The following is a 115343-nucleotide window of genomic DNA, read 5'->3' as shown; positions in this document are numbered from 1 at the left end:
CCACAATTAAGTTGGGGTTTTTACCAGTGTAATTGGTGGGGTAATTGGAAGAATCAATACTTGTGTTAGTAAACGTTGGATACTCGTCATTACAAATTTCACCAAAAACGATCCTTAAGTCACGCATGATAGTACCACGTAATACTTTTTTCTTTTTGGTAACAATTGAATTATCAGGTAAAGTATCTGTCCATAAACTGTCTTTCCATTCTTCCACTACATAGGCAAACGATCCTTTGAATATTTGTGCTGGAGTAAATTTCATGATTCCTGTTTGCACATCCACTTTTACTGGTCTTTTAACTACAGGTAGTGGATCGTTTCCAGTAAAGCCAGGAGCATAGGCAACTTGGGATCCAAGTGCTATAAGTGACGGTGTAATGAAATAAGCCAAGGAATCCCCATCAGGGTCAGTGGCACTTAAATCAAATTCATATTCTCGACCGACACAAAAAGATTGTACTGGTTCGTCGTTGTTAAATACAGGAGAATTGTTATAATAGGTGATTGGATTACCAGTATTCGTGTAGAGTATTCTATTATTGAAGGTGTTTTCCACATAAAAAGTTTCTTGACTAGCATGATTGTCATTTCCAGGTCGAGCGGTTTGATTCCATGAGACAGACCAGAATTCACAAGGGCCAGGCAATTCTATGGTGTCTCTATACAACCATTCTTCCGTACAAGGTTTGATATCATCTAGGATACAGTTCGATCCTTTTTTGATTCCACCACCATTACCATAAATGGTGTCTTTTAAAAATTTTGGAAAGGGTGGAAAATTGACAGTACCAAAACAAGTGGAGTACACTTTTACTCCTAAGGTGTTCGGCTCACCTGCAGTATTTGGTCCGCAATCCCTATAAAATCTTAGAGTGACTTCTATTCTGTATGGATTTAAAGAGTCGATTTGTTTAATGGTAATGTCACCTGCAGCTACGTGAGTTGCATTGGCCGTGTTCGGTGCAAAAAAAGCCAATAGAATGGCCGTTAATGCTGAATAGATTAACTTTTTCATACTATAAATAATGTTAGGTTATGTAGTTTATCCACTGGAAACCGAATGGCCAGTTCGTTTTCAATCTTATTTGTGGGTAATTTCATAATCAAGACGCTTTATAATTTGAGATGGTTGCATCTAGCATTTTTGAATCATAAATTGTTAACCATTTATTTAGTATTTTAATTCACTCTTAATCAGTAAATAATAAGCAACTATAAGGCGCTAATTTTTAGAGTTTGATTCACTTTTTGATCAAAAAAAGACTCCAATTAAATAACTCAATTCGATAATTTTTGATGGAGGTAATATACAAGGCTCAAAAAAGGTAAATTTGCGCTCAATTAATTTTACACATGGAGCACATTCGTAATTTCTGTATTATCGCACACATCGATCACGGCAAAAGCACGCTTGCCGATCGAATGTTACAACAAACCAACACCATTACTGAACGAGAGATGCAAGCCCAAACACTCGACGATATGGATTTGGAGCGAGAACGTGGAATTACCATTAAGAGTCATGCCATACAAATGGATTATGAGCAAGAAGGAAAACACTATACGTTGAACCTAATTGACACTCCGGGACACGTTGATTTTTCTTACGAAGTATCTCGATCTATTGCTGCTTGTGAAGGAGCATTGTTAATAGTTGATGCAGCGCAAGGAATTCAAGCACAAACGATTTCGAATTTATATTTGGCTTTAGAGCATGATTTAGAAATTATACCTGTTCTGAATAAAATCGATTTGCCATCTGCTAATCCCGAGGAAGTTAAAGATCAGATTGTTGATTTAATTGGCTGTAAAAGAGAAGATATTTTAGTGGCTTCAGGAAAAACAGGTTTTGGAGTCGATACCATTTTAGAAGCAATAGTAGCAAGAGTGCCTCATCCAGTGGGTGATCCAAATGCACCTTTGCAAGCACTTATTTTTGATTCTGTTTATGATAATTTTAGAGGGATCAATGCTTTCTTTAAAGTAGTTAACGGTCAAATTAAAAAAGGAGACAAAGTAAAATTTGTAAACACGGGCAAAACCTATGATGCAGATGAAATAGGCACCTTAAGATTAAAGCATCAACCAAAAAGTGTAGTAAAGACTGGTGATGTAGGTTATATTATTTCTGGAATTAAAGTAGCGAAGGAAGTAAAAGTAGGAGATACCATTACTACTGTCAACAATCCTTGCGACAAAGCCATTCAAGGTTTTGAAGATGTGAAACCAATGGTGTTTGCAGGAATCTACCCCGTAGATACTGAGGAATATGAAGAGTTAAGAGACGCAATGGAAAAATTGCAATTGAATGATGCTTCCTTAACATTTGAGCCGGAATCTTCTGCTGCACTGGGTTTTGGTTTTCGATGTGGTTTCTTAGGAATGCTCCACATGGAAATTATTCAGGAACGGTTAGAGCGGGAATTTAATATGACTGTTATTACAACAGTTCCCAACGTTTCTTACCACGCCTTTTTAGTAAGAGATCCTGAGAAAATGATTTTAATCAACAATCCTTCTGACTTACCCGAATCGACTATTTTGGAAAGGGTAGAGGAACCATTTATTAAAGCTCAAATTATTACAAAGTCCGATTTTGTTGGACCTGTAATGAGTTTGTGTATTGATAAACGTGGAGAATTAAAAAATCAAGTTTACTTAACTCCTGAGCGTGTTGAATTAACTTTTGAAATTCCATTGGCGGAAATCGTTTTTGACTTTTACGATAAATTAAAAACCATTTCAAAAGGATATGCTTCTTTTGATTATCACCCAATGGGGTATAGAGAATCTAAGTTGGTAAAAATGGACTTATTGCTAAATGGCGATCAAGTAGATGCCTTGTCTGCGTTGATTCATAAAGACAAAGCATTTGACTTAGGGAAACGAATCTGTTTAAAATTGAGAGAATTGTTGCCACGTCAGCAGTTCGACATTGCGATACAAGCAGCTATTGGAGCCAAAATTATAGCTAGGGAGTCTGTAAAAGCATTAAGAAAAGATGTAACTGCTAAATGTTACGGTGGTGATATTTCTAGAAAGCGAAAGCTATTGGAAAAACAAAAAGCAGGTAAGAAAAGAATGCGTCAGATTGGAAACGTAGAAGTGCCACAAAACGCATTTATGGCAGTTTTGAAGTTGGATGATTAAAAGCCAAAAAAAGTTTTTCTTTTTGCTGTAACATTTTTATTACCTTGTTCGTCACACTGACATAACCGGCCAACCAAACCGAATGAACAAGTCTCAATACAACGAAAGTGTATCCCTTTATTCCGATAATATTTATCGGTTTATATTGAAGAATATCAGAGATGCTGAAAAGGCAAAAGATATTGTTCAGGATACCTATGTAAAGTTGTGGGATAAAATTGATACCGTAGATTTTCAAAAAGTAAAGTCCTATTTATTTACTGCAGCATACCATACATTAATTGATGTGGTGCGCAGAGATAAAAAACAAACGACTTTCGGTGAAGTTAATTTTAATGAATATGCCCATTCAGATGGGTATTCTGATTTAAAAGAAATTCTAGAGGAAGCCATTTCGAAATTGCCAGAGATTCAACGAAGTGTAGTAATGCTGAGAGATTATGAAGGCTATTCGTATCAAGAAATAGGAGAGATATTAAACTTGTCCGAATCGCAAGTGAAAGTGTATATCTTTCGAAGCCGAAAGTTTTTGAAGAATTATTTAGTCAGTGTAGAAAATTTGATGTGATGGAGAAAGTGACGAAATACAATTACGAAGCATTCTTTTTAGATTTCTATGAAGGAAATTTAGACGCCATTCAAAGTGAAGAATTACTTGAATTTTTAAAATTGAATCCTGATTTAAAAGATGAATTCGAGGAGTTTGAGCAAATTGTTTTGCCCAATGAAATCGTAGTATTCGATTCAAAAGAAGTACTATTTTCAACTGATAAAGGTTTTCAAGCTTCCATTACTACTGATAATTTTGAATCGTTTGCGATAGCTAAACTTGAAGGGCTTCTTTCTAAAGATAAGTTGAACGAATATGCTGTCTTTGTCGGTAACCATCCAGAATTGAAGGTTATTGATGAGAAATATCAGTCTACTATTTTGCCAACTGAAACCATATTATTTCCAAATCAATCGCAACTCATTCGAAAGAAAAAATCCATTTTAATTTATTTATACTCGGCCTCTTCAGCTGTTGCAGCCGCACTTTTGATTTGGTTTTATTTGTTTAATCCCGTTCAAGTTTATGACTATAGAACGATTGGAACCAATAGTGAAGATCAAGTATTGAAAGAGATTACATTTATTTCAAACAATAAGAGCTACTCAGCGAATGACAAAGCAGTGACTTCTATTTCCCAAAAAACACCGAAGGTAAAAGAAGTCAAGATAGCAGAGAAAAAGGGAGCTAGTACTCCTGTTATAGAAAGTGCAGATAATGATCCTATAAAAATTGCAGAACAAAAGAATGAGGCGAATAAGCCCACCTTTTCGGCAATAGAAGAAATGGAAGTGATCCAAATAGATGAATTAGCGGCATTGGAAAATAGTAAGCCGAATGTTATTGTTGCTAAAGAGTCTGTTCGGGCCAATAAAACAATGCATACTCCAATGGAGAAGCTTAGAAAAGAGGTGCTCAATGACAAGCCAATTATTGAGGCGATAGCAGATGAAATTACGGCTGCTACGAATGATAAAATAAAAGTGAAAGCAGTAAAAGGCTTAAATAGAAAAATTGAAGAATTTGCGCTGCAGATCGGAAATTTTGGAATTTCTAAAAAATATTAGAAATGAGCTGTAACATTATTTAAAGTTCATTCGTCCCAATTTTAAACACAAACTTTAAAACCATGAAAAAGATATTAATTATTGCCACAGGATTTCTATTTACAATATCAGCCATGGCTGCTGAAATGGATACCACTAAAATCACATTAAAGAATAAAACCATTTTGATTATCGGAGACGACACTTCGGACATTATACTAAGTGATACCACTTCCTATTCCTTCAAAAAGAAAAGAAACACTAGAGATAGCCACTGGGCAGGTTTCGATTTAGGAGTAAATGGATTCTTAACAACAAGTGGATCTACTGCTTTAGACCCCAAAGATTCTTTTTTAGACTTGAACTATTCAAAATCAGTAGTGGTGAATTTAAATCCATTTGAAAAATACATTCCCATTAGTGGAGATCGTTTTGGGATCTTAACTGGACTTGGTTTTCAGTTTAATAGCTACGATTTAAAAACAGATAATAAATTGACTGTTTTGCCAGGGACAGACTCTACGAACAGCCAAATAAGTTCTTTCAGAGATAGTGCCAACATGGCCTCTATCAATAAAAATAGATTCAAGGCAACTTATTTAACTGTTCCGATATTGTTAGAATATAATGATGGGAAATTGGCCAGTAAAGGATTTCATTTTGCTGCGGGAATGGTGTTTGGATATAGAATTGGATCTAAAAATAAAATGAAATATACCACTCCTTCAGGGAACAATAGAAAAGATAAATACAGAGACGATTTTAATTTAAATCCATTTAGTATGGCTCTGACTACTCGATTTGGAATAGGTTGGGTTAATCTTTTCGCAACATATAATGTAACAACTTTATTTGAAAAGAATAAAGGGCCGGAATTGTATCCTTTCACCGTGGGAATTACCCTAATAGACTTTTGATTATAACAGTCAACTTTAACACTAGCCGATGCAATTTATTTTGCATCGGCTTTTTGTTTTAAAATAAATTCGAATAAAAAAGCGGATTTCTATACCTTTGGTCAACAAAAAAATCACACATCATGAAGGGAAGTTTTGAAGAATTAGATCGAAAAATAGCTGAAGCCAAATTGGGTGGAGGAGAAAAAAGAATAGAAGCTCAACATTCAAAGAACAAATTGACTGCAAGAGAACGAATTCATTTTTTATTAGACGAAGGTTCTTTTGAAGAAATAGGGATGTTGGTGACACATAGAAGCACCAATTTTGGCCTTGACAAACAAGTGGTTTTAGGTGATGGTGTAGTGACTGGATATGGAACTGTTCACGGTCGATTAGTTTATGTGTTTGCACAAGACTTTACTGTTTTAGGTGGATCATTGGCAGAATCTCATGCTGAGAAAATTTGTAAAATCATGGACCTCGCAATGAAGAACGGAGCTCCAGTTTTAGGGTTGAATGATTCTGGTGGTGCTCGAATTCAAGAAGGGGTTGTTTCATTGGCAGGATATGCAGATATATTTTATAGAAATACTAAGGCAAGTGGAGTAATTCCACAATTGTCTGCTATTATGGGGCCATGTGCAGGTGGAGCGGTTTATTCTCCAGCCTTAACTGACTTTATTATGATGGTGGAGAAATCATCTTATATGTTTGTGACAGGACCAAACGTTGTAAAAACGGTCACTCACGAAGATGTATCATCTGAGGATTTAGGTGGAGCATCTGCACATTCTACAAAATCAGGGGTGACACATTTTACATATGCCAATGAAATCGCATGTATTAACGGATTGAAACGATTACTTTCCTACATGCCACAGAACTGTGAAGAGAATGCTCCTTCATTGCCTTATGATTTTAAAGGTTCTGAGAAGCGAGAAAAATTAAATACCATTATTCCAAAAAACTCCAACCAGCCTTATGACATTAGGGAAGTCATCAATGGAGTGATAGATTCAGATTCATTTCACGAAGTACACAAAGATTTTGCGGAAAATATTGTGGTTGGCTTCGGTCGTTTAGCTGGAAAGTCAATCGGAATTATTGCCAATCAACCCGCATTCTTAGCAGGAGTTTTAGACATAAATAGCTCTAATAAAGGTGCGCGATTCGTGCGTTTTTGCGATTGTTTTAATATTCCAATTTTAGTGTTTGAAGATGTACCAGGATTTTTGCCAGGAACTGATCAAGAATGGAATGCAATTATCACTAATGGTGCTAAATTACTTTATGCATTCAGTGAGGCAACAGTGCCTAGGATTACTGTAATTACTCGTAAAGCATACGGTGGCGCTTATGATGTGATGAACTCTAAGCACATTGGTGCAGACATGAACTATGCATGGCCAACTGCTGAAATTGCAGTAATGGGCGCCAAGGGTGCAGCTGAAATTATTTTCAAGAAAGAAATTGCAGCAGCAGCAGATCCAGTAGCTAAACTAGCAGAGAAAGAGGCAGAATATGCTGAGTTATTTGCGAATCCATACAATGCAGCAGCTCGCGGTTATATTGATGAGGTGATCAAGCCGGAGGATACTCGTGAAAAATTGATCAAAGCATTTAAGATGTTGGAAAACAAAGTGGAGGTATTGCCTAAAAAGAAGCACGGAAATATTCCACTTTAAATAGTTTACACTGGTCAATTAATTTAAAGGGATGAACTTAGACTCTTGTCGAAGAAATAGCTATATTTATCTCAAATTTTGATCACTTTGAAAACTAAAACACGAATAATAGTAGTTGATGACCACCAATTAGTTCTGGATGGATTGGCTTCTATTGTGAAAGAAATCGAAGAAATAGATTTATTGGCTACAGCATCTAATGGAAAAGAAGGGTTGAAGCTCGTTGAGGTTTTGAAGCCCGATTTGGTGCTAACTGATATCGATATGCCAATTATGAATGGCATAGAATTCACTACGATATTAAAACGTGACTTTCCCGAAATAAAAGTTATCGTGCTCACCATGCACAGCGAACCATCTTTAACAAAAAAGTTGATGGAGTTGGGTGCAGATGGTTATTTGCTCAAGAATGCAGATTGCAAAGAATTGGTGGAAGGTGTGTTGAAAGTTGCCTCAGGGAAGTCTTATTTTTCAGCAGCGGTAACTCAATCTCTTTTAAATGATGGGAAAGTGGTTACTTCCTCTTTTGCATCGGAAACTGAAACGGTTATTTTATCTCGATTAACTTCAAGAGAAGTTGAAATTCTAAAAGCTATCGCTGAAGGTTATTCCAATAAGGAAATTGGGGATAAATTGTTTATTTCTCACCGTACTGTAGATACTCACCGCACTAACTTGATGAAAAAGTTGGAGGTACACAATATCGCTGGTCTGATTAAATTTGCGATAAAAAGTGGGCTGGTCTCTTAAAAGTTCGATTTGTTATCACATTTCGGCTTAATAATTGTTTAATTTTCGGTAATTCAAAAATAAAAATCATGAAAAAGATAAAGAATACAGTATTGGCCGCCCTTTTATTAGTTGGTATTTCCTCATTTGTACTTTACGATTCCTTAGAAATCGGTGCAAAAGCGCCTATGGCAACTTTAAAGATGAAAAATACAAATGGGCAAATGGTAAGCCTTAATGATGTAAAAAAAGAAAATGGCTTGTTGGTGATGTTTACTTGCAATACCTGCCCATTTGTGAAAGCATGGGAAGATAGATACACAAAGATTCAGAAAACTGCCGCAGAAAAAGGGATTGGAGTTATTTTAGTAAATTCAAACGAAGGAAAAAGGGACAAAGATGACTCCATGGAAGAGATGAAAAAGCACGCTTCTGACAAAGGATTTACTGCTCCCTATGTAGTAGATACAGATTCAAAATTGGCAAATGCTTTTGGAGCCGCTACTACGCCACATGTTTACTTATTTAACAAGGACTTTAAGTTGGCTTATGTTGGAGCGATTGACGATAATTATAAAAGTGCTGGAGATGCAGATAAGCATTTCTTGATGGATGCAATCAACAATATGGCAGCGGGAAAAACTATAAACCCAAATGAAACAAAAGCGTTAGGTTGTAGTATTAAGCGACCATAATAATATAACTCTTTTAAAAACAATAGAATTTAAGCGTTGTCGAAAGATGACGCTTTTTTTTATGAGAAAAAATTAAAGAAGATTGTAATTCTAAATATTGATATGGGGGAAACTTTATCTTTCTTCAATCCATTCACCTCGGTGGGGAATTAATGCGTCTCTAACCATCAATAAATTTTCTTCGGATACATCGATGTGTGCAATGGTGTGAAATTCGGTCATTTCAATAATGCCTGTTTGTACCGGAGAGATGGAGTGCTTCTTGGCGAATTCGTCTAAATGGATGGCGTGGTGTTGAGCGATAGGCTTAGATTCAGCTCCTCTAAAATCCCAAATCATTCGGATGGTTCTCATATCAATTAAATATTTAAATGTGCTAAAAATGAAGATTCAAAACAACGCTTTTAAACAGTATAAATGAAAAATACCAAGCTACTTATAAATAGAGCTAAAGAGGTACGAATTTGGCTCATTTTAGAAGTTAATCGGTATCATTGATTGCTCAATAACATGTTGTGGTGAAATTCATTAATTGCTAACTCATGCACATAAGGATACAAGAATGCATCTCTAAATTCAGAATCACTTTTGTATAATGTGTAATGAGAAATTCGGGTATATCCTTCAGGAGTTGTGGACATAATCATCCATTGTTTTCCTTGCGTTTTTCCTCCATTTACATAGCTGTATTCTATGGTGTGGTTTTCTTCTGAAAGTTTGGTCACTTCAAATGCAACAGCCAAATTATAAAGGCCTTTTAATAGCTTAAGATTTACATAAAATACTTGTCCAATCTCAGCGCCTTCGTATAAATCATTTTTATATGAAATATGGTTTGATTTTTTAGAAATGAGACAGCCAAAATTGAGCATTTTGCCATTCCAAGATTTTGCAGGGCTGGTAGAGTTGTAGGATGCCCAAACTTCTTCGATTGGTTTTTTTATCAAATAACTTTGAAGGTGCTTTTTGTATGATTTATTGTCTGCTAAAGAATAACTGCCTTTTACATCTTCAAAATTAATGATCTTATTCTCCTTCTGTCTATTGATAAACTCCCTAACCTTTTTAAATTTTATTTCTTTAAAATTGATAGACAGTATGTTATCTTGAGCTGTTGCACAAAATGAAATAGAAATAATACAGAAGATTAGAAGTGCTTTCATATATTCGAATGGCAAGTATACAAAAATTATGGAGGGTAGTTCCATAGTGTTAAAATCAAGGAATGTTAATAGGAGGAATAAAACTGATTTTCGTGATAACTTAGGTCAACTTTAAGGTGTGAAAAAGCGGTCGATTTGGTTTCTTTGTAAAAAAAATAGATAATGCGAGTATTAGTTTTAGGATCTGGAGGTAGAGAGCATGCTTTTGCGTGGAAAATTGCGCAAAGCAAACAATTGGACAAATTATTTATAGCGCCAGGAAATCCGGGTACAGCTGAATGTGGAACCAATGTAGCTATTTCAGTGAATGATTTTGATGGAATCGCTGAATTAGTAAAAAAGGAGAAAATAAATCTAGTCGTTGTTGGTCCTGAAGATCCATTGGTGAATGGTATTGCAGATTATTTTGAGTCTAAAGAAGAATTAAAATCGGTTGGTGTAATTGGACCACATAAAAATGGAGCCCAATTAGAAGGAAGTAAGGATTTTGCCAAAGAGTTTTTAATCAATCACAACATACCAACAGCCCGTTACCAGTGTTTTTCTGCAAAAGACTTGAAAGCAGGTTACGACTTTTTAGAAACCTTAAGTCCACCGTTTGTCTTGAAAGCTGACGGTTTGGCAGCTGGAAAAGGAGTAGTGATTCCTGATAATTTAGCCGACGCAAAGCGAGAGCTGAAAGAAATGTTGGAGGATCAGAAATTTGGAGAAGCTAGCTCAAAAGTAGTGATTGAAGAGTTTTTAAAAGGAATTGAAATGTCAGTTTTTGTGATGACTGATGGAAATAGCTATAAAATTTTGCCAGAAGCCAAAGATTATAAAAGAATTGGCGAAGGGGATATGGGATTGAATACTGGTGGAATGGGAGCAATATCTCCTGTTCCATTTGTTGATGAGGTGTTGATGCAAAAAATAGAAGAGTGTATTGTAAAACCATCAATTTCTGGAATTAAAAAAGATGGATTAAAATACAAAGGCTTTTTGTTTATTGGATTAATGATAGTAGACGGAGAGCCTTTTGTAATCGAGTACAATGTGCGCATGGGTGACCCAGAAACGGAAGTGGTGTTGCCAAGAGTAAAATCTGATTTGTTAGCTCATTTTTCTGCTGTTGCGAATGGTACATTGGATAAAGAAACCATAGAAATTGATGATCGGTCAGCAACAACTGTCATGTTGGTTTCGGGTGGTTATCCTGAAGCATACGAGAAAGGAAAGGTGATGATGGGAATGGAAAATACCACGAATTGTTTATTGTTTCATGCAGGAACGGCTATGAAAGGAAATGAATTGGTGACAAATGGTGGTAGAGTAATGGCGGTTACAGCTTATGGCTCAAACATGAAAGAGGCGTTAGCATTGTCATTTGATAATGTTCAACGAGTTGTTTTTGATGGGAAAAACTATAGAAAAGACATCGGTTTCGATTTGATGTAAACGAAAAAAGCCTTCGTTCATTGAACGAAGGCTTTTAAAATATCTAATCTAAGAAGTTTACTCGATTGAGCCTTCTTGTTTTGCTTTTTTCTTGTACTTCACTAACTCCATCATCCAATAAACCAGACTAGCAAAAATCACCAATATAAAAATTACATTAGGGATGTTTCCCAAAGGAGGTAAAATTTTAAAAGTTTCAGTTAATAAATCTCCTAAACCGTATACTATTTCATTCCAAGTCATAATCTATTGCTAATAAAATTCCTCACAAAAGTAAAAATAAATACTTTTAGAAAAAATGCTTTTAAAAGAAAACAGTAAATAATGATTTTTAATTTAATAAAATCACGACAGCCAATTAACTATATCCTTTTCCCATTGATAGTTATTGCGCTTTGGGTGCCGGCATTTTTAAGTGCTCCTCCTCATCAATTCAGTAATTTGATGCCACTTTACGAATTGTTTTTGAAGTTGGTTGGCGATGGAACTGTCTTTTCATTGGTCATTGGGATTTTATTGGTGGTGATTGAAGGATTTATTTTGAATTACATCATTGATTTACATAAAATTTTACCTGAGAGAAATAATTTAGTGGCATTTTTCTATGTGGTATTCTGCAGCATGCATCCTGCATTTTTATATCCCAATCCGGTTATTGTAGCTAATTTATTTTTGATATTAGCATTTGGGCAATTACTTAGAATCTACAATCAAAAAAATGTTTTAAAAGAAGTATTCAATGCAAGTATGTTGGTCGGAGTGGCTTCTTTGTTTTACTTTCCTTCCTTATTATTGATTATTCTGATTTGGGCTGCTTGTATCATCATTCGCCCTTTTGAGTGGAGGAACTACATTGTTTCTCTTCTTGGTCCAATTGCGATTGGGTTGTGGTTGGCTACTTATTATTATATGAATGACCGAATTCCGAAATTGATCTTGAAATACAGTGAATTCAATAACTATTCCGACGGTTGGACGATTTCAGGTTTTTCATTTTTCGTTCTAGCATTTCTACTCATTCTTGCTCTTGTCGCTTTTGGCTCATTACTCAGGGGGTTGAACAAAAATACAGTACGAGTTAAAAATCTATTGAGAATAGTAGTCGTTTATTTTGTCATTAGCGGACTGTCATTTTTCACCACCTCTCAAGATTTCTTTTCAACTTATTCATTAATGTTGGTTTCGTTTGCTGTTTATACTGCCAACTATTTTGATTATCTAAAAAGATATTGGGTAGGAAATGCACTAATTATTTTCTTGATTTTAATAGTTCTTTATAATAATTACCGTTTAGTGGGTTTGTTTTGATATTTCCTTTTGTTGCTCCAATCTTTTCGATTAATTTTGCGGCACACAAAAAAGAAAACTATGAAATTCGGTGTAATTACTTTCCCAGGTTCCAACTGTGATGAGGATATGGTTTATGTTCTAGAATCACTATTTAATCAAAAAGTAGAACGTCTGTGGCATAAAGATGCCGATCTAAAAGGAGTTGATTTTGTGATCTTGCCAGGTGGTTTTTCCTATGGTGATTACTTGAGAAGTGGAGCTATTGCCAACTACTCTCCAATCATGACAGAAGTAGTAAAACATGCTGAAAAAGGCGGTTATGTAATGGGCATTTGTAACGGATTTCAGATTTTGTGTGAATCTAAATTATTGCCTGGCACATTGTTGCACAACAACAATCAGAAGTTTATTTGCAAAAACATTCATTTGAGAGCTGACAACAATGGATCTATTGTTAATGCACACATTGATACGAAACAAGCATTAAAAATTCCAATCGCACATGGAGAAGGAAGGTATTTTGCCTCCGATGAAACCATTGCAGAATTGAATGCGAATAATCAGATTATTTTCCGTTACTGCGATGAGAATGGAAACATATCAGACGAAGCCAATCCAAATGGATCAATGGAAAATATTGCAGGTGTTTGCAATGCTGGAAAGAATGTATTTGGAATGATGCCTCACCCAGAAAGAGCAGCTGATGCTGAGTTGGGTAATGTAGATGGTGCATTGATTTTCGAATCTATTTTAGGATTGATCAACGCTTAAGAAAATTACCTTTTGAATTTGAAGTCTATTTGAGCAGCTTCTCCTTATCAATTTGAGAAAGTAGTTGTTTCAATGGTTAGCGCTGTGTGATTTTCAAAAAAATACGCTAATTTGGGTCTCGTTAAAGTAAGTTGTTGATGTTGTGCTCAGCTGAAAATATTGATTCTAAAAATGGCCCAAAAATCTACCAGTAGGAAGTCTAGACCAGAGAAAAAGAGCATCCCGAGTACGGTTGCTCAAGATGCTAATTCCAATAAGAAGTGGTTAATTGTTGGTGCGCTAATTATAGCTGTTGTAACTTTTATCACTTTTCGTGGAGCATTAGATAACGATTTTGTAGATTGGGATGATTACGCATATGTGATCGAAAACGATTTGGTTCGTTCCACATCAGATATGGATGCTTTTAAACAGGCAACCAAAGCCAAAACAACCATTGTAAATAAAGCACCGGCTCCGTTACAAACGACAGTAGGAGATGTTTTCCAACGGATTGTTTCTTTAAACTATCATCCGCTGACTGTTCTGACTATGCGCTGGAATAACAATGTTTGCTCAGATTGTTACGAAGGGATTTCTGCAAAGCCATTTATTAAGTGGAATATAATACTCCATATTCTCAATAGTATTCTTGTATTGCTTCTAGTGTATTGGTTAAGTCGTAATAATATTTTGGCTAGTGTTGTGGTTGCTTTGCTATTTGCGTTGCATCCCATGCATGTGGAGTCTGTCGTTTGGGTATCCGAGCGGAAGGATGTGTTGTACACTTTTTTCTTTTTAGCAGCTTTGTTGAGTTATAGTAAGTACTTAGACCGACAAGAGTGGAAATGGTTAAGCGTTGCATTTGTGTTGTTCATTCTGTCTTGTTTGTCTAAAGCGATGGCGGTGGTTTTACCAATTGTGATGCTGTTGATGTGGTTTTGGAAGGACAACTCTAAAACACCTTTTGAATCTTTGAAAAAGACGTTGCACCCTCGAACTATTCTACATACCCTTCCTTTTTTTGGCGTTGCATTGCTGTTTGGTTTAATTGCTGTTGATGTTCAAAGTGGAGGAAACTTTCATGGACTGTTCGAGAAAGGGTCAAACACTATAGCAATAAATGATTTTGATACTTTTTCTATCCTTCAGCGCTTTCAATTTGCCAGTTATGGATTTTTAGAATACGTCATAAAGTTTTTTACTCCAACCGATTTAAGCACATTCTATCCCTATCCGGACCAATCGACCTATGATGCAAGTCTATATTTTAAAATTGCACCACTAGTGGTCGCTATTATTATGGGATTGGTCTTTTTCAGTATCAAATTCACAAAAAGTGTTGCGGTGGGCATGGGCTTTTTTGTGGCTACCGTTATTTTAGTATTACAATTTGTTTCAGTGGGCACGGTGATTATGGCTGATCGATATTCTTACCTGCCTTATATCGGATTGGCGTTTATGTTCGTGATGTTGATTCAAGAATATATGCCTAAAAGTAAGCAGCAGGTTACTTACATTGGTATGATTGGGTTGACTTTACTGTTCATTCCGATTACAATGAAACAAGTAGAAACCTGGCAAAACAGTGAAACGCTTTGGACCACTGTGATAGAGTTGAATAAAACGAAGGATGGAGTTTATCAACGGAAAATAGAGCAGCCTTTAAGTAATCGAGGAAATTATTATGGCAAGCGATCAGAGCGAGCTCGATCAGCAGAAGAAGCTAGGATCTATATTGATAAGGCATTTAATGATTTTCAAATTGCAGCGCAATTAGGCACAGAGCGCCCTGAAGTTTATGAAGGGATAGGAAATGCATATGGCATGAAAGGAGAATTCGCTAAAGCATTAGAAAATTATTCGATCGCATTAAAGTTTGCTCCAAAAAGAGGTTCCATCTATTTTAACCGAGGAGTGACTTATAGTATTTTAAAAAACCCTGAAATGGCTATACAAGACTATAATAAAGCGCTTCAATATACTCCTGAAATTGCACCTCAAGTTTATACAAATAGAGGTTTAGCTTATATGGAATTGGGTCAGAATGAGGCTGCAATTACTGATCTCAAAAAAGCGCTGCAATACAATCCCAACAATGAAATGGTGAAGGGTTATTTGAAGCAGTTGGGGCAGTAAGAATTAGTTAAGAATTTAATTCTAACTAATAAAAAGAAGAGTAAATGAAGATTAGAATACCATATAATTTTTACCTGATAATAAGCATGATCATTGCATTTGCTTATATACCCATTTTGTTGTTTGGAATTAATCCGAAACTATTGTATTTAATTGTTGGCACCCTAATTTTTTTGTCGGTAACCTTTCTTGTAAGTAATTATAAAATCCAAAATGTTAGTATTGTATTTTTTGTTGTATTACTGCTTGTTTTATTTGGATTTTATAATATTGATTTAGATCTGTATATGGAATGGGGGACTTGGAAAGAAAGTTATTTGGAGTCAAGCTTAAATCGTGTTGCTTTAACAACATTCATTTGTCTTTCAAATGCATTTGTTATATCAGTTTTTGTTGGATTTTTACCAAGAGGAAATATCTCGAGACTCCTGATTTTAATATGGAATCGTATAGTTAGACTTTACGACCATATACGGGGTCGGTTTATGTGATTAATAATAGTTGTTTGTGATATGGACTTTCTACTAAAAATTAAAGAATGGCAATTATTTATATTGCTGGTAAACTATTGGGTTGCGAGTATATTTATACCATTAGACTTACTAGTAATAAATATCTTATTAGTATTAAACCAAGTTTTACTTTTTGGTTGGTATTATTCAATAGTCATCAAATTAAATACTGTTCTTAATTTAAAACTTAAATATATTAGCTACTTTAAAGTAGCTCTAATTTATATTTTAACTTTTGTGCTAATTGAAGTGTTTTTCACTGGGAGTTCTTTCTTTGAATCGGTATCTTGGAGGTATCCGGCATTTGTAAGTTACATTCTAACTTTGGTGTTTGTTACTTCTTGTTTTGGTAAGGCTGAAAAAAGCAAAGGCTTAAAAACTACTGACAGTTTTTTAGTCTTTATTCTATTGTTTTTATACCCAATAGGAGTGTTTTTTATTTCAAAGAAGGTAAAAATTATGCTTGGTTATAAGATTAATGAATCTTGAAATGATTTGATTCTTGTTTGTAATTATAAATGATAATCGATGTCTTGACCCTGAAAGGGTCGCACGTAGTTTTGTGAATTATTAGAGAAAATAAACTAGTAGCTATTTATACAACCCCATATCATCAATATACGCAGCTACATCTTTCGGCATATAGTGGTTGACATTCTTTCCTTCTTTAATGGCTTTTCTAATAAAAGACGAACTAACCTTCATGATAGGAGCATCCACATAAGTGACCTTGAAATGGTTTCTTAATTCACCGCCATCATTGGCTTCCATTCTTGGGTAAACATAGATTTCGTGATGTTCTAAAATGTATTCGTGGTTTTTCCACTTGTGAAAGGAATTGAGGTTGTCTGCACCCATAATTAGTGCAAATTCATGCTCAGGAAACTTCTCTTTCAAGTAAGCCAACGAATCGGATGTATAGTTGGGTTGAGGTAGCCTGAACTCGATGTCAGAGCCCCTCAGTCGCAAATCGTCACCGATGGCTAGGTTGACTAAATGCAATCGGTCGAAATCTTTCAGCATGGACTCTTTTTGCTTGAATGGATTTTGTGGAGTCACCACCATCCAAAGTTGATCCATGTCAGTATATTCTACCATATAGTTGGCAATAACCATGTGTCCAATATGAACGGGGTTATAGGTTCCAAAAAAAAGTCCAATCTTCATGATTAATCGATAAAATTACGAACCAACGATTTTGCTTCTTGACAAGCTTCTTCTAAATGTTCATTTACTAGAATTACATCAAATTGGTCAGCAGTTTTCAATTCTTCTTCTGCTTTTCCAATACGTTTCGCCAGGCGATCTTCAGTCTCAGTGGCTCGTCCTCTCAGTCGTGCTTCTAATTCCTGAATGGATGGAGGCATCACAAAAATGGCCAATGCTTTCTCACCAAAGTATTTCTTAAGGTTTAAACCACCTACCACATCTACATCAAAAATCACGTGATGTCCTTCTTGCCAAATGCGCTCTATTTCTTTCTTCAATGTGCCATAAAAGTGGTCGGTATACACCTCTTCCCATTCGATAAACTCATTTCGATTGATTTTGTTTTTGAAATCATTGATGGATAAGAAATAATAGTCCTTTCCATCGGTCTCGTTTACTCGTTTTTCACGCGTACATGCAGAAACGGAGAATCGCAATGCTTTTATTTCTTCTAATAATCGCTTTACGATGGTAGTTTTACCTGCACCAGAAGGTGCTGAAAATATAATGCATTTGCCTTCTTGCATGCGCTATAGGGTGTTTAAAACTTGTTCTTTAATTTTTTCCAATTCATCTTTCATCGCCACTACCAACTTCTGAATGTTGGAGTCGTTTGCCTTAGAACCAAGAGTATTGATCTCTCTTCCCATTTCTTGACTTATGAAACCTAGCTTTTTACCTTGAGCTCCTTCTTCATTCATGGTGTCAATGAAGTATTCACAATGTCCTTTCAGTCTCACTTTTTCTTCTGTAACGTCGAATTTTTCCATGTAGAAAACGAGTTCTTGTTCCAAACGATCTTTGTCGTAATTGTCTGCACTGATCAGTTCATCCAAATGCTTGGTGATTCGCTCACGAACAGTCTTTATTCTATCGTCTTCGTATAACTTAACGTCTTCCAATAATTGAGCGATGGTCGTTACACGTAGCGTAAATTCTTCTTTTAAAATATCTCCTTCTTGCTGACGGAAAGCTTCCATTTCTTTTACTGCATCTTTAATGACAGCCAATACTTCTTTCCACTCGTTTTCGTCTAGCTCTTTCGTTTCAGTCACCATTACGTCTGGCAAACCACAAACCAATCGAATTAAATCTGAAGGATCGGTATCGCCCAACTCAGTTTTTAAATTCTTCAATGTGTGGTAGTGAGACTTGAAAAGTTCCTTATTGATGCTCAAACGACTCGAATCATCTTGGTTTTCTGTGGTCAGCATTAGGTCCACTTTTCCGCGTTGCAATACATTGCTTAACATGGAACGAACTTCCAATTCTTTTTCTCGGTAGATGGATGGTAGCTTTACATTTAAGTCCATTCCTTTGCTGTTTAGCGATTTAACCTGAACAGTAATTTTAGTGCTTCCTAAATCTTTAGTGGCTTTACCATAGCCTGTCATTGATGTAACCATATACCTTATTGTAATTGAGCGGCAAAGTTACAATTTCTCGGTGGTATATAGGAATAGGGTGGATTTGATGTTAAAATTGAATTTTCAGATCTGTCTTTTTCTCCAGTTTTAAATAGGTTGCATTAAATAATTTGTAGTTAAACTCCTTTCAAAAAGCGCATTAACAGCGTTTCAAAGACCAGTCGATCTTCTAGGAATGGCATATGTCCGATATTTTCTAAAATCTCCAATGTGCAATTATCGGGCAGTTTGCTTTGCTCCTGTAGCCATTCAACTGGAATGATGGCGTCCTTTTCTCCTGCGATAATCAATACTGGATAAGGAGCAAACTTCAATACAATCTCTCTTTCATAGCGATCCCGCATTCCGCTTAGCGCTGCTATGGTTCCTTGCACACTGGTTTCATGGGCCATCTTTTTTATTCTATTGATAGCTCTGGTGTGTGCATGAATCTCTTTATAAAATAAAGGTGGAATGGCGGCTTCTACAAATAATCTTTTCTTCGTTTTTACCAATTGAATGGCTTTTGTTCGGTCTATCTTTTTCTCTTTGCTGTCGGCACGCGCATTACTACAAACCATGCTCAGGGAATACATTTTATCTGCATGTTTTTCTGCGAAAGCCAATGCTACATAGCCGCCCATGGAGTGCCCAATGATGTGGCATTTTCTCTTGTTGAGGTGTTTTATCAATTCATTGACCACGTCTGCCATCAAATCCATGGAATGAACATAGCCCAAACAAGGCGTGTCTCCATGACCTGGCAAATCAATCGCTACCACCATAAAATTCTTCGAAAGAAATCGGGTGGTATGATTCCAGATGGATTTGTTTTCTAAAAATCCATGAAGCAAAATAACTAAGGCGCCTTTTCCTTGGGCGCTGTAACTAATTTCTTCGTTCTTATATGTAAACGTTTTTTGCATAAAAATAGGGAGCATAAAAATATGCTCCCTTTCTTAATAAATCAATTGTTTTTTATGAATTCATTGCAGCTTCAATGTCATCTGCTTCTATTGGAATGTGCGCCATTAGGTTTTTCAATCCATTTTCAGTCATTAAGTAATCGTTCTCTAATCGAATCCCTAAACTTTCTTCACGGATATAAATACCTGGCTCAATAGTAAATACCATTCCTGCTTCAAGCGGAGCCGTCCAACTTCCTACATCATGCACATCTAGTCCAATGTAGTGTGAAGTTCCATGCATGAAATACTTCTTATAAGCTGGCCAATTTGGATCTTGGTTGTCAATGTCTTCTTGCGTGATTAGACCCAATTTGATCAATTGCTTTTCCATCATATGTCCCACTTGTTCGTGGTAATCTGGCAACGTAATTCCTGGTTTTAGAATGGATTCGCAACCTTTCATTACTTCCAAAACAGCATTGTAAACTTCTTTCTGTCTAGTTGTAAATTTTCCACTTACTGGGATAGCCCTAGTTAAGTCAGAAGCGTAGTTGCCATATTCAGCACCTACATCCATTAGAATCACTTCGCCGGCCTTGCATTCTTGGTTGTTTTCAATGTAATGCAATACACAAGCATTAAATCCAGAAGCAATAATTGGTTCGTAAGCGAAACCTCTTGAACGGTTGATTAAAAATTCATGCATCAATTCCGCTTGAATTTCATATTCCATAACACCTGGCTTGATGAATTTCAAAACTCGGTCGATAGACTTAGCAGTAATGTTACAAGCTATTTGCATGGCATCTATCTCTTTCGGCTCTTTTACACTTCTTAGGTAAGACAGAATTGGAGCAGTTCGCTCATAATTGTGCAATGGATATTCTTTCTGACACCAGTCACGGAATCGGTCATCTCTAGTTTGCACAGGATTGCTCGCTCTCAAATGTTCGTTGTCTGATAAATAAACATGCTCTGCTTCGAAAATCATCGTCTTGAAAATCTTCTCAAAGTCTTCTTTCCAATATACCGTCTTAATTCCAGAAGTCTCAAATGCTTTTTCGTCAGTTAATTTCTCACCTTCCCAAATCGCAATTTCAGGACTCGTTTTCTTTAAGAACAACACTTCTCTATGTTTTGGATTAGGACAGTCAGGGTATAACACCAAAATAGACTCTTCTTGGTCCACACCAGAAAGGTAGAATAAGTCATTGTTTTGCCTAAAAGGCATCGTTCCATCTGCATTGGTTGGCATGATGTCATTCGAATTCAATATAGCAATCGCATTCTTTTTCAATCTTTTGACAAATTTGGCTCTGTTTTTTACAAACAGGCTAGCGTCGATTGGTAAATATTTCATGTAACTAGAATTTTTCGTGTTCCTACAAAGATACCAAAGCACGGAACGTTGCACGAATTAAACGTGGATTAATTTCTCACTTAAAAACTGAACTAAATCGTCACTAAAGCGTTACATTCCCCACTATTAAGAATCTGTCTAAATAAAATATTAAACTAAACGAATATTGTTAGAAAGGTGTTAAGGATTTACCTTTGCACCTCTTAAATTAAATTTAATTCACATAATAAAGTTCTATATGAGCGAATCAAAAGGGTTATTAAAGTCGCACATCGTCAAGAAGTATTGGATGGCTTTTACTGGTCTATTCTTAATCCTCTTTCTTACGGGTCACTTAGCTGGAAACCTACAGCTATTTATGTCTGGTTATGCAGGTCAATTGCAATTCAATGAATATGCAGTATTTATGACTACTAATCCGGCAGTAAAATTGTTGTCTTATGTTACCTATTTGAGTATCATTTTTCACGCCATTGACGGGATGATGATCAGTATGGCGAACAGGAAGGCTCGACCAATTAACTATGCTTACAGTAAGCCGGAGAAGAATTCTATTTGGTCTTCAAGAAACATGGGAGTTTTGGGTACTATCATCTTAGTTTACATCGTGGTTCACATGCAAAACTTCTGGTACGTTTATAAGTTTGGAGAAACTCCATTCATGATGAATGAAGCTGGAACTGCTCCATTGTTGCAAGATGGAACTGCAATAGCAGGAGGCTTAGTTGAAAATGGCGCTGTTTTCTTAAACGGAGAAAATTTAGGAGTTGCAATGAAAGATTTGCACACCATCGTGGTAGACGGATTTACAAATCCAATCTTGGTTGGATTTTATGTTTTGGCAATGGCCGCTTTGGGCTTTCACTTGGTACACGGATTTTCTAGTGCTTTCCAATCATTGGGATTAAATCATCCAAAGTACAACCCAATCATTCAAAAAGTAGGTTACGCATATGCAATCGTAGTGCCTGCAATATTTGCATTAATTCCTGTTTACATGTACTTCATGTAATTCAAGAAATTATTCAACACAAAAGATTTGAAGATGAAAATAGATTCTAAAATACCAGAAGGTCCGTTGAAAGATAAATGGACCAATTATAAAAATAACATCAACCTAGTTAATCCAGCTAACAAAAGAAACATTGATGTTATCGTTGTGGGTACAGGTTTAGCGGGAGGTTCTGCTGCAGCTACTTTAGCTGAGCTAGGATATAACGTAAAAGCATTTTGCTACCAAGATTCTCCACGAAGAGCGCACTCAATTGCTGCTCAAGGAGGAATTAATGCAGCAAAAAATTACCAAGGTGATGGGGATTCTACTTACCGTTTGTTTTATGATACCATCAAAGGTGGTGATTATAGATCAAGAGAAGCAAACGTTTATCGTTTAGCTGAGGTTTCTGCAAACATTATTGATCAATGTGTGGCGCAAGGTGTGCCTTTTGCGCGTGATTATGGTGGGTTGTTGGACAACCGTTCTTTTGGTGGAGTATTGGTTTCACGTACTTTTTACGCCAAAGGACAAACCGGACAGCAGTTATTGCTTGGAGCTTATTCAGCAATGAACAGACAAATTGCGAAAGGTAAAATCGAAATGTTTAACCGTCACGAAATGCTAGATGTAGTAGTGGTGGATGGTAAAGCAAGAGGAATTATTGCACGTAACTTAGTGACTGGTGAGATTGAAAGACATTCAGCTCATGCGGTGGTTATTGGTTCAGGTGGATATGGAAACGTATTTTTCTTGTCTACCAATGCAATGGGTTCTAATGTAACGGCATCTTGGAAAGTACACAAAAGGGGTGCTTTGTTCGCTAATCCTTGTTACACTCAAATTCACCCAACATGTGTTCCAGTTCACGGTACACAGCAGTCTAAACTGACGTTAATGTCAGAGTCGTTGAGAAACGATGGACGTATTTGGGTTCCAAAGAACCTTGAGGATGCTAAAGCTGTCCGCGAAGGCAAGTTGAAAGCGAAAAACATTAAAGAAGAAGATAGAGATTACTACTTAGAGAGAAGATATCCATCATTTGGAAACTTGGTGCCTAGAGACGTTGCTTCTAGAGCTGCAAAAGAAAGATGTGATGCAGGTTACGGAGTAGTAGCGAATGATACCAATGAAGGCGTATTCTTAGATTTTGCTTCTGCTTTCCAACGATATGGAAAACAAGAGGCACATTTGAAAGGAATTCATAATCCTACCAATGAAGAAATTGTGGAATTGGGAACGGCAATAGTAGCTTCAAAGTATGGTAACTTGTTTGACATGTACAAGCAAATTACTGCTGAGAATCCTTATGAAACTCCAATGAAAATTTATCCAGCTGTTCACTATACCATGGGTGGTGTTTGGGTGGATTATAACTTGATGACTACCGTTCCAGGGTTGTATGCAATTGGAGAAGCTAACTTCTCTGATCACGGTGCAAACAGATTGGGAGCATCTGCTTTGATGCAAGGTTTGGCTGACGGATATTTCGTATTGCCTTACACGATTGGTGATTATTTAGCGAGCGACATTAGAACAGGAAAAATCTCAACTGATTTACCTGAATTTAAAGAAGCGGAAGACAGCGTGAAAAGTCAGATTGATACCTTAATCAACAATAAAGGGAAACATTCTGTAGATTTCTTCCACAAGCAATTGGGCTTAATTATGTGGAACAAAGTTGGAATGTCTAGAACTGCTGAAGGTTTAAAGCAAGCCATCGAAGAAATTAAAGTGTTGAGAGAGCAATTCTGGAAAGAAGTAAAAGTGCCTGGAACTGCAGACGAAATGAACCAAGAATTAGAGAAAGCAGGAAGAGTTGCTGACTTCTTAGAATTGGGAGAATTGTTTGCAAGGGATGCACTGGAAAGAGAAGAATCTTGTGGTGGTCATTTCCGTGAGGAGCACAGAACTGAAGACGGTGAAGCTCGACGTGACGATGAAAATTTTACATATGTTGCCGCTTGGGAATATACTGGGAAACCATCAGAAGCAATCTTACACAAAGAAGAATTAATATTTGAAAATGTAGAACTTAAGACACGTTCTTATAAATAACATACGATCATGGCTACAGAAAAAGGAATGAATATTACATTAAAAGTTTGGCGTCAAAAGAATGGCCAAGCTAAAGGAGCATTGGAAACTTACGAGTTAACTGATGTGTCTCCTGACAACTCTTTCTTAGAAATGATGGACATCTTGAATGATCAAATCATTATGAAAGATGGAAGTCCAGTTGCATTTGACCACGATTGTAGAGAAGGTATTTGCGGTTCGTGTTCGATGTACATAAACGGAGAGCCTCACGGTCCTGCTCGTTTAGTAACGACTTGTCAGTTGCACATGCGTGAGTTTAAAGATGGAGAGACAATCTATGTGGAACCATTTAGAGCAAAGGCATTTCCTATTATTAAGGATTTAGTAGTAGATAGAAGTTCATTGGATAGAATTCAGCACGCTGGAGGTTTTATTTCTGTGAATACATCAGGAAATACACAAGATGCGAATTCGATTCCTATTGAAAAGGAAAAGGCAGATAAAGCATTTGATGCAGCAACTTGTATTGGTTGTGGCGCATGTGTAGCAGCTTGTAAGAATGCTTCTGCATCTTTGTTTATGTCCGCTAAGATTTCTCAATATGCTTTATTGCCGCAAGGACAAATAGAGGCAAAGAACAGAGTATTGGCAATGGTTAAGCAAGCCGAAGAAGAAGGATTTGGTCCTTGTTCTAACACTGGTGCTTGTGAGATTGAATGTCCTAAAGGAATTTCTTTAGAGAACATTGCAAGAATGAATAGAGAGTATTTGTCTGCTTCATTGACTTCGAAGTAAGTAATTACAAACGATTATATTTAGAGCCTCATTCCATTTATGGAGTGAGGCTTTTTTTATAGTAATGGAAGGGGATTAATTTTAAACATAAGTCCCATTATTTTGATCACTATAGGGACATTTACTTCATTTTACTTATTCTGATGGTATTTGGCATTCATACTTTAAGGTTATCTCTAATTTTATCGATGCTTGTTTGTGAATGAGAAAGCAATTTCAAATAAAAAATTGGCTTTAGATAAGGTCTTCATTTAAAATAGAATTGTTATAAATTAAAAATTACAATCTTGGGTTTTGCATACAAGTTTTATCTATCATTGAGCATAAACCCAAATGGATTATTCATAATTTCGTAAGCTAGTTTTAATCATTATGCCGCATTTAAAAAGTTCGATTCATTCCAAGTTACCCAAGGTTGGTTTGACAATTTTCAGTAGGATGTCACAATTGGCAAATGAGCACAATGCCATTAATTTGTCACAAGGTTTTCCTGATTTTAATTGTCATCCAAGACTAATTGAGTTGGTACATCAGAGTATGCTAAATGGACAAAACCAATATGCTCCAATGGCCGGTGTAATGAGTTTACGAGAAAAAATCGCCGAAAAAACGGAAGCACTTTATACGACTAAGTATGATCCTGAAACTGAAATCACCATTACTTCGGGTGCTACTCAGGCTATTTATACGGCCATCGCTTCTATCATAAACGAGGGCGATGAGGTATTGATTTTCACTCCAGCGTATGATTGTTATGAGCCGGCTGTAGAGCTAAATGGTGGTCGATCTGTTTTTATTCAATTGAATGGACCGGAGTATAAAATTGATTGGGATCATGTTAGAAAGATGATCAATCAACGAACCAAAATGGTTATTATCAATACCCCTCACAACCCAACCGGAACAATCTTTTCCATGCAGGATATGCAGAAGTTGGAAAAAATGTTGAATGGTACAGATATCATCGTGCTATCCGACGAGGTGTATGAACATATATTATTTGATGGATACGAGCACCAAAGTGTAGCACGTTTTCCGAAACTAGCAGATCGTAGTTTTATTATTTCTTCATTTGGTAAAACATACCACACCACTGGGTGGAAAATTGGGTATTGTTTAGCGCCAAAAGAATTGATGACTGAGTTTAGAAAAGCACATCAATACACGGTCTTTTCTGTGAATACTCCCATGCAATATGCATTAGCTGAGTTTATGAATGATGTGGAACAATATGCTACTTTGGGTCAGTTTTATCAAGGGAAAAGAGATTTCTTTTTAGACTCAATAAAGGATAGTCGATTTAAATTTCACCCTGCTGCAGGAACTTACTTCCAGTCCTTATCATACGCTGATATCAGTGAAGAGAAGGATACCGATTTTGCGATTAGATTGACGAAAGAATTTGGAGTTGCCTCCATTCCTTTAAGCGTGTTTTACAACATTAATAACGACGAGAAAATGCTGCGATTTTGTTTTGCCAAGTCTGATGAAACATTAGCCCGAGCAGCTGAAATCTTAAATAAAATATAATGGAAACATTATCAGTTTCATATTTGCAGTTAGACTTGGTTTGGGAAAATGCTGATGCCAACCTAGCACAGATTGAAATTGAATTGGCCAAATTAGATACTAAGATAGACTTGTTAGTTTTACCTGAAATGTTCAATTCAGGGTTTTCCATGAATTCGTCTAAATTGGCGCAGTCAATGGGAGGGGTAGTTGTTGAGGCATTAAAAAGCTGGGCAAAACAATACAATTTTGCAGTCGTTGGGAGCTTTATATGCGAAGAACAAGGTCAATATTTCAATCGATTATTGTTTGTACATCCTGATGGGAAAATAGAAAAATACGACAAACGCCATTTGTTTCGAATGGCGAATGAAACCGAATCCTTTTCACCTGGAACAGACCGACTAATTGTAACTTATAAAGGATGGAAAATAATGCCTTTGGTTTGTTATGATTTACGATTTCCTGTCTGGAGTAAAAATCAATTTAAAGTTGAGAATGAAAAGGTAATTTCAGAATATGATTTAATGATTTATGTCGCTAATTGGCCTGCTGCAAGGGTTGGAGCTTGGGACAAATTATTATTGGCTAGAGCAATTGAAAATCAAGCCTACGTTGTTGGTGTAAACCGAACTGGGTTTGATGGTAACAACATAGAATACAATGGACATTCTACCGTAATAGATGCGAAGGGAGAATACCTGAACGAGCCATTTGAAAGTGTTGGAATACAAACGGTACTTTTAAGAAAAGATAATTTGGAAGAATTTAGAGCTAAATTCCCTGTTGGAATGGATGCAGATTCTTTTCAGATTTCTACTTTCCGTTAAAATCGGACATTACGCGCTGAACGGCTGTAGTAGTGAAAGCCAAAATCATTTTTACAGTTTGATCCAATCGTTCTGGTAGATCCAGTTGTTGATCTTTTGACCATTCGCCCAATACATATTGAACTTGTTGTCCTCTACCAAAATCATTGCCCACTCCAAATCGGATCCGACAATATTCTTGAGTGTTTAGAGTCTGGTTAATGCTTTTTAATCCATTATGCCCTCCATCACTACCTTTTGGCTTTAATCGAAGTACGCCAAAATCCAAAGCAATGTCGTCTGTAATGATGAGCACATTACTCAAAGGAATATTCTCCTCTTGCATCCAATAGTTCACCGACTTTCCACTTAGGTTCATGTAAGTGGAAGGCTTCAATAGAATTAGTGTTCGGCCTTTGTGTTTGATCTCAGTTACATCGCCTAAACGGCTAGTAACAAAAGAAGCATTGGACGCACTTGCTAGTGCATCCAATGCTTTGAATCCAATGTTGTGACGAGTATTTTCATACTCTGCCCCAATATTTCCAAGACCTACAATGAGGTATTTCATTGTAAGAAAATTTTATAATTATTCAGCTGCAGCTTCAGTAGCCTCAGCAGTTGCTTCAGCACCTTCTTCACCCTCTTCTTCTTCTTCGTCGTCAACAACGGCAACTCTAGAAGTTTTAACAGCAACTACTACTGCGTTTGGAGTATCTAAAAATTCAACGCCATCCATTTTGATGTCTTGAACTTTAATAGATTGACCAATTTTAAGCTTAGTAATGTCAACTACTACTACATCTGGCATGTCAGCAGGAAGTGCTTTAGAAACTAATTTTCTTAATTTATCACTTCTCTTACCACCATTTTTAATTCCGATAGAGCTACCTGTTACTCTTACAGGAATTCCCATTGTAATAGGCTTGTCTTCGAATACTTCGTAAAAGTCGATGTGAATTGGTTTATCACTTACTGGGTGAAATTGCACGTCTCTGATGACAGCTTTCACTTTTTTACCATCAATACCAAGTTCTACAATGTGAACCTCAGGAGTATTGATTAATTTACCAAATGCAATTTCCTCAACCGTTAAATGGATGTTTTCTTCTCCACCATAAAGAACAGCAGGAACATTTCCTCCCTTTCTTAATTGATTCAATGCGCTTTTATTTCTTATGCTATCTCTTACAGAAGCTTGTAACGCTACAGATTTCATTTTTCTACTTATTTACAAAAACGTTTATACTACTTTTTAAAAAATAAAATACCCGCTTATAGATTCGTAATTGTGAACTTTATAGATCACTTTTGCGAATAAATCAGAAACGGATAATACTTTTATTTTTTTGCTTTCATGCTTTAGTGGAATGGTATCGGTAACGATTAATTCCGTAAGCTTTGAATTTTCTATTCTATTATATGCATCACCTGATAAAATGGCGTGGGTACAAAAAGCTCTGACACTTGTTGCTCCTTTTTCCATCATAATATCAGCTGCTTTTGTCAAGGTACCTGCGGTATCGATCATGTCGTCGACTAACAACACGTCTTTTCCTTCCACATCACCAATCAAAAACATTTGTTCAATCTTGTTGGCCTCTTTTCGTTGCTTATAACAAACCACAACTTCAGTTTGAAGATGTTTTGCATAAGCATACGCTCTTTTAGAACCTCCCATATCTGGCGATGCCATGATAAGGTTTGGTAGGTTCAAGCTTTTAATAAAAGGAATTGAAATCGCTGAGGCAAATAAATGATCAACAGGTACTTCAAAAAATCCTTGAATTTGATCCGCATGTAAATCCATCGTCATCACTCTTGTTACACCTGCTGCAGTCAGCATGTTTGCAACTAATTTTGATCCGATTGGAACACGTGGAGAATCTTTTCTGTCTTGACGAGCAAAACCAAAATAAGGAATAACCGCAACAATTCTTCTTGCTGAAGCACGCTTTGCAGCATCCACCATCAACAATAATTCAAATAAATTATCGGTAGGGGGAACAGTGCTTTGTACGATAAAAACGTCGGCTCCACGAACAGATTCTTCCAATGATGGCTGAAACTCCCCGTCACTAAAAGTGCTGATAGAAGCCTTACCTAAATCAATCCCATAATTCTGAGCGATTTTTAGGGCTAAGGTTTTTGTAGCAGCACCTGAAAAAATTTTAACTTTTGACGACATTTTTATTTTCCTTCTATTTTGAGCGTATTTGAGGGGTGCAAATTTATCAAATTAATTAACGCATCACAAAAAATACATGATTGTTTATAAACTTTTTTTGAAAAATGTTTTCAGAATCAAAAGTAATGAATAATTTCGCACCCTGTTTGAGTCATATCTCATCTTGCCCGGATGGCGGAATTGGTAGACGCGCTGGTCTCAAACACCTGTGCCTTCGGGCGTGCCGGTTCGACTCCGGCTCCGGGTACGAAAAAGCTCCTTGACAGTCTGTTGAGGAGCTTTTTTATTTTATCTTGTTTTAATTTTCCAATTTATTCAACTATAAAGTAACTCTATGAATCAAATTCTCCTTTCTCTAGACCTTATTGGAACATTTGTATTTGCAATTAGTGGTGTTATTTCTGCATCTAAAAACAAATTGGATTTATTTGGTGCACTTTTTTTGGGGTTTATTACGGCCGTTGGTGGTGGAACAATAAGAGACCTTTTATTGGGAGCAACTCCAGTTAGCTGGATAAGAGATACGTATTATTTGTTTATCATAATTTTAGCTGTCGCTGTAACCTACTTATTTAAAAAGCAAGTTTTTAAATTGCGAAAAACACTTTTCTTCTTTGATACCGTTGGAATAGGTGTTTTTACGATTTTAGGATTACAAAAGGCATTGATTCTGGATGTTAGTCCTATTGTGGCAGTAATTATGGGAACTTTTTCGGCGGTATTAGGTGGGGTGATTAGAGATATTTTAGTAAACGATATTCCTCTTATTTTTAGAAACGAAATTTACGCGACAGCTTGTATTATTGGAGCATCACTATTCCTGCTGTTGGAAAAGTTTAATGTTTCTTTTGAAGTGAATGCCGTTTCAACTATTTTGTTAATTATTGTAATCCGACTACTTTCAGTAAAATACAAGATAGGATTGCCAAAAATTGGCTGATCTAAAATTAAATTGCAAAACGAGCATTTGAGCCCCAATAATCTTTAATACTTCTTATGGTCTCTACCAAATCACTGTATAAATGTGGTTTTGTAAAATAGGTATTACTCCCAATTTGGTAGGCTTTTTCAATGTCTGTTTTAATATTGGAAGTGGTAAATATTAAAACTGGTATGTGCTTTAGCATCTCATCATTTTGAATTTCAGTTAGCGTTTCCCAACCATTTTTACGTGGCATATTTAAATCCAATAAAATCAATGTAGGTTGATTTGGTTTTTTCTTTTTGAGAAATTGAAGAAGCTCTTCTCCGTCATTAAAATATTGATGATCTCCACACCAGTCATTTTCTTCAATCGCATTTTGCATCAACAACTGATCATCTAAATCATCGTCTGTGATTAACAAGCAAATTTGGTTGGTAGTATTATTATTTCTTAGCATAAAGAATGTCAAAAATTTATTGAGTAGGCATTCCAAAGTTACTTTATTGCTCCAATAAAAATGTTAAACAGATCTTAATATTGGAACTATCTTTGATAAGACATTGAAAAAATACAATTATGCGCTTAAAAAGTTTGATTTTATTGGGGTTGGTTTTGTCACTTACCGGATTGGTTGCTTGGACCAATTCTAAACCAGAGCAAAAAGATTTAATTGTCTATAAGTCCATTGATGACTATAAAAAGGAGTGGGTTGAAGTCGATTCTTTATTGATGGTGGGGCTAGATAAAACTGCTGCCCAAAAAGTAGAGCAAATCTTAAACAAAGCTGAAAAAGCTCAAAACTACAATCAAATTTATAAGGCAACTTTATACATCGCGAGGTTGAGTAATTCGTTTACCGAAGAAAGTTTAGAGAAAACAATCATCAACTTAGAACAAAAAATAAATCAATACAGTTATCCGCTTTCAGCTATCTTTCACTCTACTTTAGGAACGATTTATCAGAATTACTATCAACAGAACAGTTGGAAATTTAATCAACGTACAGAAATTCAAGGGGAGCCAACTGATGATATTAAAACGTGGGACTTAAAAACGATTGTAAAACGGATGCAATTTCATTTTGATGCATCACTAGAAGAAAGTGAAAAGCTAAAACGAACGCCCATTAACTATTTTGAGCCAATCCTAATAGATCATAGAAATGGGTTATCAGAGGAGGAAGAAATTCAGCGCTATTTGTATGATTTATTGGTCAAACGAGCCATTGACTTTTACAGCTCTGGTCAAGCAAGCTTACCTGATCCGATAGATGTATTTACCATTGATGATTCCAGTGTATTTGCATACAATCAGCAATTTATAGAAATTGTCTTTCAAACGACAGACACCTTTTCAAATGAATGGAAAGCGCTTCAATTGTATCAAAGTTGGACTGCCTTTTTATTAGAGGAAGATAATTTAACGGCTTTGACTGATGCAACCATTAAACGATTGCAGTTTGCAAAATCCTATTACCAAGGTGAAGAAAAGGAAGTATTGTATTATCAGTCAATTCAGCAGTTGCATAAACAATTAAACGGTCATCCTTCTTCTGCACGAACAGCTTATGAAATCGCAAATTACTGGAAGGAAACTTATGATACGGACACCTCTTCAATTCATAAGTATAAATTGAAAGAGGCAGCTGTACTTTGTGAAGAGTACATTAAATCATATCCCAAGACCTATGGCAGTTATCAATGTAAGTTGCTATTAAATCAATTGAATTGGCCATCTCATGAACTAGAGATGGAAGCTGCAATATTGCCAAATACACCTATTTTATTCAATGCTACTTGGCGGAATATTTCTACCATGCATTATCGAATTGTGGTTTCTCCATTTGGAAGAAAAGTGGAGAACATGAACTACAATGAGCAAAAGAGAAAGTTGTTGGCTTCAAAAATGGTGAATAGTTGGACGACTAACTTTTCAGGACAAGAAGACTTGAGACAGCACACTACAGAGTTTGCTCAAAAAGGATTGCCAACTGGTCATTACTACATTATTTCTTCCACTAAGGCCGATTTTTCAGAAATGGAAACCATTTCTATTGCAGAAATGTGGGTGTCAGAGATGAGTTTTATCCAACAGAATAATGCAAAAGGTGCATTGGAAGTTTATGTTTTAAGCCGCAAGAATGGACATCCAATTGGAGGTGTTGATTTGGAAGTGTATCAAGATAGAAATTATACTTCAAACGCAAAGAAGATTGGGAATTATAAAACAGATGACAATGGATTTGTAACAATTGGTAATACATACAATAGAAGCGTTTCTATTGTATTTAAGAATGGGAGCGATAGTTTATATTCTCAAAGTTTCTATAGTTATAATAACCGCAGTACTGTAGAAAAAGATTGGGCTACTCAAGTCAACTTTTTTACAGATCGAGCGATTTACAGACCTGGACAAACGGTCTACTTTAAGGGGATTGCAGTTGATTCTAAAGGGAAAGAATTCAAATTAAATACCAACTATTCAAGCACGGTGGAGTTGATGGATGTCAACTATAAAAAGGTAGCCGAATTAAAAGTGAAAGCGAATCAATATGGTTCGTTTAGCGGTTCTTTTCAATTGCCTTTAGGCGGATTAACTGGATACTATCAATTGAAGACAAGTTTTGGACAACATGGATTTTCAGTGGAAGAATACAAACGTCCGCAGTTTGAAGTGAAGTTTGACCCTGTGAAAGGGAGTTTTAAATTAAATGATTCCATTACCGCAACTGGAAAAGCGATAGCTTATTCAGGTGCTAACCTTACAAATGCTGAAGTGAATTATAGGATTGTTAGAAGAGAGATAGTTCCTTATTATTATGGATACGGATGGAGGCGATTTCCACCTTCCAATAGAAATGAGGCAGAAATTGCGAATGGGAAAGTGAGTACAAATGCTGCTGGAGATTTTGAGGTGAAATTTTTAGCGAAGGCGCCAACGAATAGTAACTCCACTTTTACCTACGAAATAGTGGCAGATGTAACCGATCTAAATGGAGAAACACAGAGTGCCAACACTTCAGTAAGTATTAGTAAGCAAGCGTTTCAATTGGAAGTGGATTTGCAAGAAGAAATACAAAGCGAGGAATTTAAATCAATACAATTTACCACCAAAAACTTTTCAGGAGAATCGATTAAAGCATCGGTGAAGTATACCATTGAACGACTGAAATTAACTGATCGAGTTTACAAGCAACGGTATTGGAAAATGCCTGAGCAAAGTCAACTAAGCGAGGCAGAGTTTAGAAAGCAGTTTCCAAACTTCGCTTATCGTGAAAATGAAATTGATCCTAGTTTGTTGGGAATAGAAAAACGAGTAGTAGAAGCAAAGGGTTCATCCAATGAAATCCTTCAATTGCCATCAGAATTGGCGAGTGGAACCTATAAATTAAACATCATAGCTACAGACGAGAATGGCGACGAAATAAAGCAGGAGCGGTATTTTACGATTTTTAGTGTGAAAGATAAATGCCCAATAGTAGCATCTGTTTTTTGGGTGAAGCAACTGACCAATAAAGCAGAGGTAGGCAATAAGGCTCAATTTGTAATTGGCTCTAGAGCGACTGATGCAAAAGTGCTATATGAAGTAGTGTTGGGAGATAAAGTGATCAAAAAAGAGTGGATTACTTTGAAAAAGGAGCAGAGACTGATTGAAATTGATGTGAAAGAAGAATTTCGAGGAGGTTTTCGGGTAAATCTTTTGATGGGTTATGATAACCGTTCATTCAATCAATCGATGCAATTTTCTGTGCCTTTCAGCAACAAACAGTTGAACGTAAAGTTGAGCACCTTCAGAAATGTAACCGAACCAGGAAATAAAGAGGCTTGGTCGCTTACTGTAACTGATGTGGATGAAAAGTCGGTGCAAGCGGAAGTGTTGGCTTCCATGTATGATCAAAGTTTGGATGTATTTCAAGCCAACAGTTGGAACTTTTTCCCTTATCAAAACAATTATAACCGTTCATCTTGGCAATTTGATCAGTACTACCGGAATGTTTCTTTGACTAATTATTACCAATTAGAAAAAAATGGAACCACTCCTTCTTTGATTTATAAAGGTTTGAACTTCTTTGGTTTTGATGTATATAGATTGATGTACAGTAGAATTTCTGCGGTTAGTTATGATATTGGGATAACAGGTAGCAAGAGTGAGAGTACACCTGATGCTTTAATGAGTTCATCAAATTTAGCCGTTACAAAAGAGGAAATCAAATCAATGGCGGTGAGATCTCCAATGGAACAGGATGAGGCAACTATTGAAGAGGTGGTTAAAGAAAATACTTCCTCCGCTTCAGTAAACACTCCTTCCATCCGATCCGATTTCCGGGAAACGGCTTTCTTTTATCCACATTTGGAAACGAATGAAGACGGTACTGTTGATTTTACTTTTACCATGCCTGATGCATTGACCCGCTATAAATTCATGGCAATGGCACATACCACCGATTTAAAAATTGGAACTGCACTAGAAGAAATTGTGGCTCAGAAAGAGTTGATGGTAATGCCAAATCCTCCGCGTTTTTTTAGAGAAGGAGATACGTTGATATTTTTAACGAAGGTGGCCAATATTAGTGATAAAGTGCAAGAAGTAGCTGCGAATATTTCCTTTTATGATGCTTTAACCATGAAGCCGATTAATTTATTGGCGAACGATAAAGCGAATAAAATGATAACTATTTCTTCAAAAGGAAATGAAGTAGTGAGTTGGCAAATAGCCATCCCGAAAGGGTTGCAAGCAATCACCTATAAAATTATCGGCGAAAGCAAAACGCACAGTGATGGCGAAGAGCGAACGATTCCTGTATTGACCAACCGAATGCTAGTGACTGAAACATTGCCGTTGCCAATGAATGGAAAAGGAAGCAAGCAGTTTGCATTTGATAAATTGGTGAATAATACATCAACCACTTTAACCAATGAGCGATTTACAATAGAATATACTTCCAATCCAGCTTGGTATGCGATTCAGGCTTTGCCCTATTTAATGGAATATCCTTACGAATGTGCAGAGCAAACATTTAGTCGATTGTATGCGAATACCATCGCGACACATATTGCGAATTCAGATCCAAAAATTAAACGTGTTTTTGAAATTTGGAGACAGTATCAGCCGGAAGCATTGCTATCGAATTTGGAGAAAAATCAAGAGTTGAAAGCATTGGTCATACAAGAAACACCTTGGTTGAGAAATGCAACAGATGAGAGTGAACGCAAACGACGATTGGGTGAGTTATTCCAATTGGATAAGATGGAAAGAGAGCTGGACCGTTCAATAAAGCAACTGCAGCAGATGCAATATTCTTCAGGTGCATGGCCGTGGTTTGATGGCGGAAGAGAGAATCGATACATCACACAATACATTGTAAGTGGTTTTGGCCATTTGAAGCAGTTGGGCATGATTGACCTCGATAAGAATTCGGAGTTGAGCCAAATGTTAGATAAAGCAATAACTTATCTCGATGCTCAATTAAAAAAGGATTATGATGAACTCATCAACCACAAAGCTGACTTGAGTAAAAAACACATTTCCTCTTTTCAGATTCAATATTTCTATGCTCGAAGCTTTTTTATTGAGAAAGAAATTTCATCGACTAATAAAGTCGCATTCGACTATTATTATAAGCAATCGAAGCAGTATTGGTTGGATTATAGTTTGCAGTTGAGAGGAATGATTGCCCTTTCTTCTTATCGCTATAAAGATGTAGAAGCTGCCAAAAAGATAATGAAAGCTGCAAAGGACATTGCCATTTACAACGATGAAATGGGAATGTATTGGAATGACAATCGAAGAGGGTATTATTGGAATCAAGCGCCTATAGAAACTCAAGCGTTGATGATAGAGGCTTTTGATGAGGTGTTAGATGATCAGGCTTCCGTAGAATTATTAAAAATATGGTTATTAAAACAAAAGCAAACTCAAGATTGGAAAACGACCAAAGCTACAGCTGATGCTTGTTATGCTTTGTTGTTAAAAGGAACTGATGTATTGACAATGGAAAATACAGTGAGTTTGATTGTTGGTGATCAGCAATTGGATCCAGCTAATGATGCATCATTAAAAACAGAAGCTGGTACAGGTTACTTCAAGAAATCATGGAGTGGAGGAGATGTGTCTCCAAAAATGGGAAACATTACCGTTAAAAAAACGAACGAAGGTGTGGCTTGGGGTGCAGCTTATTGGCAGTATTTCGAAGATTTGGATAAGATTACGTTTGCAGAAACACCTTTAAAATTGAAGAAGGAGTTATTTGTTGAAGTTAGAACCAATTCAGGCAAACAACTCAAAAAGATAACTGCAGCCGAGCCAATTAAAATTGGTGATAAAGTAATCGTACGATTGGAGTTGCGTTCCGATAGAGATTTAGAATTTGTGCATTTGAAAGATATGCGAGCTTCGGGCTTTGAGCCAATAAATGTAATGTCAAGTTATAAATACCAAGATGGATTGGGTTATTACGAAAGCACGAAAGATGCAGCTACTAACTTCTTTATCTCCTATTTGAGTCAAGGGACGTATGTTTTTGAATATGAATTAAGAGCCAATATTTCTGGGCAATTTTCTAATGGGATCACTCAAGTGCAATGCATGTATGCGCCTGAATTTACTGCACACAGTAATGGAGTTCGGGTAACGATTAAATAGTGCTGTTGGTTGATATGGTTGCAAATGATATATTTGCTAAAAATTATAAACTATGAAAAATTTAACACGAATTGGATTAATTGCTTTCTTATCCCTTTTAATGTGGTCTTGTGGAGGCGAATCTAGTTCTCAAATAGAAGAAACAACTGAAGAGGTAGCTAATGTAGAAGGAATGACGATGGTCAATCTTAGAGACAATGGTTTTGAAGGAGCTATTTTTCTTCCAAATGAAGATTTTGGAGCACCAGAATTTGAACGAACCAATTGGGGAAGTTTACAAATCAGAGTAGGTGATCGTTTTGGAATGGAATTGCAACAAGAGCCAATGTCCATTGAAGAGAAAAAGGCTGAATTGATGGATGAACAGGTTTACACTGTAGAGTTTATTGAAGATACTCCTAACTTATTGTTTTGGAAAAAATCCATTCCTGACAGTGGAATTGATCCTGAATTTCAATTCTTTTACTTGTATCAGGCAGATGGATTGAATGTTGAGATTAAAAGTTTTGCTAGCGAGCAATTCAGTGAAAGTGCAGTAAAGAAGATGATTCAATCTGCTAAATCTTACGATCATACTAAATAAGTTGAGCAATATATAGCGCATAAAAAAAGGGTTGACTTTTAAAAGTCAACCCTTTTTTATATGGTAAAATCATTAGAATTATCCGAAGGACTCAGGAACAAACTCTTGAGTTGGGTTCATGATAATTACTGGAATTTCTTCATTATTTCCGATTACTTCTTGCTCACCGCCACCTTTAAATAAGTCAGGAAGAATTCCTCCTTCTTTACTATTTACTATTGCAATGATATCCGCATCTACCTCTTTAGAGTAAGCAATCACCTGCTGAAGGTAGTTCGTTGTTGAAGGAGCTACTTCTACTACAAATGGAATTTTTCTTTCTTCTAAGTAGTGTTTAGCGAAAGTTAATTCTCGGTTTACTTTAGTTCTTAAGAAGTCATCTGATTCGTTAGAGGCAAAAATGTGCACCTTGCTACCGAAGTGTTTTGCAATACTTGTTGTGATTGATAATTTTTGTTTGGTTTCTTGTGCAAATCGTATTGGCAAAACAATTTGTTTATAAAGCCCTTTTGATTTTTTTCTCTGAACAATTACAAATGGCACTTTAGAATTGTTAATCACTTTCAATGCATGACTGCCTGTAATGTGCTGAAGTCCTTTAATACCATGAGTTCCCATGATAATCAACATGGCACCTATTTCATTTGCTACTTGACCTATATCTTCAAAAATACTTCCTTTTTTTACTACATATTTTGTAGTCACTCCGTAGTCTGCAAATGCTTCTTCACACCAAGCTTCTAATTTATCTTTAGCTTCAGCTAATGCTTTATCACTGCTCACTACGTGAAGAAGGTGGACTTCTCCATCAAAACTTTTAGCTACCATTGCAGCGTGATCGATTGCAGTTTTTGCAACATCAGTAAAGTCGGTCGGGACTAGTACTTTGTAAATAGAGTTACTCATTTTTGTTAGATTTATGTTGAGGACGTTCCCAAAGATAAATATAATTAGAGAGTTTAAAAATAATATCTTAAAAAACTAATTGTAGATTCTGTTGATAGAGTTGAATAGAAATAAAAAAGCCCTTTTCAATCAGATGATCAAAAAGGGCTAGACTAGTTATCTAAATAGTTTACAAGCTATTTTCTAACTCAATATCAAATTGAACTAAGTTTACAAATTGCTTTACTCTATCGTCAATTTCAGCTTCTGTTAGGCTTTCAATTCTTTCAGTTCCAAACTTCTCTACAGTAAATGAAGCTAATGCACTTCCAAATATAATCGCTCGTTTCATATTGCTGAAAGAAATATCTTTCGTTTGTGCGATGTATCCAATAAATCCACCTGCGAATGTATCGCCAGCACCTGTTGGGTCAAAAACCTCTTCTAAAGGCAAAGCTGGTGCAAAGAACACTTCGTTTTTGTGAAATAGTAATGCACCATGTTCTCCTTTTTTGATGATTAAGTATTTTGGTCCCATTGCCATGATTTTTTGAGCAGCTTTAACTAAAGAATACTCTCCAGATAATTGTCTTGCTTCCTCATCGTTAATAGACAATACATCTACTAATTTGATAGTTTCTTTTAAAGCATCTAACTTGATGTCCATCCAAAAGTTCATGGTATCTGCAACGATCAATTTTGGGCGATTTGGCAAACTTTCAATCACTTGCTTTTGAATTTCTGGATCTAAGTTTCCCAACATCAAAAATTCGCAATCCTTGTATGATTCTGGCACAACAGGCTTAAATGTTTCCAGAACATTCAACTGAGTGTCTAAGGTGTCTCTTGTATTCATGTCATTGTGGTAACGACCGGACCAAAAGAACGTCTTTTCGTCTTTTTTTATCTCAATACCATCAGTGTTGATTCCTCTGTTTCGCATCATTGTTAAATACGATTCAGGGAAGTCTCCACCCACTACAGAAACCACGTTTACATTTTTTACAAACCTTGTGGCAGCTAGGCCAATATAAGTGGCAGCGCCACCAAGGATTTTATCTGTTTTCCCGAAAGGGGTTTCAATTGCATCGAATGCAACAGTTCCAATAGCTAATAAACTCATCAATTAAATTTTTGTATTTTTTTGCAAATATATTGTTTAATTGAAAACTTTATATAAATTTGCAGCCCCAATCGAAAGAAAGATTGAAATAAAATCAAAATAACAGCGGTTATTGCTCAGATTTTAATAGTTTTGAAAACCAGAATTTACTTCGGTAAATGAAGAAAATAAATTCCTCCTTAGCTCAGCTGGTTAGAGCATCTGACTGTTAATCAGAGGGTCCTTGGTTCGAGCCCAAGAGGAGGAGCAACAGAGCTGCACAATAAGTGCGGCTCTTTTTGTTTAGGATAATTTGGTTTTGCGAGGGTTAGAGCATCTGATCCCGATGGATCGGGAAGGGTCCTTGGTTCTTTTTGATAAAAAAGAAGTTTATGCTGAGCGACGAAGGAGTCGAAGTAAGCCCAAGAGGAGGAGCAACAGAGCTGCACAATATGTGCGGCTCTTTTTGTTTAGGATAATTTGGTTTTTCGAGGGTTAGCGCATCTGATCCCGATTTCTCGGGAAGGGTCCTTGGTTCTTGAATCAATAATAATAGCAACAAAGCTGCACAATATGTGCGGCTCTTTTTGTTTACAGACTTTTGTACGCTCGCCGTAACAATATTGCAAAAAAATGATCACATCTATTTATAGTGACTTTTTTTCGAATTGGACTGTGCACTATTTTGTGGGATTATTTCCACACAGTTTAACAAAGGAAAAGATGTTTTATTTTATAACTTCTCGAATTTCAGCGTGAATGTTGATTTATAGAATTCACAAGTCCGGTTGGAATATGAATTGCTAACTACTTGTCAAACCAAAATCAACCAACCGACAGTGAATAAACGAAGCAAAATTATTATTGGAGTCGTGGCTCTTTTAGTAGCCATTCGAATTGCACTACCTTTTTTGGTAACGAAGTATGTAAACAAAGTACTTTCGGAGATAGAGGGCTATGAAGGATCTATTGAGGATGTAGACTTGCATTTATATAGAGGAGCTTATAAGATCATCGGTCTGGACCTGTTTAGTGTGGAGAAGGACATAAAAACGCCTTTTGTTGCCATTGACAATATTGATATCTCTGTGGAATGGCAAGCACTATTTGATGGTTCTATAGTTGGCGAGATTATTTTAGAAAATCCACAACTAAATTTTGCTGCTGGATCATCCGAAGAGGAAGTGCAAACTGGGGAAGAAAATGACTGGACACAAACCATTAAGGATTTGGTGCCGCTTCAAATCAATCGATTTGAAATAATTAATGGTAAAATTTCTTACATAGATGACTATAGCGAACCTAAAGTGAACATTTATTTTAATGGGATGAATGCGTTAGCAACCAATCTGAATAATTCTAAAGATTATACTGCTGATTTGCCTTCTAAAGTTACTGTGAAAAGCAGCACCATTGGCGAAGGAAGATTCGATTTAGAGATGGACATCAATATATTGAAACCGGTTCCCGATTTCGATCTAAATTTAACATTGGACGAAGTCAGTTTGCCGGCGCTTAATAATTTTTTCAAAGCCTATGGAAATGTAGATGCGGAGAGCGGAACGTTAAGTTTGTATTCAGAGTTGGCCTTGATTGATAAAAAGCTAAGTGGGTACTTCAAACCCTTGACTAAAGACATTAAAATATTAGATTGGAAGAATGAGGAAGAGAATGTGTTTGGGAAACTCTGGGAGGCCTTGATTGGCTTGGGAGGAAATGTACTCGAAAATCAGAAAATAGATCAAATCGGATTTAAAATACCAATCAATGGAAATCTGGATGACACCAACGTTGGAGCTTGGAAAGCTTTAATAAGCTTGCTAAAAAATGCTTATTTAAAACCATTGCAGAAGCAATTGGATCAAACGATTCTAGTGAGAGAAAGAGAGATAATAAATAAAGAAGAGTAATAAGTAGTGTAGTAGTGTAAATGAAAAAGGCCTTTTCGTCCCATAACGAAAAGGCCTTTTGTTGTATTGGAATTTATTCTATTTCTTAATTGTAATTACTCGGTCGCCTGAATCGTTAAATGGACCCTCGATTGGTCCACCATCAGCGCTAATCAATTTAATTCGGAATGTGTTTTCTCCTTCTTTCAATCCTTCTACAAAATAAGGTTGCCATTTGTCGATTAAAAATGAAGTGCCATTAATCTCTACCTGAACTCTATTCCCTTCAAGAGACAATTCGGTATTAATTAAGTAAAAATCCAATAGAATTTTCTCAGCATCTTTTCCTGAATACTCTCCTTTTGGACGGCTGTAAAATAAATGCGAAGCCGTTTCGTCAAATTTGTTTTCTACTTTTCCAATTGGAAAGTTCTTCAAAACAAAAGCAGTACTGTTCTTAATACTTTCATGATATGAGCGAGATAAGAAACCCAATACTACGTTATTTCCTTCGCCTAATTCAGCTTTGAAGCTCGGTTCGTATTTCGCCAAATATGGAGCGTTGTTCAAAATAAAATGAATGTGTTGTCCTTTTTCAGAGTTGGCACAATGTCTATTCATTGCATCTCCAGTTTGCACTGCCAATTCATAATCGGCTACGCTAAAATCAAATTGATTTTCACCAGCCTTTAGTTTGGCGCCATCTTTTGGGGTGTTTAACATCAATTTTGCTTCAGGAAAGTCTTGTGCAATATCTGCCGGATAAATCGTAATTCCGTCTTGGGTCATACTGCCTTCTGCTTTTGGAGTTTCTTCAATTACTTCTGCAGCAGTAGTATCTATTGTTTCTTCAGCAGCATTTTCTGTTGTGTTGCCGCCACAAGCGCTTAAAAAAAGTGCACTTGCAATCATTCCTACTTTAAATAGTGATTTGTTCATTTTCGTTGATTTTAGTTTAGGTGAATTATTCAAACGTGATGAGAACTTGATTTTTCTCAACAGCAATTCCTTTCTCTACTTCTATTGATTTGATTACACCTTCTGTTGGCGATTTCAAAACATTTTCCATTTTCATCGCCTCCAAAACCATAATAGCATCGTTTGCAGCTACAGTATCACCTACGGCAACATTTATGTTTAACACCAAACCAGGCATAGGGGCTTTCATTTCTGAAATTTTTGCGGAATCTAGATTATCTAACCCTAATTTATGCAGTAATTTATCGAATTGATCCTCTATGGTTAGGTCAATCCTTTTGCCATTTACTTTAATAGAATAAGCTTTCGTTTTTGGATCAGCTTCCAATACCTCTATTCGGTATGATTTGTTGTTCTTAATCGCATGAAAACTTTTGCTATTAATCGTTTCTACCTGCCATTCAAACGACTGGTCGTCAATGGTTCCTTTTTGGAAAGTAGCATCTTCAAATTGAACTTTATGCGACTTGCCTTTGCTGCTGTGGACGGTCAATTCTTGTGTCATGTAACAAAAGTAAATTTTTTTATTGGATTCCTTTAGTTGGATTGGATTAGTTTGAAAATCGGGAAAGTTTAGCCAACTTTGACGGTTGATTCATAAAATAGAAAATTTACAATGAGAAAAAGTTCAATCGTCATCCTTTCGAGTTTGTTTCTAGCATCTTGTTCTTTGTTGAATAAGAACAAAATCGAAGAGGTAAACTTAGATGAAGTAATCGTTACACCGGCCAAGAAATTAGATTATCAACCTTCCGAAACTAGGATAAATGATTTATTGCACACCAAATTGGATGTGAAATTTGACTGGACAAAAGCCTATTTATATGGGATTGCTCATTTGACATTCACGCCTTATTTTTTACCTACCGATTCTCTGGTGTTGGATGCAAAAGGGTTTGAAGTGAAAGAAGTTATTTTAATTGCTCAAGATGGTTCTGAACTGCCATTGAAATATGAGTATGCCGATAAGTTGCATTTAAAAATCAGCTTAGACAAAACATATACTAGAAAAGATACTTATCAGATTTCGATCAATTACATCGCTAAGCCTAACGAACTGGCAGAAGGTGGAAGTGCTGCTATTACTTCTGATAAGGGATTGTATTTTATCAATCCAAATGGAGAAGAAGCAAATAAGCCAAAGCAAATTTGGACGCAAGGAGAAACCGAAGCGAGCTCTTGCTGGTTTCCAACCATAGATGCACCAAATGAGAAAATGACTCAAGAAATTTACATGACTGTTGACACGCAGTATGTAACCCTTTCAAATGGTATTTTGATGTTTCAAACAGAGAATGGAGATGGAACTAGAACTGATTATTGGAAACAGAAATTGCCGCATGCTCCTTATTTAGCTATGATGGCTGTGGGTGATTTTGCAATTGTAGAGGATTCATGGAAAAACATTGGTGTGAACTATTATGTAGAGCCAAAGTATGAGCAATATGCGAAAGAAATTTTTCCACATACTCCTGAGATGATAAACTTCTTTTCAGAAAGATTGGGAGTTCAATATCCGTGGGAAAAATACGATCAGATTATCGTTAGAGATTATGTTTCTGGAGCGATGGAAAATACGACCGGGGTTATTTTCGGAGAGTTTGCTCAAGGAGATAGCCGATACTTAATTGATAATTCAGCAGAGGATGTTGTTTCTCACGAGTTGTTTCACCATTGGTTTGGTGATTTAGTAACCTGTGAGTCATGGTCGAATTTGCCGTTGAATGAGTCTTTTGCAACTTATGGAGAATATTTATGGAGAGAATACAAGAATGGTAAAACTTGGGCTGACTATCACAACGCACAAGATTTAAAGAGTTATTTGAGAGAATCGAAGCGCAAGCAAGTTGACTTGATTCGTTTTTATTACGACGAGAAAGAAGACATGTTTGACAGCCACAGTTATGCTAAAGGTGGAAGAATATTACACATGTTGCGCACCACTTTAGGCGATGAGGTTTTCTTTGAAGGGTTGAGGATTTATTTGGAAGACAATAAATTTCAAGCGGTAGAAATTCACCAGTTGCGATTGGCAATGGAAAAGGTGAGTGGGCAGGATTTAAACTGGTTTTTCAACCAATGGTTTTTATCTAGCGGACACCCTACTTTAAAATTGGATTACGCTTATGACAAAGATTTAAAGTTACAATTTGTGACCGTAGAGCAAACACAGAATTTAAAGAATACACCGCTTTACAGATTGCCTGTTGCAGTGGATATTTACACTGAAAGCGGAGTAAAACGCCATAATATTGTAGTGACAGAGAAGCGTCAGATTTTTGAGTTTAAATCAGAAACTGCACCAGTATTGGTAAACTTTGATGCCGAGAAATATTTGCTTTGTGAAAAGGAAGACAACAAGAAATCCACAAAGGAATGGATCAAATTATATGAAGTTGGGGAGTTGTATGACGACAAAAAAGAAGCACTAACTGCATTGATGGATTCCAAAGACTCTTTGGCTATTCAAACTATTTTGACAGCGACAAAAGATGAATTCTGGGGAATTCGACTATTGGCAATTGATTGCATGGAAAATGCTGTAAAATTAAAATTAGCAACTACTAGGAGTCGCTTAATAGAGATGGCAAAAAACGATGAAAATTCAAGTGTAAGAGCCAGCGCAACAGAGTTATTAATTGAAGAATTTGAGCAAACGAGAGATGTAAAAGAAGTCTATACTCGAGGACTAAATGATTCTTCATATGTCGTGGTAGGATCTTCTCTTTATGGATTGTACGAAAGCGATAAAGAGAAAGGTTTAGCGGCAGCAAAAGAATTAGAAAACCTAGAAAATATTGATGTAATGGCGACCATTTCATTGATCTATTCTACGGAAACAGATGCAGCCCACATTAATTTCTACGAGTCTGCAATGACCAAAGTAAGCGGATTTGATCGTTATGCTATTTTGAGTGGTTATGCAACTTATATCAAAGGGCAAAGCATGAATTCAAAAGAGAAATCGATTCCAACATTTAAGAATTCTGCCATCATTGAAAATGCATGGTGGATGAGAATTGAAGGAACGAATGCCTTATTAGAAATGAGAAAATCACTTTCGTCAGATTTAATGAAAACGTCTAAAAAAATAGACAATACGGTTGATGAAACTGCCAAGGCTGAATTGAAAAATCAGCAGAAAGAAATCCAACGCATATTGAATAAAGTAGACGATGCGCTAATAGAGGTGAAGGCAAAAGAAACCAATTCGCAAATATTGGAAATCATCACCAAGTCAATGGCGAGGAACTAAGATTGGTCTTGGTTTTCTTCAAACCAACGATCAGAATTTAAATTATCTTGAGATGCGGCCGCAAATGCTAAACGGTCGCATCTTTCGTTTAGAGGATTTCCTGCATGCCCTTTTACCCATTGAAATTTCACATTGTGTTTGGGATAAATCAGTAAAAATCGTTTCCACAAATCACTGTTTTTCTTTTTTTTGAAATTAGTTTTTACCCAATTGAATACCCAGCCTTTTTCAACTGCGTCCGCTACATATTTAGAATCAGTGAAAATAGTTACATCGCTTGGTTGGTGTTTCAGCATCTCCAAAGCGACAATCACGCTTAGCAATTCCATGCGATTGTTAGTGGTGTGTTTAAAACCTTCAGAAACTTCCTTTCGGTGTTGGCCGCTTAAAAGAACAATGCCATAACCTCCTGGTCCGGGATTTCCTTTGGCTGAGCCATCTGTATAAATTGTAATTTTTGGCAAAAATGAGAGTTTAAAAATCAGTTAAAAGGGAAATAATGAACGCGTAATCCAGCAGAAAATAAGGTGGAAGGATTGGAATATAATCGATATTCATCATTTCTACTGCCTTCAAAACCATTAATATCTGCATCAATGAGGAAAGCCAATTCTATCGCTTGTTTATTCTTCAATAATAATCGGGTTCCAAATTCACACATGAGGGAAACAAAGGTAGAATTAAATTCGGAAGGGCTCTCAACATATGGAGCAGAAGTATATTTTTGATTCAATAAAAAGTGTGCAGCACCACCAACTTTCAAGTAGGGGGAAGTTTTTCGATGCCCTTTGAAAAAATATCCAATCATCGCATTTGGCGTCAAGTATTGCAATCGATATTCTTGCTTGATCTCGAATATTTCGGGCTCATTAATTGGTCGTATATTGTTTGTAAACTGCAGTTGGATCCACTCGTAAGAAGTGTTGAAATAAAGTCCCCATTTTTCTTGAATGGCTTTTCGGAGTGAAACGCCTACCGCATAGCTAGGCACATTGCTGTAGGTAATGTTAGTGGTATAGTCCGCTTTATTCAGCACATCTGGTATAAATTGTTCTTTATACATTCGATTAGGACTACTCGTATAAACTTGTAAATTTGTTCCAAATTCAATTTGTTGTGCTTTTGAATTAGAATAGATAAAGCAACCTATTGAAAGCAACAAAAAGTAAATGGGGAACGTCTTTTTCATCAAGTGGAAAATTAATAAAACAAACTCACTCTTCCGATTTTTATTGTGAAACCTATGAAACGCAAACATTTCAATGAGCTGATTTTAAATCAAACAGACTATCTGTCAGCGCTTCAACTTCAAGAAGAGTTATTTGATCGAAAATTAGCCAAAAAGCAGGATGGAATAGATGATTTCAATACCCTCATTTTGTTGGAACATCCACATGTATTTACTTTAGGAAAGTCTGGAGATGTCAGTAATTTAAAAGTAAAACCTGAAGAAGTAGATGCCACTTATGTGGCGACCAATCGTGGTGGTGACATTACGTATCATGGGCCTGGGCAAATGGTAGGTTATCCGATTTTAGATTTGGAACATTTTGGTATGGGCGTTCGTCAGTATGTGGAAATATTGGAAGAGTGTGTCATTGATTGTTTGACGCATTATGGCCTGAAGGGCGAACGAATTACTGAGGCGAGTGGTGTTTGGTTGCGCGCTGATACTGATTTCCCGATGAAGATTTGTGCGGTTGGAATTAAAGTGAGCATGGGCATTACCATGCATGGATTCGCTTTTAATGTCAATACCAACCTCGACTATTTCGACTACATCGTTCCTTGTGGATTGACCGACAAAGGGGTGACATCATTAGAAAAAGAGTTGGGTAGAACCATTCCGATGGAAGAAGTGCAGCAATTGTTTATTTCGAAGATGAAAGCCCGTTTTTTATAGCAATTAAATATGTCGCTCTGCATGATAAGAGGAGCGCACCAAAGGGCCGCTTTCTACATGAGTGAATCCCAATTCCATTCCGATGGTTTTATACTCCGCAAATACATCTGGGTGTACAAATTCAGAAACTGGTAAATGCTTTTTTGTAGGCTGTAAATACTGACCAATAGTCAGAATGTTTACATCTACACTTCGCAAGTCATTCATGGTTTTTACGACTTCGGCTTTGGTTTCTCCAAGGCCAACCATTATACCAGACTTCGTGCGCTGAATTCCCCCTTTTTTCAATCGGTCCAACACCTCTATACTTCTCCAATATTTGGCTTGAATCCGCACTTCTTTTGTGATGCGTTCCACCGTTTCTATATTGTGTGATACGATTTCTGGCTTCACATCAATGATGTATTGTAAGTTTTCCCATTCGCCTTTAAAGTCGGGAATCAGAGTTTCTATGGTGGTGGCAGGATTGTATTTTCGAATCAAGTCCACTGTTTTTTTCCAAGCGTTGGCGCCACCGTCTGCTAAATCATCCCGATCTACCGAAGTAATCACGCAATGTTGTAGTTTCATTAATTCAACAGAACGAGCAATTTTTAACGGCTCAAATGGATCTAATTCTTCTCCTTTTCCAGTGGCAACGTTGCAAAACTGGCAAGAGCGAGTACAGGTATTTCCCAAAATCATAAAAGTAGCCGTCCCTGCTCCCCAGCATTCTGCTTGATTCGGGCATTTTCCCGACTGGCAGATGGTATGAAGGTTATTTTCATCCACGATGTTCTTGAGTTTTTTGTACTCTTCGCCTGATGAAATTTTGGATTTCAACCACTTTGGTTTTCCTATTTTGACTTGTTGATCCGCTTTGTTCTTGAAAAGATTTGCCATTGCTTGAAATTTGAAGGTCAAAGGTAACTAACAGAATGGTGCCAGTAAATGTTTGGGAGTGGAAATGAATAAGAGAATTAGGAAAAATACTTACCTTTGACGTTAGTAACGTTAAGCGTATGATTTTATCCTTTGGTTCAAAAGAAACTGAGAAAATATGGAAAGGAGAAAGAGTGAAAAAGTTGCCTCTTGATATACAAAGTATTGGAAGGAGGAAATTAAGAATGCTCAATAACTCTCAAGATATAATTGATCTTAGAATACCTCCTTCAAACCGTTTAGAAAAATTGGCTGGAAATTTGGCTGATTTTTACAGCATAAGAATTAATAAACAGTGGCGTATAATTTTTAAATGGACTAACGGTAATTCAAACGACGTAGAAATAACTGACTATCATTAAAAACACAACAATATGGAAAAGCTAAAAAATATACATCCGGGTGAAGTATTAAACTTCGAATTTTTAGAGCCATTGCAAATTTCTGCTTATCGGCTTTCTAAAGACTGTCAGATTCCGCAGACCCGTATTTCAGAAATTATAAAAGGGAATCGCAGAATTACTGCGGATACAGCATTGCGATTAAGTATTTACTTTGGAAATTCTGCTAAGTTCTGGTTAGGGCTTCAGGATGATTATGACATTGAAGAAGAGAGAGAAAAAAAGGAAGAGGAATTGAAGAAGATAAAATTATACAGCAATAAAAATGTGGCCTAATACCCCTTAAATAAAACAGCCGCAGAACGGGGGCGAACTACGGCTGTTTTTTTACACTAAAAACTACTAATCTAACTAACTAATCTAACTAACTATTATACCCCCATATTGGTTCTGAATAACTTAACGGCTATTGCCAATAAGATTATCCCGAATATCTTTCTTAAAACTGCTATTCCAGCTGGACCAAGCACTCGCTCAATCAAACTAGAGGATTTTAGCACTGCATATACAACGACCATATTTAGAAATATTGCAATGACTATGTTAATAGTTGCAAATTCTGCTCTCAACGAAAGTAAAGAGGTCATTGTTCCTGCTCCCGCAATCAAAGGAAATGCAATCGGCACGATAGAAGCAGTCTCAGGAATGTCGTCCTTGTACAAACGGATTCCTAAAATCATTTCCAGAGCCAAAAAGAAAATGATGAATGATCCTGCAATAGCAAACGAACTCACGTCGATGCCGATCAAACTCAAAATAGACTCTCCGATGAATAAGAAAGCAATCATGATGAAAAGAGCAACAATACTCGCCTTTTCAGATTTTATCTTTCCTACTTTCTGACGCAGATCAATGATAATAGGAACCGATCCTACTATGTCGATAACAGCAAACAAAACCATGCTTGCTGTCGCGATTTCTCTGAAGTCAAATTCATTCATTTCTTCTTCCTCTTAAATTGGCGGGCAAAATTAGAGAAAAAATTGATATGTAAGCATAATAAATGAAATAAATTTTATTTAGTAGTCAATCAAATCAAAATCAAGTTGTTTCTTCGTTAAATCAGCTTTCAAAACCTTAATAGTAACTTCATCTCCCATGCGAAGTACTGTGCCTTTTCGCTTACCTTTGACTGCGAAGTCTTTCTCATCGAAGATATAATGATCGTCAGTCATCGCTTTTAAGCGGACTAAACCTTCACATTTGGTCTCTATGATTTCCACAAAAATTCCGAAATCGCTTACGCCAGAAATTACTCCAGTGTAGATCTCACCAATTTTGTCCTTCATGAATTCCACTTGCTTGTATTTAATCGAAGCTCGTTCTGCTTCAGTGGCTAACTTTTCTCGGTCTGAGGTATATTTACATTGCTCAACCAAAACTTGTTCGTTTACCGCTTTTCCTTCGTCCAGGTAATGTTGCAATAATCGGTGCACCATTACATCTGGATAACGACGAATTGGTGAAGTAAAGTGAGTGTAATATTTAAATCCTAATCCGTAATGACCTACATTATCGGTGGAATAAACCGCTTTAGACATGGTTCTGATAGCCAACTGAGAAATCAATTGTTCCTCGCCTTTTCCTTTCACGTCTTCCATCAATTTATTCATGGTTCTGCTCACTCCTTTCGGGGAAGTAATGTCAATTCCATATCCGAACTTCTTGATGAATCCTGCAAATAATTCTAATTTCTCTGGATCTGGACTTTCGTGAATCCGATAAACAAATGGTTTTTTATTCGTTTTTTGTTTCTCCATTCCAACAAACGCTGCCACCTTTTTGTTGGCCAACAGCATAAAGTCTTCTATCAATCGATGTGCATCTTTTTGTTCTTTCAAGAAAACGCCAATTGGTTTTCCATCTTTGTCCAATTCGAACTTCACTTCTAATGAATGAAAGTCGATCGATCCATGTTTAAAACGCTCTTTTCTCAAATTTTTGGCTACTCCATCTAATTTTAAGATGATGTCAGAATAGTCTCCATTTCCTGATTCAATGCGTTCTTGTGCTTCTTCGTAAGTAAAACGTCTGTCAGAATGAATCACCGTTCGGCCAAACCATTCGTTGGAAACATTTCCTTCTTTATCCATTTCGAAAACGGCAGAAAAACACAATTTGTCTTCATTTGGTCGCAATGAGCAAGCAAAATTCGACAGCACCTCTGGCAACATCGGAATTACTCGATCTACTAAATAAACCGAAGTTCCTCTTTCGTAAGCTTCTTTGTCCAATGGAGAACCTTCTTGTAAATAGTGCGCTACATCGGCAATGTGCACACCGATTTCCATTTTTCCATTCTCTAATTCTTGATAAGAAATGGCATCATCGAAATCTTTTGCATCGTAAGGGTCAATGGTGAAAGTAGTCACTTCCCGCATGTCTCTTCGCTGTTTGATGTCGTCTTGGGTAATCTTAGTATCTATTTTGTCTGCAGCATCCAATATCTTTTTAGGGAAATGAATCGGCAAACCGTATTCTGCCAAGATAGAATGCATTTCTGTTTCATTGTCTCCAGGCATTCCAAGCACCTTGATGATCACACCAAACGGATTTTTTGCTCCCTCTGGCCAGTCGGTGATTTTAGCGACTACTTTTTCGCCATCCTTCGCTTCTCCTAATTTCTCTTTGTCTATAAATATGTCGGCAGGCACTCTTCTATCGTCAGGAATAACGAAAGCAAAGCTCTTGTTCATCTGCACTGTTCCTACGAATTCTACCTTCGCACGTTTCGCAATGTGTACAATCTCTCCTTCGGCCTTTCCGCTTTTCTTCACTTTTAAAATGGCAACTTCCACTTCATCGCCATGCATAGCATTGGCGGTGCGGTTAGAAGCCACGTAAATGTCATCTAAATTCTCGTCGTTCGGAACAATGTATGCTGCTCCAGAAGCCGTCATATCAACGGTTCCTAATATTACTTCTCTAGCTCTTTTGGTAATGATAAATCTTCCCAAGTCTATTTCTTCTAGCTTACCCTCGTCGGCTAGTTCGTATAAAATTTTACTTACAATCTTACGCACAGAAGGCTTGGTGATATTTAGTCGCTTAGAAATCTGTTTGTAGTTGAATATTTTTGAGGGTTCACTTCTAAAAAGGTCCAAAATTGCTTTGGAATAGTTTTTTATCGATGAAGGTGGTTGAAATTTTCTCTTTGCCATTCGGCTTGTTTTCTTTTAATGATTATTTGATTGCATCGAAATGCATTGCAAAACTAATCAATTGTTAGATAGTGCAAATTTAAATAAAGGTTATGGGGGTGGGAGGGGGATAAAAGTATTTGTCTAAGATATAGAAATGCTCTAAATTAATACAGTGGTGCAAAAACCTTTGTCATCCTGAGCTTTATCGTCGAAGGGTAGTCAAAGGCGTTATTAGCACTATAACTTGTTCGCGAAGACTTTTTTAGAACATCCTTCGAAGCTGATGTTATGGCATCAACTTTTCCAAAGTTTCAAACTTTTGAAAAGTTTAATATGTCAATGCTCCTTTAACTACCAACTTCTGCTAAAAATCACAACAGGAATTATCCCAACTGAATCCTCATGATTTCTTTAAACGGACAAAAAGTATTCTCCTCCTTCACGCTTATTTTCACGGACTGCAAGTCCGCGCTAACAGTTTTCGCTGTCAGGCAATTAACAATTAACCCTTAATCATTCACAATTAAACCTAATCACACTTACTCTCCAGCGCATTCGCCGCAGCCTTGCTTCCCAATCCGGTTGCCGTTTGCCATGACAAACACGCTTTTGCTTTGTCTCCAATCGACCAATATACATTAGCTAAATTGTTGTGGGCACTCGCATTTTGTGGGACTATTTCAATCACTTCTAAGTAGTCTTCAATGGCCCCTTGAGAATCCTTCATTCCTAGTTTCGCATCTGCACGATAATACAACGCTTCAGCATTTTTAGGGTTGGTTTTTATGGCGTCATCGAAATGCTTCAATGCATAATCAAACGCACCAATGTTGGTCAACTGACGCCCTTTGTAGATGACGTATTTTCGATCTTCCATCGGTTCTAATTCCTGAGTGCGATCCAAATCGGCGATGCCTTTTTCGTACTCTTTTAAGTAGAAATGAGCCAACGCTCTATTCTTGTACACCGAATGTTGGTTGGGTTTGATCTCAAGTGATTTGCTAAAGTCTATAATTGCACCTTTATAGTCTTCCGTTTGTGCCTTGGCGATGGCTCTTCCGTTGTATGCTTCTGCATTTAATGAGTCTAGTTTTAAGCTTTCATTAAAGTCGGTTAATGCGGCCTCTATGTTTCCCAAATTGGCATTTGCCATTCCACGGTTCGCCAGAATCAATGCATCGGCTCCTTTGTATTCTATGGCTTTGTTGTAATCTTCCAATGCTTTTTTGGCTTCATTTCTATTCAAATAAATGTTAGCTCGATTGGTGTAGGCTAAATCTAAAGTTGGATTAATTTCTAGTGCTTTGTTTAGGTCTAAAAATGCCGCATCGTAATTGTTGTTGAGGTAAAGTGCTTGTCCTCTTTCGTTGTAAGGAATGGCTTCTTTTGGATAGTTGAAAATAACATCCGTCCACAATTTTTCGCTGCTTTCCCATACTTCCACTCGGTTATAGGCTTTTATTGAATAAAATGAAATTAAGATAAACGTTATTCCTCCGATAGCAGGTCCTACTTTTTTAGCATTGATTTTGGTGGCGAGGGATACAATAAACTGTCCAATCAGCAAGAATAAACCGATGTTGGCGATGTACACGTAACGTTCATTTACGATGTCGTTTCCTGTTGGGAGTATCTTTACAATCAATAGAATATTCACTAAATAAAACAAACTTGAGAAAATGAGTAGTTTGTTTTTTCTGCCTATAAAGAAAATAGCCGCCACCAATGCCATCAATGCAAATGGAGCAGCGAAATAAATCCATTCCAATTGACCTGCTAGAGGGTAGAAATACTTCGCAGATTGATCAAATGGAAGAAGACTTTTTAGTGGATAAAACAATATGGAATAACTCACCATTGAGATTCGTTCAAAAATGGAATATTCCTGCATGCTTTGAATAAAGTCGATGGACTGTTGCGCCTTGATATTAATGATTCCGAAAAGAAGTGAAAGTGCAAAAAATGGCACTTTTTCTAAGATGGTTTTGAAAGATAGCTTTCGATCTTGGTAGTAATCAATAATCAGCAAAACAATAGGAAAAGTCACTGCCGCCGATTTACTAAACAGCGCGAGCAAGAAAAATACGAGACTCAAGACATAGCTCAATGTCGGAGATTCTTGATGGTTTCGTTTGGCATAAACGATTAATCCCAACAGAAAGAAAAAGGCGTAACACAAATCTTTTCGGCTACTCAACCAAGCCACATTCTCCACACTCATGGGATGCACAGCGAAAAGTAAAGCCGCGATAATTGGAAGGAAAGCATTTGAATTGATCTTTCGGATAAAATAGTACACCAAAAAGGAATTCAAAATATGGAACAATATATTGGTGAGGTGAAAAACAAAAGGTTCTCCGCCTCCAATTTTCCAATCCAACGCCCAAGATAATGTCGTAATTGGGTGGTACAATCCTTCGATGAAATTTGAAAAAACTCCTTGAATTGTTTCCCAACTCAACGATTGAACGTATTGATTATTGAAAATCAATACGTCGTCATCGTAGTTGATTAAGTAATTGTAATCAGTAGATTGGAAGTATATGATGCCAATTAAAATTGGGATAAAAGCTAAAAATAATTTTGGAGAAAATGTTTTAATCATAATGCAATGATAAGAATTCAGGAGTGGTTAAAAATGTTATATTGCAGTTTATAAAAATAATCAATGTTGTCAGATAAAAGTTAGATTTTGTGTTTTAAGAAGCTCATAGCAATATGAGTTCTTCCAATTAAAGATATACTTATATCGATGACTTTGATGATTGTCCTTGAAGAAAATGAATTATAGCTCAAGGTGAAACTTTAGAGAGACGGAGAAGTTCCGATTTTAAGAGGAAATCACTGCGCCGATCTTGAGTTTCATAAAGAGAGATAATTTCTTTTATTCAAAGACTTGATTTTTTGGTTCATTTTGGATCAAGCCAAATGAACATAAGCTAAGAGTAGTGTTTGATTACAATATTTATAGCTTTAGTTTGAATTTAATAAAATAACATTTTGCACCGCATTTGGTCTGTAAAATGACAGTAAATAATAAACATTCCCCTTTTCTTTGCAATAAATAAACAAGTATGCGTCACATAGTCATTATTGGAAACGGAATTTCAGGAGTCACTGCTGCACGGCATATTCGCAAAAAATCAGAATCTAAAATCACGATCATCTCAGGAGAGACGGAGCATTTTTTCTCTCGAACTGCATTGATGTATGTTTTTATGGGGCATATGAAATATGAAAACATTAAGCCTTACGAAGATGGATTTTGGAAAAAGAATCGAATTGATTTAAAATTTGGTTGGGTAGAAAAAGTAGATGCTGACTCAAACTGTGTGGTATTTTCAGACGGTGAGTCCATCCAATATGACGACTTGATTATAGCCACGGGAAGTGCGCCAAATAAGTTTGGGTGGAAAGGGCAAGACTTAAAAGGAGTGCAAGGATTGTATTCTTGGCAAGATTTAGAGTTGTTGGAAGAAAACGTAAAAAGAACCAAACATGCAGTCATTGTAGGCGGTGGTTTGATAGGAGTAGAGCTTTCTGAGATGCTGAAGACGCGAGACATTGAAGTTACTTTTTTAGTTCGAGAAGAACGTTTTTGGGGAGGAATTTTACCCAAAGAGGAAGGAGAATTAATTTCCAATCACATCCAATCAAATGGAGTGAAGATAGAATTCAACACAGAGTTGGATGAAGTAATAGATGACGGGAATGGACAAGTGAAGGCGATCAAAACCAAAGACGGAAGAATCATTGAATGCGAGTTGTTAGGACTGACAGTTGGTGTTCATCCAAATATTGAATTCTTAAAGGACTCCAAAATTAAAGTGAATCGAGGGGTGTTGGTGGATCATTTTCTACGAACGAATGTCCCAAACATTTATTCAATTGGAGACTGCGCCGAGTTTTACGAACATCCCACTGATCGAAAAAACATTGAGCAAGTATGGTACACTGGTAAAATGATGGGGGAAACCGTTGCTCAAACCATCACAGGAAAGGGCATGGCTTATCAGCCTGGTGTCTGGTTTAATTCCGCGAAGTTTTTTGAAATTGAATACCAAACGTATGGTTGGGTTTGGAATGTGCCAAAAGAAAACGAGGCTGTATTTTGTTGGGAACAAAAAGGAAAAGACCGGTTGGTGAAGTTGGTTTTTGATAAAAATACCAATGCTTTATTAGGTATAAATACTTTCGGCATCCGATTGCGTCACGAAGTGTGCAATGCTTGGATTGAGAATAAAACGTCAATTGATACGGTGATTCAAAATTTTGGAGGGGCCAATTTCGATCCTGAATTTTTTGCGCCTTTTGAACAAGAGTTGTTGGATCAATACAACCAGCAATTCAATAAACAGTTGGTTTTAAAAATGAAAAAAAGTGGACGAATCGCCAACCTACTTTCTAAAATATTAAACAGTTAAACATGAAAATTATTCAACGCATCGGACTGTTTTTGTTCGCTATTGGATTTATAGCATTTATTGGGAGCTTGTTCATCAGTTCCTACACATTGACTCAAGAAACAATTTTAAATAATGCTCAAAATGAGGAGCAAGCTACTATTTTGACTGAAGCTTTGGCGGAAGTAGTGGATCATAACTATGCTTCAAAATGGGCTTTTGTAAGCGATATTAATGCGGAAATAGAAGCATTAAATGTTGGTTATAAAGAAAATCAAGAGTGGGATAAAGTGATTTACAATCAAAAAGAATTGCTTTTTTACTTCACAAAAAAATCCGCTTTAGGGCCAATTGAAAGTAATGGAACATTGTGGTTTTTGCTCACCTTCGGAATAGGAATTTTGGGAGCTGTATTGACCAATTTATTCAGTTACATCGGTCATGCCGGCATTAAAAACAATGGCGTCTTTTTCAGTAAATGGAAAAGCCGTGGTTGGATAGGAATGACACTAGGCGGATTTCTGATTCTATTTTACATTTTATTGTATTGGTATCCGATGTACATCGCCGAGTGGGCGTTGATGTTGGATCCATTGAGTGAATCATTAAGTGGAAATCCTTCGAGTCAGTGGTTTGTATATGGATTTTTATATACCATCGCTATTCTGACAATGGGGATTCGTTTCATCAAAAAATATCGCCACAACAAATATCAGATTGTACGAACTATCTCAGTGATGTTTTTTCAGACGTCGTTTGCGTTTATCATTCCCGATATTTTAGCACGATTGAATTTGCCAGCGTATGACTTGAAAAACATTTTCCCATTAGATTATACCTTGTTTTTTGAATGGCGATTGGATGAATATTTGGCCAATGGGTTCATTGGGTATTTCATGCTGTTTTGGTCTTTTAGCTTGTTCATTATTGGTGTTCCTTTGATCACTTATTTCTACGGAAAACGTTGGTATTGCTCATGGGTTTGTGGTTGTGGTGGATTGGCAGAAACTGCTGGTGATGAGTTTAGGCATTTGTCGGACAAGTCATTAAAAGCATGGAAGCTGGAGCGTTTTACGATTCATACGGTTTTGGTATTTGCCATTTTTATGACCGTTGCAGTCATCTACGCATACATTACAGGAGACAATCACTTTCTAGGAATGGATACCTATAAAATTCGTGAATGGTATGGATTTGCTATCGGGTCTGTATTCGCAGGAGTTATTGGTACAGGGTTTTATCCAATTTTAGGAAATAGAGCTTGGTGTCGATTTGGTTGTCCTTTGGCAGCATATTTAGGTTTGGTTCAGCGATTCAAATCTCGATTTAGAATCACCACCAATGGTGGGCAATGTATTTCTTGCGGAAACTGTTCAACGTATTGTGAAATGGGAATTGATGTGAAATGGTACGCTCAGCGTGGTCAGAATATTGTTCGTTCTTCTTGCGTAGGTTGTGGCATTTGCTCGGCTGTTTGTCCAAGAGGGGTGTTAAAATTAGAAAATGGAGCTGAAGAAGGTCGCCTTAATGATGAAAGTATATTTACTTTTGGCAACGATGGCGTGCGCTTGAGAGATGACTTGTAGCCGAATCTATAAAATTAGAAAATTTTGCAACCCGATATAATAGTAATCATACCCGCATTTAACGAAGAAAATTCGGTGGGTAAAGTGGTGAATGACATTCCAAAAGATTGGGTGCGAGAAGTAATCGTAGTCAATAATAATTCTACCGATTCTACTTCTGAAAATGCGTTGAAGGCGGGAGCTACTGTTCTAGAGGAGCCGCGTCAAGGATACGGGCGTGCTTGTTTGAAAGGAATGGAATACGTCGCCCAATTGTCTAATAAACCAACTATCATTGTTTTTTTGGATGCTGATTATTCTGATTATCCAGAGGAGTTGCCATTAGTGGTTCAGCCAATTATTGATGGAGCAGCTGATATGGTCATCGGTTCGCGAGAATTAGGAGACCGAGAAGGAGGTTCAATGACGATTCCACAGGTGTTTGGAAATCGATTAGCGACCACTTTGATTCGTTGGTTATATAAAGTGGAGTATACCGATTTGGGTCCCTTTCGGGCAATAAAATATGACCGATTGGTAGCTTTGAATATGGAAGATAAAACTTATGGTTGGACTGTAGAAATGCAAGTAAAGGCTGCTAGAAGAGGGTTGAGGACAACTGAAGTAGCAGTAAATTACAAGAAAAGAATTGGTCACTCCAAAGTTTCAGGAACAGTTAAAGGAACCGTTTTGGCGGGCTATAAAATAATTACAACCATCTTTAAATACGCTTGGAGGTAGTCGGATGGAAGCAATGCATTTAGAACTTATTTTTATCGTACTCTACGGATTGGCACTGGGTTTTATCTTTACGTACAGCATTATCCAGATCTATTTGGTGCATAGCTACCTCAAAAAATCACGTGGCGCAGATAAAGTGTTGGAGTTAAATTCAGCTCTACCAATGGTGACTGTTCAGTTGCCATTGTTTAATGAATTGTATGTGGTGGAACGATTGATTGATGCGGTCGTAAAATTCAATTATCCAAAGCAATTACTGGAAATACAGATTTTAGATGACAGTACGGACGAAACAGTGGATATTGTGCGAAGGAAGATTCAGCAATATATTAATGAAGGGTTTTCTATTCAGCACATTCATCGAGTGAATCGTTCAGGATTTAAAGCAGGTGCATTGGCTGAAGGTTTGTTGAAAGCTAAAGGTGAATTTATTGCCATTTTTGATGCTGACTTTCTACCGAATCCAGACTTTTTATTGAAAATGCTTTCCGCCTTCGAAGATCCGAAAGTAGGAATGGTGCAGAGCAAGTGGGAACACCTCAATAAAGATTATTCTTTGTTAACCAAATTACAGGCTTTTGGGTTGGATGCTCATTTTTCCATCGAACAAGGAGGTCGAAATAATGCTGGTCACTTCATGAATTTTAATGGTACTGCAGGCATTTGGCGTAAAACGGCTATCGTTGATGCAGGTGGTTGGCAATCGGATACTTTGACTGAAGATTTAGATTTGAGTTACAGAGCACAATTGAAAGGATGGAAGTTTCAATATAGGGAGCAAGTTGGCGCTCCAGCAGAATTGCCAGCAGAGATGAATGCACTCAAAACGCAGCAGTTTAGATGGACAAAAGGAGCTGCAGAGTGTGCGCGTAAGAATTTAGGAAAGGTCTTAGTTGCAAAAGAGTTAGGGTTTGGAACAAAAGTGAATGCCATCTTCCACTTAATGAACAGTGCTGTATTTATTTGTATTGTTTTGGTCGCCCTACTATCAGTACCGATGCTTTTCATAAAAAATAATATGGAACAATACCAGTGGTTGTTTAAAATTGGGAGTGTATTTATTCTTTCTTTACCAATTTTAGGTGTTTTTTATTGGGTATCTATCTCAAAACATTACACGAATAAGTGGAAAGCTTTAAAGTATTTTTTCAGTTTATTTCCTTTATTTCTGTCAGTAAGTATGGGGCTTTCATTGCACAATGCCATTGCTGTTATAGAAGGATATATTGGTAAAAAAACGCCGTTTATCAGAACGCCTAAATTTAATTTGAAAGATAAAACACAGTCTTGGAAGAGTAATGTATACATCAAAAAGTCGCTTTCTTCATTGATTTTACTTGAATTGCTGCTCACCTTCTATTTTATAGGAGCAATAGTCTTGGGTATTTACTATAACGATTATGGTTTGTTGCCATTTCATATAATGTTGGTATTTGGATTTGGATTTGTATCTTTAACCTCCATAATTCATTCATTTAAAACAGTATCATGAAACTGACTTGGCAAAAGGCAATAGTTGTTTTTGGCTCAGGGCTCATCTATCTTTTGATCGCATATTACCTCCAACGAGAAGAATGGTATTTTCTATTTCCTTCGATTATTGCTCTATTTGGAGGTTATATTTACTTGGCATATAGCAAGCAGGATGCTCGTTTTCAACCCAACCATCAACTGTTTAATGACTATCCAATTTTGTGGATGGCCATTGCCTTTCGATTCATTTTTATCTTTAGTTTACCCGAACTTTCCGATGATTTTTATCGGTTCATTTGGGATGGCCTATTGTCAGTAAATGAAGTAAATCCATACCTACAAAAACCAGCAGAGGTGCTGCAAATGACCTTTTCAAATGATCGTGGATTTACCGCAGACTTCTTCAGTCGGTTAAATTCGCCTGAATATTATTCCGTTTACCCAGCTTTTAGTCAATACTTATTTATGATCAGCGCCTATATTGGGAATGGGAATATCTTGGGTTCAGTGGTGGTATTGCGCATATTTATATTTTTAGCAGAAATTGGGACCATAGTGGTGTTGTCAAAACTGCTTTACTTGATTAATATTTCGAGAAAAGCAGTATTGATTTATGCATTGAATCCACTTGTAATAATAGAATTGACAGGTAATGTGCACATCGAAGCCATTATGATTTTTTTCATTGTGGCTGCGCTGTTCCAACTTCAAAAAGGCAAATGGATTTATTCCGCAATTTTGATGTCTTTTGCCATTTGTACGAAGTTGATTCCATTGCTACTATTGCCACTTTTGATTCCATTGTTAGGAGCTAAAAAGTCAGTGAAGTACTTTTTAGTAGTGATCCTTTCATGCTTTATTTTATTTTACCCATACATTTCTGAAGTTGCCATACTCCACATCGGCAATAGTATTGGCTTGTATTTTCAAAACTTTGAGTTTAATGCAAGTGTCTATTATGTGCTTCGAGAGGTTGGATTTTGGTTGACTTCCTACAATCAAATAGGAATAATTGGCCCATTCTTAAGTATTACAGTCTTTGGACTTATTTTATGGGTTTCGTTTAAAAAACTAGGAAAAGGGTTTAAAACCATATTTTCAAAAGCAACATTAGTGGTCACTATTTATTTCTTTTTGGCAACAGTTGTCCATCCTTGGTACTTATCTACCTTAGTTTTATTTGCAGTTTTCTTGAATGGTAATCGATATGTATTGATTTGGTCAGTAATGGCATACCTTAGTTACTACACTTATAGAGACACCAATTATCAAGAAGTGATTTGGTTGACATTGTTGGCTTATATTCCAATCTATTATTTCTTTTACAAGGACGTAATTTCAGATCGATTGTTGAGTCCTAGAAGCAATAAGCAATCTGCTAAAAGCAAGAATAAACAATCAAATTTTAGTGCTTAGGGTTATCGAAGGGTTTGTATGGCAATGGTTGGAAAGTCAGTAATAATTCCATCCACCCCCATCGCATTTAAGGTTCTCATTTTGTCGGGATTGTTCACAGTCCAAACGTTCACCTTTTTTCCCATTTGATGAATCTTGTTGACTACTTTTCGGTTGATGTAGCCTTGCTTTAAACCTACCTCGTCCACAAAATCATACCGTTTGAACTTTTTATAATGTAGGTTGCTTCCTGCATAATAAGGTTTTATTGGTACAAATGTGCTGAACAGTTTGTGTATGGGTGAGCTGATTTTCATATCTCGTAAATCAAACAAGGAGTTGTCATCAAAAGATTGGAAAATGCAATCGTTCTCAGCATTCATATCTTTTACGATCTGCCAAGACAATTCTTCTAATCCAGGGTGATAATTTCTCCTGTTTTTTAGTTCAATGAGTAAGGTTGATTTGCCTTTAGTTGCTTCAATCACCTCTTCCAGAAGTGGTAATCTTTCATTTGAAAATTTGGCTGAAAAGTGACTCCCAAAATCAACGTCTTTTAGTTGATTATATGTCATGTTTTTGATGCGACGAATACTTCCATTGATGCGTCTCAACGATCGATCATGCAGCACCACCACCTTTTTGTCAGCAGTCAATCTAATGTCAATTTCAATTCTATCTGCACCTACTTCTACACCGCGTTTTACTGCGGCTAGAGTGTTCTCGGGTGCTTCACCTCCTGCCCCTCTATGTCCTATGATAATCGTTTTTCCCATTTCGAATTGTAAAAGAACACTATTTCTAGTTTAATTCAAATAGGTATTATCTCCAATTCTTAATAACCATTTATTTTCAGTGCTTCGTGGAAAGAGGCTTCGTTGAAAATGTATAACTCCTGAAATAGATTGTCATCTTGGTTAATCTTTTCCCAAGAGCTTTCTAGGTAGATGTTCTTTTCAAGAGTGTATTTAGTGTCCAAATAGGGTGAATGCGTTACCCTCACCGTATCGTTAAATATTACTATTAGTGAGTCATAAGTTATAGGAGTTGGTCTGGCTTTACTAAATCGAGCACCTTTGGTTATCATTATTTGATTGTCGGTAAAAGTTATAATCTCTTCATTAAGTTGATTATTGATTGTTTTAATGCCGATAAAATATAAGTCTGATGATGTATTATTAATTAAATCAAATGTGAATGTGCTGTCGCTATGTCTCTTGTCACATGAAAATATCAAAGTAGAAATTAAAATGAGTAACAAATACTTGAGCTTATTTGCATGCTGTACAGTGGGAGTCATGATTGTAGGTTTTACGTTAATTAGTTTGATTATTATAGAGATAAGTGATTAGTCATGTAAATATATAATAATTGTCGTTAATTGAAGCTTTGAGTTAAGAACCTAAAATCTATTGTAGCAATTATATTAATAAAAGTTAGTTTAAAACATTTTGCTCTAACAAGTATTCAGACCTTGTCAATTAGATAAATTTGTAATCGAACTCAATTGTATTCTAAAATAACATCATGATGAAAATTTCTGTTTTAATACTTTCCTTATTGTTTTGCCTGACTTCTTTTTCGCAAACAGATACTACCACCTATTATTGGAGCAATCAAAAAGTGAAAGCCAAAGGAGTAATGAAACAAGGAGGAATCGAAGAAGGCGCCTGGAAGTTTTATGACCAAGATGGAAAACTCAAACAAATAGTAACCTACAGAAATGGAATTTTTGACGGACCGTTCAAAAATTACTATGCTGATGCTGGTATAAGTGAAATCGGTAATTTCTACAAAGCTAAAATGGATGGATCTTTCGAATCTTATTATCCAAATGGCAAACTAAAACAGACTGGTTTATACAATATGGGGTTCCTAGATAGCAATTGGACATGGTACTCGGAAGAAGGAAAGCTAGAGCAAAAAGGGGAGTATGATTTAGATAACAAAGTGGGCGATTGGGTGTTTTATTATCCCAATGGAACAATGAAAGCGATTTTCAATAACAATGAAAAGGGCTCAATCTTGAAAGATTTTTATTCCAATAAAGGACAGCAATTAGTGGCCAACGGCAGTGGAAAATGGATGATTTACTATGAAAATGGCAATATTAAAGAACAAGGATTTTATGAAAATGGGCTGAAAAGTGGGAAATGGGAATTCTTTTCCGAGAATGGAAATTTGATTGAAGTTGGTGAATTTAAAAACGGACTAAAAGATGGAAATTGGAAAACTTACCATTTGTTGACTACCGTTATTAAATTGAATGCATTATATGAAGCGGGTAAGCGAGTTGGTAAGTGGAGTCATTTTTATCAGGAGGGACAGTTGGCAAAAGAAATAACCTATGAAAATGATGTAGAGTCAGGTGCTTATCGAGAATATTTTATGAATGGAGTATTGAGCATCAATGGGTTTTATGCTGAAGGCAAAAAAAGTGGCAGCTGGGAATGGTTCCTAAAGGATGGCAAAAAGGATATGGATGGAAGTTTTGTAGATGGTCTTCAGGATGGAGAATGGATCTATTATTTTAATACCAATGGAAATGTAATTAGTAAAGGGACTTTTAAAGCAGATAAAAAAACGGGGAATTGGAAGTATTATTATGAAGATGGAACGCTTTGGAAGGAAGGAGATTATAAGGCCGATTTGAAAGATGGGGATTGGGTGTATTGGTATGAAAATAAATCCAAATTAATGGAAGGGGCTTTTAACAAGGGAAAAGAAGAAGGAAGTTGGGTCTCCTATTTTGAAAATGGACAAACAAAGGATAAAGGGTTTTACACTTCTGGTTTAATGTCAGGAGAGTGGACTGGTTTTTTTAGTACTGGAAAACAGCGATATGCAGGAGCCTATGCGAATGGCTTAAAGTCAGGAATGTGGAGCTTTTGGAATGAAAAGGGACAAAAGGAATTGGATCAAAACTATGAGGAAGGGAAGCCAAATGGGTTAAGAATAAGTTATTACCAAAATGGCACTGTGAAAGACAAAGGAAGTTATGCCGATGGAATTCAAGTGGGGAAGTGGGAATACTTTTATGACAATGGAAATAAAGAAATGGAAGCAACTTATAAGAAAGGTCGTCAAGATGGAAAGGTGCTTACTTATCATGAAATCGGAACCATTGCTAGTGAAAAGAATTACAAAGATGGAATCCCTGATGGAAAGTTTATCTACTATGCGAAACGTGAAGGAAAAGTGCTAAAATCAATGGTATATAAAGACGGTAAGAAAGTAAGTGAGGGGAAGTAATTGATTTTAAAAAATGCTGATTCGTAAGTGTTTTGAATTTTGGATTCTATATATTTGTTAATCTTAAATTAATATACATTTAAATTAACTGTATGAAAATCAAAAATTACTTTTTTTCAATTGTTTTATTGTCTTTGGGATATAGTGGGTTTAGCCAGACTATATTTTCAGAGAATTTTAATGGTGCAAATCCTTTTGCAAATTGGACATTAATTAACTCCGATGGAAGAACACCAGCCGCAAATGTTGGCTTTGTGAATGCAGCATGGGTGACTGCTGCAGATTCTAGTGCGTCTGATTTAGCTGCAGTTTCTACTTCTTGGTATACTCCTGCAGGTGCAGCAGATGATTACATGATCTCCCCTTCTATTATTCTAGGTACAGGTAATTATTTGCAGTTTGATGCGTTAGCAGCAGACCCTAGTTATCCTGATGGATATGAATTACGAGTTTCTACCACCACTCCTACTGTTGCAGGGTTGATGGCACATCCAGCATTGTTGACTGTAGCTGCAGAAAATAGTACATGGAACAGAAGAACTGTAGATTTAAGTGTTTATGACAACGATACCATTTACTTAGCATGGAGAAACAATTCTAACGACATGTTTTTATTGTATATTGATAATATTAGAATCTTTACACCAGTTAATAATGATGCGGCGATGAGATCTGTATCTATGAATAGTTTATATACCAATGCTTCCAACGCTGTTATTTCTGGAGAATTCGAGAATAACGGTTTAAATGCGATTTCAAGTTTAAAAGTGAATTGGTCAGCAGATGGCGGAACTACAGTAAATACAGATGTTCTTACATTGAATTTGCCAAGTTTTACAAAACAGTCTTTTACTCATACAATGAATTGGACAGCGACTAATCCTGGAGTTTATACTAATATTAAGGTGTGGGTTTCTGAGCCTAATTCTGTTGCAGATGCGGTCGCAAATAACGATACTGTTGTAAAATCTGTTTTTGTAAACAATGGGACTTCAGGTAGTAAGAGAGTGTTAGTGGAAGAATTTACTACCGCTCCATGTCAATTTTGCCCAGATGGAGCTGTAATTGTTGAGAATATTTTAGCAACAATTCCTGAAGCTGTGGCTGTGGGTATTCATGCTGGTTTTGGTACTGATGCAATGACTATCCCTGCACACTCTGCTTACGCAGCAGCATTTGCATCAGGAGCTCCTACTGCAACTATTGATAGAAAATTTTTCGATGGAGAAGCTGATGTAGCAATTAGCAGAGCTACTAATGGTTGGGTAAATGCAGTAAATGCACAAAAAGCTTTACCAACACCCTGTAATGTTTCTATTTCAGGTCAAGTTTCAGGAAATACTGCTAACGTAAATGTAGATGTAAATTTTGTTGATTATCCAGTTGATCCACAAAATTTAAGAGTAACCTTATTTGTGGTTGAAGATAGTGTAACTGGGACGGGGTCTGGATATAATCAAGTAAACTATTACAATACTATTGCAGGTCATCCATACAATGGGAAAGGTAATCCAATTGTTGGTTTTGTTCACAAGCATGTGGTTCGTTCAGTTCCTACCGGAACTTGGGGTGATGCTGCTTATTTTGCAACCAACCCAACATTGAACTCTTCTCACACTAACTCTTACTCAGTAACAATTAATCCAGCTTGGAAAATGAAGGACATTTCATTCGTTGCTTTTGTCAACTATTACAATCCAAATGGTGGATTGGATGAATATGAAATTTTAAATGTAGAAGAAACAAAGCTATCTACTCTAGTAGGAGCAAAAGAAAATGTTGCTTCATCTGTTGACTTTTCAGTGTATCCGAACCCTGCCAACGATTTTACAAATGTGACTTTAAACTTGAAGAAAAGCGCAAACGTAGAGGCGACTATTTTGGATATGACTGGTAAGCAAGTGAGCTTTAAAAATTATGGTTCTGTTAATGTTGGAACTCAAATTTTAGAAGTGAATACTTCTGATTTATCCGATGGTTTGTATTTTGTGAACCTGAAAATAGGTGACGAAATCAAAACAACTAAAATCGCTGTAATGAAATAGTGATTGCCTGTTAAATAAAAATGGCCCTGCGGTTCAATACCGCAGGGCTATTTTTTTTGACTTGTTTTTATTTCTTAATTCACAGGAATCATGTGTACATCTCTTTGTGGGAAAGGGAATGTTACATCTTCTGCATCAAACGCATTCTTTACTTTTTCTGTTGTTTCGAAGTTAACATTCCAATAATCTTCGTTTTTAGTCCAAGCTCTAAGTGATAAATTAACTGAACTATCGCCTAAACCTTCTAGAACCACAACCGGAGCAGGATCTTGTAATACGCGACTATCTTCATTCACAATTCTCAATAAAATTTCTCTTGCTTTTTTGATGTCATCGCTATAGTCGATTCCATAGGTTTGAACCAATCTTCTTGTGCTTTCTACAGAATAATTAGTAACTGATCCCGTTGATAATCCACCATTAGGGATAATTATTACTTGGTTGTTCGGAGTCTTTAGAATAGTGTTGAAGATCTGTATAGCTGTCACAGTTCCAGAATATCCTTGAGCTTCTATGAAATCGCCAACTTTAAAAGGTTTGATAATCAATATAATTACACCACCTGAGAAATTTTGTAAAGTACCTGATAGTGCCATACCAATTGCTAAACCGGCTGCACCTAAAATAGCAATGAAAGAAGTCATCTCAATCCCTATCATACCCATCACAGTGATGACTAAAAGAACCCTCATGACCATACTGAATAAACTTTTTAGAAACGGCTTCAAAGAGGCATCTATTTCTCTTTTATCTAGGATATTTGAGATTGTCTTTGTGAAAAATTTGATCACCCACAAACCCACAATAAGAGTAAGTATTGCTAAGATTAATTTTGGTCCGTAAGTAAGAACCATTTCTACCAATTGGTCTTGGTATTTGGATACGTCGATTTCTTCCATAATGTAATTGAGTTTTAAATTATTTATATTGATTTGTAATTTACAAAAGTAAGTTTAGCCTCCCATAATCACAATTATTCTGCAACTTGATTCAAATATGTATTTTATGTGTACATTTGCAACCGATTTAATAAGTTGATATTTGGAGGGGACTGATGTCCCCTCTTTTTATAGCAGTATATTCATGATTACAGAAAAAACAATTCGTGCGTTAATTGATGAGAAACTAGAAGGTTCTGAGAACTATTTAGTGGATTTGACCGTGAGTGCTTCGAATCAAATTCGAGTAGAGCTAGATCATTTAGATGGGATAAGCATTGATGAATGTGTGGCTATGAGTAGACATATTGACTCTTCTTTAGATCGCGAGATTGATGATTTTGAACTTCAAGTGTCGTCTCCTGGATTAGATCAACCATTTAAAGTTTTTCAACAATATGTAAAAAATATTGGTAGAGAAGTGAGTATTGTTAAAGTGGAAGGTCAGAAAATGAAAGGGTTGCTAATTGATGCCAATCAAGATGAAGTGACGTTAGAGTATGAGACGAAGGAAAAAGTCGAAGGGAAAAAGAAAAAAGAATTAATTGTTCATCAGGATAAAATTCCGATGAATGAGATTAAAGAAACTAGAATAATTATATCGTTTAAATAAGTAAGAAATGGAAAAGATAAACCTGACAGAGTCTTTTGCAGAATTTAAAGAATTTAAAGACATCGACCGTCCAACATTAATGAACATTCTGGAAACTGTTTTCAGAAACATGATCATTAAAAGATATGGAGCAGATGATAACTTTGACATCATTATTAATATTGATAAAGGAGATTTGGAGGTTTGGAGAAACCGAGAAATCGTTGAAGATGGTGAAGTGGAAGACGAGAATAGTCAAATTGCTTATTCTGATGCTATAAAAATTGAACCTGACTTTGAGGTGGGTGAAGAAGTATCAGAAGCTGTTAAAATGTTAGATTTTGGACGAAGAGCAGTATTGGCTTTGCGTCAAAATTTGATTTCAAAAGTATTGGAATTAGAGAAGGACAACATTTTCAAAAACTATAAGGACAGAGTTGGTGACATTATCACCGGTGAAGTATACCAAGTTTGGAAAAGAGAATTGTTGGTATTAGATGATGAAGGAAACGAATTGTTGCTGCCTAAGACAGAACAAATTCCAAACGATTATTTTAAGAAAGGAGATTCTCTAAGAGCGGTTGTTTCTGCTGTAGAGATGAGAAATAATAAGCCAATTATTACACTTTCTAGAACCTCTCCAGTATTCTTGGAGCGTTTGTTTGAAATGGAAGTGCCTGAGATTTTTGATGGATTAATTACCATTAAGAATATTGTGCGTGAGCCAGGTGAAAGAGCCAAAGTAGCAGTGGAATCTTACGATGATAGAATCGATCCAGTTGGTGCTTGTGTAGGAATGAAAGGTTCTAGAATTCACGGAATTGTTCGTGAATTGAGAAATGAGAATATTGATGTAATCAACTATACCAATAATACACAGCTGTACATTACCAGAGCGTTGAGCCCTGCAAAAATAAACTCTATTAAATTAGACGATGAATCTGGAAGAGCTGAGGTATATTTAAACCCAGATCAAGTTTCATTGGCGATTGGTAAAGGTGGTCACAACATTAAATTGGCTGGAAAGTTAACCGGTTATGAAATTGATGTATTCCGTGATCAAGATGAAGAACAACAAGATGATGTTGCTTTGGATGAATTCTCTGATGAAATCGAAGGATGGATTATTGATGAATTTAAAGCCATTGGTTGCGATTCAGCAAGAAGTGTATTAGAGCTTTCTGTTGAAGATTTAGTGAAAAGAACAGACTTAGAACAAGAGACAATCGAAGAAATTCGAAGCATTTTGAAATCTGAGTTTGAATAGTCTCCTTGCAAATGCAGGAAAGAAGCAAGAGATTTTTTAAATTTGTAAAAAATAGGACGAAAACAATATGTCTGATAAGGTTATAACGAAACGATTAAGTAAGGTTGCAAGAGAGCTAAATGTTGGTATTTCCACCATTGTAGATTTCTTGTCTTCTAAGAATATCTCTATTGAGAGCAATCCCAATACGAAGATTGACAATATTGCTTATGAGATTCTTTCCAATGAGTTTCAATCTGAGAAAAGTGCCAAAGAAGAGTCTGAAAAAGTAACGCTACCTACAAATGAGCGTGCTAAAATTAGTCTTGATTCAAAAGAAGAAGCGCCAAAAGCTGCTGCTGCTGATGAAGAAGACGAAGATGATGACGACGACGATCAAGGTATTTTGATTAAGAATGTTTCTCCTGCTAATGTAGCAGTGGAACCAAAGAAGGAAGTTCCTGAAGCTTCCGTAAAAGAAGCTGCTCCGAAAGAGGAAATTAAAGAAACACCGAAAGATGAAGCGCCAAAAGTAGTCGAGCCGGCTTCTAAAGCTATCAAGATGGAGGAGGTTCCTGTTTCTGATGAAGATACTGGTGGTCCAAAGGTGTTGGGAAAAATTAATCTAGATGAGTTAAATTTAAAGACTCGTCCTGACAAAAAGTCTAAAAAGGACAAAGAAAAGGAAACCGCTGAAGCAAAGAAAAAAGCCAAAGAAGAAGCTGATCGATTAGCGAAAGAGGAAACCATTCGACATAAAAAGGCCGAAGAGCAAAAGGCGAAAGAGAAAGCAGACAAAGAAAAAGTGGCTGCTGACAAAACGAAGGCTGCTAAAGTTGAGGAGGTAGCTCCTGTAAAAGAAGCTCCAAAAGAGAGAGAAGAAATAAAAACTTCTTATGAAAAACTGGACGGGCCTAAGGTGCTTGGTAAGATTGAGTTGCCTACGAAGCCTGTAAAAAAACCAGTTGCTTCATCTTCTGATAAGAAAGAAACAGAAAAGCCAAAACGCAAACGTAGAAAGCGAATTAATACACCTCAAGAAACGGCTCAAGAAAAAGATGCTCGAAGAGGAAAAGGACCAAGAGGCGCCAAAGGTGGCGGTCTTAGTACTGGTGGTAAGAAAAGAGAAGATAAGCCTGAATTGACTGAAAAGGACATTCAAAATCAAGTAAAAGAAACATTAGCTAGACTTCAAGGGAATACCTCGAAATCAAAAGGTGCTAAATATAGACGTCAAAAAAGAGATGCTGCAAGTGAGCAAACTCAAAAGGACATCGAAGAACAAGAAGCACAAATGAAAGTATTGCAAGTAACAGAATTTGTTACTGCAAACGATTTGTCATCAATGATGGATGTGAGTGTAAACGAAGTAATTTCAGCTTGTATGAGTTTGGGATTATTTGTTTCTATCAACCAGAGATTAGATGCTGAAACGATTTCAATTGTAGCTGAAGAATTTGGATTTGAAACTGAATTTGTAGATTCTGAAGATCAAGAATCTGTTGAAGAAGAAATAGAAAATCCTGAGGATTTAATAGAGCGTTGTCCTATTGTTACTGTGATGGGACACGTAGATCACGGTAAAACTTCATTATTGGATTACGTTCGAAAAGCAAATGTAATTGCCGGAGAGGCTGGTGGTATAACTCAGCATATTGGTGCTTATAATGTAGAATTAGATAGTGGAAAGAAAATTACTTTCTTAGATACACCGGGTCACGAAGCGTTTACTGCGATGAGGGCTAGGGGTGCACAAGTTACTGATATTGCTATTATTGTGATTGCAACTGATGACAACGTGATGCCACAAACTAAAGAAGCAATTAATCATGCTCAAGCAGCTGGTGTGCCGATTGTGTTTGCACTGAACAAGGTTGACCGTCCTGCAGCTAATCCTGATAAAATTAGAGAAGAGTTATCTCAATTGAATATACTAGTTGAAGAGTGGGGAGGAAAATTTCAAGCTCAAGAAATTTCTGCGAAAACAGGACAAGGAGTGGAAGAATTGCTTGAAAAAGTGTTGTTGGAAGCTGAAATGTTGGATGTCAAAGCCAACCCAAATAAAAATGGTGTCGGAACAGTTATTGAATCTGAATTGGATAAAGGACGTGGATATGTTTCTACCCTATTGGTTCAATCTGGTACTATCAAAATGGGAGATGTTGTTTTGGCAGGTCCTCATTATGGTAAGGTAAAAGCGATGTTCAACGAACGTGGTCAGAAAATAAATGAGGCTGGTCCTTCTATGCCTTTCTCTCTATTGGGATTGAGTGGAGCACCAAATGCAGGAGACAAGTTCAGAGTAATGGACGACGAGAAAGAAGCGAAGAACATTGCGACAAAACGTCTTCAATTGCAACGTGAACAAGGTGTTAGAACTAAGAAACACATTACGTTGGATGAAATTGGTCGTCGAATTGCGATTGGTGATTTCCAAGAGTTGAATATTATTATCAAGGGTGATGTGGATGGTTCTATTGAAGCATTGTCTGATTCATTGTTGAAATTGTCAACTGATCAAATACAGGTGAATGTGATACACAAGTCTGTAGGACAGATTAGTGAGTCTGACGTTATGTTAGCAGCAGCTTCTGATGCGATCATCGTTGGTTTCCAAGTTCGACCTTCTGTAAATGCACGTAAAGTAGCCGAAAGAGAAGAAATCGATATCCGATTGTATTCTATTATTTATGCTGCTATCGACGAAATTAAAGCAGCAATGGAAGGTATGCTTGCTGCTAAAATTGAAGAGCGTGTAACTGCTACATTGGAAATTAGAGAAACATTTAAGATTTCTAAAGTCGGTACTATTGCAGGTTGTATGGTATTGGATGGAAAAATCAATAGAAACCATAAAGTTAGAATTGTTCGAAATGGAATCGTGGTTTACACCGGGTTATTAGGTTCATTGAAACGTTTCAAAGACGACGTGAAAGATGTAGCTAAAGGGTATGAGTGTGGATTGAACATCGAGAATTATAATGACATTACAGAGGGAGACATTATTGAAGCCTACGAAGAGGTGGAAGTAAAACAAACTCTTTAATAATATAGAATATCATAAAAGACTCATTCTCCTCGAATGGGTCTTTTTTTTGTCTACTATTCTGTCTGTGTATAATAATTAGTTAAGAAAACTTATATTTGTTGCATTATTAAAAAATACAATATGAAAAAAATATTACTCGCTTTTACTGGACTAGTATTTGGTTTTGCCACTTTTGCGCAGTCTTTTCAATTTATAAATCCCAAAACGAATGCTAATGTAACAGGTACAACTGTTGGATACTGGTTCTCCGAGGCAGATTTGTCATTGGCGCCGGACGTTAAAATGTACGTTAAAAATATTAATTCTACTTCTGATTCAATTCGTGTAGATTTGAAAAGATACGAAATGGCTCCCTTAGTCGATAGCACGTCGAACTACTTTTGTTGGGGGTTTACTTGTCTAGGAGCTACTGTTGTAGGTTCTCAACCAATTAGGTATAATGATCCTAGTGATATTGTATGGATTAGAAAAGATTCCTTAAACAAGACCCTTTCTATGTACCATGATCCAAATAATTTTTACAATGGAACATTCAATAATCCAAACTATGAATTTGGTACACAAACATTCAGATATGTTGCTTTCGATCATTTTAATACAAATGATTCAGCTTATGTTGACATTCAATTTGCGATTACAACTGTAGGTTTAAATAAAATTGCAAAGAAGGATTATACGGTATCAATTGGACCTAACCCTTCAAATGGTCAGTTCAAGGTAACTTATGATTTCACGAAGAATTTCTCTACTAAAACGATTGAAATTTATGATATGTTGGGTCAACAAGTAAAAACGATTCCTTTGAACGCAAATAAAGGATTTGTAAATGTTGCTGCTACTGAATTGAATTCAGGAATTTATTTTTACAATTTTAGATTGGATGGAAAATCAACTGAATCACAAAAATTGATCATCACAAAATAGTTTAAATCTTATTTTAGATATTGATTGGCCAGTAAGGAAGTTCCTTTACTGGCCTTTTCTTTTATAATCGTAAAATCATTTTCGTCACGAATCAATGGAGTGTTAGGGTCGATGAGGAATTTAATGCAATGTGGTGGTGGATAATTGGCTAAGCTAGCTGCAGGATAAACCTCTAATGAAGTCCCAATGATGATAAAAATATCTGCTTCTGCAGTAATTCGCAATGCCTTTTCCATATTAGGAACAGCTTCTCCAAACCATACAACATGGGGTCTAAGTTGATGTCCCTCTTCGCAAAAATCGCCAATGGCTATGTCATTGTGATTTAAATCATAAATTAATCGAGGATTTTTAGAACTTTCAGCTTTATTTAATTCTCCATGCAGATGAAGCACGTTAGTGGATCCTGCTTTTTCGTGCAAATCGTCAATGTTTTGTGTGACGATTGTTACGTCATAGCGATCTTCAAGTCGAGCTAAATTATAATGTGCTTCGTTTGGCTCAGCACTTTTCATTTGTCTTCTTCTTTCGTTGTAAAAACTTAAAACTAGTGCCGGATTCTTAATAAAAGCTTCTGGTGTGGCTACATCTTCTATTTTATAATTCTCCCATAATCCGTTGTAATCTCGAAACGTTTTTAATCCACTTTCTGCGCTAACTCCTGCGCCGGTTAATATGACAATCCTTTTCAATATTTTTTCTTTTTATCCTTGAGTTTTATCACTAAAAGTAATTTTCTAATCACTTCATTAATGCTTACTTTTACTGGCTCTTAAGTTAATAAAAATGCCGAAAAATAGAAAGCAATTAGAAGCCCTAGATTACCATTCTCAAGGAAAGCCAGGCAAGATAGAAGTTATACCAACAAAACCTTACAGTTCTCAGCGAGATTTGTCATTGGCCTACTCTCCTGGAGTAGCAGAGCCATGTCTTGCGATAGAGAAAAATAAGGAGGATGTTTATAAATATACGGCTAAAGGGAACTTGGTTGCTGTAATCTCAAATGGAACAGCAGTTCTTGGTTTAGGCGATATCGGACCTGAAGCATCTAAACCGGTGATGGAAGGAAAAGCACTGTTATTTAAGATTTTCGCAGATATTGATGTTTTTGACATAGAGGTAGATGCAAAGGATGTTGATGCATTTGTTAATACCGTAAAAGCTATAGCTCCAACTTTTGGTGGTATAAACTTAGAAGATATCAAAGCTCCTGAATGTTTTGAAATCGAAAGAAGGTTAAAAGAAGAGTTGGATATTCCAATCATGCATGATGATCAGCATGGTACTGCTATTATCACTTCAGCTGCATTATTAAATGCATTAGAGTTGGCAGATAAAAAGATTGGAGAAGTTAAAGTAGTCGTGAATGGAGCAGGTGCTTCTGCCATGGCATGCGTTAAGCTCTATTTTTCTTTAGGTGTAAAACCAGAGAATCTTGTGATGTGCGATAGTAAGGGTGTTATCCGTAAGGACAACAAAGAGTTGACCGAATCGAAGGCAATGTTTGCAACAGATAGGGATATTCATACATTGGCTGATGCGATGAAAGGTGCTGATATGTTCTTGGGCTTGAGTAAAGGGAATGTAGTTTCCAAGGCGATGGTCAAATCAATGGCCGATAATCCAATTGTGTTTGCTCTAGCAAATCCTGATCCTGAAATTGGGTATAAAGATGCGATGAGCACTCGGAAGGATATTATTATGGCCACAGGTCGTTCTGATCATCCTAACCAAGTGAATAATGTGTTAGGTTTTCCTTTTATTTTTAGAGGAGCTTTGGATGTAAGAGCAACCGGAATAAATGAGGAAATGAAATTGGCTGCTGTAAAGGCCATTGCAGAATTAGCCAAAGAGCCTGTTCCTGAAGTGGTAAACCAAGCATATGGAACTAGAAATTTAGTTTTTGGTAGAGATTTTTTCATTCCTAAACCATTAGATCCTAGATTAATATTGGCAGTCGCTCCTGCAGTTGCAAAGGCTGCAATGGCATCTGGAGTTGCAAAAAATCACATTTCTGATTGGAACGCCTATGAGGAAGAGTTGAGTAGAAGATTAGGGCTTGAAAATAAATTGACAAGAAACTTAACAGAACGAGCAGTTCAAAATCCTAAGAAAGTCGTTTTTGCTGAAGCAGATACTTATAAAGTCTTGAAGGCAGCACAAATTGTAAAAGATGAAGGAATAGCAATTCCAATATTGTTAGGAAACTTAATTAAGATCAATTCGCTCATAAAAGATAACAACCTAGATCTAGCTGATGCGACAATTATCGACCCAAAAGCAGCAGATCAAGAAGAGTTAAGACAGAAGTATGGCGCATTATTGTATGCAAAGCGTCAGCGTAAAGGGCTAACAGAATATGAGTCTGTATTAAAAATGAGAGATCGTAATTATTACGGAGCAATGATGGTTGAAGCAGGAGAAGCTGATGCCTTTATTTCAGGTATTACACGAAACTATCCAGAAACAATAAAGCCTGCATTGCAATCAATCGGAACTGAAGAAGGGGTGAACAAAATTGCAGGAATGTATATTGTAAACACTAAAAATGGTCCGGTTTTCTTTGCAGATACTACGATTAACGTGAATCCATCCGCAGAGGATTTAGCTGATATTGCTGTATTAACAGCCAAGGCAGTGACTCGTTTTAAAATAAAACCAAGAATTGCGATGTTGTCTTTCTCAAATTTTGGATCTTCAGACTACGAGGAAGCAAAAAAAGTAAGCAAAGCTGTAGCAATATTGCACAGAGATCATCCAGATATTATTGTAGATGGAGAAGTGCAAGCAAATTTTGCGATGAGCAAAGAATTATTGAATGAGCAGTTTCCATTTAGTACTTTAGCTAATAAGAAAACAAATGTGCTTATCTTTCCTAACCTATCAGCAGGAAATATAGCGTATAAATTAATACAAGAAATGTCAGAAGCAGAAGCGGTTGGTCCGATTTTGTTAGGAATGAAAAAACCTGTACATATCTTGCAGTTAGGTTGTAATGTTCGTGAAATAGTAAATATGGTGACCATTGCGGTGGTTGACGCTCAAACGAGGAAAGATTAATGATTGCTCATATTCAAGGAAAATTAACTGAAAAAACGCCTACCTACGTCGTGATTGATTGTGGCGGAGTAGGATATAGAATTTTTATTTCATTGACAACTTTTACTCAGTTAGGAGCTGATGAAAATTGTAAGTTGTTAACTCATTTAACTATACGAGATGATGCGCACATTCTTTACGGGTTTAAAGAAGAAAGTGAACGCACTTTGTTTCGATTATTGATTACTGTTTCTGGTGTTGGTTCTTCAACGGCATTGATGATTCTTTCGTCTTTAAGTCCAGATGAAACCCGCCATGCTATTTTATCCAATGACATTAATGCATTGAAAGGTGTAAAAGGTATTGGAGCCAAAACTGCTCAGCGAATTGTAATTGATTTGAAAGACAAACTCTCAAAAGTAAGTTTAGAATCAGATTTTTCTTTTGGTGTAGACAATACACTTAAGGAAGAAGCGTTATCAGCATTGGTTATGCTCGGGTTTAATAAAATTCAAGCAGAGAAGTCTATTGCTAAAATTTTAAAGGCCTCTCCAGAAATAACCGTTGAGGAAGTTATTAAACAAGTGCTGAAGAGTATATAGTATAGGAATACCCATTGAAAGTTAGCGTTAAGTATACATTTAGGTCGATAGTCGCTTTAGCACTTTTTGGAGTCATTTATGACTCTGTAGGAGCTGGCGATTCTGCTATTGAGACCTTTCCTTATGTAGAAGAAATCCGCAACGAAAGTTATGCTTTAAAGGATAATACCAATTATTTGATTAGTGTTCCAATCGATTCTACTGACGACGATACACTCGATTTAATTTATCCTTTTAGAGACAATAGTGGTGATCCTTTTACTACGGACAAAAGTCCACTCTACTTAAAAACTCCTTCCAATGTAAAATCAGGGTTTGAGTATGATCCTGAAACAGGACAATACAATTATTACGAAAGAATTGGAGAGAAGTATTATCGTAGTCCTACTTACATGAGTATGGAAGATTATGCCAATTACGATGCTACAAAGCGAATGAAGGAGTATTGGAAGAGTAAGTCTGATGCTGAAACAATTGAGCGATCTGAGGGATTTAGGCCACAACTACAGGTGAAAGGAGAATTGTTTGACCGAATCTTTGGAGGGAATACCATTGATATTCGACCACAAGGTTCTGCAGAGTTGTCATTTGGGGTTAATGTATCTAGGCGTAACAATCCAATTATACCGGAACGTCAGCGACGAACAAGTTCCTTTGATTTTCAGCAGCGAATCCAATTGAATGTGATTGGAAACATTGGTGAAAAATTGAAACTTTCCACAAGTTATAATACTGAAGCCACGTTTGATTTCGAGAATCAAACAAAGCTAGAATATACTGGTTATGAGGATGAAATTATTCAAAAAATTGAGGCAGGAAACGTTTCATTACCGCTGCAAAGTTCACTCATAAATGGTAGTCAAACCTTATTTGGAATAAAAACCGAATTGCAGTTTGGTCGATTAAGAGTTACCTCTATATTCTCTCAAGAAAAAGGAGAACGAAAATCTATTGAAGTGAAAGGTGGAGCCCAGACACAAGAGTTTGAGAAATCGGCTGCAGAATATGAAACCAACAAGCACTTTTTCTTGTCCCACTTTTTTAGAGAGAGTTATGAAGAGGCATTGCAAGAGCCGCCACGAGTAAATTCTAGGATTCAAATTACAGACATTGAAATATATGTAACTAACAATCAGGGTGCTTTTAATAATACAAAGAATATAATTGCATTTACAGATTTAGCAGAGCGAAATAGAATCTTCAATAATAATTTAGCTCAAGCAACCTCTTCGTTGCAGGTGCCTTCTAACGGTACTAACAATTTGTATCAAAAGGTAAATGCTGATTTGCCTGGAGCGCAACAAATTAGAAGTTTTAATAATGCAGATCAGCCACTAGCTGCTGCAGGATTTAGGACGGGTGAAGATTATGAAAGGCTTCAAAATGCGGTTCTTTTGAATCCATCAGAGTATACCATAAACAGGGCCTTGGGTTATATTTCATTAAATAGACAATTGAATCCACAGGACATTTTAGCTGTTTCTTACCGATATACCTATAATGGACAGGTTTACCAAGTCGGTGATTTATCTACAGATGGGATCGATGGACAAGACGCATTGTATTTAAAATTACTAAAAGGATCAATCATCAATACTGCTATGCCGATGTGGGATTTGATGATGAAAAACGTTTATTCATTGGATGCCTTTAACATTAATCCAACTGATTTTAAATTTGAAATTTGGTATTTAAATGCGGAAACTGGTGTAGAAATACCTTTTATTCCTGCAGGACCGATTGAAAAAACTCCACTGTTGAATGTGTTGAATCTAGATCGAATGACTGTCAATAATGCTAAGACGGAAAGAGGCGATGGAGTATTCGATTTTATTCCGGGAATTACTATCAACGAAAAGAACGGAAGAATCTATTTTCCAGTTCTTGAACCTTTTGGGCAAACATTAAGGCAGAAGCTGGGAACCCAAGAATTAGGGGATAAATATGCATTTGATTCCTTGTATACCACCACCCAAGTTTTAGCAGAGCAAGATGCAGATCACGATAGGTTTACATTTAAAGGAAGTTATCAATCTAGCTCTTCTTCAGAGATTTCTTTAAATACATTCAACATTCCGCAAGGATCTGTAGTAGTAACTGCAGGAGGTGCGCCATTGGTAGAGAATCAAGATTATCAAGTGGATTACAATTTAGGAAGGATCACCATCTTGAATCAAGGAATTTTGGAATCTGGAACACCGATTAAAATTTCATTAGGAAGTAACTCATTGTTTAATATACAAACAAAGACATTAATGGGAACTCGATTGGATTATCGAGTTTCTGAAGACTTCTCAGTTGGAGGTACGGTATTAAATTTAACAGAGCGACCCATTACTCGTAAAATAAATATTGGCGACGAGCCAATTTCAAATACTGTAGTTGGTTTAGATGGAACCTATAGAACAGAGGTTCCCTTATTGACCACGTTCGCGGATAAATTACCTTTTTACGACACTAAAGAGAAATCAACATTTACTGTTCAAGGAGAATTTGCTCGATTGTTTCCAGGAAATTCTAAAGCCATTTCTAAAGCAGGAGTTGCCTATATTGATGATTTTGAAGGGTCGCAATCTACTATTCCGCTTCAAAGCCCTTTTGCATGGCGATTGGCCAGTACACCTCAAGGGCAAGATGACTTATTTCCTGAAGGGAATTATAATGGAGATTTAGCCTACGGCTTCAATCGTGCACATTTGGCTTGGTACAGTATTGATCCACTATTTTTTAGTACAACCGATAGCCGAACTCCGGGCTATTTGAAGAAATCAGAATCGCAAGCCAATAATTATTCAAGACAAGTTTTACAAACAGAAGTTTTTCCAAATAAGGCAGTGGATAACACTGTGAATCAAATTATTCAAACGTTAGACTTAGCTTACTATCCCAATGAGAGAGGTCCTTTCAACTATGATGTTTCTGGTAGACCAGGGGTTTCGGCTGGATTAAATCCGAATGGAACACTGAAAGACCCTTCTTCACGTTGGGGTGGAATTATGAGAGATATCCAGACAAGTGATTTTGAAGCAAGCAATGTGGAGTTTATTCAGTTTTGGATGATGGATCCATTCGCAGAACAGGACGGTAATCCCGGACAGAAGGGTGGAGATCTATATTTCAACATTGGTAGTATCAGTGAAGATATCTTGAAAGATGGTCGATTGATGTTCGAAAATGGATTGCCTAATGAAGGTGGTAATCAGAATACTGCTTCGGTAATTTGGGGAAGAATCCCAACAGTAACTTATATTATCGATGCTTTTGATAATAATCCGAATGCTCGAGATAATCAAGATGTTGGTTTGGACGGATTGAAGAATGATGCTGAGCGAGCAAACTTTTCAGAATACATGACCCAGCTGCAAAATACATTAGATGCAAATGCATTTAATGATTTTAATAGTGACCCATCAAATGATGATTTTCATTATTATAGAGGTGATGATTACGATCAACAGCAACTTTCAATTTTAGATCGGTATAAGCGATTTAATGGAACAGAAGGGAATTCGCCTGCTCAATCAGCAAATTCTGGATTTTCTACATCGTCCACTAACCTTCCTGATAATGAAGATTTGAATGGAAACTTCAGTTTAGATCGCACAGAAACCTATTACCAATACAAAGTTAATCTATCTCCTCAAGCATTGCAGATAGAAAATGTGGGGAGCAATTATATTACCGATGTGTTGACTGCAACCTCTAAGGCGCCAAATGGAGATTTGAAAGAGGTAAAGTGGTTTCAATTTAAAATTCCAATTCGTCAGCCAGACAAAACGGTAGGTAGTATTCGTGACTTTAAGTCCATTCGATTTATGCGAATGTTTATGAAAGGGTTTGACGATAATGTAGTTCTCCGTTTTGCTCAATTAGATTTAGTTAGAGGAGAATGGCGGAAATATGTGAATGATAAATTAATACCTGGAGATACACACAACGACGAAGAAGGGTCGACAACATTTAGTGTTGGTGCTGTTAATGTGGAGGAAAACTCCAATCGTTTTCCAATTAACTATACCATTCCTCCTGGGATCCAAAGAGAAGTTGATTTTGGAACAACCAATTTGAGACAAATTAATGAACAGTCATTGGTTTTAAATGTATGTAATCTAAATGATGGCTATAGTAGGTCTGCATACAGAAATGTAGACTTAGACATTCGTCAATACAAGAAAATAAAAATGTATGCCCATGCCGAAGCTGCAGGTCAAGAAGGTGGTTTGAGAGACAATGATATTGCAGTTGTTCTTCGATTGGCAATCGACTTCGATCAAAATTATTATGAGTATGAAGTTCCATTAAGTGTTACACCGTTTGGAACAACTAGTAGTTCTCCTGATTTGATTTGGCCAGAAGCGAATAATATAGATTTAGAATTCGATCGTTTGCTAAGAGTTAAGAAAAATAGAAATGTTCGAATGCTTGATGCTTCTTCAGGGATTAGTATAACCACGCCATATGCAGAAGCAGATGGGGATAAAAATACTATTCGAGTGAAGGGAAACCCAAACTTGGCTGAAGTGCGATTGGTAATGATTGGAGTGAAGAATTTACGGACTGGAGAAACAGTTTTTCAAGACGACGGATTGCCTAAATGTGCCGAAGTATGGGTGAATGAATTGCGACTGTCAGACTTTGATAACGATGGTGGATGGGCTGCTACTGCTAGAGCTACAGCTCAAATTGCTGATTTAGGAGCGGTTACTTTATCAGGAAGTATGAGTACTCCAGGTTGGGGAAGCTTAGAACAGAAATTGAATGAGCGTCAGCAAGAAACTAGAATGCAATATGATTTATCAACTTCAGTGGAGTTGGGTAAATTATTGCCAGAGCAAGCTATGTTGAGTATTCCGATGTATTTTGGAGTATCTGAAAATATTATTCGTCCTAAATATAATCCTTTAGATCCTGACGTTCCCTTGAATGACTTGATTCAGGATAATGATCTAACTCAGGATTATAGAGATTCTATTCGTCGGATCACGGATGATTATACCAAAACGAAGAGTATCAATTTTACCAATGTAAGGAAGGAGCGATCGCCAACCAAAGAGAAGTTATTGCCATTTGATATCTCAAATTTTGCTGTAAGTTACGCTTATACAGAAACCTTTCACCGTGACATTAACACAGAGTATGATTCTAGAAAGACGTATAGAGGAGGACTTAATTATAACTATACGGCAAAACCATTGTCGATAGAGCCATTTAAAAATGTATCCTTCTTTAAAGAGCGAAAAGCATTTACTTTAATTAAAGACATCAACTTTAATTTATATCCAACGCAGTATAGTTTTCAAACGCAAGTTAATAGGTCCTATAATGAACGGCAAGTGCGTAACAATACTTCCGCCTTTTTTGAGTTCGATCCCTTCTATCAAAAAACATTTACTTGGAATAGAGTTTATTCCTTACGCTACAATATCGCGAAGTCTTTAATTTTTAATTACAGTGCCAACAATATGGCGCAGATTGGTGAACCGGAAGGTAGAGTAGATCGGGAGGAGAAAGATGAATACAAACAATTTACCAATGAGGTTTGGGACAATGTGTTGAAATTTGGTTCCAATACTCAATTTTCACAGAGTGTCAATTTAACTTACACCTTGCCTTTCGCCAAGATTCCATATTTCGAGTGGATATCTGCTAATGCTACCTATACTGGTAATTACAATTGGATGTTAAATGGTGATATAGACGCTGATACTTTGGGTGCTACGATTAAAAACTCTGGGAATTACGCATTGAATACCAACTTGAATATGACTTCATTGTATAATAAAGTGGAGTATTTGAGAGATTTAAGCAAACCGAGAAAAAAGAAAGATGATATAAAAGGTTTGACTTTAGCTGATAAAACATACCGTAAAAAAGTAGAGGCTGGTGAAATCGAAGATACGACTAAAGAAGATGAGCCGAGTTTCTTCCGACTTCATATCATTGACAATTTTAGCCGATTGGCGATGAGTTTAAAAACTCTTTCAGGTACCTACAGTGTAAATGAAGGAACGGTTCTACCGAATTACAATAGAGATATGAATGTCTTAGGGTTTGACGGAAACTTTCAAGCACCGGGTGCTGGTTTTGTGGTCGGACTGCAAGAACCCGGCACTAAGTTTTTTGATCGGGCATTAAATGAAGGGTGGCTACTAGAAGGCAATGATGCAGGAACTTTGTTTATTTCTGGAACCTACGCCAAAACCTATTCTAAAAATATAAACTTAAGGGCAAGTTTTCAGCCAATTAAAGACCTAAGGATTGAATTGACCGCTAACCAGACATATTCAGAAAGCACTTCGAGGTATTACATCTGGAATGACACTCTATTAAATTCGAATACTGGACAATTGGGAGGATATGATTTTGGACCCAATCAAGTTAATGGAAGTTTTAGTACGAGTTTTATAAGTATTCGAACTGCATTTGTAAAAGATGATGAGGATTATAATAATGACGCATTTGATCAATTTTTGGAAAACCGCTCCATAATTTCACAACGATTAGGAAATGAGAATTCATATTCTACATTTACCTACACTGACACCTCAGGTGGAATATATTCAGATGGATATGGAAGTACATCACAAGAGGTATTGATTAATTCGTTCCTTGCTGCATATAGTGGAAAGAGTGCTAGTGGATTTGAGTTGGGTGATTTTACAAGTAGAATCCCTGTGCCGAACTGGAGCATTACCTATGACGGATTATCTAAATTGGATTTCTTTAAACGATTCTTTAAAAGCTTTACAATTGGACACAGATATCGCTCTACATTCAATGTTGGTTCATTCACTACCAACCCATTCTTTGATGAAGATGTTCCAGATGCTCGTTTGAATAATAGCGGAGATTTTATTCCAAGTAAACAAGTGGCCTCAGTAAGTATTAGCGAGCAGTTTAGCCCGTTAATGAATATAGATATGACATGGAATAATAGTTTATTGACCAGATTAGAGTACAAAAAAGATAGAAACATGTCGTTGAGTTTAAATAATAACCAACTGACAGAAGTAAAAGGGACAGAGATGGTGATAGGTTTAGGTTATCGTTTGAAAAATGTGAAGTTTCCATTTTCTGCAAAAGGGAACAAAAAAGTAAGCGACGTGGATTTGCGTGCTGATTTCTCGATAAGAAATAACAGAACAATCATTCGAAAGATAGTTGAGAAAGAAAATCAATCAACTGCAGGACAGCGCATTTTCTCAATTAAATTTACTGCAGATTATGTACTGAGTTCTCGACTGAATATTAGAGCCTTCTACGATCGAATCATGAATACCCCCTTTGTTTCATCTTCTTTTCCAACAGTTAATACAAATGCTGGAATTAGTTTGCGCTTTACGCTTTCACAATAGCAGATGAAATACTAAATTTGAACGATAAAAATTTAAACATATAGAACATGAATATTCCTTCTGAATTAAAGTATACAAAAGAGCACGAATGGATCAAGATTGATGGCGATATCGCTACAGTAGGAGTTACTGATTATGCTCAAAGTGAATTGGGTGATATCGTTTATGTAGAAATAGAAACGGTTGGTGATACGTTGAGTCACGGTGAGGTTTTTGGTACAGTAGAAGCTGTTAAAACGGTATCTGATTTGTTTATGCCATTGTCCGGAGAAGTGATTGAGATGAATGAAGACCTTGATGGGTCACCTGAGAGTGTAAATGATGATGCTTATGGTGCGGGTTGGATGATTAAAATCAGAATGAGTGATTCTTCAGAAGTAGATAATTTACTATCAGCTGAGGCATACCAAGCGGAAATTGCTTAATCGATTAAAGAAAATAAGTTATTTTACACCGGCTATCATTTGGATGGTCGGTGTATTATTTTTAAGTACACGCGTATTGACAGGGATTCCTATCCCAATGTTTAAGGGAGCTGATAAAATCGTTCACTTTGTATTTTATACCATCCTTGTTGCTTTGTTGTCTTTTGGATACATTAAATCAGATCGATTTAACCTTTCTAAACTTTTGTTTAGTGCCTATTGGAGTATTTTGTTTGGTGGTTTAATTGAATTGATTCAACATTATCTTGTAGAAGGCAGAAGTGGAGAGTGGGAAGATTTTTTGGCGAACACAATAGGAATTTTATTTTCGAGTTATTGGTTATATCGACGCTATTTAAAAAAGTAGCTGAAGTGTTTTGCAAACGAATATGTTCAAGTGATTTTGAAGAATTGTCAACTTAAATTTTAATTAACATACATTACTGAGGGAGTACGTAAAAAATTACTATTTTTATACCCCGTAAATAATTTTAATATGGAACCAAAGAAAAGTCCAAAAGTTAACCTAGAAAAGAAGCGCGGTTTGTTTTTTCAAATCGGCTTGGTGATTACTTTAGGAGTAGTATTGGCTGCATTTGAGTATCGTTCATACGAGGCCGTATCTGATTTAGGTACACTTCAAGTGGAAGATATCGAGGATGAAATCATCCCGATTACAATGCAGAACCAACCACCTCCACCGCCACCACCCCCGCCACCACCCCCACAAGAAATTTTGGAGATCGTGGAAGATGATAAGGAAATTGAGAATGAAGTAGAAATTCAAGACTCTGAAGCAGATCAAACTACTGAGATTTTTGATCAACCTGAAGAGATTATCGAAGAAGCAGAAATCTTTATGATCGTTGAGAATATGCCCGTATTTCCTGGTTGTGAAACAAAACCGAAGGCAGAAAGAGATGCTTGTTCTAACGCAGAACTACAAAAGTTCATCGGTAGTAATACTGTTTATCCTCCAATGGCTAGAGATGCGGATACTCAAGGTAGAGTTTTTGTAACTTTTGTAATCGATCAGAAGGGAAAAGTAACTGACGTAGCTGTCTTAAAAGGAGTGTCAGGAATAGGTGGTAAAGCACTAGAAAAAGAAGCAATTCGAGTAGTAGAGTCTATGCCTAAATTTACTCCGGGTGAGCAAAGAGGTAAAAAAGCTAGAGTAAGGTATAACATACCTGTAAACTTTACTTTGAGATAGATTATACTAGATTTATAATTTATAAGAATCCCGTTACAGGAAGAATGTAGCGGGATTTTTTTGTGCCATTTTTTTATTCAAGAGCTATATTTTTTTAGCAAGACAATAATTCGAATACCCATTCCGTTTTATATAAGTTCATTCTTATTAAATTCTGTTTTTATGTAGTACCTCTACTTTTTTCTATCTATTCATCTTAAAACTATAAGTTATGGAAATTAAAAAGAGTGCTTCAAAAAACCTCGAACGCAAAAGGGGATTGTTTTTTCAAATTGGATTGGTGGCTAGCTTGTCATTGGCTTTGGTTGCTTTTCAATACACTACGCCTAAACTAACTCCAATAGTGAAGAAATCAAAAACGTATCCTATTGATGACGAATTGATTCCTATTGTAATTCTAAAATCGGCCAAACCACTACCTAAGCCTGCACCACCAAAGCAAATTACCGATCAAATAAAAGTGGTTAAAACAATTGCAGAAGTCACTCCTGAGCCCATTCTACCAAATCCAATAGAATTGCCCCCGGAGATTATAATTGCTGAAATGCCTCCTGAAATAATTGATGAAAATGAAATTTTTATTAGAGTAGAAGTAATGCCTGCTTTGGGCGATTGTAATTTGCTAGATAATAATTCTAGAGCAAAATGTACAGAAAATGCCATTCGAGCATTTATTTCAGAGAATATTCGAATTCCACAAACGGTTAAAGATAGAGGAGAAAGCGGAAAAGTATTTGTATCCTTTGTGGTTAATAAACAAGGTAATGTAGATGCAGTGAAAATTCTGAGAGGAATGGCGGGTGCGAAGGATTTGGATAAGGAAGTGAAGCGAGTAATTAACTTACTCCCTCAATTCACGCCAGGTGAACAAACTGGTAGAAAAGCAAGTGTGCGGTATACCATACCAATTGATGTTAGAATTGGATAAAAATCAAAAAAATAGCCGCTCTAGAAATAGAGCGGCTATTTAAATTCAGTTCTATCTGATTAATCAATTATCATACAGGCACCAACAGTCTCGAAGGTTGCTTCATCGATCAAGATTAAACTTCCTGTATTTCTATTCTTTTGGTAACTATCAAAAAATAATGGTTTTGTTGTTCGAATAGAAATTCGTCCAATATCATTCATGCCAATATTTTTATCAGTCTCCTCTCTGTGAAGTGTATTGATGTTTACCTTATACTTAACATCTTTAATCACACATCTTGCTTCATTTGTAGTGTGAATCAACGCATACTTTCCTCCTTTAATCAAAGGTTTGTCACTCATCCAGCAAACCATCATATCAATGTCTTGGCTTATTTTCGGCTGATTGTTTACTCGAACAATCATATCTCCTCTACTGATGTCTATCTCATCTTCTAATGTAATGGTAACTGATTGAGGGGCGAATCCTTCTTTTAGTTCACCATCAGCGGTATCGATGCTTTTTACTTTCGAACTAAATCCTGAAGGTAATGCTACTACTTCATCTCCTGGTTTAAATACTCCACCTGCAATTCTACCCGCATAACCTCTATAATCTGGAAATTCTGCTGATTGAGGACGAATAACATATTGCACTGGAAAACGACAATCTATGTGGTTGTGATCACTACCAATGTGTATATTTTCTAGTAAATAAAGTAGCGTGCCACCTTGGTACCAATCCATGTTTGTGGATTTATTTACCACATTATCTCCATTCAGAGCACTGATTGGAATAAAGTGAATGTCTTTTACATTTAATTTAGATGCAAAGGCTTCAATGTCTTTTTTGATTTTATAAAAAGTCTCCTCATCATAATCCACTAGGTCCATCTTATTGATGCAGAATACGACGTGAGGAATACCCAATAATGAAGAGATGAAAGTATGGCGATACGTTTGCTCGATAATCCCTTTTCTAGCATCTACCAAAATGATGGATAGATTAGAAGTAGAAGCACCGGTAACCATGTTTCTGGTATACTGAATGTGTCCTGGGGTATCGGCTATGATAAATTTACGTTTCGGTGTAGCAAAATAACGGTAGGCCACGTCAATGGTGATTCCTTGCTCGCGTTCCGCACGCAATCCATCAGTCAATAAAGCAAGGTTTACTTGCGTATCACCTTTCTTTTTACTTGTTTTTTCGATGGCTTCATATTGGTCTTCAAAAATTGATTTCGAATCGTAAAGCATTCGACCAATTAATGTGCTTTTTCCATCATCCACACTTCCCGCAGTCGAGAAGCGTAATAATTCCATATCTAAATAAGGGTCTTTACTCATGGTGTTTGTTATCTATCGTTGATTAAAACGTTGTCAGTTGGGTTGAATTAATTAGAAGTAACCTAGTTTCTTACGGTCCTCCATAGCGGCTTCAGATCGTTTGTCATCTGATCGAGTTCCTCTTTCGGTGACTCTAGTACTAGCTACTTCTTCTATAATTTTCTCTAAAGAGTCAGCATCAGAATAGACAGCTCCCGTACAAGTCATGTCGCCAATGGTTCTAAAACGAACAATCATTTTTTCCGTAGTTTCTGTATCTCTTTGTGGTACATGTTCTCCAGTTGACATCACTACACCATCACGAATGAAACATTCTCTTTCGTGAGAAAAGTATAACGGAGGTAACTCCATTTTCTCTTTCAAGATGTACTGCCAAATGTCCATTTCTGTCCAATTGGAGATAGGAAAAATTCTAAAACTTTCGCCTAAATTCTTTTTCCCATTAAAGATGTTCCACAATTCAGGTCGTTGATTTTTCGGATCCCATTGTCCAAAATCATCTCTATGCGAAAAGAAACGCTCTTTTGCTCTTGCTTTTTCTTCGTCTCTTCGGGCTCCTCCAATTGCAGCATCAAACTTATTGTCTTCTACACCCTTTAAAAGTGCTACGGTTTGCAATGCATTTCTACTTGCTAAAAATCCTTTCTCTTCAGTCACCAACCCTTGATCGATGCATTCTTGAACACTAGCTACAATTAAGTTAACACCTAATTTATTCAAGTAGTAATCTCTGAATTCTATTGTTTCAGGAAAGTTGTGGCCAGTATCTACGTGCATAAACGTAAATGGAATTTTAGCTGGCCAAAATGCCTTTCGAGCTAAATGCGCACAAGTAATGGAGTCTTTTCCTCCTGAAAACAACAATACGGGGTTTTCAAATTGTGCAGCTACTTCACGTAAAACGTAAATGGCTTCTGATTCTAATTCGCTTAAATGCGATAAGTTATATGCTTGCATACGTTATGCCTTTATAATTTTGGATAGAATGTTTTTAACTAATTCTTTGGCAGCGTCCTCTGGACTTCTATCTACCGTTTTAATATCTATGAATGAACTTTCAGGAGCTTCAAAAGGAGCATCAATTCCTGTAAAATCTTTAATTTCTCCTTTTCGAGCTTTGGCATATAAGCCTTTTACGTCTCGTTGTTCGCAAATCTCTAATGGAGTGTTTATAAATACTTCCATAAAGTCGTTTGCTCCAATTATTTCTTTCGCTTGCGCTCGGATAGCTTTGGTAGGACTCACAAAACAATTTATAGTAATGATTCCACAGTTTAAGAAAAGCTTGCTAATTTCAGCTATTCTTCGGATGTTTTCGGTACGATCATTTTCAGAAAACCCCAGGTTATTGTTGATTCCACTTCGAATATTATCTCCATCTAATAGTTGAGTTAGAAAGCCTTTTTGATTAAGCAAGCGTTCTAAGGCAATAGCAATGGTTGTCTTTCCTGATCCCGACAATCCTGTCATCCAGATCACTAATCCCTTTTGATTTAGTAAATTTTCTTTTGCTGTTCGATCTAAAATATCATCGAAAACTGAAAATATATTTCTTCCTTCATCTTTCATTAGGGGAACAAATTTAACAAAATAAAGAAGTTAAACGCGATTGTTTTTGACTCCATTATGACCGCCAATGTGATAAAGAAAGCTCTAGGATTATTTATATCTTTGATCTTTTAAAAATTTAGTTCATTTTGAATTTGAAAAAGACATTTAATATTCCCGATTTTACGAAGTCCCCATCAGTGGATCAGGTTGGTATAATCGAGCGTGCATCTCGTTTTCAGACGAGAAGTATTAAGAATGAAAGCAAAGTCCAAGCACTTAAAATGGTGCTAAATATGATAGATTTGACCACTCTCGAAGGGAAAGATACCATTGGAAAAGTCAATCAAATGTGCTACAAAGCCATTCATTTACACGATGATTATCCTGGTCTGCCAACCGTAGCAGCAGTTTGTGTTTATCCCGCAATGGTAGCAACAGCCAAAGCTGCAGTAAAAGGAAGCGGGGTAAAAGTAGCCTCTGTTTCTACAGCATTTCCATCTGGTCAGGCCCCTTTTTCTACGAAATTAGATGATACACAATTTGCACTTGATCAGGGTGCCGATGAAATTGATATGGTTATCTCAAGAGGAAAATACCACCAAGGGGAATACAATTTTGTATTTGATGAGATTGCAAAAATTAAAGAGTTGTGTGGTTCTCAAGCTCGCCTAAAGGTAATTTTAGAGACAGGAGAAATTGGCACTTTAGACGATGTGAGAAGAGCTTCAGATATCGCCATTTATGCAGGAGCTGATTTTATAAAAACCTCCACCGGAAAGATTGGTTCAGCCGCTTCAATCCCTGTGACATTAACCATGCTTTATGCCATTAGAGACTACTATCTAAAAACTGGGAATATGATCGGAATGAAACCAGCGGGTGGAATTTCTACTTCTAAATTGGCGATCCATTATTTAGTAATGGTCAAAGAAATATTGGGCGATGCTTGGTTGAGTAATGAATGGTTCCGATTTGGGGCGAGTAGTTTGGCCAACGATGTATTACTGCAATTGGAAAAGCAACGTACTGGAATTTATCAATCAAAAGATTACATCTCAATAGATTAATTAGCTATGAGTAAAAAGAAAATTGAGACAGAAAAAATTAGTTGGGAATATGCTGCTGCTCCTGAGAGTGCTAGTCATATCCAATTGAAAGAAAAATACGATCATTTTATTAATGGAAAGTTTGAAAAACCTTCTTCTGGAAAATATTTCGACTCCATTAATCCAGCTACAACAAAGAAAATTGCTTCCGTAGCAGAGGGAAATGCAAAGGATGTGGACAAAGCTGTGAAAGCTGCTCGCAAAGCATACGATAATGTTTGGTCAGTAATGCCAGCTTCAGAGCGTGCTAAATATTTATTTCGAATTGCTCGATTGATTCAAGAAAAAGCGAGAGAGTTTGCTGTAATTGAATCATTAGATGGTGGAAAACCAATCAGAGAATCACGGGATATCGATATACCATTGGCGGCGGCTCATTTCTTTTATTATGCTGGATGGGCAGATAAGTTGGATTATGCTTTTCCGAATCGAAAGCCGAAATCATTGGGTGTCGCAGGTCAAATAATTCCTTGGAATTTTCCATTGTTAATGGCAGCTTGGAAAATAGCTCCTGCTTTGGCCTGTGGAAATACGGTAGTACTTAAGCCTGCAGAAACGACTTCTTTGACTGCATTGAAATTGGCAGAACTGATTCAAGAAAGTGGATTGCCAGATGGGGTAGTAAATATTGTGACTGGCGATGGAAAAGTGGGTGCTGAAATAGTTGGCCACGATGGAATTGATAAAATTGCGTTTACTGGTTCAACTGAAGTGGGTAAAATTATTCAGAGAACAATCGCAAAAACGGATAAGAAAGTCACTTTAGAATTAGGCGGAAAGGCAGCGAATATTGTTTTTGAAGATGCACCAATTGATCAAGCGGTAGAAGGAATCGTGAATGGAATTTATTTCAATCAAGGTCACGTGTGTTGTGCAGGTTCTAGATTGTTTGTGCAAGAATCCATTAAAGATATTTTTATTAAGAAGTTACAAGCTAGAATTGAAACCCTCATAGTTGGAGATCCAATGGATAAAAATACCGATGTAGGTGCCATTAACTCTAAAAGTCAGTGGGAAACGATTCAAGGATATATTGAATTGGGTAAAAAAGAAGGATTGGATATTTTCCAATCTTCATGTAATCTGCCAAAGGAAGGTTATTTTATTCGACCAACATTATTTACCAATGTCGCTCAATCAAGTAGATTAGCGAAGGAAGAGATTTTTGGACCTGTTTTAGCAGTGCAAACTTTTAGAACAGTAGACGAAGTGATTGAAAAAGCAAACAATACGCCTTACGGACTATCGGCAGGGGTTTGGACAGATAAAGGATCAAAGATCTTCAACTTAACGAGTCGATTGAGAGCAGGAATTGTTTGGGCAAATACCTATAATAAGTTTGATCCTACGTCACCTTTTGGTGGATACAAAGAAAGTGGTTTTGGAAGAGAAGGTGGCCTTCATGGGTTATCAGCTTACCTTAAATTCGATTAATTTTTGAACTCATGAGCGAAAGAATCAATATTTTGAAAACATATAAGATATATATCGGAGGTAGTTTTCCTAGAACGGAATCAGGAAGGTTTTACAACCCAATGAACTCAAAGAACGAATCGTTAGGGAATATTTGCTTGTCTTCACGCAAGGATTTTAGGAATGCTGTGGTTGCTGCCCGAAAAGCATTTGGAGATTGGAGCGACCGAACAGCTTTCAACAGAAGCCAGATCTTATATCGTATGGCAGAAGTATTAGAAGGTAGAAGAGAACAATTTATTTCAGAATTAATTCAGCAAGATAGTAGTAAAAAGGATGCTGAAAAAGAAGTGGATTTGTCAATTGACCGATTGGTTTACTTTGCAGGTTGGTGCGATAAATACCAACAAATTTTTAGCTCAGTGAATCCAGTAGCAAGTTCACACTTTAACTTTTCAGCACTAGAGCCTACTGGTGTTGTCGCAATTGTTGCTAATCAACAATCTTCGTTGTTGGGCTTAATAAGTTACATGGCGCCAATTATTGCTGGAGGAAATACCTGTATTATTTTAGCTTCAGAAGATAAACCTTTGTGCTCTGTTTCTTTTGCTGAAGTTTTAAATGCTTCTGATTTACCCGGTGGAGTGGTCAATATTCTGTCAGGTAAGAAAAAAGAATTGTTGCCTCAAATTGGATCACACATGGATGTGAATGCAGTGTGTTATGTTGATGGTGTAAAAAATGAATTGATTCAATTGAAAGAAGCTTCTATAGATAATTTAAAGCGAATAAAATCATATCACTATGATTTGAATGCAGCAGAAGTTGAGAATCCATACATCATCAATGATTTTCAAGAAGTAAAAACAACGTGGCACCCAATTGAAGTGATTGGTGCAGCTAAAGCATCATATTAAAAATTGAAAACAGGAGAATTGGAATGACGCAAAACGAACTGAAAGAATTGCTTTTTACAGCAATAAAATCGGCCTATAAAGGCGGACTGGAGATTATGGAAGTGTATGATTCAGAATTCGGAGTAGAATTGAAGGATGATAATAGTCCTTTAACCGAGGCAGATAAAAGGGCACATTTGGCCATTATGGATGGGTTGATGGAAACTAAAATCCCTGTGCTAAGTGAAGAAGGAAAGTCTATTCCTTTCGAAGAACGGGCCGTTTGGGCAAATATGTGGATTGTTGACCCATTAGATGGAACAAAGGAATTCGTAAAACGGAATGGAGAGTTTACCGTTAATATTGCTTTAATTAACGAAGGGAATCCAATAATTGGAGTAATATATGTGCCTGTAACTAAAGTGATGTATTTTGGAATGAGTGGACTAGGTAGTTATAAGATTGAAAACTATAATGAACTAGATGGAGCTCATACTATTGAAATATTGACTGAAGCAGGATTAGAATTGCCATTGGATCAAGAGGAACGACCATACACTGTAGTAGGAAGTCGATCGCACATGTCTCCTGAAACGGAAGCTTTTATCAATGAGGCTAAAGAAGAGTTTGGAGAGATTGAAATTATTTCAAAAGGAAGTTCATTGAAATTATGCATGGTAGCAGAAGGAATAGCGGATGCTTATCCAAGATTTGCGCCTACTATGGAATGGGATACTGCGGCAGGACAAGGAATTGTGAACGCAATGGGAGGTCAGGTAATTGATCAATCGACCCAAAAATCAATGACATACAATAGAGAAAATTTATTAAACAACTGGTTCTTGGTGACTAAATAGATACAACCAATAGATATGAGAAAAGTAGCCCTTATAACAGGAGTAACAGGACAGGATGGAGCTTATTTATCAGAATTATTATTAAGCAAAGGATATGAAGTTCACGGAATTAAAAGAAGAAGTTCTTTGTTTAATACAGAACGAATCGACCATTTGTATACCGATTTACATGAAAATGATGTAAAGTTTAAATTGCATTATGGCGACATGACTGATTCTTCTAACATTATTAGAATTATTCAGGAAGTTCAACCTTCTGAGATTTATAATCTAGCAGCCCAATCTCACGTAAAAGTTTCATTTGAAATGCCAGAGTACACTGCGAACGTTGATGCAATGGGAACCTTAAGAATTCTTGAAGCGATTAGAACATTGGGGCTGGAAAAAACTTGTCGTTTTTACCAAGCAAGTACTTCTGAACTTTATGGTAAAGTTCAAGAAGTTCCACAAACAGAAACAACTCCCTTTTACCCAAGGAGTCCTTATGGAGTAGCGAAGTTATATGGTTTTTGGATTGTAAAAAATTACCGTGAGGCTTATGGAATGTATGCTTGTAATGGAATTTTATTCAACCATGAGAGTCCATTAAGAGGTGAAACTTTTGTGACCAGAAAGATTACAAGAGCAGCAGCTCGAATTAAGCTTGGTTTGCAGTCTAAATTGTATTTAGGAAACCTAGATGCAAAAAGAGATTGGGGACATGCAAAAGATTATGTAGAAGGAATGTATTTGATGTTACAACAAGAGGTGCCTCAAGATTATGTATTGGCAACAAATGTAACAACAACAGTTCGTGATTTTGTATCTAAAGCATTCAAAAAAGCAGACATTGATATCGTTTGGGAAGGTGAAGGAGAAACAGAAAAAGGAAGAAATAAAGCCACCAGTGAAGTGATCGTAGAAGTGGATCCGAATTATTTCAGACCAACTGAAGTGGACTTGCTAATAGGCGATGCTTCTAAAGCGGAAAAAGAGTTGGGTTGGAAACCGAAGCATAATTTGGATGAGTTGATTGATGATATGATGACATCAGATTTAGCTTTATTTCAAAGAGACAAGTATTTAATGGAAGGTGGACACAAAGTAGTTAACTCGAATGAATAAGAACGATAAAATTTATGTTGCAGGTCACAGAGGAATGGTAGGTTCTGCCATTGTTCGAGCGATGCAATCAGAAGGTTATAATAATATAGTTTACAAAACATCAGCAGAGTTAGATCTAAGAAATCAGGCTGCAGTTGACCATTTTTTTGAAAAGGAGCAACCGAAATATGTTTTTTTGGCTGCAGCAAAAGTGGGCGGAATTCAAGCGAATAATATTTATCGTGCAGACTTTCTGTATCAGAATTTGATGATTGAAGCGAATATTATTCATGCTTCTTATGTCAATAAGGTTGAAAAATTATTGTTCTTAGGATCGTCTTGTATCTATCCAAAAATGGCTCCTCAACCGCTTAAGGAGGAATATTTGTTGACTGGCGAATTAGAGCCAACCAACGAGCCTTATGCTATTGCAAAAATTGCAGGAATAAAACTCTGTGAGTCTTATAGAAGGCAGTATGGTTGTAATTTTATTTCGGCTATGCCAACTAACTTATATGGCCCCAATGACAACTACGACTTGAATAATTCTCATGTTTTACCAGCGTTATTGCGGAAGTTTCATACGGCCAAACAAAATGGAGATTCTGAAGTAACGGTCTGGGGTTCGGGAAAGCCAATGCGTGAATTTTTATTCGTTGATGACTTGGCTGAAGCATGTTTGTTTTTGATGCGTGAATACAATGGTGAAGAATGGATGAATGTTGGAACAGGAAAAGATGTGACTATTGGAGAGTTGGCACAAACCATTAAAAAGATCACCGGATTTCAAGGAGAACTGGTTTTTGATGCGAGTAAGCCAGATGGAACACCAAGAAAATTGATGGATGTTAGTCGATTGGAAAAAGCTGGGTGGAAATATAAGGTAGAACTTGAAGAAGGAATTCGAATGGTTTACGAAGAGGTTAAACATATGAATTTTAAATAATAGTGTTGAAAAAGGCAATCGCTTTACTATTTTCTAACTTCCTTTTTTTTGTGGCTTTTTCACAAGAACTACCTTTGAATTATTCCAATTCTTTGGAAGATCGAGTGGAGATGTACACCAATGATTCCATAGTCAATTACAGTATCAAGCCGATAGTTCCACAATTTCACAACCATTTAGAGCCAAGGATTGAAAAGCGAATTTATCGTTCATTGGTTGCTCGGAAACTATTTTTTGAACATCTACTAATTATTGATACTTCGGATTTCTATGTCACATTCGACCCCTTATTTATGGTGGAAGGTGGAATTGATCAAGAAGGAGTCAACTCTGATTTTTTATTGCAGAATACGAGAGGCTTTCAAGTGAAGGGAAGCTGGAAGAATAAATTAACTTTCTCTACTTCATTTTATGAAAATCAAGGAAAATACCCTTTTTACCTAGATCAATATGTAAAGACCTACAATATTGTTCCAGGTCAAGGTAGAGTAAAAGCTTTTAAGAAAGACGCATATGATTTTGCGATGGCATCCGGACGAATAAACTATATTCCTAATGAACATCTAATGTTATCGCTAGGACAAGACAAAAATTTTATCGGTGAGGGATATCGATCTTTTTTGCTTTCAGATAATGCATTCAATTATCCATTTGTTTCTGCACAAACCAACTTTTTTAACCGCAAGATAAATTATCTTTTTATGATTGCTGGGCTGCAAGATTTGGTGAGAGTGCAAGGATTTGCGCTAACGGAAAATATCTTCCAACGAAAAACTGCGAGCATAAAATATCTGGAATATAGTCCTAATTCTAAAATAAAGGTAGGTTTTTATGAGTCCACTATTTCTGTTGACGCTTTAGCTAAGCAGAAAGGTGGAATTCGAGGGGAAGCCGACTACCGGTTTTTAAATCCAGTAATTGGAATCAATAGTGCGATCAACGGTACTAGCGATTCTTTGTATTTTTCGAATCAAGGATTTAACATATCTATTCGTCCTTTGAAAGGTTGGTTGGTTTATGGCCAACTAGCACTAAAAGATTATAATTTTTCTGCTTTAGCATGTCAAGTAGGTGTTGGTTTCTATGGGATTAAAGGATTATTTTTACGTGGAGAATGGAATGAATCTTCTAATGGCGTTTTTGGAAATTTGAACAATAGTGCTTCGCAAACTCATTATAATCAGTATTTGGCACATCCATATGGCGACCATTTTCAAGAGTTGCTTTTTATGGCAAATTATCGATACAAAAGATTTAATGCAGAGGCAGCAGCCAGTCAAACCAACTTTTTTACATTAACTAACAAGGAATATTTGATCACTGGTGCTGTTGTAGATAATTATAAACTATTGTCGTTGAGAGGTCAATTGGGATTTACAGTAAACCCTGCAACCAATATGCAATTTAATGTAGGTTGGATGCAAAGATTTTATGATATACGAGAAACCCCTGACGTATTTTTACGTAATACTAGCTATATTTATATTTCTTTTCAAACAGCATTAACCAATCGCTATCGTGATTTTTAATAATTTCGCAGCTTAATACTTTTTAATGGAAATTGCCTTAGCAACGATCATCGCCTTCTTTATTGTGCTTTTAGCTACCCCTTCATATATTCGAGTGGCTAAAATGAAGCACCTTTTCGATGAGCCCACTGAAGATCGAAAGCAACACAAAGTAAATACTCCATCTATGGGTGGGATTATGATTTTTGCAGCCTTTGTGTTTTCAGTATGCCTCTGTTTTCCTAATGATGAGATTAGTTTTCTTAAATATCTAATTCCATCTATTTTAATCATGTTTTTTGTAGGAATTAAAGACGATATAGTTGGTACAGCGCCGGTTAAAAAGTTGTTAGCCAATCTGATTGTGGCGTTTATTATGGTAAGTATTGCTGGGGTTAAGATTACTAGTTTATATGGATTGTTCGATATTCGAGAATTGCCTGAATGGGCGAGTGTTTTATTGTCTGTTCTAACCTATATCGTAATTATCAATTCGTTTAATTTAATTGATGGTGTAGATGGCTTAGCAGGAGGGGTTGGTTTTATTGCATCTACAGCTTTTGGAATATGGTTTTTGCTAGCAGGATGTGAAAGTTATGCTCTAGTTGCGTTTGCTTTAGCGGGAGCATTGTTAGGTTTTTTAAGGTATAATTTTAAGCCGGCAAGTATTTTTATGGGAGATTCGGGATCCTTATTTATCGGATTGGTTCTGAGTTTTTTGGCTATAGAGTTAATTGAGTTTGATGCTTCTAAGTTGCCAAGTAAGATTATAGGTATTTCTAAACCAATCTTTGCAATGACTGTCCTAGTGTATCCTTTGTTAGATACTTTTCGAATTTTCATTTATAGAATAGCTAACAAAAAAAGCCCATTTGAAGCTGATTCTAATCACATTCATCATAGAGTACTTCATTGGACGAAAGGGAATCATAGTAAAACAGCTATTTTTATCTATCTTTTCAATATAGTTATGATAACGCTGCCTGTAATATTTGCTGGCTTTCATCCAAGTATTGTTTTTGCAATTGTTGGAGTTGTGGCATTTGGAAGTTTACTGTTTTTATTGATAAAGAAACCAAAGGATGCCAAAGTGGATTAAATTATTATTCTTTTCTTTCTGCTTTTTAATTGTAATTGCAGTATACTCTCAACCTTTAAACTCAAGAATCGGACTATTGCCGATTCAATTGGAGCAAGACCTTTCTAACAAACTTTCTAATCACACCTCCATTCAGCCTTATCGGTTAAATGAAATGCAATTATCTACCAATATAGATAGTGTATATTTAAGCATAGCATTCGAACAAAATTTGCTTAAAAAGAAAGGCAATAAAGCTGCAATATACATACAACCTTATGTTCAAGCAGTGGCATCTGGCGCTATTGATTACAATGAAAATTTCTTAGTAAGTTCTGGTGCAGGCTTTGATATATCAGCCAGTTTTAAGAGTAAATTGGCTTTTGGATTAACCTATGCGCGGATATTCAATGACAACCTTCCTTATTTGGCAAATCCACATTCCAAGAATTACTCACCAGGATTGACGGATATTAAGTCTGTTTCAAACGGGATCTATCAATCCAATTTTTTTCAAACTTATTTATCTTATTCTCCCAATAGGCATTTTAATTTTGAATTGGGGAATGGGAAACAATTTATAGGAGAGGGATACCGGTCTCTTTTGTTATCTGACAATGCAAATAACTCTCCTTACTTTAAGTTGAGTGTCAACTTTTGGCGATTGAGCTACACAAATATTTGGGCGGAACATGAAACGATTTATGGGAATAGCCAGCCGATTAACTTTTTAAGTTCGTCTAATTTTCAGAAAAAATATACCGCATCACATTACCTAGATTGGAATATCTCAAAGGTATTTTCTGTGGGTCTTTTTGAAACAGTAGTATGGCAAGCGCAAGACAGTTTGTATAATCGTGGGTTTGATGTCAACTATGCCAATCCTATTATTTTTTATAGACCTGTAGAGTTTTCAGTTGGATCACCAGATAATGTATTGGTCGGATTAAATTTGAAAGTAAAGCCAATAAAAAAACAAATTATTTACGGGCAAATCCTGTTGGATGAGTTTTTATTAAACGAGATAAAAGCTGATGTGAAAAATCTAATACAGGAAGATACTTCAAAGAGAAGTAGATGGTGGGGGAATAAATATGGAATTCAAATTGGCTGGAAAGGGTATTGGGATATAAATGGAGGCGCGATGCGAACCCGGTTGGAATTTAATTTAGTTCGACCATATACTTATGCCCATAGCAGTCCTGTTCAGTCATATACTAATTATGGACAATCATTGGCTCATCCAAATGGAGCTAATTTTTCAGAACTTATGGCAGAGGTGAGGTATGAAAAAAATAGGATGACCATAAATGGTGCAATCTTTTATTTGCATCAAGGACGCTCTGGTATTTTGGAAAATTTTGGGGATAATCCTAATGTTTCAAATATTTCTAGAAATTCAGATTATGGAAACGATTTACATCAAGGAAATGAAATAGAATCATTGACTTCTAAACTCGATTTCTCTTATCTGTTATTTATGGAGTCTAATCTTCAGTTGTTTGCTGGAGTTTGGAACAGATCCTATAGTGGTAAAAATATAACATTATTCTCATTGGGACTAAGAACCGATTTGTTTAGAATGTCTCAGGAACAATAATATTATCTGTACTCAATTTAAATAAGCAGTTTTCCCTTTCATAGCTTGAAATAATTATTAATTTTGTCCCTCAAATCTGAAGACAATAGTCGATGAGTTTTACAGCAGAAAAAGAAGTCATTCAAACCAATATAATCTCCTCTAAGGTTAGCGATTACGCCTCGTTCATAAAGTTGAGGTTGTCGTCATTAGTCGTTTTTTCTGCAGTATTAGGCTATATGTTGGCAGTCCCATCAATTGATTGGGCAGTCTTAAGCATCCTCTGTATTGGTGGCTTTTTGGTAACTGGATCTTCTAACGGATTTAATCAAATCATCGAAAGAGATTTGGATAAGTTGATGGACAGAACCAAAGAGCGTCCATTGGTTACTGGTCGAATGGGTTTAACTGAAGCATTTGTTATTGCTTCTGTTTGTGGGGCAATCGGAGTGGCAATGTTATTTTATTTAAATACTTTAACTGGGGTTTTAGGTGTTTTAGCTTTGTTTTCATATGTAGCCATATACACTCCACTTAAACGAATTACTCCTTGGGCAGTTTTTGTAGGGGCTTTTCCTGGAGCTATTCCTCCAATGTTGGGTTGGGTGGCCGCTACAGGAACCTTCGGTTTAGAAGCGGGAATTTTATTTGCTTTGCAATTTATGTGGCAGTTTCCTCATTTTTGGGCCATTGCTTGGAAAATAAACGATGATTATTTGAAAGCAGGATTCAAGCTGTTGCCTTCTCCACAAGGGAGAGATCAGTTGTCTGCATTCTTAATATTGTTGTATACCTTATTTATGATTGCGAGTAGTTTCCTGCCTATCTTTTTTGGAATGGCCGGTTTAGGTGCAGCTATTGTAATTGGATTAGCCGGTGTTTTAATGCTTATTCCAGCAATTAATTTATATCGAAAGAATGCAATGAAGTCGGCAACAAAATTGATGTTTGCTTCGTTTATTTATATCCCAATGGTGCTATTTGCACTTTACTTTGATAAACTATAACAGATGATGGCGATTACACAATCATTTGAAGATAAGACGCACAAAGAGAAAACCATGAAGCCACTTCTGTGGGTGGGAATGATTAGTATCGTAATGTTATTTGCTGGGCTAACATCAGCAGTTATTGTTAGGAAATCTGACGGAGCGTGGTTGGAATTCTATATGCCGAGCATGTTTTGGGTAAGTACAGTACTTATTCTGATTAGTAGTTTAACGATGTTTTTATCGCTACACTTTGCCAAGAAATCAAACTTTAAGGCCGTAAAAGCTTTTTTGGCTGCCACCTTGATATTAGGAATCGCATTTGCATTCTCGCAGTTTGAGGCTTGGGATCAGTTGACTTCCGGTAAAGTGTTTTTTACAGGAAGTGAAAGTAATGCTTCTGGATCCTTTTTATATATTTTAACCTTCGTCCATTTATTGCACTTGCTAGGTGGTTTGGTTGCACTTTCAGTTGTATTTTTTAAGTCTTTAAAAAATACCTATAAGCCGAAAAATTTATTAGGTTTGCAGGTATGTTCAATCTACTGGCATTTCTTAGATGCTTTATGGTTGTATTTATTTTTATTTTTAAGTTATATCGTATAAAATTTTAAGTATGTCAGCGAGTACTGAGACATTGGACAATAAGAAGTTATGGGGTGGAAATTTCTCTCCATTTGGCATTAGTTACGGAAAAATGATGATGTGGTTTTTCCTAGTTTCTGATGCGTTTACGTTTACCGGATTTTTAGTGGCTTACGGCTATATGCGTCATCGTTTTGAAGATGTTTGGCCAGTAGCAGAAAATGTTTTTACACATTTTCCATTTATGCATGGTGACCATCCGTTACTTTATGTAGCGTTAATGACCTTTATTTTGATTATGAGTTCTGTGACAATGGTGCTAGCAGTAGAAGCAGGTCAACGAATGAAAAGAGATAAAGTAATTCTTTGGATGGCGCTAACAATTGTTGGTGGTATTATTTTCGTAGGTTCTCAAGCATGGGAGTGGGGTCACTTTATTCATGGAACTGAGTTGGGTGCTTTGCAGTTAGCTGATGGAACTATCGTTCAGTGGGTCGATGAAGCAAAGAATGCATTTATGATTCCTGGAGTTGCAGATGCAATAACTGGTACTGAAGCAGCAGCAATGATCGCTCAAGGAACCGAAATTTATGGAGCAAATTTGACTGTTAATGAATATGGAGTTCCTTTGTTTGCAGATTTCTTTTTCTTCATTACAGGTTTCCACGGATTCCACGTTTTTAGTGGTATTGTAATAAACTTCATCATTTTTGTTAATGTATTGAAAGGTACTTATGAAAAAAGAGGTCATTATGAAATGGTGGAAAAGGTAGGTCTTTACTGGCACTTTGTAGATTTAGTTTGGGTGTTTGTATTTACATTCTTCTATTTGGTATAATTTTCAAAACGATAAATCAACGACACAATGGATTTTGATAGAACTGCGGAATACGCACACAAACACTCTGAAGAGGAAGGAAAGAAAGTAAGAAAGATGATTTGGGTTATCTTCTGGGTATTGCTTGCTGTTACAACAGCTGAGGTTACGTTAGGACTTATTTGGCAAGACATCGGGGTTGCTTGGGGTATTGTAAAATGGACTTTTATCGTTTTAACTTTGGTGAAAGCATACTATATTGTGATGTCTTATATGCACCTAGGTGGGGAAAGGAAAAATTTTAAAATTGTAGTTGCAATACCATTTATAATTTTCGCTCTCTATTTGATCTATATCTTGTTGACTGAATCATTATTTCTCCATGCAACGGACTTCTTGCCACTAGCAGACTAATAGAATTATGGCTGAACCAAAAGCTTGGAAAAAAGCTGCAATATTAATTGCTATATTATTGGTGCCGTCATTATTGTATTTATTACTAAGTACTGGCACTAACAACTTTAAACCTCTTCCCTATATGGGACCAAAAGAGGCGGTGGAAGTGATGAAAGATGGCGAGTTGGTTGTAGATACTATTTATCATAGTATTCCGGCATTTCAATTTATTGATCAAAATGGAGTTACCTTTTCTAGCGAAGAGTTAAAAGGGAAAATCTATGTTGCCAATTTCTTTTTTGCAACCTGTCCAACTGTTTGTCCGAAAGTATCTACAAATATGTTGCAAGTTCAAGACCGTTTTAAGGATAGGACAGATTTTCGTCTCCTCTCTTTTACAGTTAATCCTGAGCACGACACTCCTGAAGTATTGAAAGAATATGCTGAAAAAGTTCACGCTACGGATGGACTCTGGACTTTCTTAACTGGTGATAAGGATTCCATTTACAACATAGGTTTTAAAGGTTATTTCGTTTCTGCTCAAAAAGACAGTATTGCACCAGGAGGATTTTTACATTCTTCCAACATGATGTTAATTGATGGAGAAGGACGATTGAGGGGTGTATTTGATGGCACCAGTGTTTCTGAAACCAATGATTTGTTTGATGCAATCGATATTCTATTGGTTGAAAAGTATGTCCCTAGAAAGAAAAAGTAATCACAATGGATAAAATACATAACCTTAAGCCCGTAATTATTGCCATCTCTATCATTATTCCGGTGGTGGTAGCTGTTTTATATTTGATGCCCAAAGAGGCTTTGGCTACTGATATGTTTTCGTTTTTACCAAAAGTAAACGCCACATTGAATTCCATTGCCACTGTTTTGCTTATTGCAGCAGGATTTGCTGTAAAAGCTAAGAAGTTTGAATTGCATAAAAAGTTAATGCTATCTGCTGTAGTAGTATCCGTTTTATTTTTAGTTAGTTACATTACTTATCATGCTACTTCAGAATCTACTGTTTATGGTGGAGATGGAACGATTCGCCTCGTCTATTTTTTCATACTTTTAACGCATATTGTTTTAGCTATTGCGATTGTACCACTGGTATTAATCACATTGTCACGTGCTTTATCACAGAAATTTGATAAGCATAAAAAAATAGCTCGCTGGACTTTACCCATTTGGTTGTATGTGACCATTACAGGTGTGGTAGTTTACTTTATGATTGCACCATATTATTAAGAAATCACAAAGAAACTTCTTAACTTTGGCAGCAATGAAATCAGTATATAAAGGATTTTTATTTTTAGCCATTACGTTTGCATTTTTATTAATTGCAGATGCTTCTTATGCTCAATGTAGCATGTGTAAAGCAGTATTGGAAAGCAATATGGAATCAGGAGAAAGTTCTTTAGCTGAAGGAATTAATAGTGGAATAATGTATTTAATGATTTTTCCTTATTTACTAGCAATAGTAGTTGGTTACTTTTTATACAAACACATTAAAAAGCAGGGTCAAGCTTCTGCTTAGCGTTCTTAAAATTTAGATTTACTTATCAAGAAAGGTGGAGGGAAAGGCCCTGTGAAACCTTAGCAACCATCCTATATTTTTTATAGGAAAGGTGCTAATTCCTTTTTGAATTTAAAAAAAGATAAGTCAAAAGAATATAAAATTAATAAAGCCCTTTTGACTTACTGTTGAATGGGCTTTTTTTATGAATATATGATTAAGATAGAAGAATTATTAAAGGAGAGAATTTTGGTGTTAGACGGTGCTATGGGTACTATGATTCAACGCCATAAGTTGACGGAAGATGACTTTAGAGGTGAAATATTTAAGGATCATCATAAATCCTTAAAAGGGAACAATGACCTGTTATCGATTACTCGACCTGACATTATTAAAGAAATTCATGCTGCCTATTTTGCGGCAGGTTCTGATATAATTGAAACCAATACATTTTCAGGAAATAGCATCGCTCAAGACGATTACGAATTGGCAGCGTATGTCTATCAAATCAATTTTGAATCAGCTAAGATTGCAAAGGAAGTTGCGGTTGAGTTTACCAATAGAGAGCCAGAAAAACCACGTTTCGTTGCTGGTTCAATGGGGCCAACAACTAAATTGGCTTCCATGTCTCCAGATGTAAATAATCCTGGTTTCCGAGCGATTACCTTTGATCAACTGGTAACTGCATTTAAAGAGCAAGCTGAAGGATTAATTGATGGTGGGGTTGATTTATTGTTAATTGAAACCATCACCGATACATTGAATGCTAAAGCAGCATTGTTTGCAATTGATACCATTTATCAAGAAAGGGGGATTCAATTGCCAATTATGATTTCTGGAACAATAACTGATGCCAGCGGTAGAACTTTATCGGGCCAAACTGCAGAAGCGTTTCTGGTTTCTATTTCTCACATGCCAATTCTATCTGTAGGATTCAACTGTGCTTTGGGCGCAAAAGATATGCGTCCATATTTGATAAATATTGGCAAGAAAACGGATGTGTTTGTGAGTGCTCATCCAAACGCTGGTTTGCCAAATGCATTTGGTGAATACGATGAATCTCCTGAACAAATGGGTGGTTTTATCGAAGATTTCATAAAAAATGGGATGGTGAATATTATCGGAGGTTGTTGTGGAACTACTCCTGAACACATTCAGAAAATAGCAGAAATAGCAGCTAAGTATCCTCCAAGGGCACTCAAAACTCAACCAAAAATTACTATGTTGAGTGGATTGGAGCCACTTTACATTGACGAAAATTCTTTGTTTGTAAATATTGGGGAACGTACGAATGTGACGGGATCTAAACGATTTTCGCGATTAATAAAAGATAAGAAATACGAAGATGCCTTGGCTGTAGCATTGCAGCAAGTGGAAGGGGGAGCACAAATCATCGATGTAAATATGGATGAGGGAATGTTAGAATCGGAGGAGGAGATGACTTCATTTTTGAATATGATTGCTTCTGATCCTGAAATTTCTCGTGTTCCAATTATGATTGATTCCTCTAAATGGTCAGTAATTGAAGCCGGACTAAAGTGTGTTCAAGGAAAAGCGATTGTAAACTCTATTAGTTTAAAAGAAGGAGAAGAGAATTTTATCAAGCAGGCCAAGTTGGTGCGTAAATATGGTGCTGCTGTAATTGTAATGGCATTTGATGAAGATGGTCAGGCCGATAACTACGAGCGACGAATAGAGATTTGCCAGAGAGCTTATGATATTCTGATAAATATAGTCGGATTTCCACCACATGACATCATTTTCGATCCAAACATTTTGACCATCGGGACTGGTCTAGAAGAACACAATAATTATGCAGTGGATTTCTTTAAAGCCACCAAATGGATCAAAGCAAATCTACCTGGTGTTCTAGTAAGTGGAGGTGTCAGTAATGTTTCCTTTTCGTTTAGAGGAAACGATATCGTTCGTGAAGCGATGAATTCTGCATTTTTATTTCATGGTATTCAGCATGGGCTAGATATGGGAATCGTAAATGCAGGAATGATTGAGGTATATGAAGATATTCCAAAAGATTTACTAGAGCGAATAGAAGATGTTTTATTAAACAGAAGAGAAGACGCTACTGAACGATTGTTAGAGTTTGCAGAATCTGTGAAAGGAGACGGAAAAGTAATGGTGCGTGATGAAAGCTGGCGCTTGGAGCCAGTTGAAAAGCGGTTAGCACATTCGTTGGTGAAAGGTATTGTGGAGTACATCGATCAAGACAGTGAAGAAGCCCGTTTACTGTATGACCAACCATTAGAAGTGATTGAAGGTCCATTGATGGACGGAATGAATATCGTTGGTGACTTATTTGGCTCAGGGAAAATGTTTTTACCGCAGGTGGTAAAAAGTGCCCGTGTAATGAAAAAGTCTGTTTCTTATTTATTGCCATTTATTGAAGAGGCCAAAAAACGAGGCGGAGGTACCAAGAAGAACAATGGAAAGATTTTATTGGCGACAGTAAAAGGAGATGTGCACGACATTGGTAAAAATATTGTAGGTGTAGTTTTGGCTTGTAATAACTTTGAGGTGATAGACTTAGGCGTAATGGTGCCTTGCGAGAAAATTTTGGAAGAAGCGAAGAAGCATGATGTTGATATGATCGGCTTGAGTGGATTAATCACACCCTCATTGGATGAAATGGTTTTTGTGGCCAGCGAAATGGAAAGACTTGGATTTAAGATCCCATTATTGATCGGCGGAGCTACAACCTCTAAAGCGCACACTTCTGTTAAAATAGCAGAACACTATTCTCAACCTGTAGTTCATGTATTGGATGCTTCTAGGAGTGTGCCAGTTGCAAGTACTTTGCTGAGTGATAATAAAGAAGCTCGTAAGAAATTTTTAGACGAGTTGGATGAGGAATACGAAGCAGTTCGAGTAGCACATAAAGGACGTTTGGCCCACAAAGAATATGTTAGCATTGAAAAAGCTAGGGCCAATAAAACTCAAATAGATTGGAGTCAGATTAATATTGCTACGCCGAATCAACTGGGAGTTCATGTATTGAAAGACTATTCGATTGAGGAGATTTCTAGGTTTATAGATTGGACTCCATTTTTTAGTACTTGGGAATTGAAAGGTAAGTTTCCTAAAATATTTGAAGACGAATATGTAGGAATCGAAGCCAGAAAAGTATATGATGATGCTCAAAAAATGTTGCAGCAAATCATCGCTGAAAACTGGTTGACTGCTAATGGAGTCTATGGAATTTGGCCCGCTAATACTAATGGTGATGACATAGAAGTATATGAAGAAGATGGCAAAACAATCAAGACGACTCTTCATACCCTAAGGCAACAAAACAAGAAAGCAGCGAATGTTCCCAATTTAAGTTTGTCAGATTTTATTGCGCCAAAGGAAAATGGTCAATTGGATTATGTGGGTGGTTTTGCTGTAACTACTGGGTTAGGAATAGAGAAACACATTGCACGATTTGAAGCCGACCATGACGATTACAATAGCATTATGGTGAAAGCTTTGGCAGATCGATTGGCAGAAGCTTTTGCAGAATTGTTGCATTTAAAAGTTCGAAAAGAATTTTGGGGGTATGCATCAAATGAGAAGTTGGAAAATGAAGATTTAATCAAAGAAAAATACAAAGGCATTCGTCCGGCAGCAGGTTATCCTGCATGCCCAGATCATACAGAGAAGCGCACCATCTTTGATTTGTTAGACGCAGAAAAAAATACAGGAATTGAGCTAACAGAAAGCTTTGCTATGTATCCAACGGCAGCAGTAAGTGGTCTTTATTTTGCTAGCCCAAATGCAAAATACTTTGGCTTGGGTAAAATTGGAAAAGATCAGATAAAAGATTATGCCATCAGAAAAGCCACCCCTGAATCAACGATTGAAAGGTGGCTTTCTCCTAATTTGAATTACTAGGTGATATGATTTCTATTCGGGGAGCATTAACGTTTTAAGGTTAATGTTCCCTTTTTTATGGCTTAAAATCCAGCTTAGAGAATATTTGAAGAAATAGTACATTTCGGAATATTGATTTGATATTCAATTAAAAAGTATAGAAAATAGCTAATTACTTTCATTTTTAATAATTTTTTCGATTTCTGACTACTTAGCTAATCATCGAATTCAGGTATTAAGTTGAAAAATTCAAACTAATTTTACCCAAAAGAGAATATTTCCCCCCCCCCCTGAAACCCTTTAAAATCCTTGGAACTAAAAATTTAACATAAAATGCTTAACAAAATATAACATTTATTAAACTTTTTAATTTATGTTTGTCATTCAAAGACTTACTACCTAAATTTGTATAGAATGGCATTGAAACTCTCTACTTTTTTCTTATTCCTACTGCTCTTTACGACTTCTTTCGCTCAAACTTTAAATCTAAAGTCTGGAAATTATCCAATAGAATCAAATATTGAAACCATCAGTTATGAGGATTTAAAAGAATCAAAGTACAATGATCACTATTATGTTTACATGCATTTTGATAGACTGCCTGATGAACAAACTAAGTTGGACTTGAAGGGAAAAGGGATTTTTATAGATAGTTATATCAACAACAAAGTTTACTATTGTAAAATCAACTCTGGTTTAAAGCTGAACACTTTGAGAGTCTATTCTGTGAATTCCATATTTACAGTTAAGCCCATCTATAAATTAAATAACCTACCAATTGATTTAGTGAATGGAGCCTACGTTGGAGAAACTTTAATTGATGTGGTTATTCAGACGCATCCCGATTTTAATGAGCAAGATGTAGAGGCGCTTATTCAGAAAGTGAATGGTAAAATAAGTGAAAAGTACGATTACTTGAACCTAACGACACTTACTATTAAAGAGAAAGATATTCTAGGTTTACTTACTCACCCTATGATAAAAATCATTGAACCGAAAGTAACTCAGGAAAAGGAAAACTTAAATCCCAATATCTCAAAAAGTGCTCCTCCTTCTAGAGTTGGCACTCAAACAAACAAATTAAATAAATTGAACTGGCTATACAAACCTAGCAAGGTTGGAAAATCTTATAATGGGAATGGGATTACTATTGCAATAGGGGAGGATGGTTACCCTTGGCCGCACATTGATCTGAAGAATCGGTTGGATACGAACCTAGTGAATAGCCAAATGGGAGCTAAAGCACTTGCAGTGGCAGGTATCAGTGGAGGAAGTGGAAACTTATTTCCCCTGCTTCAAACTGGAGCATGGGGAGCAGACATGAGGTTTTCACTTGGAAAAAATGCCATTTATGACTTGCCGAATTCTATTTTAAATTCTGGAGTTAGTGTGGTTAGTACCACATTATATGATTTTTGTAATCTTGGATACAATACTAATTCACAATTAGTAGATCGGCAATCGAATGATTTTGAAACTGTGAATTATTCATTTTTTGCTGGACATCAAGGCGCTTTCGCCTGTTTTGCAAGAGTGGCAAGTATCGCAGGTGGATTTGCAAGTAGCAAAAATGGAATTGCTTCAACAAATGGTTACGATGCAGTAATCAAAGGCCTTAATGCATATGGACCAACGCTAGATGGACGAATTAAACCTGATATCAGTGTTGATGTGAGTTTTCCATTATATTTAGACACCAACAATGTTTATGAATCCGGTAATTCAAATGTAAGTTACAATGGGATTGAATCAACTTCAATCGTTAATGGAACTTTAGCTATTCTAAGTGAAATGTATATGGATCATAAAAATGGGCAGAAACCTCCGTCAAGTTTGATGAAGTGTATCCTTTTGAACTCTGCTGATGATGATAAATTACACATTGGACCTGATTTTAGGCATGGTTGGGGGTATCTCAATGCTAAAAGAGCTTCAGATGTTTTATTGGGGAATCAATATTTCGCTGATTCTATTACAAATGGATTCAGTAAAACGCATTTTTTAAATATTCCTAATGGGGTTAAACAAGTGAAGGTGATGCTCTATTGGAATGATAAAGAGGCAGCTGTAAACTCGGGTAAAACTTTAGTAAATGATTTAGATCTGACAGTGTATAAAAGTGGCGTGACTCATTTTCCATTGGTTATAGACCTTTCTTCTCCTACTCTTCAGTCACTGTATTTTACACCTGCTGTTCCTGGGTTGGATACTCTAAATAATGTGGAGCAAGTAGTGTTAAATAATCCGAATTCAGGAATATATGAGTTGAGAGTGGCAGGGAGTTCTATTCCACTTGGGCCTCAGGATTACTTTATTGCTTATACTTTTGAATATAAGGATATTGTAATTACTCACCCTTTGCCAGGAGATGTCATGAAACCAGATAATTTTGAATCTTATAGCTGGGAGTCCTACGATACCACTGGATTGTTTAAAATTGAATTGTCAATTGATAATGGAGCCACTTGGCTAAAATTAGCAGATTCAATCCCAGATAATAGTCGAGTAAAAACAATCAACACTCCTGACGTACACACATCTAATGGGATGTTGCGGATTTCACGAAACAACCAAAGTACTACAGTTTCTAATTTTGCAATCATAGATTACCCACGAAATGTGAAAGTACATTCCGTCTGTCCAACGAATTTTAAATTGATTTGGAACAAAGTAGTAGGTGCGACTTCCTATGAAGTCTCTATGTTGGGCAATAAATACATGGATTCCATCATTACTGTTACTGACACTTTCGTCACTCTTCCATATCCGTCTTCGATGAAAGGTTGGTTTGCAGTTCAGCCTAATGTTAATGGGATGGATGGGATAAGGTCATTTGCAATTGAAAAAGATACAACCATCTTCAACTGCACTTTTCCGGACAATTTAGAATTAACCAGATCTGACCCAGGAGGAATCGCAATTTTTGACTGCAAGAATTATAGTAATTACAATATTGGAGTAACGGTTAAAAACAATGGGTTGGTGACTAAGAGTAATCCAAAAGTGAGCTATAGTTTTAACAATGGCCCGATTGTGAGTCAAGTATTTTCAACGTCCATCTTAAGTGGAGATTCTGCTATTTTATATTTTACAAATACGGAATCCATTCTATCTGGTTCAAATTCATTAATAATCTTTTTAGATTCTACCTCCACTTATGTAGTCGATGATACCCTTGATTTTAAGTTTAATTTGTATGTCAATAGCCTAGTTATCACCTCTCCTCACGTTCAAAATTTTGATTCATTTACACGTTGTACTGGTAATTCATGTGAACAAATAAGCTGTAGTTTGAGTCAAGGTTGGATCAATCCTGCGAATATGGTTTGGGATGACATTGATTACCGAATAAATAATTATTCTACACCTACTTTCGACACTGGCCCACCTTATAATCATACCCCAAACAATTTTGCAGGTAACTATTTATACACAGAAGCTACTCAATGTTTTAATAATGAAGCTATTCTTTTGTCACCTTGTATCGATATTGCACCAACTGAAACTGTTGAAGCAAGCTTTTGGTATCACATGTGGGGATCAGATATGGGCGAGTTACACATTGATGTCATTGCAGATGGCATTCAATACAAGGATTACATTGCTCCAATTGTAGGAGCTCAGGGAGGTAGTTGGCTCCAAGCTAAAATGAATCTAACTCGTTTTGCTGGGCAGATAGTCAATATTCAATTCCGAGCGATAACGGGAAATGGATTCAATTCCGACATCGCCATTGATGATTTTGAATTGTCTGATTCCATCACCATCTCGACAGGACTGAATCAAAATTATCAAGCAAGCTACTCGATTTATCCAAATCCATCAGATGGAATTTTTAACATTAAAAGCCAATTCTCTCAAGGCTCAAAAAGTCTAAAAGTATATGACTTAAGTGGTCGTTTGAGACTTTCTGATAGGCTTGTGAATAATGAACACCAAATTGATTTAAGAAGCTTTGAAAAAGGAATTTATATCCTGGAATTAAGAGGAGAGGATAACTCCGAATTTCACAAACTGATTAATCAATAAAAATACCCTCTTTTTAATTATACCTCAATTACTTAGGCAGTGGCCCAAGAGTAGCTTTCCTTAATTAAAAAATATAATTAGCTAATAAAAAGTCTTTTGAAAAATAATATTTGGCTGTAGATTAATATTTAATTTTAAAAAGAGAGCCTTCAAAGGCTCTCAAATCAAGTAAAAATAATCGTCGTGTCCCAAATATTGCTTAAAATGGAATGAATTACTTGCTAAATAAGCGTTAGAAACCTTTTATTGTTGAAAAAATGAAATGTCAATTTTGTGGTGAAAAATACATTAAGAAAGTAAAAAGAAATAGACGACAACTATTTAAATGTCTGGCTTGTCAAAAATCACAACAGTTAATTTATAAATAAAGAAGTTATACCGATACTGACCTTTAGTTAATCGCAAAGCTTAATAATGAAGGTGTGGGTATTCGTTCCATATTTTTGTAACATTTTTTCAGGATTAGACAGATTATACCATCAGAAAAGCCACCCCTGAATCAACGATTGAAAGGTGGCTTTCTCCTAATTTAAATTACTAGGTGATAAAATTTCTATTCGGGGAGCATTAACGTTTTAAGGTTAATGTTCCCTTTTTTATGGCTTCTTTTTTACCTTCTACCTTGTACTTTATAATATAGAAATAAGTTCCTTCGGCTGCATTTGAGCCATCTGCTTTAGTGCCATCCCAAAAGCCAAACTCTCCTTCCCAATTATGAATCTCTCTGGCAGTTTTATCTAAGATAATTACTTCTAATTTTTCAAACTCTCCTTCAATTCTAAAAATGTCATTCTGTCCATCTTGGTTGGGAGTAAAAATGTTAGGAAGGTTCAACTCGAAGTTTGAAGATACTGTAATTTTCTCAGTCGTTATTTTTTGTTTCCCTTCCAGATTAGTTACCACCAATTGTAATTCATAAGTGCCTGCTGATTCTATGGTATACGAACTAGATTTAGTGTTGCTAATGGTTACTCCATTTAGTTTCCACAAGTAGTGGGTTGCTTCATATTCACTTTCAAAGTCAACCTTCATTGGAGCTTCACCTTTAGTAGAATTTACTACAATACGAGATTCAATTGCCTTTACATTATTAACTGTAGTGTTTGGTGTTGGTTTAGACTCTTTTACTGATGTATTTTTCTCAGATTTTATAGCTGTTACTTCAGGTTTGTCAATTGGTTTCTCTTCAACCATTTTAGAATTAGAAGTCTTCTCACTCGACTGATTCTTTAGTTCGCTTGATGAACTAACTTTTTCGACGGTAGATTTCTTTTGACCAATTTGTTTTTCGGCTACTTTCTTTTCAATAATTAAATCTGATGGATTGGTCTCAATGGTTTTTTTAACTGGAGTAATTGGCAATTCTTCTAAAGTAGCCTCTTTGGCAACTTCGTCAGCAAAGTTTTCAGTTGACTCTATCTCTACCACTGGTGTTTGTTCAGTAATTTTAGATCCAGTTTCATTGTTGTTCACTAACACATAGGTGCTAATGGCAGCAACCGCTACAAATGCCGCTACAAAGGCCATTTTAGTTCCTATGCTTAATGTTGATTTGGCGGCAGCAGCGGTTCCGGTTGCAGCAGCAGAAGTTTTAATTCCTGCTTTTACTCCAGCCCAAACTTTATCACCCGCAGGTTTCTCAAAGTTTTTAAACTTCTCTTTGAACAGATTTTCTATGTCGTGATTTTGATTGTTCACTTTATATCGTATTAATTTCTTCTAATTTCTTTTGTAAAAATGATCTTGCTCTAGAATATTGAGATTTCGATGTATTTTCTGAAACGCCAAGTTGATCACCAATTTCTTTATGGGTAAATCCTTCAATGGCATATAGGTTAAAAACCGTTTGGTAACCTACAGGTAATGATTGTATTATTTCTAATAAATCATCTGCTGCTAAAGCCTCAAGGATCACCGTTTGATCAGCCAATAAATAGTTCACCTCATCAACATCCACATGGAACCTTTCATTTTTAATTCTTCTCAAATAATCTAGCGCTGTATTCACTATTATTCTTCGCACCCAACCTTCAAATGAGCCTTCCTTGGTAAAAGTGTTTAATTTTTCAAATACTTTTATAAATCCATCTTGCATCACATCCTGAGCTTCTTCATAGCTTTTTACATACCTTAAAACAACCCCCATCATTTTGGAAGAGTATAAGTTGTAGAGCTCTTCTTGCGCCTTATCGTTTAGCTGAAGGCATCCATCTATCAACTCTTCTTCGGTCATTTCGGTCTTGTGCATTTTCTAGATTATACAGCTTTTTAATAGATGAAATTAAGCAATCAAAGGTTGCATCACATCATAGAAATCGATGAAAATAAATAGAAAATTATGGAGAAGTTAAAAAAGAGGTTACTTTTTGGTTGCTTTTGCTAAAGTAAATGAAAAGGTAGCGCCTTTATCTAAACTGCTTCTAACATTTATTGTTTGCTTGTGAGCTTCAATAATGTGTTTCACTATGGCAAGACCTAACCCTGAACCTCCATCGTTTCTTGAACGGCTTTTTTCAACTCTGTAAAAACGTTCGAACAATCTTGGTAAATGTTCTTCAGAAATTCCATCCCCGTTATCGGCTACTTCCACTAAGATGTTTTCATCGAAATCAAAGAAACGAATTTCAGTTTTTCCACCTTCTTTTCCATAATAGATGGAATTGATAATTAGGTTTGTAAGTACCTGAGTTATTCTGATTGGGTCAGCCTTTACTAATAGAGGT

94 protein-coding genes, 2 tRNA genes and 1 riboswitch (2 of these 97 cut by a window edge) are annotated in these 115343 nt (G+C 36.4%); of the genes, 63 read left to right on the top strand and 33 right to left on the bottom strand.

The features are described from left to right. Positions 1 to 1018 carry part of the coding region annotated (locus ACTB0X_RS09625; RefSeq protein WP_463024799.1) for a hypothetical protein on the bottom strand (this coding region is incomplete at its 3' end). The annotated region extends 1051 nt beyond the left edge of the window, so 1018 of the 2069 annotated nt are shown. Positions 1019 to 1356: 338 nt separating this feature from the next. On the opposite strand from ACTB0X_RS09625, the gene lepA reads away from it, so the two are divergent. The 7 genes from lepA to ACTB0X_RS09590 all read left to right on the top strand — a co-directional run bounded on the left by lepA (position 1357) and on the right by ACTB0X_RS09590 (position 8757). Next, positions 1357 to 3153, top strand: a complete 1797-nt coding sequence (lepA, locus tag ACTB0X_RS09620; protein WP_463024798.1) for a translation elongation factor 4 — start codon at positions 1357 to 1359, stop codon at positions 3151 to 3153. An 82-nt stretch (positions 3154 to 3235) separates the two neighbouring features. After that, the gene (locus ACTB0X_RS09615) at positions 3236 to 3721 is read left to right on the top strand and encodes an RNA polymerase sigma factor (RefSeq protein WP_463024797.1); all 486 of its coding nucleotides are present in this window, start codon (positions 3236 to 3238) and stop codon (positions 3719 to 3721) included. Next, positions 3721 to 4770 (top strand): hypothetical protein, encoded by a 1050-nt coding sequence (locus tag ACTB0X_RS09610; RefSeq protein ID WP_463024796.1) that lies wholly within the window; start codon positions 3721 to 3723, stop codon positions 4768 to 4770. Before ACTB0X_RS09615 ends, ACTB0X_RS09610 begins: the two co-directional genes overlap by 1 nt. A gap of 62 nt (positions 4771 to 4832) precedes the next feature. Next, positions 4833 to 5666 carry an outer membrane beta-barrel protein gene (locus ACTB0X_RS09605; protein WP_463024795.1) on the top strand — a complete coding sequence of 278 codons (834 nt, stop codon included), beginning with the start codon at positions 4833 to 4835 and terminating at the stop codon, positions 5664 to 5666. A gap of 122 nt (positions 5667 to 5788) precedes the next feature. Further along, positions 5789 to 7333 carry an acyl-CoA carboxylase subunit beta gene (locus tag ACTB0X_RS09600; protein ID WP_463024794.1) on the top strand — a complete coding sequence of 515 codons (1545 nt, stop codon included), beginning with the start codon at positions 5789 to 5791 and terminating at the stop codon, positions 7331 to 7333. A gap of 87 nt (positions 7334 to 7420) precedes the next feature. Then, positions 7421 to 8083 (top strand): response regulator, encoded by a 663-nt coding sequence (locus ACTB0X_RS09595; RefSeq protein ID WP_463024793.1) that lies wholly within the window; start codon positions 7421 to 7423, stop codon positions 8081 to 8083. Between the two features lie 68 nt (positions 8084 to 8151). After that, a complete protein-coding gene (locus ACTB0X_RS09590) occupies positions 8152 to 8757 on the top strand; it encodes a thioredoxin family protein (protein ID WP_463024792.1) in 606 nt (201 codons plus the stop codon). 114 nt (positions 8758 to 8871) lie between these two features. Here the strand turns inward: ACTB0X_RS09590 and ACTB0X_RS09585 are convergent, their stop codons facing one another. Together ACTB0X_RS09585 and ACTB0X_RS09580 are read right to left on the bottom strand one after the other, a co-directional pair. Beyond that, entirely contained in the window at positions 8872 to 9111 is a 240-nt protein-coding gene (locus ACTB0X_RS09585) for a hypothetical protein (RefSeq protein ID WP_463024791.1), read from the bottom strand. A gap of 137 nt (positions 9112 to 9248) precedes the next feature. Next, on the bottom strand, positions 9249 to 9920 hold the full coding sequence (locus tag ACTB0X_RS09580; protein WP_463024790.1) for a hypothetical protein: 672 nt from the start codon (positions 9918 to 9920) through the stop codon (positions 9249 to 9251). A gap of 162 nt (positions 9921 to 10082) precedes the next feature. Here ACTB0X_RS09580 and purD point away from each other — a divergent pair, with 162 nt between their 5' ends. Further along, positions 10083 to 11357 carry a phosphoribosylamine--glycine ligase gene (purD, locus tag ACTB0X_RS09575; RefSeq protein WP_463024789.1) on the top strand — a complete coding sequence of 425 codons (1275 nt, stop codon included), beginning with the start codon at positions 10083 to 10085 and terminating at the stop codon, positions 11355 to 11357. A gap of 57 nt (positions 11358 to 11414) precedes the next feature. On the opposite strand, the gene ACTB0X_RS09570 is transcribed toward purD, so the two are convergent. Beyond that, positions 11415 to 11600 (bottom strand): DUF6341 family protein, encoded by a 186-nt coding sequence (locus tag ACTB0X_RS09570; protein WP_463024788.1) that lies wholly within the window; start codon positions 11598 to 11600, stop codon positions 11415 to 11417. Positions 11601 to 11681: 81 nt separating this feature from the next. Between ACTB0X_RS09570 and ACTB0X_RS09565 the strand changes: the two genes are divergently transcribed. The 4 genes from ACTB0X_RS09565 (at position 11682) to ACTB0X_RS09550 (ending at position 16537) form a co-directional block, all read left to right on the top strand. Next, positions 11682 to 12665: a hypothetical protein gene (locus ACTB0X_RS09565; protein ID WP_463024787.1), complete on the top strand. Its 984-nt coding sequence runs from the start codon at positions 11682 to 11684 to the stop codon at positions 12663 to 12665. A 60-nt stretch (positions 12666 to 12725) separates the two neighbouring features. Beyond that, positions 12726 to 13418, top strand: a complete 693-nt coding sequence (gene purQ / locus ACTB0X_RS09560; protein WP_463024786.1) for a phosphoribosylformylglycinamidine synthase subunit PurQ — start codon at positions 12726 to 12728, stop codon at positions 13416 to 13418. Positions 13419 to 13589: 171 nt separating this feature from the next. Further along, the gene (locus ACTB0X_RS09555; RefSeq protein WP_463024785.1) at positions 13590 to 15536 is read left to right on the top strand and encodes a tetratricopeptide repeat protein; all 1947 of its coding nucleotides are present in this window, start codon (positions 13590 to 13592) and stop codon (positions 15534 to 15536) included. A gap of 512 nt (positions 15537 to 16048) precedes the next feature. Beyond that, on the top strand, positions 16049 to 16537 hold the full coding sequence (locus ACTB0X_RS09550; RefSeq protein ID WP_463024784.1) for a hypothetical protein: 489 nt from the start codon (positions 16049 to 16051) through the stop codon (positions 16535 to 16537). Positions 16538 to 16639: 102 nt separating this feature from the next. Here the strand turns inward: ACTB0X_RS09550 and nadD are convergent, their stop codons facing one another. From nadD to ACTB0X_RS09525, 5 genes are all read right to left on the bottom strand, one after another. Beyond that, positions 16640 to 17215: a nicotinate (nicotinamide) nucleotide adenylyltransferase gene (nadD, locus tag ACTB0X_RS09545; RefSeq protein WP_463024783.1), complete on the bottom strand. Its 576-nt coding sequence runs from the start codon at positions 17213 to 17215 to the stop codon at positions 16640 to 16642. Positions 17216 to 17217: 2 nt separating this feature from the next. Beyond that, positions 17218 to 17784, bottom strand: coding sequence for a guanylate kinase (gene gmk / locus ACTB0X_RS09540; RefSeq protein ID WP_463024782.1), 567 nt, complete (start codon positions 17782 to 17784; stop codon positions 17218 to 17220). 3 nt (positions 17785 to 17787) lie between these two features. Continuing rightward, positions 17788 to 18663 carry a YicC/YloC family endoribonuclease gene (locus tag ACTB0X_RS09535; RefSeq protein WP_463024781.1) on the bottom strand — a complete coding sequence of 292 codons (876 nt, stop codon included), beginning with the start codon at positions 18661 to 18663 and terminating at the stop codon, positions 17788 to 17790. Between the two features lie 137 nt (positions 18664 to 18800). Next, entirely contained in the window at positions 18801 to 19589 is a 789-nt protein-coding gene (locus tag ACTB0X_RS09530; protein WP_463024780.1) for an alpha/beta fold hydrolase, read from the bottom strand. A gap of 52 nt (positions 19590 to 19641) precedes the next feature. After that, positions 19642 to 20931: an aminopeptidase P family protein gene (locus ACTB0X_RS09525; protein ID WP_463024779.1), complete on the bottom strand. Its 1290-nt coding sequence runs from the start codon at positions 20929 to 20931 to the stop codon at positions 19642 to 19644. Positions 20932 to 21169: 238 nt separating this feature from the next. Here ACTB0X_RS09525 and ACTB0X_RS09520 point away from each other — a divergent pair, with 238 nt between their 5' ends. From ACTB0X_RS09520 to ACTB0X_RS09500, 5 genes are all read left to right on the top strand, one after another. Then, on the top strand, positions 21170 to 21943 hold the full coding sequence (locus tag ACTB0X_RS09520) for a succinate dehydrogenase cytochrome b subunit (protein WP_463024778.1): 774 nt from the start codon (positions 21170 to 21172) through the stop codon (positions 21941 to 21943). Positions 21944 to 21976: 33 nt separating this feature from the next. Next, positions 21977 to 23983 (top strand): fumarate reductase/succinate dehydrogenase flavoprotein subunit, encoded by a 2007-nt coding sequence (locus tag ACTB0X_RS09515; protein WP_463024777.1) that lies wholly within the window; start codon positions 21977 to 21979, stop codon positions 23981 to 23983. A 27-nt stretch (positions 23984 to 24010) separates the two neighbouring features. After that, the gene (locus tag ACTB0X_RS09510) at positions 24011 to 24760 is read left to right on the top strand and encodes a succinate dehydrogenase/fumarate reductase iron-sulfur subunit (RefSeq protein ID WP_463024800.1); all 750 of its coding nucleotides are present in this window, start codon (positions 24011 to 24013) and stop codon (positions 24758 to 24760) included. Positions 24761 to 25132: 372 nt separating this feature from the next. Beyond that, positions 25133 to 26290: a methionine aminotransferase gene (locus ACTB0X_RS09505; protein WP_463024776.1), complete on the top strand. Its 1158-nt coding sequence runs from the start codon at positions 25133 to 25135 to the stop codon at positions 26288 to 26290. Beyond that, on the top strand, positions 26290 to 27099 hold the full coding sequence (locus tag ACTB0X_RS09500) for an amidohydrolase (protein ID WP_463024775.1): 810 nt from the start codon (positions 26290 to 26292) through the stop codon (positions 27097 to 27099). Before ACTB0X_RS09505 ends, ACTB0X_RS09500 begins: the two co-directional genes overlap by 1 nt. Here the strand turns inward: ACTB0X_RS09500 and pth are convergent. Genes pth through ACTB0X_RS09485 form a run of 3 tightly spaced genes read right to left on the bottom strand, consistent with a single transcriptional unit; the run spans position 27086 to position 29266 of the window. Further along, complete coding sequence (gene pth, locus ACTB0X_RS09495; protein ID WP_463024774.1) at positions 27086 to 27649, bottom strand: aminoacyl-tRNA hydrolase; 564 nt, start codon at positions 27647 to 27649, stop codon at positions 27086 to 27088. The two genes, ACTB0X_RS09500 and pth, sit on opposite strands and share 14 nt — an antisense overlap. An 18-nt stretch (positions 27650 to 27667) precedes the next feature. Continuing rightward, on the bottom strand, positions 27668 to 28297 hold the full coding sequence (locus ACTB0X_RS09490; RefSeq protein WP_463024773.1) for a 50S ribosomal protein L25: 630 nt from the start codon (positions 28295 to 28297) through the stop codon (positions 27668 to 27670). A 36-nt stretch (positions 28298 to 28333) separates the two neighbouring features. After that, positions 28334 to 29266 (bottom strand): ribose-phosphate pyrophosphokinase, encoded by a 933-nt coding sequence (locus ACTB0X_RS09485; protein WP_463024772.1) that lies wholly within the window; start codon positions 29264 to 29266, stop codon positions 28334 to 28336. 165 nt (positions 29267 to 29431) lie between these two features. On the opposite strand from ACTB0X_RS09485, the gene ACTB0X_RS09480 reads away from it, so the two are divergent. Next, positions 29432 to 29513 (top strand) — tRNA-Leu (locus ACTB0X_RS09480). A gap of 87 nt (positions 29514 to 29600) precedes the next feature. Further along, the gene (locus tag ACTB0X_RS09475; protein WP_463024771.1) at positions 29601 to 30206 is read left to right on the top strand and encodes a trimeric intracellular cation channel family protein; all 606 of its coding nucleotides are present in this window, start codon (positions 29601 to 29603) and stop codon (positions 30204 to 30206) included. 7 nt (positions 30207 to 30213) lie between these two features. Here ACTB0X_RS09475 and ACTB0X_RS09470 read toward each other — a convergent pair whose 3' ends face one another. Then, on the bottom strand, positions 30214 to 30648 hold the full coding sequence (locus ACTB0X_RS09470) for a response regulator (RefSeq protein WP_463024770.1): 435 nt from the start codon (positions 30646 to 30648) through the stop codon (positions 30214 to 30216). 119 nt (positions 30649 to 30767) lie between these two features. On the opposite strand from ACTB0X_RS09470, the gene ACTB0X_RS09465 reads away from it, so the two are divergent. Beyond that, complete coding sequence (locus ACTB0X_RS09465) at positions 30768 to 36833, top strand: alpha-2-macroglobulin family protein (RefSeq protein WP_463024769.1); 6066 nt, start codon at positions 30768 to 30770, stop codon at positions 36831 to 36833. 52 nt (positions 36834 to 36885) lie between these two features. Further along, positions 36886 to 37416: a hypothetical protein gene (locus ACTB0X_RS09460; protein ID WP_463024768.1), complete on the top strand. Its 531-nt coding sequence runs from the start codon at positions 36886 to 36888 to the stop codon at positions 37414 to 37416. A 78-nt stretch (positions 37417 to 37494) separates the two neighbouring features. Here the strand turns inward: ACTB0X_RS09460 and ACTB0X_RS09455 are convergent, their stop codons facing one another. Together ACTB0X_RS09455 and ACTB0X_RS09450 are read right to left on the bottom strand one after the other, a co-directional pair. Then, positions 37495 to 38322 carry a universal stress protein gene (locus ACTB0X_RS09455; RefSeq protein ID WP_463024767.1) on the bottom strand — a complete coding sequence of 276 codons (828 nt, stop codon included), beginning with the start codon at positions 38320 to 38322 and terminating at the stop codon, positions 37495 to 37497. Positions 38323 to 38491: 169 nt separating this feature from the next. Continuing rightward, entirely contained in the window at positions 38492 to 39427 is a 936-nt protein-coding gene (locus ACTB0X_RS09450) for a PfkB family carbohydrate kinase (RefSeq protein WP_463024766.1), read from the bottom strand. Between the two features lie 170 nt (positions 39428 to 39597). On the opposite strand from ACTB0X_RS09450, the gene ACTB0X_RS09445 reads away from it, so the two are divergent. Both ACTB0X_RS09445 and ACTB0X_RS09440 read left to right on the top strand, forming a co-directional pair. Further along, positions 39598 to 39671: transfer RNA gene (locus tag ACTB0X_RS09445), tRNA-Asn, on the top strand. A 571-nt stretch (positions 39672 to 40242) separates the two neighbouring features. Then, a complete protein-coding gene (locus ACTB0X_RS09440) occupies positions 40243 to 41313 on the top strand; it encodes an AsmA family protein (protein WP_463024765.1) in 1071 nt (356 codons plus the stop codon). Positions 41314 to 41391: 78 nt separating this feature from the next. Here ACTB0X_RS09440 and ACTB0X_RS09435 read toward each other — a convergent pair whose 3' ends face one another. Beyond that, positions 41392 to 42231 (bottom strand): hypothetical protein, encoded by an 840-nt coding sequence (locus ACTB0X_RS09435; RefSeq protein ID WP_463024764.1) that lies wholly within the window; start codon positions 42229 to 42231, stop codon positions 41392 to 41394. 25 nt (positions 42232 to 42256) lie between these two features. Then, positions 42257 to 42775 (bottom strand): acyl-CoA carboxylase biotin carboxyl carrier protein subunit, encoded by a 519-nt coding sequence (locus ACTB0X_RS09430; RefSeq protein WP_463024763.1) that lies wholly within the window; start codon positions 42773 to 42775, stop codon positions 42257 to 42259. A 111-nt stretch (positions 42776 to 42886) separates the two neighbouring features. On the opposite strand from ACTB0X_RS09430, the gene ACTB0X_RS09425 reads away from it, so the two are divergent. Next, positions 42887 to 45526 (top strand): M1 family aminopeptidase, encoded by a 2640-nt coding sequence (locus tag ACTB0X_RS09425; RefSeq protein WP_463024762.1) that lies wholly within the window; start codon positions 42887 to 42889, stop codon positions 45524 to 45526. Here ACTB0X_RS09425 and rnhA read toward each other — a convergent pair. Both rnhA and ACTB0X_RS09415 read right to left on the bottom strand, forming a co-directional pair. Further along, complete coding sequence (gene rnhA / locus ACTB0X_RS09420) at positions 45523 to 45990, bottom strand: ribonuclease HI (RefSeq protein ID WP_463024761.1); 468 nt, start codon at positions 45988 to 45990, stop codon at positions 45523 to 45525. The two genes, ACTB0X_RS09425 and rnhA, sit on opposite strands and share 4 nt — an antisense overlap. A 17-nt stretch (positions 45991 to 46007) precedes the next feature. Then, positions 46008 to 46715, bottom strand: a complete 708-nt coding sequence (locus ACTB0X_RS09415) for a hypothetical protein (RefSeq protein ID WP_463024760.1) — start codon at positions 46713 to 46715, stop codon at positions 46008 to 46010. Positions 46716 to 46769: 54 nt separating this feature from the next. Between ACTB0X_RS09415 and lipB the strand changes: the two genes are divergently transcribed. Then, positions 46770 to 47429 (top strand): lipoyl(octanoyl) transferase LipB, encoded by a 660-nt coding sequence (gene lipB / locus ACTB0X_RS09410; protein ID WP_463024759.1) that lies wholly within the window; start codon positions 46770 to 46772, stop codon positions 47427 to 47429. Between the two features lie 3 nt (positions 47430 to 47432). On the opposite strand, the gene lipA is transcribed toward lipB, so the two are convergent. Beyond that, entirely contained in the window at positions 47433 to 48311 is an 879-nt protein-coding gene (gene lipA / locus ACTB0X_RS09405) for a lipoyl synthase (RefSeq protein WP_463024758.1), read from the bottom strand. 119 nt (positions 48312 to 48430) lie between these two features. Between lipA and ACTB0X_RS09400 the strand changes: the two genes are divergently transcribed. Then, on the top strand, positions 48431 to 48712 hold the full coding sequence (locus ACTB0X_RS09400) for a type II toxin-antitoxin system RelE/ParE family toxin (RefSeq protein ID WP_463024757.1): 282 nt from the start codon (positions 48431 to 48433) through the stop codon (positions 48710 to 48712). Positions 48713 to 48724: 12 nt separating this feature from the next. After that, positions 48725 to 49027 (top strand): HigA family addiction module antitoxin, encoded by a 303-nt coding sequence (locus tag ACTB0X_RS09395; RefSeq protein ID WP_463024756.1) that lies wholly within the window; start codon positions 48725 to 48727, stop codon positions 49025 to 49027. Between the two features lie 95 nt (positions 49028 to 49122). On the opposite strand, the gene ACTB0X_RS09390 is transcribed toward ACTB0X_RS09395, so the two are convergent. The 3 genes from ACTB0X_RS09390 to ACTB0X_RS09380 form a co-directional block, all read right to left on the bottom strand. Further along, complete coding sequence (locus ACTB0X_RS09390) at positions 49123 to 49692, bottom strand: MarC family protein (RefSeq protein WP_463024755.1); 570 nt, start codon at positions 49690 to 49692, stop codon at positions 49123 to 49125. A gap of 78 nt (positions 49693 to 49770) precedes the next feature. Beyond that, positions 49771 to 51912, bottom strand: a complete 2142-nt coding sequence (gene rnr / locus ACTB0X_RS09385; RefSeq protein WP_463024754.1) for a ribonuclease R — start codon at positions 51910 to 51912, stop codon at positions 49771 to 49773. A gap of 511 nt (positions 51913 to 52423) precedes the next feature. Next, the gene (locus tag ACTB0X_RS09380; RefSeq protein ID WP_463024753.1) at positions 52424 to 54499 is read right to left on the bottom strand and encodes a tetratricopeptide repeat protein; all 2076 of its coding nucleotides are present in this window, start codon (positions 54497 to 54499) and stop codon (positions 52424 to 52426) included. A gap of 469 nt (positions 54500 to 54968) precedes the next feature. Between ACTB0X_RS09380 and ACTB0X_RS09375 the strand changes: the two genes are divergently transcribed. The 5 genes from ACTB0X_RS09375 to ACTB0X_RS09355 are packed head-to-tail and all read left to right on the top strand — an operon-like array spanning position 54969 to position 61492. Next, positions 54969 to 56318 carry an NAD(P)/FAD-dependent oxidoreductase gene (locus ACTB0X_RS09375; RefSeq protein WP_463024752.1) on the top strand — a complete coding sequence of 450 codons (1350 nt, stop codon included), beginning with the start codon at positions 54969 to 54971 and terminating at the stop codon, positions 56316 to 56318. 2 nt (positions 56319 to 56320) lie between these two features. Next, entirely contained in the window at positions 56321 to 57883 is a 1563-nt protein-coding gene (locus tag ACTB0X_RS09370) for a 4Fe-4S binding protein (protein ID WP_463024751.1), read from the top strand. Between the two features lie 24 nt (positions 57884 to 57907). Further along, complete coding sequence (locus ACTB0X_RS09365) at positions 57908 to 58603, top strand: glycosyltransferase family 2 protein (protein WP_463024750.1); 696 nt, start codon at positions 57908 to 57910, stop codon at positions 58601 to 58603. A gap of 13 nt (positions 58604 to 58616) precedes the next feature. Beyond that, a complete protein-coding gene (locus ACTB0X_RS09360) occupies positions 58617 to 60095 on the top strand; it encodes a cellulose synthase family protein (protein ID WP_463024749.1) in 1479 nt (492 codons plus the stop codon). Further along, positions 60092 to 61492, top strand: a complete 1401-nt coding sequence (locus ACTB0X_RS09355) for a hypothetical protein (RefSeq protein ID WP_463024748.1) — start codon at positions 60092 to 60094, stop codon at positions 61490 to 61492. The genes ACTB0X_RS09360 and ACTB0X_RS09355 overlap by 4 nt, the downstream gene beginning before the upstream one ends. A 2-nt stretch (positions 61493 to 61494) precedes the next feature. Here the strand turns inward: ACTB0X_RS09355 and ACTB0X_RS09350 are convergent, their stop codons facing one another. Continuing rightward, positions 61495 to 62247: a glycerophosphodiester phosphodiesterase gene (locus ACTB0X_RS09350; RefSeq protein WP_463024747.1), complete on the bottom strand. Its 753-nt coding sequence runs from the start codon at positions 62245 to 62247 to the stop codon at positions 61495 to 61497. Between the two features lie 59 nt (positions 62248 to 62306). Then, complete coding sequence (locus ACTB0X_RS09345) at positions 62307 to 62771, bottom strand: hypothetical protein (RefSeq protein ID WP_463024746.1); 465 nt, start codon at positions 62769 to 62771, stop codon at positions 62307 to 62309. A 227-nt stretch (positions 62772 to 62998) separates the two neighbouring features. On the opposite strand from ACTB0X_RS09345, the gene ACTB0X_RS09340 reads away from it, so the two are divergent. After that, positions 62999 to 64723: a toxin-antitoxin system YwqK family antitoxin gene (locus ACTB0X_RS09340; protein WP_463024745.1), complete on the top strand. Its 1725-nt coding sequence runs from the start codon at positions 62999 to 63001 to the stop codon at positions 64721 to 64723. A 92-nt stretch (positions 64724 to 64815) separates the two neighbouring features. Beyond that, positions 64816 to 66768, top strand: coding sequence for a choice-of-anchor J domain-containing protein (locus tag ACTB0X_RS09335; RefSeq protein WP_463024744.1), 1953 nt, complete (start codon positions 64816 to 64818; stop codon positions 66766 to 66768). A 74-nt stretch (positions 66769 to 66842) separates the two neighbouring features. Here ACTB0X_RS09335 and ACTB0X_RS09330 read toward each other — a convergent pair whose 3' ends face one another. Further along, positions 66843 to 67667 carry a mechanosensitive ion channel family protein gene (locus ACTB0X_RS09330; RefSeq protein ID WP_463024743.1) on the bottom strand — a complete coding sequence of 275 codons (825 nt, stop codon included), beginning with the start codon at positions 67665 to 67667 and terminating at the stop codon, positions 66843 to 66845. A 184-nt stretch (positions 67668 to 67851) separates the two neighbouring features. Here ACTB0X_RS09330 and rimP point away from each other — a divergent pair, with 184 nt between their 5' ends. The 4 genes from rimP (at position 67852) to ACTB0X_RS09310 (ending at position 73517) form a co-directional block, all read left to right on the top strand. Beyond that, positions 67852 to 68319 carry a ribosome assembly cofactor RimP gene (rimP, locus tag ACTB0X_RS09325; RefSeq protein WP_463024742.1) on the top strand — a complete coding sequence of 156 codons (468 nt, stop codon included), beginning with the start codon at positions 67852 to 67854 and terminating at the stop codon, positions 68317 to 68319. A gap of 7 nt (positions 68320 to 68326) precedes the next feature. After that, positions 68327 to 69565: a transcription termination factor NusA gene (nusA, locus tag ACTB0X_RS09320; protein WP_463024741.1), complete on the top strand. Its 1239-nt coding sequence runs from the start codon at positions 68327 to 68329 to the stop codon at positions 69563 to 69565. A gap of 67 nt (positions 69566 to 69632) precedes the next feature. Then, the gene (gene infB / locus ACTB0X_RS09315; protein ID WP_463024740.1) at positions 69633 to 72590 is read left to right on the top strand and encodes a translation initiation factor IF-2; all 2958 of its coding nucleotides are present in this window, start codon (positions 69633 to 69635) and stop codon (positions 72588 to 72590) included. A 123-nt stretch (positions 72591 to 72713) separates the two neighbouring features. Then, complete coding sequence (locus ACTB0X_RS09310; RefSeq protein WP_463024739.1) at positions 72714 to 73517, top strand: T9SS type A sorting domain-containing protein; 804 nt, start codon at positions 72714 to 72716, stop codon at positions 73515 to 73517. An 8-nt stretch (positions 73518 to 73525) separates the two neighbouring features. On the opposite strand, the gene ACTB0X_RS09305 is transcribed toward ACTB0X_RS09310, so the two are convergent. Further along, positions 73526 to 74209, bottom strand: coding sequence for an SIR2 family NAD-dependent protein deacylase (locus ACTB0X_RS09305; RefSeq protein ID WP_463024738.1), 684 nt, complete (start codon positions 74207 to 74209; stop codon positions 73526 to 73528). A gap of 94 nt (positions 74210 to 74303) precedes the next feature. On the opposite strand from ACTB0X_RS09305, the gene ACTB0X_RS09300 reads away from it, so the two are divergent. The 7 genes from ACTB0X_RS09300 (at position 74304) to ACTB0X_RS09270 (ending at position 87079) form a co-directional block, all read left to right on the top strand. Continuing rightward, positions 74304 to 76577, top strand: coding sequence for an NADP-dependent malic enzyme (locus ACTB0X_RS09300; RefSeq protein WP_463024737.1), 2274 nt, complete (start codon positions 74304 to 74306; stop codon positions 76575 to 76577). After that, complete coding sequence (gene ruvA, locus ACTB0X_RS09295) at positions 76577 to 77158, top strand: Holliday junction branch migration protein RuvA (RefSeq protein ID WP_463024736.1); 582 nt, start codon at positions 76577 to 76579, stop codon at positions 77156 to 77158. Before ACTB0X_RS09300 ends, ruvA begins: the two co-directional genes overlap by 1 nt. Before the next feature lie 14 nt (positions 77159 to 77172). Then, a complete protein-coding gene (sov, locus tag ACTB0X_RS09290; RefSeq protein ID WP_463024735.1) occupies positions 77173 to 84513 on the top strand; it encodes a T9SS outer membrane translocon Sov/SprA in 7341 nt (2446 codons plus the stop codon). A gap of 47 nt (positions 84514 to 84560) precedes the next feature. Continuing rightward, entirely contained in the window at positions 84561 to 84938 is a 378-nt protein-coding gene (gcvH, locus tag ACTB0X_RS09285) for a glycine cleavage system protein GcvH (RefSeq protein WP_463024734.1), read from the top strand. Then, entirely contained in the window at positions 84931 to 85305 is a 375-nt protein-coding gene (locus tag ACTB0X_RS09280) for a VanZ family protein (protein WP_463024733.1), read from the top strand. Before gcvH ends, ACTB0X_RS09280 begins: the two co-directional genes overlap by 8 nt. 129 nt (positions 85306 to 85434) lie before the next feature. Further along, positions 85435 to 86151, top strand: coding sequence for an energy transducer TonB (locus ACTB0X_RS09275; RefSeq protein ID WP_463024732.1), 717 nt, complete (start codon positions 85435 to 85437; stop codon positions 86149 to 86151). Positions 86152 to 86362: 211 nt separating this feature from the next. Further along, on the top strand, positions 86363 to 87079 hold the full coding sequence (locus ACTB0X_RS09270; RefSeq protein WP_463024731.1) for an energy transducer TonB: 717 nt from the start codon (positions 86363 to 86365) through the stop codon (positions 87077 to 87079). Between the two features lie 59 nt (positions 87080 to 87138). Here the strand turns inward: ACTB0X_RS09270 and cysN are convergent, their stop codons facing one another. The 3 genes from cysN to cysC are packed head-to-tail and all read right to left on the bottom strand — an operon-like array spanning position 87139 to position 89976. Then, entirely contained in the window at positions 87139 to 88407 is a 1269-nt protein-coding gene (gene cysN, locus ACTB0X_RS09265; protein WP_463024730.1) for a sulfate adenylyltransferase subunit CysN, read from the bottom strand. A gap of 51 nt (positions 88408 to 88458) precedes the next feature. Continuing rightward, the gene (cysD, locus tag ACTB0X_RS09260) at positions 88459 to 89364 is read right to left on the bottom strand and encodes a sulfate adenylyltransferase subunit CysD (protein WP_463024729.1); all 906 of its coding nucleotides are present in this window, start codon (positions 89362 to 89364) and stop codon (positions 88459 to 88461) included. Between the two features lie 3 nt (positions 89365 to 89367). Next, positions 89368 to 89976, bottom strand: coding sequence for an adenylyl-sulfate kinase (gene cysC, locus ACTB0X_RS09255; protein WP_463024728.1), 609 nt, complete (start codon positions 89974 to 89976; stop codon positions 89368 to 89370). A 134-nt stretch (positions 89977 to 90110) separates the two neighbouring features. Here cysC and deoC point away from each other — a divergent pair, with 134 nt between their 5' ends. The 18 genes from deoC to ACTB0X_RS09165 all read left to right on the top strand — a co-directional run bounded on the left by deoC (position 90111) and on the right by ACTB0X_RS09165 (position 112620). Further along, complete coding sequence (deoC, locus tag ACTB0X_RS09250; RefSeq protein ID WP_463024727.1) at positions 90111 to 91025, top strand: deoxyribose-phosphate aldolase; 915 nt, start codon at positions 90111 to 90113, stop codon at positions 91023 to 91025. 6 nt (positions 91026 to 91031) lie between these two features. Further along, entirely contained in the window at positions 91032 to 92498 is a 1467-nt protein-coding gene (locus tag ACTB0X_RS09245; protein ID WP_463024726.1) for an aldehyde dehydrogenase family protein, read from the top strand. 11 nt (positions 92499 to 92509) lie between these two features. Next, positions 92510 to 93394 (top strand): aldehyde dehydrogenase family protein, encoded by an 885-nt coding sequence (locus ACTB0X_RS09240; protein WP_463024725.1) that lies wholly within the window; start codon positions 92510 to 92512, stop codon positions 93392 to 93394. Positions 93395 to 93417: 23 nt separating this feature from the next. Further along, positions 93418 to 94230: a 3'(2'),5'-bisphosphate nucleotidase CysQ gene (gene cysQ / locus ACTB0X_RS09235; protein ID WP_463024724.1), complete on the top strand. Its 813-nt coding sequence runs from the start codon at positions 93418 to 93420 to the stop codon at positions 94228 to 94230. Positions 94231 to 94245: 15 nt separating this feature from the next. Further along, complete coding sequence (gmd, locus tag ACTB0X_RS09230) at positions 94246 to 95334, top strand: GDP-mannose 4,6-dehydratase (RefSeq protein WP_463024723.1); 1089 nt, start codon at positions 94246 to 94248, stop codon at positions 95332 to 95334. Beyond that, complete coding sequence (gene fcl / locus ACTB0X_RS09225) at positions 95327 to 96259, top strand: GDP-L-fucose synthase (protein ID WP_463024722.1); 933 nt, start codon at positions 95327 to 95329, stop codon at positions 96257 to 96259. Before gmd ends, fcl begins: the two co-directional genes overlap by 8 nt. Before the next feature lie 5 nt (positions 96260 to 96264). Continuing rightward, positions 96265 to 97788 carry a hypothetical protein gene (locus ACTB0X_RS09220; RefSeq protein ID WP_463024721.1) on the top strand — a complete coding sequence of 508 codons (1524 nt, stop codon included), beginning with the start codon at positions 96265 to 96267 and terminating at the stop codon, positions 97786 to 97788. A 25-nt stretch (positions 97789 to 97813) separates the two neighbouring features. Beyond that, the gene (locus ACTB0X_RS09215) at positions 97814 to 98866 is read left to right on the top strand and encodes an MraY family glycosyltransferase (RefSeq protein WP_463024720.1); all 1053 of its coding nucleotides are present in this window, start codon (positions 97814 to 97816) and stop codon (positions 98864 to 98866) included. After that, on the top strand, positions 98850 to 100445 hold the full coding sequence (locus tag ACTB0X_RS09210; protein WP_463024719.1) for a hypothetical protein: 1596 nt from the start codon (positions 98850 to 98852) through the stop codon (positions 100443 to 100445). Before ACTB0X_RS09215 ends, ACTB0X_RS09210 begins: the two co-directional genes overlap by 17 nt. Positions 100446 to 100537: 92 nt before the next feature. Further along, a complete protein-coding gene (cyoE, locus tag ACTB0X_RS09205) occupies positions 100538 to 101431 on the top strand; it encodes a heme o synthase (RefSeq protein ID WP_463024718.1) in 894 nt (297 codons plus the stop codon). A gap of 3 nt (positions 101432 to 101434) precedes the next feature. Beyond that, positions 101435 to 102019 carry a cytochrome c oxidase subunit 3 gene (locus ACTB0X_RS09200; protein WP_463024717.1) on the top strand — a complete coding sequence of 195 codons (585 nt, stop codon included), beginning with the start codon at positions 101435 to 101437 and terminating at the stop codon, positions 102017 to 102019. Positions 102020 to 102029: 10 nt separating this feature from the next. After that, positions 102030 to 102836, top strand: a complete 807-nt coding sequence (locus ACTB0X_RS09195; RefSeq protein ID WP_463024716.1) for a cytochrome c oxidase subunit 3 — start codon at positions 102030 to 102032, stop codon at positions 102834 to 102836. Positions 102837 to 102863: 27 nt separating this feature from the next. Further along, positions 102864 to 103229: a cytochrome C oxidase subunit IV family protein gene (locus ACTB0X_RS09190; RefSeq protein WP_463024715.1), complete on the top strand. Its 366-nt coding sequence runs from the start codon at positions 102864 to 102866 to the stop codon at positions 103227 to 103229. 7 nt (positions 103230 to 103236) lie between these two features. Then, entirely contained in the window at positions 103237 to 103929 is a 693-nt protein-coding gene (locus tag ACTB0X_RS09185) for an SCO family protein (RefSeq protein ID WP_463024714.1), read from the top strand. A gap of 5 nt (positions 103930 to 103934) precedes the next feature. After that, positions 103935 to 104456: a DUF420 domain-containing protein gene (locus tag ACTB0X_RS09180; RefSeq protein ID WP_463024713.1), complete on the top strand. Its 522-nt coding sequence runs from the start codon at positions 103935 to 103937 to the stop codon at positions 104454 to 104456. Positions 104457 to 104490: 34 nt separating this feature from the next. Further along, positions 104491 to 104745 carry a hypothetical protein gene (locus tag ACTB0X_RS09175; RefSeq protein ID WP_463024712.1) on the top strand — a complete coding sequence of 85 codons (255 nt, stop codon included), beginning with the start codon at positions 104491 to 104493 and terminating at the stop codon, positions 104743 to 104745. A gap of 19 nt (positions 104746 to 104764) precedes the next feature. Then, a riboswitch (SAM riboswitch) is annotated at positions 104765 to 104873 on the top strand. 64 nt (positions 104874 to 104937) lie between these two features. After that, positions 104938 to 108612 (top strand): methionine synthase, encoded by a 3675-nt coding sequence (metH, locus tag ACTB0X_RS09170; protein ID WP_463024711.1) that lies wholly within the window; start codon positions 104938 to 104940, stop codon positions 108610 to 108612. Between the two features lie 393 nt (positions 108613 to 109005). Next, a complete protein-coding gene (locus ACTB0X_RS09165) occupies positions 109006 to 112620 on the top strand; it encodes a T9SS type A sorting domain-containing protein (protein WP_463024710.1) in 3615 nt (1204 codons plus the stop codon). Between the two features lie 567 nt (positions 112621 to 113187). On the opposite strand, the gene ACTB0X_RS09160 is transcribed toward ACTB0X_RS09165, so the two are convergent. The 3 genes from ACTB0X_RS09160 to ACTB0X_RS09150 form a co-directional block, all read right to left on the bottom strand. Continuing rightward, entirely contained in the window at positions 113188 to 114318 is a 1131-nt protein-coding gene (locus ACTB0X_RS09160; RefSeq protein ID WP_463024709.1) for a T9SS type B sorting domain-containing protein, read from the bottom strand. A gap of 1 nt (position 114319) precedes the next feature. Then, positions 114320 to 114868, bottom strand: a complete 549-nt coding sequence (locus ACTB0X_RS09155) for an RNA polymerase sigma factor (RefSeq protein WP_463024708.1) — start codon at positions 114866 to 114868, stop codon at positions 114320 to 114322. 111 nt (positions 114869 to 114979) lie between these two features. Continuing rightward, a protein-coding gene (locus ACTB0X_RS09150) for an ATP-binding protein (protein WP_463024707.1) crosses the window boundary here: on the bottom strand, positions 114980 to 115343 show its 3' portion. It continues 692 nt past the right edge of the window; 364 of the gene's 1056 nt are visible here — the last part of the coding sequence; its start codon lies beyond the right edge, outside the window — the gene reads right to left on this strand; its stop codon occupies positions 114980 to 114982.

This window comes from Acidiluteibacter sp., assembly GCF_055129545.1.
This window is presented reverse-complemented; position numbering and strand designations above follow the sequence as displayed.

Coding starts and splice junctions, on each gene's coding strand:
- lipB (WP_463024759.1), top strand. CDS start 46,770: ATGAAACGCAAACATTTCAATGAGCTGATTTTAAATCAAACAGACTAT.
- nadD (WP_463024783.1), bottom strand. CDS start 17,215: ATGAAGATTGGACTTTTTTTTGGAACCTATAACCCCGTTCATATTGGA.
- ACTB0X_RS09245 (WP_463024726.1), top strand. CDS start 91,032: ATGAGTAAAAAGAAAATTGAGACAGAAAAAATTAGTTGGGAATATGCT.
- lepA (WP_463024798.1), top strand. CDS start 1,357: ATGGAGCACATTCGTAATTTCTGTATTATCGCACACATCGATCACGGC.
- metH (WP_463024711.1), top strand. CDS start 104,938: ATGATTAAGATAGAAGAATTATTAAAGGAGAGAATTTTGGTGTTAGAC.
- ACTB0X_RS09515 (WP_463024777.1), top strand. CDS start 21,977: ATGAAAATAGATTCTAAAATACCAGAAGGTCCGTTGAAAGATAAATGG.
- ACTB0X_RS09310 (WP_463024739.1), top strand. CDS start 72,714: ATGAAAAAAATATTACTCGCTTTTACTGGACTAGTATTTGGTTTTGCC.
- nusA (WP_463024741.1), top strand. CDS start 68,327: ATGGAAAAGATAAACCTGACAGAGTCTTTTGCAGAATTTAAAGAATTT.
- gmd (WP_463024723.1), top strand. CDS start 94,246: ATGAGAAAAGTAGCCCTTATAACAGGAGTAACAGGACAGGATGGAGCT.
- cysD (WP_463024729.1), bottom strand. CDS start 89,364: ATGCAAGCATATAACTTATCGCATTTAAGCGAATTAGAATCAGAAGCC.
- ACTB0X_RS09190 (WP_463024715.1), top strand. CDS start 102,864: ATGGATTTTGATAGAACTGCGGAATACGCACACAAACACTCTGAAGAG.
- ACTB0X_RS09490 (WP_463024773.1), bottom strand. CDS start 28,297: ATGAAATCTGTAGCGTTACAAGCTTCTGTAAGAGATAGCATAAGAAAT.
- ACTB0X_RS09535 (WP_463024781.1), bottom strand. CDS start 18,663: ATGGTTACATCAATGACAGGCTATGGTAAAGCCACTAAAGATTTAGGA.
- ACTB0X_RS09510 (WP_463024800.1), top strand. CDS start 24,011: ATGAATATTACATTAAAAGTTTGGCGTCAAAAGAATGGCCAAGCTAAA.
- ACTB0X_RS09340 (WP_463024745.1), top strand. CDS start 62,999: ATGATGAAAATTTCTGTTTTAATACTTTCCTTATTGTTTTGCCTGACT.
- ACTB0X_RS09185 (WP_463024714.1), top strand. CDS start 103,237: ATGGCTGAACCAAAAGCTTGGAAAAAAGCTGCAATATTAATTGCTATA.
- ACTB0X_RS09375 (WP_463024752.1), top strand. CDS start 54,969: ATGCGTCACATAGTCATTATTGGAAACGGAATTTCAGGAGTCACTGCT.
- ACTB0X_RS09200 (WP_463024717.1), top strand. CDS start 101,435: ATGATGGCGATTACACAATCATTTGAAGATAAGACGCACAAAGAGAAA.
- ACTB0X_RS09400 (WP_463024757.1), top strand. CDS start 48,431: ATGATTTTATCCTTTGGTTCAAAAGAAACTGAGAAAATATGGAAAGGA.
- ACTB0X_RS09460 (WP_463024768.1), top strand. CDS start 36,886: ATGAAAAATTTAACACGAATTGGATTAATTGCTTTCTTATCCCTTTTA.
- ACTB0X_RS09300 (WP_463024737.1), top strand. CDS start 74,304: ATGCCGAAAAATAGAAAGCAATTAGAAGCCCTAGATTACCATTCTCAA.
- cysQ (WP_463024724.1), top strand. CDS start 93,418: ATGACGCAAAACGAACTGAAAGAATTGCTTTTTACAGCAATAAAATCG.
- cyoE (WP_463024718.1), top strand. CDS start 100,538: ATGAGTTTTACAGCAGAAAAAGAAGTCATTCAAACCAATATAATCTCC.
- ruvA (WP_463024736.1), top strand. CDS start 76,577: ATGATTGCTCATATTCAAGGAAAATTAACTGAAAAAACGCCTACCTAC.
- ACTB0X_RS09530 (WP_463024780.1), bottom strand. CDS start 19,589: ATGCAAAAAACGTTTACATATAAGAACGAAGAAATTAGTTACAGCGCC.
- ACTB0X_RS09395 (WP_463024756.1), top strand. CDS start 48,725: ATGGAAAAGCTAAAAAATATACATCCGGGTGAAGTATTAAACTTCGAA.
- ACTB0X_RS09570 (WP_463024788.1), bottom strand. CDS start 11,600: ATGACTTGGAATGAAATAGTATACGGTTTAGGAGATTTATTAACTGAA.
- ACTB0X_RS09370 (WP_463024751.1), top strand. CDS start 56,321: ATGAAAATTATTCAACGCATCGGACTGTTTTTGTTCGCTATTGGATTT.
- infB (WP_463024740.1), top strand. CDS start 69,633: ATGTCTGATAAGGTTATAACGAAACGATTAAGTAAGGTTGCAAGAGAG.
- ACTB0X_RS09165 (WP_463024710.1), top strand. CDS start 109,006: ATGGCATTGAAACTCTCTACTTTTTTCTTATTCCTACTGCTCTTTACG.
- ACTB0X_RS09610 (WP_463024796.1), top strand. CDS start 3,721: ATGGAGAAAGTGACGAAATACAATTACGAAGCATTCTTTTTAGATTTC.
- gmk (WP_463024782.1), bottom strand. CDS start 17,784: ATGCAAGAAGGCAAATGCATTATATTTTCAGCACCTTCTGGTGCAGGT.
- ACTB0X_RS09195 (WP_463024716.1), top strand. CDS start 102,030: ATGTCAGCGAGTACTGAGACATTGGACAATAAGAAGTTATGGGGTGGA.
- ACTB0X_RS09360 (WP_463024749.1), top strand. CDS start 58,617: ATGCATTTAGAACTTATTTTTATCGTACTCTACGGATTGGCACTGGGT.
- fcl (WP_463024722.1), top strand. CDS start 95,327: ATGAATAAGAACGATAAAATTTATGTTGCAGGTCACAGAGGAATGGTA.
- ACTB0X_RS09590 (WP_463024792.1), top strand. CDS start 8,152: ATGAAAAAGATAAAGAATACAGTATTGGCCGCCCTTTTATTAGTTGGT.
- purQ (WP_463024786.1), top strand. CDS start 12,726: ATGAAATTCGGTGTAATTACTTTCCCAGGTTCCAACTGTGATGAGGAT.
- ACTB0X_RS09600 (WP_463024794.1), top strand. CDS start 5,789: ATGAAGGGAAGTTTTGAAGAATTAGATCGAAAAATAGCTGAAGCCAAA.
- rnr (WP_463024754.1), bottom strand. CDS start 51,912: ATGGCAAAGAGAAAATTTCAACCACCTTCATCGATAAAAAACTATTCC.
- ACTB0X_RS09390 (WP_463024755.1), bottom strand. CDS start 49,692: ATGAATGAATTTGACTTCAGAGAAATCGCGACAGCAAGCATGGTTTTG.
- ACTB0X_RS09350 (WP_463024747.1), bottom strand. CDS start 62,247: ATGGGAAAAACGATTATCATAGGACATAGAGGGGCAGGAGGTGAAGCA.
- pth (WP_463024774.1), bottom strand. CDS start 27,649: ATGAAATACCTCATTGTAGGTCTTGGAAATATTGGGGCAGAGTATGAA.
- ACTB0X_RS09175 (WP_463024712.1), top strand. CDS start 104,491: ATGAAATCAGTATATAAAGGATTTTTATTTTTAGCCATTACGTTTGCA.
- ACTB0X_RS09475 (WP_463024771.1), top strand. CDS start 29,601: ATGAATCAAATTCTCCTTTCTCTAGACCTTATTGGAACATTTGTATTT.
- ACTB0X_RS09605 (WP_463024795.1), top strand. CDS start 4,833: ATGAAAAAGATATTAATTATTGCCACAGGATTTCTATTTACAATATCA.
- ACTB0X_RS09210 (WP_463024719.1), top strand. CDS start 98,850: ATGCCAAAGTGGATTAAATTATTATTCTTTTCTTTCTGCTTTTTAATT.
- rimP (WP_463024742.1), top strand. CDS start 67,852: ATGATTACAGAAAAAACAATTCGTGCGTTAATTGATGAGAAACTAGAA.
- ACTB0X_RS09270 (WP_463024731.1), top strand. CDS start 86,363: ATGGAAATTAAAAAGAGTGCTTCAAAAAACCTCGAACGCAAAAGGGGA.
- ACTB0X_RS09335 (WP_463024744.1), top strand. CDS start 64,816: ATGAAAATCAAAAATTACTTTTTTTCAATTGTTTTATTGTCTTTGGGA.
- lipA (WP_463024758.1), bottom strand. CDS start 48,311: ATGGCAAATCTTTTCAAGAACAAAGCGGATCAACAAGTCAAAATAGGA.
- ACTB0X_RS09380 (WP_463024753.1), bottom strand. CDS start 54,499: ATGATTAAAACATTTTCTCCAAAATTATTTTTAGCTTTTATCCCAATT.
- ACTB0X_RS09455 (WP_463024767.1), bottom strand. CDS start 38,322: ATGAGTAACTCTATTTACAAAGTACTAGTCCCGACCGACTTTACTGAT.
- ACTB0X_RS09505 (WP_463024776.1), top strand. CDS start 25,133: ATGCCGCATTTAAAAAGTTCGATTCATTCCAAGTTACCCAAGGTTGGT.
- ACTB0X_RS09465 (WP_463024769.1), top strand. CDS start 30,768: ATGCGCTTAAAAAGTTTGATTTTATTGGGGTTGGTTTTGTCACTTACC.
- ACTB0X_RS09580 (WP_463024790.1), bottom strand. CDS start 9,920: ATGAAAGCACTTCTAATCTTCTGTATTATTTCTATTTCATTTTGTGCA.
- cysC (WP_463024728.1), bottom strand. CDS start 89,976: ATGAAAGATGAAGGAAGAAATATATTTTCAGTTTTCGATGATATTTTA.
- ACTB0X_RS09550 (WP_463024784.1), top strand. CDS start 16,049: ATGGACTTTCTACTAAAAATTAAAGAATGGCAATTATTTATATTGCTG.
- ACTB0X_RS09355 (WP_463024748.1), top strand. CDS start 60,092: ATGAAACTGACTTGGCAAAAGGCAATAGTTGTTTTTGGCTCAGGGCTC.
- ACTB0X_RS09525 (WP_463024779.1), bottom strand. CDS start 20,931: ATGAAATATTTACCAATCGACGCTAGCCTGTTTGTAAAAAACAGAGCC.
- ACTB0X_RS09215 (WP_463024720.1), top strand. CDS start 97,814: ATGGAAATTGCCTTAGCAACGATCATCGCCTTCTTTATTGTGCTTTTA.
- ACTB0X_RS09615 (WP_463024797.1), top strand. CDS start 3,236: ATGAACAAGTCTCAATACAACGAAAGTGTATCCCTTTATTCCGATAAT.
- purD (WP_463024789.1), top strand. CDS start 10,083: ATGCGAGTATTAGTTTTAGGATCTGGAGGTAGAGAGCATGCTTTTGCG.
- ACTB0X_RS09275 (WP_463024732.1), top strand. CDS start 85,435: ATGGAACCAAAGAAAAGTCCAAAAGTTAACCTAGAAAAGAAGCGCGGT.
- ACTB0X_RS09565 (WP_463024787.1), top strand. CDS start 11,682: ATGATTTTTAATTTAATAAAATCACGACAGCCAATTAACTATATCCTT.
- ACTB0X_RS09330 (WP_463024743.1), bottom strand. CDS start 67,667: ATGGAAGAAATCGACGTATCCAAATACCAAGACCAATTGGTAGAAATG.
- ACTB0X_RS09240 (WP_463024725.1), top strand. CDS start 92,510: ATGAGCGAAAGAATCAATATTTTGAAAACATATAAGATATATATCGGA.
- ACTB0X_RS09555 (WP_463024785.1), top strand. CDS start 13,590: ATGGCCCAAAAATCTACCAGTAGGAAGTCTAGACCAGAGAAAAAGAGC.
- ACTB0X_RS09520 (WP_463024778.1), top strand. CDS start 21,170: ATGAGCGAATCAAAAGGGTTATTAAAGTCGCACATCGTCAAGAAGTAT.
- ACTB0X_RS09430 (WP_463024763.1), bottom strand. CDS start 42,775: ATGACACAAGAATTGACCGTCCACAGCAGCAAAGGCAAGTCGCATAAA.
- ACTB0X_RS09345 (WP_463024746.1), bottom strand. CDS start 62,771: ATGACTCCCACTGTACAGCATGCAAATAAGCTCAAGTATTTGTTACTC.
- gcvH (WP_463024734.1), top strand. CDS start 84,561: ATGAATATTCCTTCTGAATTAAAGTATACAAAAGAGCACGAATGGATC.
- ACTB0X_RS09435 (WP_463024764.1), bottom strand. CDS start 42,231: ATGAACAAATCACTATTTAAAGTAGGAATGATTGCAAGTGCACTTTTT.
- ACTB0X_RS09500 (WP_463024775.1), top strand. CDS start 26,290: ATGGAAACATTATCAGTTTCATATTTGCAGTTAGACTTGGTTTGGGAA.
- ACTB0X_RS09585 (WP_463024791.1), bottom strand. CDS start 9,111: ATGAGAACCATCCGAATGATTTGGGATTTTAGAGGAGCTGAATCTAAG.
- ACTB0X_RS09415 (WP_463024760.1), bottom strand. CDS start 46,715: ATGAAAAAGACGTTCCCCATTTACTTTTTGTTGCTTTCAATAGGTTGC.
- ACTB0X_RS09155 (WP_463024708.1), bottom strand. CDS start 114,868: ATGCACAAGACCGAAATGACCGAAGAAGAGTTGATAGATGGATGCCTT.
- cysN (WP_463024730.1), bottom strand. CDS start 88,407: ATGAGTAAAGACCCTTATTTAGATATGGAATTATTACGCTTCTCGACT.
- ACTB0X_RS09485 (WP_463024772.1), bottom strand. CDS start 29,266: ATGTCGTCAAAAGTTAAAATTTTTTCAGGTGCTGCTACAAAAACCTTA.
- ACTB0X_RS09180 (WP_463024713.1), top strand. CDS start 103,935: ATGGATAAAATACATAACCTTAAGCCCGTAATTATTGCCATCTCTATC.
- ACTB0X_RS09470 (WP_463024770.1), bottom strand. CDS start 30,648: ATGCTAAGAAATAATAATACTACCAACCAAATTTGCTTGTTAATCACA.
- ACTB0X_RS09425 (WP_463024762.1), top strand. CDS start 42,887: ATGAGAAAAAGTTCAATCGTCATCCTTTCGAGTTTGTTTCTAGCATCT.